At 70.4% G+C, this 81,192-nt stretch carries 72 protein-coding genes and 3 pseudogenes (1 of these 75 only partly in view); 52 read left to right on the top strand and 23 right to left on the bottom strand.

Features of this window, described 5'->3' with window-relative positions; translation table 11 throughout:
- The first annotated feature begins 134 nt into the window (after nucleotides 1-134).
- The 8 genes from AB0B57_RS02710 (at nucleotide 135) to AB0B57_RS02675 (ending at nucleotide 6,371) form a co-directional block, all read left to right on the top strand.
- Entirely contained in the window at nucleotides 135-356 is a 222-nt protein-coding gene (locus AB0B57_RS02710; RefSeq protein ID WP_357064474.1) for a hypothetical protein, read from the top strand.
- Nucleotides 329-1,033 carry a transposase family protein gene (locus AB0B57_RS02705; RefSeq protein ID WP_357064472.1) on the top strand — a complete coding sequence of 235 codons (705 nt, stop codon included), beginning with the start codon at nucleotides 329-331 and terminating at the stop codon, nucleotides 1,031-1,033. Before AB0B57_RS02710 ends, AB0B57_RS02705 begins: the two co-directional genes overlap by 28 nt.
- Before the next feature lie 283 nt (nucleotides 1,034-1,316).
- The gene (locus tag AB0B57_RS02700; RefSeq protein WP_357064470.1) at nucleotides 1,317-2,180 is read left to right on the top strand and encodes an ALF repeat-containing protein; all 864 of its coding nucleotides are present in this window, start codon (nucleotides 1,317-1,319) and stop codon (nucleotides 2,178-2,180) included.
- Between the two features lie 366 nt (nucleotides 2,181-2,546).
- A complete protein-coding gene (locus AB0B57_RS02695) occupies nucleotides 2,547-3,098 on the top strand; it encodes a DUF6461 domain-containing protein (protein WP_357064468.1) in 552 nt (183 codons plus the stop codon).
- Nucleotides 3,099-3,134: 36 nt separating this feature from the next.
- Nucleotides 3,135-3,596, top strand: coding sequence for a hypothetical protein (locus AB0B57_RS02690; RefSeq protein WP_357064466.1), 462 nt, complete (start codon nucleotides 3,135-3,137; stop codon nucleotides 3,594-3,596).
- A gap of 292 nt (nucleotides 3,597-3,888) precedes the next feature.
- Entirely contained in the window at nucleotides 3,889-4,464 is a 576-nt protein-coding gene (locus AB0B57_RS02685) for a suppressor of fused domain protein (RefSeq protein ID WP_357064465.1), read from the top strand.
- Between the two features lie 160 nt (nucleotides 4,465-4,624).
- The gene (locus AB0B57_RS02680) at nucleotides 4,625-5,086 is read left to right on the top strand and encodes a hypothetical protein (RefSeq protein ID WP_357064463.1); all 462 of its coding nucleotides are present in this window, start codon (nucleotides 4,625-4,627) and stop codon (nucleotides 5,084-5,086) included.
- A gap of 493 nt (nucleotides 5,087-5,579) precedes the next feature.
- Nucleotides 5,580-6,371, top strand: coding sequence for a hypothetical protein (locus tag AB0B57_RS02675; RefSeq protein WP_357064462.1), 792 nt, complete (start codon nucleotides 5,580-5,582; stop codon nucleotides 6,369-6,371).
- A 282-nt stretch (nucleotides 6,372-6,653) separates the two neighbouring features.
- Here the strand turns inward: AB0B57_RS02675 and AB0B57_RS02670 are convergent, their stop codons facing one another.
- Entirely contained in the window at nucleotides 6,654-7,193 is a 540-nt protein-coding gene (locus AB0B57_RS02670; RefSeq protein ID WP_357064460.1) for an RNA 2'-phosphotransferase, read from the bottom strand.
- 359 nt (nucleotides 7,194-7,552) lie between these two features.
- Here AB0B57_RS02670 and AB0B57_RS02665 point away from each other — a divergent pair, with 359 nt between their 5' ends.
- Complete coding sequence (locus AB0B57_RS02665; RefSeq protein ID WP_357064458.1) at nucleotides 7,553-8,236, top strand: hypothetical protein; 684 nt, start codon at nucleotides 7,553-7,555, stop codon at nucleotides 8,234-8,236.
- A 322-nt stretch (nucleotides 8,237-8,558) separates the two neighbouring features.
- On the opposite strand, the gene AB0B57_RS02660 is transcribed toward AB0B57_RS02665, so the two are convergent.
- The 4 genes from AB0B57_RS02660 to AB0B57_RS02645 form a co-directional block, all read right to left on the bottom strand.
- Complete coding sequence (locus tag AB0B57_RS02660) at nucleotides 8,559-9,065, bottom strand: hypothetical protein (protein ID WP_357064457.1); 507 nt, start codon at nucleotides 9,063-9,065, stop codon at nucleotides 8,559-8,561.
- Nucleotides 9,066-9,194: 129 nt separating this feature from the next.
- The gene (locus AB0B57_RS02655; RefSeq protein WP_357064455.1) at nucleotides 9,195-9,536 is read right to left on the bottom strand and encodes a hypothetical protein; all 342 of its coding nucleotides are present in this window, start codon (nucleotides 9,534-9,536) and stop codon (nucleotides 9,195-9,197) included.
- Nucleotides 9,537-9,554: 18 nt separating this feature from the next.
- Entirely contained in the window at nucleotides 9,555-9,749 is a 195-nt protein-coding gene (locus tag AB0B57_RS02650; protein ID WP_357064453.1) for a hypothetical protein, read from the bottom strand.
- 139 nt (nucleotides 9,750-9,888) lie between these two features.
- Nucleotides 9,889-10,290 (bottom strand): lipoyl domain-containing protein, encoded by a 402-nt coding sequence (locus AB0B57_RS02645; RefSeq protein ID WP_357064452.1) that lies wholly within the window; start codon nucleotides 10,288-10,290, stop codon nucleotides 9,889-9,891.
- A gap of 56 nt (nucleotides 10,291-10,346) precedes the next feature.
- On the opposite strand from AB0B57_RS02645, the pseudogene AB0B57_RS02640 reads away from it, so the two are divergent.
- From AB0B57_RS02640 to AB0B57_RS02620, 5 genes and pseudogenes are all read left to right on the top strand, one after another.
- A pseudogene (locus AB0B57_RS02640) lies at nucleotides 10,347-10,433 on the top strand (flavin reductase); the annotation flags it as partial.
- Between the two features lie 133 nt (nucleotides 10,434-10,566).
- Entirely contained in the window at nucleotides 10,567-11,034 is a 468-nt protein-coding gene (locus AB0B57_RS02635) for an alpha/beta hydrolase (protein WP_357064451.1), read from the top strand.
- Between the two features lie 24 nt (nucleotides 11,035-11,058).
- Nucleotides 11,059-11,427, top strand: coding sequence for a hypothetical protein (locus tag AB0B57_RS02630; RefSeq protein WP_357064449.1), 369 nt, complete (start codon nucleotides 11,059-11,061; stop codon nucleotides 11,425-11,427).
- 259 nt (nucleotides 11,428-11,686) lie between these two features.
- Nucleotides 11,687-12,586: an ABC transporter substrate-binding protein gene (locus AB0B57_RS02625; RefSeq protein WP_357064448.1), complete on the top strand. Its 900-nt coding sequence runs from the start codon at nucleotides 11,687-11,689 to the stop codon at nucleotides 12,584-12,586.
- 147 nt (nucleotides 12,587-12,733) lie between these two features.
- Nucleotides 12,734-13,513: a hypothetical protein gene (locus AB0B57_RS02620; RefSeq protein ID WP_357064446.1), complete on the top strand. Its 780-nt coding sequence runs from the start codon at nucleotides 12,734-12,736 to the stop codon at nucleotides 13,511-13,513.
- On the opposite strand, the gene AB0B57_RS02615 is transcribed toward AB0B57_RS02620, so the two are convergent.
- The 3 genes from AB0B57_RS02615 to AB0B57_RS02605 are packed head-to-tail and all read right to left on the bottom strand — an operon-like array spanning nucleotide 13,502 to nucleotide 16,259.
- Nucleotides 13,502-14,125 carry an LUD domain-containing protein gene (locus tag AB0B57_RS02615; protein WP_357064444.1) on the bottom strand — a complete coding sequence of 208 codons (624 nt, stop codon included), beginning with the start codon at nucleotides 14,123-14,125 and terminating at the stop codon, nucleotides 13,502-13,504. The two genes, AB0B57_RS02620 and AB0B57_RS02615, sit on opposite strands and share 12 nt — an antisense overlap.
- On the bottom strand, nucleotides 14,107-15,552 hold the full coding sequence (locus tag AB0B57_RS02610) for a lactate utilization protein B (RefSeq protein WP_357064442.1): 1,446 nt from the start codon (nucleotides 15,550-15,552) through the stop codon (nucleotides 14,107-14,109). Before AB0B57_RS02610 ends, AB0B57_RS02615 begins: the two co-directional genes overlap by 19 nt.
- Nucleotides 15,549-16,259: a (Fe-S)-binding protein gene (locus tag AB0B57_RS02605; RefSeq protein ID WP_357064440.1), complete on the bottom strand. Its 711-nt coding sequence runs from the start codon at nucleotides 16,257-16,259 to the stop codon at nucleotides 15,549-15,551. The genes AB0B57_RS02610 and AB0B57_RS02605 overlap by 4 nt, the downstream gene beginning before the upstream one ends.
- Before the next feature lie 106 nt (nucleotides 16,260-16,365).
- Here AB0B57_RS02605 and AB0B57_RS02600 point away from each other — a divergent pair, with 106 nt between their 5' ends.
- From AB0B57_RS02600 to AB0B57_RS02585, 4 genes are all read left to right on the top strand, one after another.
- Entirely contained in the window at nucleotides 16,366-17,205 is an 840-nt protein-coding gene (locus AB0B57_RS02600) for a fumarylacetoacetate hydrolase family protein (protein WP_357064438.1), read from the top strand.
- Between the two features lie 45 nt (nucleotides 17,206-17,250).
- On the top strand, nucleotides 17,251-18,048 hold the full coding sequence (locus AB0B57_RS02595; protein ID WP_357064437.1) for an SDR family oxidoreductase: 798 nt from the start codon (nucleotides 17,251-17,253) through the stop codon (nucleotides 18,046-18,048).
- Nucleotides 18,049-18,081: 33 nt separating this feature from the next.
- Complete coding sequence (locus AB0B57_RS02590; RefSeq protein WP_357064436.1) at nucleotides 18,082-18,987, top strand: hypothetical protein; 906 nt, start codon at nucleotides 18,082-18,084, stop codon at nucleotides 18,985-18,987.
- Nucleotides 18,988-19,217: 230 nt separating this feature from the next.
- Nucleotides 19,218-20,252, top strand: a complete 1,035-nt coding sequence (locus tag AB0B57_RS02585) for a metallophosphoesterase (RefSeq protein ID WP_357064434.1) — start codon at nucleotides 19,218-19,220, stop codon at nucleotides 20,250-20,252.
- Here the strand turns inward: AB0B57_RS02585 and AB0B57_RS02580 are convergent.
- Nucleotides 20,227-21,456 (bottom strand): NAD(P)/FAD-dependent oxidoreductase, encoded by a 1,230-nt coding sequence (locus tag AB0B57_RS02580; protein ID WP_357064433.1) that lies wholly within the window; start codon nucleotides 21,454-21,456, stop codon nucleotides 20,227-20,229. The two genes, AB0B57_RS02585 and AB0B57_RS02580, sit on opposite strands and share 26 nt — an antisense overlap.
- A gap of 103 nt (nucleotides 21,457-21,559) precedes the next feature.
- On the opposite strand from AB0B57_RS02580, the gene AB0B57_RS02575 reads away from it, so the two are divergent.
- Nucleotides 21,560-22,072: a MarR family transcriptional regulator gene (locus tag AB0B57_RS02575; protein ID WP_357064431.1), complete on the top strand. Its 513-nt coding sequence runs from the start codon at nucleotides 21,560-21,562 to the stop codon at nucleotides 22,070-22,072.
- Between the two features lie 70 nt (nucleotides 22,073-22,142).
- On the opposite strand, the gene AB0B57_RS02570 is transcribed toward AB0B57_RS02575, so the two are convergent.
- The 6 genes from AB0B57_RS02570 to AB0B57_RS02545 form a co-directional block, all read right to left on the bottom strand.
- Nucleotides 22,143-23,972 (bottom strand): HAMP domain-containing sensor histidine kinase, encoded by a 1,830-nt coding sequence (locus AB0B57_RS02570; RefSeq protein WP_357064429.1) that lies wholly within the window; start codon nucleotides 23,970-23,972, stop codon nucleotides 22,143-22,145.
- On the bottom strand, nucleotides 23,969-24,670 hold the full coding sequence (locus AB0B57_RS02565; RefSeq protein WP_357064428.1) for a response regulator transcription factor: 702 nt from the start codon (nucleotides 24,668-24,670) through the stop codon (nucleotides 23,969-23,971). The genes AB0B57_RS02570 and AB0B57_RS02565 overlap by 4 nt, the downstream gene beginning before the upstream one ends.
- A 73-nt stretch (nucleotides 24,671-24,743) precedes the next feature.
- A complete protein-coding gene (locus AB0B57_RS02560; RefSeq protein WP_357064426.1) occupies nucleotides 24,744-25,973 on the bottom strand; it encodes an ABC transporter permease in 1,230 nt (409 codons plus the stop codon).
- Nucleotides 25,970-26,659, bottom strand: coding sequence for an ABC transporter ATP-binding protein (locus AB0B57_RS02555; RefSeq protein ID WP_357064425.1), 690 nt, complete (start codon nucleotides 26,657-26,659; stop codon nucleotides 25,970-25,972). Before AB0B57_RS02555 ends, AB0B57_RS02560 begins: the two co-directional genes overlap by 4 nt.
- A complete protein-coding gene (locus AB0B57_RS02550; RefSeq protein WP_357064424.1) occupies nucleotides 26,656-27,888 on the bottom strand; it encodes an efflux RND transporter periplasmic adaptor subunit in 1,233 nt (410 codons plus the stop codon). The genes AB0B57_RS02555 and AB0B57_RS02550 overlap by 4 nt, the downstream gene beginning before the upstream one ends.
- Nucleotides 27,889-27,894: 6 nt before the next feature.
- Nucleotides 27,895-28,479 carry a hypothetical protein gene (locus tag AB0B57_RS02545; protein ID WP_357064423.1) on the bottom strand — a complete coding sequence of 195 codons (585 nt, stop codon included), beginning with the start codon at nucleotides 28,477-28,479 and terminating at the stop codon, nucleotides 27,895-27,897.
- A 152-nt stretch (nucleotides 28,480-28,631) separates the two neighbouring features.
- Between AB0B57_RS02545 and AB0B57_RS02540 the strand changes: the two genes are divergently transcribed.
- Entirely contained in the window at nucleotides 28,632-29,246 is a 615-nt protein-coding gene (locus AB0B57_RS02540) for a sigma-70 family RNA polymerase sigma factor (RefSeq protein ID WP_357064507.1), read from the top strand.
- A gap of 40 nt (nucleotides 29,247-29,286) precedes the next feature.
- Here AB0B57_RS02540 and AB0B57_RS02535 read toward each other — a convergent pair whose 3' ends face one another.
- The 3 genes from AB0B57_RS02535 to AB0B57_RS02525 all read right to left on the bottom strand — a co-directional run bounded on the left by AB0B57_RS02535 (nucleotide 29,287) and on the right by AB0B57_RS02525 (nucleotide 36,271).
- The gene (locus AB0B57_RS02535) at nucleotides 29,287-30,135 is read right to left on the bottom strand and encodes a hypothetical protein (protein WP_357064421.1); all 849 of its coding nucleotides are present in this window, start codon (nucleotides 30,133-30,135) and stop codon (nucleotides 29,287-29,289) included.
- Nucleotides 30,132-30,647, bottom strand: coding sequence for a SigE family RNA polymerase sigma factor (locus tag AB0B57_RS02530; RefSeq protein ID WP_357064420.1), 516 nt, complete (start codon nucleotides 30,645-30,647; stop codon nucleotides 30,132-30,134). Before AB0B57_RS02530 ends, AB0B57_RS02535 begins: the two co-directional genes overlap by 4 nt.
- Before the next feature lie 134 nt (nucleotides 30,648-30,781).
- The gene (locus tag AB0B57_RS02525) at nucleotides 30,782-36,271 is read right to left on the bottom strand and encodes a carboxyl transferase domain-containing protein (protein WP_357064419.1); all 5,490 of its coding nucleotides are present in this window, start codon (nucleotides 36,269-36,271) and stop codon (nucleotides 30,782-30,784) included.
- A 340-nt stretch (nucleotides 36,272-36,611) separates the two neighbouring features.
- Between AB0B57_RS02525 and AB0B57_RS02520 the strand changes: the two genes are divergently transcribed.
- The 6 genes from AB0B57_RS02520 (at nucleotide 36,612) to AB0B57_RS02495 (ending at nucleotide 41,529) form a co-directional block, all read left to right on the top strand.
- A complete protein-coding gene (locus AB0B57_RS02520; RefSeq protein ID WP_357064417.1) occupies nucleotides 36,612-37,481 on the top strand; it encodes an amino acid ABC transporter permease in 870 nt (289 codons plus the stop codon).
- 5 nt (nucleotides 37,482-37,486) lie between these two features.
- Nucleotides 37,487-38,242, top strand: coding sequence for an amino acid ABC transporter ATP-binding protein (locus tag AB0B57_RS02515; RefSeq protein WP_357064506.1), 756 nt, complete (start codon nucleotides 37,487-37,489; stop codon nucleotides 38,240-38,242).
- Nucleotides 38,243-38,253: 11 nt separating this feature from the next.
- Complete coding sequence (locus tag AB0B57_RS02510) at nucleotides 38,254-39,213, top strand: ABC transporter substrate-binding protein (RefSeq protein ID WP_357064415.1); 960 nt, start codon at nucleotides 38,254-38,256, stop codon at nucleotides 39,211-39,213.
- Nucleotides 39,210-39,932 carry a GNAT family N-acetyltransferase gene (locus tag AB0B57_RS02505; protein ID WP_357064412.1) on the top strand — a complete coding sequence of 241 codons (723 nt, stop codon included), beginning with the start codon at nucleotides 39,210-39,212 and terminating at the stop codon, nucleotides 39,930-39,932. The genes AB0B57_RS02510 and AB0B57_RS02505 overlap by 4 nt, the downstream gene beginning before the upstream one ends.
- 178 nt (nucleotides 39,933-40,110) lie before the next feature.
- Nucleotides 40,111-41,373, top strand: coding sequence for a phosphodiester glycosidase family protein (locus AB0B57_RS02500; RefSeq protein WP_357064409.1), 1,263 nt, complete (start codon nucleotides 40,111-40,113; stop codon nucleotides 41,371-41,373).
- 3 nt (nucleotides 41,374-41,376) lie between these two features.
- Nucleotides 41,377-41,529, top strand: a complete 153-nt coding sequence (locus AB0B57_RS02495; protein ID WP_357064406.1) for a hypothetical protein — start codon at nucleotides 41,377-41,379, stop codon at nucleotides 41,527-41,529.
- 208 nt (nucleotides 41,530-41,737) lie between these two features.
- Here the strand turns inward: AB0B57_RS02495 and AB0B57_RS02490 are convergent, their stop codons facing one another.
- Entirely contained in the window at nucleotides 41,738-42,037 is a 300-nt protein-coding gene (locus AB0B57_RS02490; RefSeq protein ID WP_357064403.1) for a hypothetical protein, read from the bottom strand.
- Nucleotides 42,038-42,047: 10 nt separating this feature from the next.
- Between AB0B57_RS02490 and AB0B57_RS02485 the strand changes: the two genes are divergently transcribed.
- Complete coding sequence (locus AB0B57_RS02485; RefSeq protein ID WP_357064401.1) at nucleotides 42,048-42,602, top strand: cellulose binding domain-containing protein; 555 nt, start codon at nucleotides 42,048-42,050, stop codon at nucleotides 42,600-42,602.
- A gap of 24 nt (nucleotides 42,603-42,626) precedes the next feature.
- Here the strand turns inward: AB0B57_RS02485 and AB0B57_RS02480 are convergent, their stop codons facing one another.
- A complete protein-coding gene (locus tag AB0B57_RS02480; protein ID WP_357064504.1) occupies nucleotides 42,627-43,031 on the bottom strand; it encodes an SAM-dependent methyltransferase in 405 nt (134 codons plus the stop codon).
- Nucleotides 43,032-44,701: 1,670 nt separating this feature from the next.
- Here AB0B57_RS02480 and AB0B57_RS02475 point away from each other — a divergent pair.
- The 11 genes and pseudogenes from AB0B57_RS02475 (at nucleotide 44,702) to AB0B57_RS02425 (ending at nucleotide 55,964) form a co-directional block, all read left to right on the top strand.
- The gene (locus AB0B57_RS02475; RefSeq protein WP_357064399.1) at nucleotides 44,702-46,255 is read left to right on the top strand and encodes an amino acid adenylation domain-containing protein; all 1,554 of its coding nucleotides are present in this window, start codon (nucleotides 44,702-44,704) and stop codon (nucleotides 46,253-46,255) included.
- Between the two features lie 4 nt (nucleotides 46,256-46,259).
- Nucleotides 46,260-46,481: an acyl carrier protein gene (locus AB0B57_RS02470; RefSeq protein WP_357064396.1), complete on the top strand. Its 222-nt coding sequence runs from the start codon at nucleotides 46,260-46,262 to the stop codon at nucleotides 46,479-46,481.
- Nucleotides 46,478-47,797 (top strand): FAD-dependent oxidoreductase, encoded by a 1,320-nt coding sequence (locus AB0B57_RS02465; RefSeq protein WP_357064393.1) that lies wholly within the window; start codon nucleotides 46,478-46,480, stop codon nucleotides 47,795-47,797. The genes AB0B57_RS02470 and AB0B57_RS02465 overlap by 4 nt, the downstream gene beginning before the upstream one ends.
- A gap of 34 nt (nucleotides 47,798-47,831) precedes the next feature.
- Nucleotides 47,832-49,559, top strand: coding sequence for a class I adenylate-forming enzyme family protein (locus AB0B57_RS02460; protein WP_357064390.1), 1,728 nt, complete (start codon nucleotides 47,832-47,834; stop codon nucleotides 49,557-49,559).
- A 173-nt stretch (nucleotides 49,560-49,732) separates the two neighbouring features.
- Nucleotides 49,733-51,643 (top strand): FAD/NAD(P)-binding protein, encoded by a 1,911-nt coding sequence (locus AB0B57_RS02455; RefSeq protein ID WP_357064503.1) that lies wholly within the window; start codon nucleotides 49,733-49,735, stop codon nucleotides 51,641-51,643.
- Between the two features lie 24 nt (nucleotides 51,644-51,667).
- Nucleotides 51,668-53,113 carry a 3-carboxy-cis,cis-muconate cycloisomerase gene (pcaB, locus tag AB0B57_RS02450; RefSeq protein ID WP_357064388.1) on the top strand — a complete coding sequence of 482 codons (1,446 nt, stop codon included), beginning with the start codon at nucleotides 51,668-51,670 and terminating at the stop codon, nucleotides 53,111-53,113.
- A complete protein-coding gene (locus tag AB0B57_RS02445; RefSeq protein WP_357064385.1) occupies nucleotides 53,110-54,519 on the top strand; it encodes a lysine 2,3-aminomutase in 1,410 nt (469 codons plus the stop codon). Before pcaB ends, AB0B57_RS02445 begins: the two co-directional genes overlap by 4 nt.
- Nucleotides 54,520-54,570: 51 nt before the next feature.
- Nucleotides 54,571-55,158, top strand: coding sequence for a TIGR03086 family metal-binding protein (locus AB0B57_RS02440; RefSeq protein ID WP_357064382.1), 588 nt, complete (start codon nucleotides 54,571-54,573; stop codon nucleotides 55,156-55,158).
- Nucleotides 55,159-55,160: 2 nt separating this feature from the next.
- Nucleotides 55,161-55,451, top strand: a complete 291-nt coding sequence (locus AB0B57_RS02435) for a nitronate monooxygenase (protein ID WP_357064379.1) — start codon at nucleotides 55,161-55,163, stop codon at nucleotides 55,449-55,451.
- A pseudogene (locus tag AB0B57_RS02430) lies at nucleotides 55,382-55,531 on the top strand (nitronate monooxygenase); the annotation flags it as partial. The gene AB0B57_RS02435 and the pseudogene AB0B57_RS02430, both read left to right, overlap by 70 nt.
- Nucleotides 55,521-55,964 carry a nitronate monooxygenase gene (locus AB0B57_RS02425; protein ID WP_357064376.1) on the top strand — a complete coding sequence of 148 codons (444 nt, stop codon included), beginning with the start codon at nucleotides 55,521-55,523 and terminating at the stop codon, nucleotides 55,962-55,964. The pseudogene AB0B57_RS02430 and the gene AB0B57_RS02425, both read left to right, overlap by 11 nt.
- Here AB0B57_RS02425 and paaI read toward each other — a convergent pair.
- Complete coding sequence (gene paaI, locus AB0B57_RS02420; protein ID WP_357064373.1) at nucleotides 55,912-56,496, bottom strand: hydroxyphenylacetyl-CoA thioesterase PaaI; 585 nt, start codon at nucleotides 56,494-56,496, stop codon at nucleotides 55,912-55,914. The two genes, AB0B57_RS02425 and paaI, sit on opposite strands and share 53 nt — an antisense overlap.
- Nucleotides 56,493-58,061: a DHA2 family efflux MFS transporter permease subunit gene (locus AB0B57_RS02415; RefSeq protein WP_357064370.1), complete on the bottom strand. Its 1,569-nt coding sequence runs from the start codon at nucleotides 58,059-58,061 to the stop codon at nucleotides 56,493-56,495. The genes paaI and AB0B57_RS02415 overlap by 4 nt, the downstream gene beginning before the upstream one ends.
- A 687-nt stretch (nucleotides 58,062-58,748) precedes the next feature.
- Between AB0B57_RS02415 and AB0B57_RS02410 the strand changes: the two genes are divergently transcribed.
- The 5 genes from AB0B57_RS02410 (at nucleotide 58,749) to AB0B57_RS02390 (ending at nucleotide 70,462) form a co-directional block, all read left to right on the top strand.
- On the top strand, nucleotides 58,749-59,192 hold the full coding sequence (locus tag AB0B57_RS02410) for an acyl carrier protein (protein ID WP_357064367.1): 444 nt from the start codon (nucleotides 58,749-58,751) through the stop codon (nucleotides 59,190-59,192).
- 85 nt (nucleotides 59,193-59,277) lie between these two features.
- Entirely contained in the window at nucleotides 59,278-65,697 is a 6,420-nt protein-coding gene (locus tag AB0B57_RS02405) for a type I polyketide synthase (RefSeq protein ID WP_357064364.1), read from the top strand.
- Nucleotides 65,698-65,738: 41 nt separating this feature from the next.
- Nucleotides 65,739-68,003, top strand: a complete 2,265-nt coding sequence (locus AB0B57_RS02400; protein ID WP_357064361.1) for a beta-ketoacyl synthase N-terminal-like domain-containing protein — start codon at nucleotides 65,739-65,741, stop codon at nucleotides 68,001-68,003.
- A gap of 14 nt (nucleotides 68,004-68,017) precedes the next feature.
- Complete coding sequence (locus AB0B57_RS02395) at nucleotides 68,018-69,598, top strand: fatty acid--CoA ligase (RefSeq protein WP_357064358.1); 1,581 nt, start codon at nucleotides 68,018-68,020, stop codon at nucleotides 69,596-69,598.
- 12 nt (nucleotides 69,599-69,610) lie between these two features.
- A complete protein-coding gene (locus AB0B57_RS02390; protein ID WP_357064355.1) occupies nucleotides 69,611-70,462 on the top strand; it encodes an alpha/beta hydrolase in 852 nt (283 codons plus the stop codon).
- An 81-nt stretch (nucleotides 70,463-70,543) separates the two neighbouring features.
- Here the strand turns inward: AB0B57_RS02390 and AB0B57_RS02385 are convergent.
- Nucleotides 70,544-70,768, bottom strand: a pseudogene (locus tag AB0B57_RS02385) (SAM-dependent methyltransferase); the annotation flags it as partial.
- Between the two features lie 364 nt (nucleotides 70,769-71,132).
- Here AB0B57_RS02385 and AB0B57_RS02380 point away from each other — a divergent pair.
- The 9 genes from AB0B57_RS02380 to AB0B57_RS02340 form a co-directional block, all read left to right on the top strand.
- Entirely contained in the window at nucleotides 71,133-71,987 is an 855-nt protein-coding gene (locus AB0B57_RS02380; RefSeq protein WP_357064353.1) for a DUF1684 domain-containing protein, read from the top strand.
- 33 nt (nucleotides 71,988-72,020) lie between these two features.
- Complete coding sequence (locus AB0B57_RS02375) at nucleotides 72,021-72,554, top strand: flavin reductase family protein (RefSeq protein WP_357064351.1); 534 nt, start codon at nucleotides 72,021-72,023, stop codon at nucleotides 72,552-72,554.
- Nucleotides 72,555-72,633: 79 nt separating this feature from the next.
- Nucleotides 72,634-73,539, top strand: coding sequence for a zinc-binding dehydrogenase (locus tag AB0B57_RS02370; RefSeq protein WP_357064348.1), 906 nt, complete (start codon nucleotides 72,634-72,636; stop codon nucleotides 73,537-73,539).
- A 391-nt stretch (nucleotides 73,540-73,930) separates the two neighbouring features.
- Entirely contained in the window at nucleotides 73,931-75,574 is a 1,644-nt protein-coding gene (locus AB0B57_RS02365; protein WP_357064345.1) for an ABC transporter substrate-binding protein, read from the top strand.
- Between the two features lies 1 nt (nucleotide 75,575).
- Nucleotides 75,576-76,511, top strand: a complete 936-nt coding sequence (locus AB0B57_RS02360; protein WP_357064343.1) for an ABC transporter permease — start codon at nucleotides 75,576-75,578, stop codon at nucleotides 76,509-76,511.
- A gap of 4 nt (nucleotides 76,512-76,515) precedes the next feature.
- On the top strand, nucleotides 76,516-77,406 hold the full coding sequence (locus AB0B57_RS02355) for an ABC transporter permease (protein WP_357064340.1): 891 nt from the start codon (nucleotides 76,516-76,518) through the stop codon (nucleotides 77,404-77,406).
- Nucleotides 77,406-79,031, top strand: coding sequence for an ABC transporter ATP-binding protein (locus tag AB0B57_RS02350; RefSeq protein ID WP_357064337.1), 1,626 nt, complete (start codon nucleotides 77,406-77,408; stop codon nucleotides 79,029-79,031). Before AB0B57_RS02355 ends, AB0B57_RS02350 begins: the two co-directional genes overlap by 1 nt.
- Nucleotides 79,032-79,041: 10 nt before the next feature.
- Nucleotides 79,042-80,250, top strand: coding sequence for an LLM class flavin-dependent oxidoreductase (locus AB0B57_RS02345; RefSeq protein ID WP_357064334.1), 1,209 nt, complete (start codon nucleotides 79,042-79,044; stop codon nucleotides 80,248-80,250).
- Between the two features lie 15 nt (nucleotides 80,251-80,265).
- Nucleotides 80,266-81,192, top strand: the 5' portion of a protein-coding gene (locus AB0B57_RS02340) for an NtaA/DmoA family FMN-dependent monooxygenase (RefSeq protein WP_357064331.1). 432 nt of this gene lie beyond the right edge of the window; 927 of the gene's 1,359 nt are visible here — the first part of the coding sequence; its start codon is at nucleotides 80,266-80,268; its stop codon lies off the right edge, out of view.

Genomic DNA, 81,192 nt, shown 5'->3' with positions numbered 1-81,192 from the left:
ACGACGTGGTTCTCGGTAAGGATGTGCTCGATGACCTGCCGCGTCTCGGCCATGCTGGACAGGTCGACGGGAAGGAAGGCGATCGAGCCACCGGCTAAGGGACGTCGCGTAACCCCGGTGTCTGTCTGCTGAGGATGGTCATCGAGGATGCCTGGGTGCAGGTGATCACCGCAGCCGGCCCTGAGTGGATCTTCCCGTTCACCGGGCTGCAACCGGCCCAGTTCCGCAAGCTGGTCCGACTGGTCGCCGAACGCGGCGGGGACGCCATCGCCGACGGCCGACCAGGCCGGCCAGTGGGCCCCTGGACCTCTCCGACCGGGTACTGCTGGTGGCCACCTACTGGCGCACGAACCTGATCATGCGCCAGATTGGCCCGCTGTTCGGGGTGTCGCACTCCGCCGCCCACCGGGTCATCGACACCCTCGGCCAGCTGCTGGCCTTGGGGCCGGCGCGCAAACGGCCGGTCGAGCAGATCGCGATCGTCGACGGGACGCTGATCCCGACCCGTGATCACCGCCTGGCCGCCCGGAGCAAGAACTACCGGTACTCGACGAACCTGCAGGACGCCATCGACGCCTCCACTCGCTTGGTCGTCGCCGTCGGCGACCCGCAGCCCGGCAACCGCATCGACACCATCGTCTACCGCACCTCGGGCATCGCCGAAAAGCTGAACGGGAGGCCGGTCATGGCCGACGGCGGCTACCGCGGCAACCCCCGAAGTGATCATCCCGTACCGCAAGCCCACCGACGGCAGCGATCTACCAGCCTGGAAGCAAGACCTCAACATCGATCACCGCACGGTCCGGGCAGGGGCCGAACACGCTCTGGCCAGGATGAAGTGCTTCAAGATCCTGCGCGACTACCGCCGCGCCGGCCACACATTGGCCGAAGCCGCTTCCGGCATCGCCAACCTCCACAACATCATCCTCACCGGCTGACCACCGGGTCCGGCCCAGGGCAACGCCTTCATTCAGTTACGAGACACCCCTTAAGTAACGAGCGCCCGAAGGTCAGCATCCAGCGGCTCGTCTGACCCAGCAGTACCGCAGCGAAGTGCAGCAACCGTGCCGGCCGCACCGAGCCGGCAAGCGCGTCAGCAAGCCGTCTGACCTCGCACCAAGCCTGGCCTGACCGGCTTGCCCTTCTCGTGTACAGCGAAGTTGTCGGGGCCTGCTGCTCCCGGGCTGCGCTCGGCCAACCGGCGGGGCCGGTGCTCTAGGGGCTCAGGCAGGCGCAGGGGTCCGTGCGGATCTCGGAAACCTTGTATGTTTCGCACTGAAGATCATCCACGTGAGCGAAGGGAACAATTGGTCCACATGCGACTAAAGATTGCCGCCGGCATCCTCCTGGCACTGGCCCTCCTGGCCCCGGCGACATCGGCGGTGGCTCAAACCAGATCGCTCGGGGCCGCCGAAGCATCCTGCCAGGCGATCGTGTACACGGATATTCGCGAGCTTGTCACGATCGACCTCGATACCGCCTCGGACACCGAGGTGCGGGTCCTGGCCAACCAGATCATGGCTGCGGCGGTCAGGGACTCGTTGACCACGTTGCCCGGCCGGATCCAGGCGGGGTTGGATGGCACTGCGGGCGATCTCCGTGCGTTCCTCAAGGCGGGCCTGTGGGTCAGTTGGACTACGGATCTGCGGATCGCGGCGAACCGGACGATGCCGAAGGGTGGGGAGAACGTGCGGGCGGCCGCGCAGGTGGCGCTCGACAACGGGACCATCGATGCCCTTCTGACCTACCTGAACCACGGCCTCTACATCGCGCGTGCGCTCGACGCGGGGTCCCTCAAGCTGTTCACGGATGTTCGCGAGCTTGTCACCGTCGACCTCGATATTGCCTCGGACACCGAGGTGCGGGTCCTGGCCAACCAGATCATGGCTGCGGCGGTCAGGGACTCGTTGACCACGTTGCCCGGCCGGATCCAGGTGGGGCTGGACGGCACTGCGGGCGATCTCCGTGCGTTCCTCAAGACGGGCCTGTGGGTCAGCTGGACTACGGACCTGCGGATCGCGGCGAACCAGACGATGCCGAAGGGTGGGGAGAACGTGCGGGCGGCCGCGCAGGTGGCGCTCGACGACGGGACCATCGATGCCCTTTTGACTTACCTCAACCACGGTCTGTACGTCGCGCGTGCGCTCGACTGCGCGTATCAGCCAGCGGCGTCGGCCTGACGTCTCGGAGTCCGTCGGGTGTCTTCGTCGGCTGTGGACGACGGGCTCGGGTGGGCCGCACCATGCGGGGGCGGCCCACCCTCTCGGCGGGCACGACAGGTGGTTAGTCGGCTGACCCGCTCCAGGCTGGCGGCGTCGACCAGGTCGACCAGGACGGTCTGGTCGCATCCGCTCAGGCCAGTAACGGCGATCTGTTGAGAACACCTGCGGGACTCTCCGTCTCCGCTCCGGTGGCCGCAGCCCGGTCACGAGCGGGGATCGGGGGAGCCGGGGAGCAGGGGGGTAGCTCTCTATGTCGCCTGATCGGGAAGTGTGACCCGAACAAGCCGGTTCACCCCAAGCACAAACGGCCCATACCCTGCTCAGGTGGACGTGGAACAGTGGAGGTGGGCGGGGCAGGAGCGCTTTGCGGGCTTTTGCCTCACCTTCGTGCAGAATCGAGAACCGGCCGCAGTCGCGGCGTCGCTCGGCGCCGACTCCCTGACGCTGATGACACTGGCCGAGGCGGAGCAGGCCCACCCAATCAGCGGGCCCGGGGCGCTGATCCGACTCGGCGCGTTCGGCAACTGGGTTTTCTGCTTCGAGGACCGGGCCCCGATCGCGAACAGGACGTCGGCGATCACCCGCCTGTCGGAAGGCACGCGAATGCTGCAGGTCGTCAAGAGCGGCGACGGGATGGTTATCGTGCGTGACATCGTCGGCGGGCGGACGATGGAGATGTTCGAGCCCGGCGGGGCCGTCTACGTGGATGGACCGCTACGGCCACGGATCGCGGCCCTCCTGCCTGCGAACTCCAGGATCGTCGCGGCGCTTGCCGTGGTGGGCGACGAGGTCGGGGCCGGCCTGGACCGTGCAACCCTGGATGGTCTGCTCGCCACCGCCCTGAGCAGGCACAACGAGCCGGCCGGCCGACGCTGAAGATCCGGCTGACGTCGCCTCCACGAATGGAGAGTGATGGAAGCGATCACCCGACTGTGGCTCGCGGAGAGCCTGCCGATCCGGGACGGCCTGTATCGGTCGGACGGCTCGGCCCGGGATGTGCGCGTTGACGAGATGGTTTCCGGTGGGCTGGCGCTGCTGGAGTCCTTCAACCTCGAGGCGTTCCTCAACTCGGACCCGGAGGAGACGACCTCGATCATGGTGACGGGGGAGCGCGAGCTGCCCGACCGCTCCGGCTACCTCTGCTGCGGGGAGGGGTCCTACGGATCCGAGGGGTTCTTCGCTCGCCTCGACCAGAGCCGGGAATTGATGTGGGTCGTCTACCTTGAGAACGCGAACCCATTCGTCCAGATCAATGTCGCCGGTACGCAAGCCGGCTTCCTCTCCAGTTCCGGGGTTTCCGTCACGGTCGACCTGACCGGTCCGGACTTCGGTCCGTCCGGACCGAGGGACCGTTCGCTTCCGACTGAGTCCTGACCGTGTACCCGGAGCGAACCGTCGGCCACCCAGGCCGCGATTCAGGCGCTTCACGCCAACCTGGCCGCCGATTCGGCCGCGTACCAACGGCAGCTCAAGCGACGCCGCGATCCGTCTAGCCGAGACAGAGGGCCAAGGTCTACCTGCCCACCCTGGTCGGCGGTACCGCGGTCACACTGCCCACCACCGTTTCGCTGCTGGGCGACGGCGGCGCGTTGATCAACGTCGGTGACGTCACGGCGCCCCACGAGGGTGAGGACATGATCTTTACCTGGGTCCGTAGGGTGGCGGCGTGGCAGAGGTGACCGAGGCGAATAGGTCTCTAGCGCGGACGGTGGGGGCGGTCTTCGGCGGACGGCCGAGGGTCACCCGCTTCTGGGATGGCAGCCACGAGTCACACGTCGAGATCCTGACCAGTGCCGGCCAGCCGCAGGAGGGGGTGACGTCCTACGCGACCATCGGGTTGTCGGATACGCCTTTGCCCGGACGGGTCGTTCCCCCGCTGGGGGTGGAACTCGTCGGGGTCTGCTACAACGACATTGCCGCTTATCCGAAGGTGCTTGCCCGGGCTGCTTTCCAGGTAATCAACTCGGGCTGGCGCTGTGAGCCCGGCGCGGTCTTTCCCGGGGTGGTCTCCGCGCACCTGGAGACGGCCCTCAACCACCTCCTCCTGGCACCGCCCTTCCTCTGGGAAGACGAATTGCCCTCCCGGGTGGTGGGCGACAAGACAGTGGCTTGGCTGTTGGCTCTGCCGATCTCCGAAGGGGAGGCGGACTACCGGCGGCGGCACGGCGCTGACGCCTTGGAAGACCTGTTCGAACGTGCGCAGATAGACATCTTCGACATCGGCCGCCCGTCGGTCGCCTGAGCTGGCGATCCGCCGACGGGCCGGGAGCGGCGCCGGACAACCGGCGCTCTACCTGCGGCTCCACGTTTCCGAAGGTCAGAGTCGATCTCCGCGCGTGGTCGGTTCCCGCGCTGGATGACAAGAGCATCAGAGTGTCGTACCCGCAAGTCATGATCGGGGCATGACGGCTGCCTCGCAACACGCGGCGTACTCGATCCAGGTGCTGATCAGCGACTGGTTGCTTATCGACGGGACCATGGACAGCCACGTCCAGTCGGCCATCGATGGTGCTGTTCCCGACGGCCGGGAGGAACTGCCGAGGTGGGATGCCGAAGCGGAGACAGAGACGACGCGACTGCCGACGGTGGCCCAGCTGGGTAGCAGCATTCGGCAGGCGGGGTGGGACCAGATTCCGGGGTGGCCACATGATGCCGAGGGCTTCCGAACATGGCCGGCTTCTGGACAAACGGCGACGATGGTGCTAACCAACGTCCAATGGAACCTGGTTATCTTCGCTTTGCATTACTGGGCAGAGGTCGCTGTGCGCTTGTCCGACGCCGAGGGAGCGGCCAGGTCTCGGGCCATCGCCACTGTCATCGGGCAGCGGCTTGCCGAACAGGGCTGGTCGCCAGCACCGCCCTGACGGATCCGTGGTGCGTGGGGGACGAACTCGGTGCGCTCATCTGCCGCCGACCAGGCGTCAGTTTGAGTAACAGTCGACGCGCGAGGCGCGACCTTGCCGACGACAGTGCGCCTGGTCGTCCCGGGCATACCGCCGCCGTGCGCCGTATTGCCGGCACTCCACTGAGGCGGGAGCTGGGGGTTAGGAATGGAACGCCCGGCGTGGATCCCCGGGCCTCCTGCCTGAAGCCGTTCTGTTCAAAGGTACTGTTCGCGACCGGCAGTGCCGGTTTGGACACGACCTGGATGGCAGCGGCGCCGGCCGCCACGGCGCGCCGTAGCGCCTCTCGTCTATCGCTGGGTCGGGCCGGTTTCCTCGACACACTGACCGGCAAGCTGATCCAGTTGACCAGGCCTCGAAGAAGCGGCACGTCGAGAAGGCCTCGGTTACGAGACGTGCGACTACGCCTTGTACAGCTGGAAGAAGTAGCGGATGCGAGTGGTAAGGGCAGATCGTGGCAGGTGAGCAGGGCAACCGGTTGATCGTCGAGCACGAGGAAATTGTGGGGGTCGACTTTTCCGGTCAGGGGTTGACTGGGCTCGTTGGCGTCGGTGCCCGTTTCGAGCGGTGCCGCTTCGACGGATTGCGGTTCCAGGACGTCGCGCTCGGCGCGGGTATGGAGTTGTCGCAGTACGTCGAGTGTTCCTTCGACGGTGCGGTACTGACCGGAGTGGCTGGCTACTCCCGGCTTGTTGGTTGCACCTTTCGCGACGCGGAGATCCGTGATCTGACGGCGGGCCATTTGGAGCTTGTCGACTGCGTCTTCACCGGGCGGATCAGGTCGACGACGTTCTGGGGCATTCTGCCCGGCTCCGCGGAGCGGTTCGCCAGCGATCTGGCGTTTCTGGCGAGGCAGGGGCGGGTGGAACCGCCGGGGTATCGGGAGCTTGTGCTGCGGGAGTCCAACGAGTTTCACGGCAATGATTTCTCCGCTGCCGACCTGGTCGATACGGCGTTCCGCTTCGGCGTGGACCTGACTCGGCAGCGCCTGCCGGGCGGCCCGGACTACCTGTACGTGCCGAACGCCGAGGCCGCCCTGCACCGTGCCCTGTCACTGTTGGCCGACCGGCCGGCGGATGACGTCAACGCCCGGGTGGAGCGGTCGTTGCGGCGGATGCTCGACCGGGAGGTCGGCAACGGTCAGCGGCAACTGCTGTTCCGCGAGGCGGACTACAAGAGCCGGGGGGCCCTGAAGCCGCACAACCAGCTCATGTTCGAACTCTTGCGGCAGGCCGCCGGCACGTAGCCCACTCGGGACCGTGCGCGACACTCGACTCGTGGATCAACGGCTGAAGGTGCTGTGGTCACGGCTTCTGCACCTGCGTTCGAGCGCGGCGGCGTCCGGTGCGCTTCTTGTCGCGGAGCGACACTCGCGTCTGGTTCGACTGGACCCCCAGACGGGAGCGCCGTTGTGGGAGCAAAACGTTGAGGGCTGCCGGGGCACTACCGCCGAGCCGGATGTCTGGTGTCGCATCCCGTTCGAGCCGCACGCACTCCGCCGGAAACAGCGGTCCAGGACTGGCCAGGGTTAGGCGAGCAGATAGCTGGCAGGGACCGTGTCGGTGAGCCAGACGCCGTTGGCGCTGCGGTGGAACACGTGCCCGTCGGCGGCCATCGCCGCCGCGTCGATGGTGAGGATCACGACCCGGCCGGCCCGTCGGGTGCCGACCCGGTGGGCGGTCTCGGTGTCGGCGGAAAGGTGGACGTGGTGCCGGCCACCGCGGTGCAGACCGGTGGCCCGGATCGACTCCAGCGCACCGGCGCTGGTGCCGTGATAGAGCCGGTCCGGTGGGGTCACCGGGGGCAGCCCGAGGTCCACCGGGACCGAGTGACCCTGGTTGGCCCGGATCCGCAGCACCCCGTCGGTGCCGCGCTCGACAGCGAACCGCTGCTTGTCGTTGCCGGCGACGACCGCGTCCAGCTCGGCCCGCTCGATCCGTAGGGCGGCGAGCAGGGCGTCGACGGGAGTCCAACCGGCCGGGTCGAGCACCAGGCCGACCCGGTCAGGATCGTGCCGCAGCGCCTTCGACATCCGTTTGCTCAACTTCACCAGGTGCTCGCGTTCCACGGTCGTATTGTGGTCGACCCCCGTCGCTCGAATCGAGAGGTTTTCCGACGACACCGAACCCTGGTCTTCCGCGGGTGGGCCTGTCGGGTACGGCCGGCCGGCTCCGACCTGTCTACTGGTAAGGCGGGCCATCCGAAGATCGTCGCGTCCCGGGACCCTCAAGGAGGCCGACCGCAGTGCCCGGGTGATCGACGGGAACCAGCATGGCGCAAGCGAATCGGCACGAATCCAGCAGGAGCACCCTCGTCTGTCGCTGGCAAGGCGCGGTGATCGTGAGCGTGCTGCCCGATCGACCGAAGCGGCTGCGGGAGAGCCAGCGCTGTCGCCAACCAAACACTGGCCGGCAGCCCACGTTGCTGGTGAAACTGGATGAGGCCCACCTTGCCTGGCTGGCCGCCGACCGGGCCATGTCCGTGGCCACCGGTGACCGGACTTCGCTGGGGTGCGCGGCGGTGCGGCTCGGCCAGGTCCTCCGGACATCGGGGCGGGTGAGGTCGGTGATGCTGGCCGCCGCCTACCAGATCGCCCCACCCGACCCCGACACTGGCGAACCTCAGGAGGTGTCGCTGTGCGGCGCCCTGCTCGTGCAGGCAGCTCTGATTGCCGCCACCTCCGGCGATGACCGCGCCACCGCTGACCTGCTGGACGAAGCCGCCGACATGGCCACCCGAGTCGGCGAGGGCCACGACCATCACCACACCGCGTTCGGGCCGACCGCTGTCGAACTGGCTCGGGTCGCCGCTGCCGTCGAGCTGGGCGATGGTCCGGAGGTGCTCGTCCGGCACGACAAAGCAATCGGGCGGGACGGATGGCGGTGGCTGCCCGTGGAGCACCGCGCGGCTCACCTTGTCGACGCGGCCCGCGCTCACCTCCAAGCCGCCGACCACACCGACGCAGCCCGGCTACTGATGCAGGCCGACAGCATCGCACCCGCCGAAGTCCGCCACCGACCGGCGGTACGCGAGGTGGTTGCTCACGTGGCCCGCGACTCGGACGCTCCAGCGACCATCACCCAACTCGCCATCAGCCTCGGGTTGGGTTGAACGTGACCGCGCCGTTCCTGTCCGTCGCTCAAATCCGCAACCGCCTCACCCTCACCGCCCGAGCCCACCTGCGAGCGAAGGCATCGGGGAGCCCGTGTCCGGTGTGTGGAACGCCATTAGCGGATGCCGGCCGAGTGCCTGGTGAAGTATCGCGGCGATGTACAGCAACCGTGCCAACCGAGCCCGACCAGCACGAGCGCCACCAGTCTGGACGAACTCGTACGACACCCAATCCAAGCGGCTTGCCGAGAGCACACACCGAAGCGGTCGATTGTTCGGTACCAGCATATTTCCTTCGTCACGCAGAGTCGGACGCTAAGAGCTACTCGGCGCGTTGGGGAGGATCGTAGTCGACTCTCGTCCAATTTAGACCGTCAGAATCGGTGAAGTGGATAGCGATAGAGAATATTTTCGCCGGATGCTGGCCGAAAGAATTCCAGAAAGGTTCGTCGAAGGGAAAGCTTCCTTCGAGCGTGCCGGACAGCACTGGAATGGTGTCCGTTTGAGATACTGCTGACGTGTAATCTCTAAGTCGAAGCTCGGCAGTCAGTGCCAAAATGGGCGCGTCGCTGTGATTGGTGACCTGCCATCGTACAGACTTGTATTCGCCGGAGTCTCGACCTACTTCATTTGTGAACTGCGTTAGTAGGGGCAGAACGAGCCGAGCTTGAGTAGCCTCGGAGGCTCTTCTTTCTTCTCGGCGGACACGGATCTCATGGCGAAAGAGGAGTCCGGTCAAGAGTACGGCAATCGTGGACATGACCAGACCCGCAATGCTTCCCCAAGCCTGCATCCAATCGGTGATCTTCGGGTCTTCCGCTACAAGCATCAGGTCAGCGTAGGAAGTCATGGCTAGTTGGCTGCCCTGTGTGAGGCATGGCCTGCTTGCCGAGCGGGGTCAGTAAGGTCCGGAACATGGACAGAAGGATGATCAAGCGCAGCGGGAGATTCGGAGGGTTCATCGTAGACGGGCTTGGAGTTGGGTTAGATCGATGTGATGCTCGACTGGGCGACGCGTTGGCCCGGTGTATTCGGTGAGGGTGAACCGGCGGTGGTCGTCGGTGGGGTGGACGGTGACGGCGACGGTGCTTCCGTCTTCGAAGCGAAGTGTGAAGACGGAGTCTTGGTCGCAGAGGAACGCGAAGCCGTCGCGGTCCTCGTCGGTGGTACTGACCAGGCGGCCGTGGGCGTCCCAGCCAGCGTCGCTGGCGGTGATCACGACGGCTACTTCGACACTGCCGAGAAGGGTGGAGGTGTTGGCCCACCAGTCCAGCCAGCAGTGGCCCTCGAAGCGGTCCACGCCACCCCTCTTTGAAGATCAGAATCCGACCGGGAGATGGTCGGTCTTGCGTGGTCGGTGGGCTTTGATGCTGCGGACCGGTTGGTCGTTGGTCCGCCGGAACGTGCGGGGGCCATCGTCGCATTCGACCGTGAGGGTGGTGTCGGTGACGTCGATGGTGACGGTCTTGCCGGCGTGCACGCGGCCGAGGGCGATCTTCTGGCCGACGACCATGACGACTCCGCTGTTGGTGGCCCGCCGCTGCACCCCGGTGGGTCCGGTGGCGAGTTGTGGGGTGGTCCGGCCGGGCGGGCACCTCGCAGCCGGATGATCTCCTCGCCGGTCAGCGGGTTGGGGCGGCGGGGCCTCAGGACTACATCTGCTGTCTGGCCACCGCTGACGGGGTCACGGCGAGCAGCGGATATCCAACCCGAACCACATCGCCCTCGCCAACGAACACAGCCACGATCAGTCCGGCGACTGTTGCCGGGATTTCTGTATCGACCTTGTCGGTCGACACTTCCGCTACCACGTCACCAATCTGCACCAGCTCGCCCGCGTGTTTCATGATCCGGATGACCGTTGCACTCGTGACTCCCTGACCCAATTGAGGCATCTCGACCGGCATTGTGCCCCTGGGCAGATCTGGCCAAGGCCGTGCGTCCACAGCGGCTCGCGCAAGGTGACGCCTGCGAGCATCAACTGCGAGGGCGATCACAAGCGCGAGCCCGACCAGTGGCGCAACAATGTTCCACACCGCATGCAGCAATCTCACTCCCCAGATTATGGCTGACTTCTTGGACCCCGCCGGCCGCTCAGCGAGGGCGCCGGCGCCGCCGGGAGTTGCGAGCCGAGTACGAACGAGCCCCGGTTTCCCTGGCCATCTACCTGGCCGCCCAACTCGTCGACGCTGTCCAGGGCCGTGGTGTGAACGTGACCGCGCCGTTCCTGTCCCTCGCTCAAATCCGCAACCGTCTTACGCTCACCGCCCGAGACGGCCCTGCCGATGAGCGGAGGTTGCAGGCAGGAGACGCTGGGGTACCTCCTGCGCATGTTCGAAGGTTTCACAGACGAGCGGGTCGACGTCGGTGAAGTGGAGCTGCGGGTCCGGTACGTCGGACAGGGTCCACCGGTCCTGCTCGTCCACGGGCATCCGCGTACCGGATCGACGTGGCACCGGGTCGCGCCGCGACTGGTGGATCTCGGCTTCACGGTGGTCTGCCCGGACATGCGTGGCTACGGACAGTCCGGAAAGGCGCGGATCCGCCCCGACCACTACCAGCAGTCCAAGCGCGCGGTGGCCGGGGACATGCTCCGTCTGATGAACGCGCTCGGCCATCCGAGGTTCGCCGCTGTCGGGCACGACCGCGGTTGTTATGTGGCGTTGCGCCTGGCGCTCGATCACGCCGACGCGGTCAGCCGGCTGGTGGTCATGGACGGCGTACCCATCAGCGAGGCCCTCGCCCGATGCGACGCGAGGTTCGCTCGGGACTGGTACCACTGGTTCTTCTTCGCCTAGCCAGAGAAGCCGGAGCGTGCCATCATGGCCGATCCCGACGCCTGGTACGACAGTGCCGACCCGGAGCGGATGGGGGCCGAGAACTACCGGGAGCTGTGGGAGGCCATCCACGATCAAGCGACCGTGCGGGCAATGTTGGAGGACTACCGCGCCGGCCTCGGCGTGGACCGGGAGCATGAGGAGGCCGACCGGCGTGCCGGGCGTACCGTCCGTTGTCCGACGTTGTTCCTGTGGTCGACCCGTGACGACATGGAAGATCTCTATGGTGACCCACTCGCCGTCTGGCGGCCCTGGGTCGCGGACCTACGCGGCGAACCGATCCGGTCCGGACACCATGTCGCCGAGGAAAACCCCGACGCCCTGACAAACGTGCTGCACCGTTTCCTCGCCTGACCGATGCCGTCGATCCGCATCCGCCTCTGCCGTCGACCGCGCGCCCGCCAGGTGACCTCAAACCGTGTCGTCACACAACCTCGGCCAGCCTCCCTGGACAGCACAACCAGGAGGTCGTGAACTGATTCTCTGACAGACCCGGGTTGATCGTGCGGGCTCCCACCGATCTGCTCGACCAGGCTGCCGGCGGCCGCTGATCGCCGCCATGGTGTCGAAGGGGAGTGGACGTGGCTCGGTCGTGCCTGGTAGGCAGGCGGTTGTGCGCATCGTTTCCCTGCTGCCGGCGGCCACCGACATCGTGGCCATGCTTGGCCTGACCGGGCATCTGGTCGGGCGTACCCATGAGTGTGACTGGCCGCCGGGGGCCCTGGCCGACATCCCGGCGGTGACCGCGACCTCCCTGCCCGAGGCCCTGAGGAGCCGGGAGATCTCGGCGGCGATCGCCGGTGACGCGCACCGGGGATCGTCGTTGTACCAGCTCGACGTCGCCATGCTGGAGGACCTGAAGCCGGATCTGATCCTGACCCAGGATCTGTGCGATGTGTGCGCGGTCTCCTACGAGCGGGTCAACGACGCGGTGCGTCTGATCGATCTCGACACCAGGGTGGTGTCCCTGGAGGCGCGGACCATCGACGGCATCCTGGACACGGTCGATGCCGTGGCCGCGCTGACCGGCACCGAGGGCAGGGCGGCGGAGATCCGCGCCGACGCCGGGCGTCGCCTCGCCGCGTTGCCGGGACCGGTGACTGGCGCGCCGACGGTGCTGTTCGTCGAGTGGCTCGACCCGTTGATGCCCGGCGGGCACTGGGTGCCGGAGCAGATCGCCTACGCGGGTGGGCGGTCGCTGCTGCTCGGGCCGGGCGCGCACAGCACCCCGCACCGGTGGTCGGTGGTCGCCGACCTCGCTCCCGAGGTGGTGGTGTTCGGGCCGTGCGGGTTCACGCCGGAGCGCACCTTCGCCGAGGTGTCGGTGGCGGCGGCCCAACCCGGCTGGGCGGACCTGCCCGCGGTTCGTCAGGGGCAGGTGTGGGTGGTCGACGGGCCTGCCTACTTCAACCGCCCCGGCCCGCGGGTCGTCGACGGCGCGGAGATCCTCGCCGGCATCCTCGCTGGCCGTTTCGACTCCCGCGCTCGGCGGGTCCCCCTCGACGTCGGTTGACCCTGCCGCCCCTGAGCGGCGAGGACCGTGATGGCGGGGTTGGCACCTACCGAGGTCGCGCGTCATGGCGATCACCAACTGTTGTTCACGTCGCGGTCTGGTGCCGAACACCCGCCCGGAGCTGCCCGTTTCCGCGCGTTCGACACGGTGGACACGATCCCTGCCGCCGCCATCCCGGAGCGTTTCGTGCCCCTGCCCAGACGTCGTCGACGCAGCGCGGCGACAGCCCTCCCGCTGGCGGTGCTCGCCGTCACCGCGACGGTCCTGGCCGTGCCGGCCACGGCGTCCGGGCACCCGTCCGGTGACCCGCAGACCGTGTCCGTCGCGCGCGACGACCAGCGGCCAGAGGTCGTCCGGGTACGGTGGCGCGTCGGCGGACCCGACGACCTGACGCTGCTCGGCGTCTCGCTCGGCCTGCTGCCGCCCGACCGCGTCCTGCTCGACGGCGCGGTCGACTACCGAACGACCGACCCCGCGGTGATCGCGTCGTCGGAGCGGTTCTCCGCGTACCTGCTCAAGCAGATCACCGTGGCCGTCGGCGAGCGTCGCTGCCTCGGCGTGCTCGCCGAGTCGACAGCCCTGGCCAGGGCCGGTGCCACAGTCGACTACACCTGCCCCGGGCCGGTCCACACGGCCACCGTCGCGGTGCGGACGCTGACCGACCTCAACCCCGCGTACCGTGCGGCGGCCACCGGCCCGGACGGACAACGCGCGGTGTACGGCTCGGGGGAGGACTCGCACGACTGGATTCTCGACGGCACGCCGGCCGTGGTCAGCACCCGCCGTGGCAGCGGTGCCGCCGTCCCGCCGGGCCTGCCGGGGATCGGGGTCACGGCTCTCGTCGGCGGGGCACTGGTGGTCGCGGCCGGGGTGCTGCTGGTGTCGCGGCGACGGCGACGACTGCGGGCCGTGGCGTCACGCCCCTGAGGCGCCGCCGACCAGCACGACCTCCAGTCGGCGTGGGCCGTGCACCCCCTCCACCCGGTTGAGCTCGATGTCGCTCGTCGCGGACGGGCCGGAGATCCAGGTCTGGGGCGCGCGCGGGTCCAGTCGGGTCAGCGCCTCCGGCAGCAGGCCCACGACCTGGTCGGCGCGGACGACGCAGATGTGCCGGTCGGGCACCAGGGTGAGCGCGCGCCGCCCCTGCGCCGGGCCGGCGTCGAGGATGATGGTGCCGGTGTCGGCGACCGCCACGGCACAACCGGTCAGGACCGCGTCCATCGTGTCGAGCTCGGCCGGTGTCAGCGGGGGAGCGTCGCGGTGTAGCTGCCCGGTGTGGCCGGCCAGCCAGTCGGCGGGGACGTCGGTGGGGACGGCGAGTCGGTCGACCTCGGCCAGCAGCCCGGCCAGGGCGTCGAGCCCACGGTGGACTGTCGCCCGGTAGTCCACCAGGCGGTCGACGAGGACCTCGACCAGGTCGGCGCGGTGGTCGGCCCGGCGGTATCGGCGGGGCACCGCCACCGGGGGCGGGTCGTCGGCCAGGGCCGTCCGGAGTCGCGCCAGGATCTCGTCGCGGGCGGTCACTGCTGGTCCCACCATTCCCGGAAGGTCTGCGGCGCGGGCAGCGGCAGGTCCCGTGAGCGGGTCCACGCCGAGGCGGGCCAGGGCAGCCGGCGCAGGGTGCGGGCGCCGGTGCGCCGCTCACGGTACGCGCCGAGCGGGCCCGCGCCGGTGCGGGCCAGGCGCAGGGCGGCGGCCCAGCGTCGGGGGCTGCGCATCACCCAGGACAGGACGCGCATGGTGGCGCGTTCCGCCAGTGGATGCGGGGCCTGCTGGCGGAGGTGGACCAGGATCTCCGGGATGTTGATCTTCACTGGGCAGACGTCGTAGCAGGCGCCGCAGAGCGTGGACGCGTACGGCAGCGAGGCGTTGTCGGCCACACCGGTCAGTTGGGGCGACAGGATCGCGCCGATCGGCCCTGGATACACCGAGCCGTACGCGTGCCCGCCGGCCCGCTCGTACACCGGGCAGACGTTGAGGCACGCGGAGCAGCGGATGCAGGACAGCGCCGGCCGCCCGACCGGGTCGGCCAGCACCGCGGACCGCCCGTTGTCGACGAGCACGACGTGGACGTCCTGCGGGCCGTCACCGGAGGTGACGCCCGTCCACATCGAGGTGTACGGGTTCATCCGCTCGCCGGTCGAGGAGCGCGGCAGCAGTTGCAGGAAGACCTCCAGGTCGGTGAAGGTCGGCAGCAGCTTCTCCACGCCCACGACGCTGATCAGCGTCTCCGGCAGGGTGAGGCACATCCGCCCGTTGCCCTCGGACTCCACGACCACGAGCGTGCCGGTGTCGGCGATGGCGAAGTTGGCCCCGGACACGGCGACCCGGGCCGAGAGGAACCGCCGTCGCAGGTGCGCGCGGGCCGCCTCGGCCAGGGCGGCCGGCTCGTCGCTGAGGTCGGCCGGCGCGTCCGGCATGCGGCGGAGGAAGATCTCCCGGATCTGCGTCCGGTTGTAGTGGATCGCCGGCACCAGGATGTGCGAGGGGGTGTCCTCGCCGAACTGCACGATCAGCTCGGCCAGGTCGGTCTCGTACGCGGCGATCCCGGCCGCCTCCAGGGCCTCGTTGAGCTCGATCTCCTGGGTCGCCATCGACTTGACCTTCACGACCTCGTCGGCCCCGGCGGCCCGGGTCAGCTCGACCACGATCCGGCAGGCCTCGGCCGCGTCCCGGGCCCAGTGCACGGTGGCGCCGGCAGCGGTGGCGGACGCCTCGAACTGCTCCAGCAGCTCCGGCAGCCGCCGTTGGACGTCCGCCTTGATCGCCGAGCCGGCGTCGCGCAGAGCCTCCCAGTCGGGCACCTCGTCGACCACCCGGGCGCGCTTGCCACGAATCGTGCGGGTGGCCCGGTGCAGGTTGGCCCGCAGTTGCGTGTCGGCGACGGCGGGCTTCGCCGCGGTGGGGAAGGGCAGCGGGGTGCGGATCCGCCCGGCTCCGGTGGCCGGTGCGACCGGGCGCGTCACGAGGTGGCCCCCGTCGCGGCGAGGATCTCGGCGTAGTGCAGGGCCCGCACGCCCGACCGGTGCCGGGCGAGGCCACCGCCGATGTGTGCCAGGCAGGAGTTGTCGGCGGCGGCGAGCACCCGGGCCCCGGTCTCGCCGACCCGGGCGCACTTGTCGGTGAGCATCGCGGTGGAGACGTCCGGGTTCTTCAGGGCGAAGGTGCCGCCGAAACCGCAGCACTCCTCGGCGTCGCCGAGCTCGACCAGCCGGATGCCGCGTACCTCGCGCAGCAGTCGCAGCGGCCGGTCACCCAGCCGCAGCAGCCGCAGGCCGTGACAGGTGGGGTGGTAGGTCACCGTTTCCGGGAACTCGGCACCGACGTCGGTGACGCCGAGGACGTCGACGAGCAACTCGGACAGCTCGTAGGTGCGGCCGGCCACCGATGTGGCGGGCGGGTGCAGCCGCGGGTACTGGTCGCGGATCATCGCGGTGCACGACCCGGACGGCACGACGACGGCGTCGTAGGTGTCGAAGACGTCGACAAAGTGGCGCACCATCGGCATCGCCTCGGACCGATAACCGGTGTTGGCGTGCATCTGCCCGCAACAGGTCTGGCCGGTGGGGAAGTCGACGGTGTGGCCGAGCCGCCGCAGGACGCGGGTGACCGCGATGCCGGTGGCCGGATAGGCGAGGTCGTTGACGCAGGTGATGAAGAGGGCAATCCGCATGGCGGCGTCGACCCGCCTTGACTGTATTGGTGTGAGCGAGTACACACTGGCGAACAAGATCCTATCGGAAACGGCTCTGCCGCCACCAGGCACCGGAGGATGGTTCGTGAGATTCATGCGCGTCGGCCCCGTCGGCCGGGAACGCCCCGTCCTGTACGTCGACGGGCGGCACTTCGACCTCTCGTCGCTGACCGCCGACATCGACGCGGAGTTCCTCGCCGGAGACGGCGTCCGGCGCGTCCGCGAGGCCGCCGACCTGCCCGAGATCGACGTCACCGGTCAGCGGGTCGGCGCGCCGATCGCCCGTCCCGGTGTGGTCCTCTGCGTCGGGCAGAACTACGCCGCGCACGCCGCCGAGTCGGGCGCCGAGCCACCGACCGCCCCGATCATCTTCTACAAGGCGCCCAACACCGTGGTCGGCCCCCACGACGACGTCCTGATCCCGCGTGGCTCCACGAAGACCGACTGGGAGGTGGAGCTGGCGGTGGTGATCGGCCGTCGGGCCCGCTACCTCGCCTCGCCGGCCGACGCCGCCGCGCACATCGCCGGGTACGTGCTGTCCAACGACGTCTCCGAGCGCGACTTCCAGCTCGCCGTCTCCGGTGGCCAGTGGTCGAAGGGCAAGTCCTGCGAGACGTTCCAACCGCTCGGCCCGTGGCTGGTCACCGCCGACGAGATCGACGACCCGCAGGCGCTGCGGCTGCGCTCCTGGGTCAACGGCGAGCCCCGCCAGGACTCCAGCACGAAAGACATGATCTTCGACGTGGCGTACCTGGTCTGGCACCTGTCCCAGTACACGGTCCTGGACCCGGGCGACGTCATCAACACCGGCACCCCGCAGGGTGTGGCGCTCTCCGGCCGGTTCCCGTACCTGGCCGCCGGTGACGTGATGGAGGTCGAGATCGACAGCCTCGGCCGGCAGCGCAACACGCTGCGCAGCGCCTGACGACGGTGCGTCGACTCGGAGGACTGCTCAAGAGGGGAGAGAAGGATGCGGTGTGACGGTCTCGTGGCGGTGGTGACCGGAGGTGGCTCGGGGATCGGCCACGCCTGTGTGCGGGCGTTCGTGGCCGCCGGCGCCCGGGTGGGCGTACTGGACCTGGACCTGTCGGCTCTCCCCGAGGATCCTCGCGTCCACGGCGTCCGGGCGGACGTGGCCGACCGGTCCTCCCTCGGTGCGGCCGTCGCCTCGGTCGCCGAGCGGTTCGGCGGCATCGACATCCTGGTCAACAACGCCGCCATCTCCGCCGTGGGCACGGTGGAGGACGACGACGACGAGGTGTGGAGCCGGGTGCTCGACGTCAACGTCTCCGGGGTGGCCCGCACGAGTGCCGTCGCACTGCCGTACCTGCGCCGGTCGTCGGCCGCGGCGATCGTCAACATCTCCTCGATCGCGGCGACCGTCGGCCTGCCCCAACGCGCCCTGTACTCGGCGTCGAAGGGCGCCGTGCACGCCCTCACCCTCGCCATGGCCGCCGACCTGGTGGCGGAGGGGGTCCGGGTCAACTGTGTCGCCCCCGGCACCGTGGACACGCCCTGGGTGGCCCGCCTGCTCGCCGGTGCGGACGATCCGACGGCGGAGAAACGACACCTCGCGTCCCGCCAGCCGACAGGCCGCCTGGTGACCGCCGACGAGGTGGCCGCCGCCGTCGTCTACCTGGCGTCGCCCGCCACCGGGTCGGTGAACGGGTCGTCGCTCCCGGTGGATGGCGGCATGTCCGGCCTGCGGGTACCCGCCCGGGTCGCCCCCGCACCCGCCCCCGCCGGGCCAGGAGCGGTCGTCTCCTGAGGGTGGCCGGCGGCCCGTGACATGATTACGCCCATGGGGAAACAGCAGGACGTCGGCGAGCCCGACCGTCACAGCGGGTCCGACGTCACCGACCACCGTCCGATCGGTGGCGACGCTGACGCACGGCTCGCTCTCGCACAGGACCCCAGCACGCCGCAGATGACCCTCATCGACCTGGCGTCCGACCCGTCGGCCGTGGTCCGCAAGGCGGTCGCCGCTCGGGCCGACGCGCCCGCGCAGGCACTGCGCCCGCTGACCCGCGACCATGATCGTCAGGTCCGGGAGGCCGTGGCGAGGAACCCCTCGGCCTCGATCGCCAACCTGATGCGTCTGGTCAAGGACGCCGACCGGTGGATCCGGTGGGCGGTCGCCAGCAACCCGGCCTGTGACGAGTCGGTCCGCCGAGCCATGTCCGAGGCATCCGACAAGGAGCTTCGCGGTCTCCTCGCCGAGCGCCGGGACCTGGAACCGGAGCTGGCCGCCAGGCTCGTCGACGACGTCTCACCCGAGGTACGCGAACGACTCGCCACCCATACCCACGACCCGGGCGCGATCACCGCCCTGCTGGGCGATCGCACCGCACGCGTACGCAAGGGGTTGGCCCGCAACCCGCGGACCACCGCCGCGCAGCGCAGCGCGCTCGCCGCGGACCCGGTGGTCGACGTCCGTGCCGCGCTGGTGCGTGCGGTCGAGCTGGGCGAGGCCGACCTGGCGCTGCTGCTCGACGACCGCTCGGTCCAGGTCCGCCTGGCCATGGCGACGAGCGAGATCGTGCCGGCGCACATCCGGCAGGCGCTCACCCGCGATCCCGACGAGATGGTGGCCAGCGCGGCCCGGGACTTCCGCCCGGGGTCCGGCACCTCCTCGGCGGTGCGGGCTCCCCGCATCGCCCACCGGCCCTCCACGGCCGGCGCGGGTCGACGCGGCGGCCCGCGCTAGGGCGGGCACGACCGGGCGGAGCCGGTCGCCTCCCCGGGCGGCGGGCGCGACCTCCGCGAGGTTGACCCGTGCGCGACGGAAAATGCGGCCCGGGTACTCAGGAAGGTCTCACCGCATTTACCAGTGTCGTCCCGATCCTCTCTAGGCTGCGAATGTCCAGTTCTTGGGCCTATGTCGGCAGGAGAGGACCAGCGGTGCGTATCAGAAGATCGAGGGCAAGGTTCGGGGCGATGGCCGCGGCGGTGGCACTCGCCGTGCCGGGGGGAACATTCGTCGGCGGCGCGGCGCACGCCGCCGGAACGCACGCGTGGACGTGGGGCAGTTCCCGTTACGCCACCACGAGCGTCAGCGGCTCCGGGCGGGTGCTGGAGACCGCCGACGCCACCGACACGAAGTTCAGCTTCGCCGTCCTGCCGGACACCCAGCAGGAGGTGCTCAACAGCAGCGACACCCGCTTCCTCAACCGCACGAACTGGCTGGTGCAGAACCGGTCCGCGCTCGACCTGCGCTTCGTGACGTCCTCCGGTGACGTGGTCAACTGGGACACCGCGGACCACGCGCAGAACGTCCTCGCCCGCAACGCGATGCGTCCGATCGAGAATGCCGCCATCCCGTACGCCCTGGCCGTCGGCAACCACGACACCCAGGCGCCCGGTCCCGGCGGCTCCGCCCGCGACCCCGCCCGCACCCGCGAACTCATCCGCGACACCAGCGTGTTCAACAGGTACTTCACCGTCAGCCAGTACCGCGCGGCCAAGGGGCAGTTCGAGGCTGGCAAGGTCGACAACTCCTACTCGACCTTCGAGGCCGGCGGCGCGCAGTGGCTGGTGCTGACCCTGGAGCTGTGGCCCCGGGTCGCGGCCGTGAACTGGGCCAGAAGCGTTGTCGCCGCCAACCCCCGGCACAACGTCATAGTGGTCACCCACGACTACATCGACGGCAACGGCAGCATCGAGCAGAGCGCCGGCTACGGCGAGACCAGCCCGCAGTATCTCTTCGACAACCTGGTCAAGCGGTACGCCAACATCCGGTTCGTCTTCTCCGGGCACACCGGCATCGCCGGCAACCGGGTCGACACCGGGGTCAACGGCAACAAGATCTACTCGTTCCTCCAGACGTTCCACTCCAACTCCACCAACCCGGTCCGCCTGGTCGAGGTCGACACCGCTGCCAACTCGCTGCGGACCTGGATCTACGCGCCGCACAACAACCGGTCGTTCACCGAGTACGACAGGTCGTTCACCGGTATCGGGGTGGTCCGCTGACGGTGGCCGGCTGATCGTCTGTCGGCCGGTCGAAGTCGATGCGGTGGTCGTACAGCCAGGCAAACGCCTCGGGGGTGCTGAACTTCCTCATGAACAGGGGGAACGTCACGTCGCGCAGGACTCGACTCATGCCGGTGGCCGCCTTGCTGCGGTTGACCTGTCTGGCTCCCGCCAGCACCTTGCTGACGCGTTCGGCCCGCAACCGTTGGTACGCGTGGAACGCCGCCGGCGGATCGTCCCGGTCCCGCAGGCAGCGGGCCAGCTGCACGGCGTCCTCGAAGGCCATCGACGCGCCCTGACCGGAGCTGGGTGAGCTCACGTGCGCGGCGTCACCGATGAGGACGACGCGTCCGCGGTGCCACCGCTTCGGGGCACGCATGTCGTGCAGGGGAAACCACGTGGAGTCCGGCGGTGTCGCGCGGATGAGCGGCACCGCCGGCGACCTGTCCCCGGCGAAGACCTCCAGCAACCGCTGGCGCCACTGCGAGCCGGAGGTCGCGGCGAGGTCGGCTGCGGTGGGTTCGTCGGCCCGGGGGAGATTGGCGAACCACCAGACGCTGCCGTCGGGGCTGGCCATGGAGGCGAAGAACGCCCGCCTGCCAAAGACCATGTTCATCACGCCGGGCTCGGTTTGCGGTGTGACCTCGCGGGTGATCCCGCCCGTGCCGATGAGCCCGACGTACCGAGGTCGTGGTGCGTGTGGGGCTACGAAGCGCCGGGTCGTCGAGCCGATGCCGTCGGCGCCGATGAGCAGGTCGCCGACAGCTTCCGTGCCGTCGGTGAACACCGCGGCGACCTGGTCACCGCGGTGTTCGGTGTGGGCGAGGCGCTTGCCGTGGTGGATGGGCACGCCGCGCCGCAGGGCCTCGTGACGCAGCGCGGCGTAGAGGTCGTGGCGTCCGATGACGATCGGGAGCGTCCCGTCGGGCAGCGGTGTGCCGGTGTGTCCCTCGCCAAGGCGTCTGCCGTTGCCGAGCCACATGACGCCGCGGGGCACCGGGAAGCCGGCGTCGCGGACGACGGTGTGCGCGTCGAGGGTGCGTAGCGCGTCGAGACCGTTGAGGGAGATGCCCATGCTGGCACCCACGTCGTGAGCCGTGGTGGCGTACGCCTCGTAGACGGTGGCGTCGATTCCGACTTTCCGTAGTGCGATGGCGGCGGTCGGACCCGCGACACCACCGCCGATGATCAGTGCGTGAGTCACGTCCACTCGCTCCTGTTCTAGGCTTTCCGCGGGGTCATCCCACCAAAGAAGTAACTTCTCAAGGAAGTTACTTCTTTGGGAAGCTATCTGGGGAGAGGTGGGCATGTCAACGGGGCACGAGGCGCTCGTGGCGGCTGCCTGGGTGGAGATCCCGCAGTTCGTCAGTGCCACCGCGCTGTTCCAGTCGGCGGTGGCCGACCAGCTCGGCGTACCGGTCAACGACCTGCACTGCCTCAACCTCGTCAGCGCGGGTCTCGCCGTCACACCCACTCAGCTCGCCGAACGGATGGGCATGACCACCGGTGCGGTGAGCAAGATGCTCGACCGGATGGAGGCGCAGCGACTCGTCCGCCGCGAGCACGATCCGCACGACCGCCGCCGGATCACCGTGCACGCCAGGCCCGACCGGGCCGACGAACTGGCCGCGCTCTACCAGCCGATGGCCACCTACCTGACCGAGCGCATCGCCGGATTCACCGACGACCAGCTGCGCCTGTTGACCGACTTCGCCCACACCGGCCGCGAAGTGGCGCTGCGCGAGGCCACCCGACTCCGCGAGGGTGGCCGGTCCCACTCCACCCGGAAACGCCGGCCGCCGGATGGTCCACCGAGCTGAACGCGCGGCGTTGCGTGCGGGGAAAAGGGAGGCGCCTGCTGGCGTCAACGCTCCCTCTCGCGTGCTCCGCTCACCTGGTGGTCGTCGGGCCCGGCAGTCGGATGGTGAAGTGCGTGCCCCGGCCCACCTCGCTCCGCACCTCGATCGTGCCGCCGTGTGCCTCGGTCAGGTGGCGCGCGATCGCCAGGCCGAGGCCGCTGCCGCCGGTCACCCGGCTGCGCGACTCGTCGGCCCGCCAGAAACGGTCGAAGATCTTCGGCAGGTCGGCCGGGGCGATGCCGCTGCCGGTGTCCCGAACGGAGATGGTGGTGCCGTCCGCGCCGACCGTGACCGAGCCGCCGGGCGGGGTGTACCGGATGGCGTTCGAGATCAGGTTGCCGACCACCTGTCGTAGGCGTACCTGATCGGCCCGCACCACCGGGTCGGACACGACGCTGAGTTCCAGGCGCACCCCGGCCGCGAGCGCGCTGCCCCGGTGGCTGTCGACCACCTGCGTGAGCACGTCCCGCAGGTAGGTCGGTTCCGGGTCGATGCGCAGCGTGCCCGCGTCGGCGGCGGCCAGGTCGCCGAGGTCGTCGATGATGTGCTGGAGCAGCAGCGCCTCCTCGTGCAGCAGCGCCAGCAGTTGGGCGTCGGTCGGGGCCAAGTCGTCCTGCGCCGCCTCCAGCCAGGTGCGGATGTTGCTCAGTGGCGTACGCAGCTCGTGTGCCACGTCGTTGACCATGGTGCGGCGTTGCGCCTCGGCCCGATCCCGGCGTTGCGCGGAGTCGTTGAGGGCGCGCGCCAACCGGCCGATCTCGTCGCGGCCGGACACCGGGGCGGGCGTGCGCTGATCGGCCGCGTCGGTGAGGGTGCGCAGTGGCCGCACCAGGCGCCGGCCGACGAGCACGGTCGCCGCGACGGTGGCGAGCAGGACCGCGCCGGTGACCGCCACGATTCGCCCGATGCTGCCGCCGGACAGGCGCAGCGTGGTGTCGCCGGTGCCGGGGGCGGTGACGAACAGCAGCGCGCGGGGCGCCACGTACGGCCGGAGTTGGGTTCTGCGCGCCGATTCGACGCAGCCCCGCACGACGCCGACCGGCCCGGCCGGTTCGAGCAGCGACGGTGGCTTCACCTCGGTCTTCTCGTGCGCGGTCCGGACGACCGCCGATTCGCCCAGATAGGCATCGAAGGTCGGCGTGATGCGCAGCTCGGAGGTGCGGTCGCCGAGGTTGAGGCAGCGGGCGGTCAGGGTGGTCAGCGTCTGGAGTGCCTTCTTCTCGGCTGCGCTGACCAGGCTGTCGAGCGCGAACCCGCAGCTCTCGGTCACGGACCGGGTCAGGGGCCGCTCGGCCTCGGCGCGGACGTTGGTGAGCACGACGCTCGGGCGGCCGGTTGTCGCGACCTCGATGACCCCGTCGTAGCCCACCTTGTGGAAGCAGGCCAGGCTGTTCTTGGCCACCTCGCTGAGCACGTACCGGTCTTCGGTCGGCACGACGTAGGGCCCGACGGCCCGCTCGTCGATGTGCTCGTCGCCGCCGGTCAGGCCCAGGTCGACCTGGAGCGGATCCACCACGGCCGCGGGGCTGGTGTTCCGCAGCGCCGGCCCGGTCTGCGAGTCGAGGATGACCCGGTGGTCGTCGGTGGTGAGCGTGATGCGGCGGTCCAGCTCGGCGGCGCGCGATCGCACCAGGGCGGCAGCCCCGGACCAGTCGTGGTGGGTGGCCGCGTAACCGAGCAGCGCCTGGTAGACGGCCTTCTGGTCGGCGACCGCGCCGCCCTGCTCGTAGTTGATCGCGCGGGTGGTGGTCGTCGCCGCCAGCCAGGCGGTGGCCGAGATCGCGGCCAGCGCGATCACCACGGCGGCGACCAACAGCCGGGTCACCAGGCTGTGCCGCAGCGGCACCTGGTCCCCGCTCACGGTGTCGGACCCAGCGCCAACTTGTAGCCCACCCCGTGCACGGTGAGCAACTGCCGGGGTCGTCTCGGGTCGGTCTCGATCTTGCGGCGCAGGTTCATCATGTGGACGTCGATGGTGCGCTCGGTCGAGCTGCGGTCGAGGCCACGGGTGTGGTGCAGCAGCTGCGCTCGGGTGAAGACCCGGTCCGGTTGCTCGGACATCGCGGCCAGGATGGCGAACTCGCCACGGGTGCACTCGATCCGCTCGCCGTCGACGGTCACGTGGTGCCCGACCGGATCGACGCCGATCCGACCGATCTGCCGGATGCCCCGGTCGGTGGGCTCGGGCGCGCCCCGGGGCGCGCGGCGCAGCAGGGTACGGGTGCGGGCCACCAACTCCCGAGGGCTGAACGGTTTGGTCAGATAGTCGTCGGCGCCCAGTTCCAGGCCGAGCAGCAGGTCACTCTCGGCGCTGCGCGCGGTGAGCATGAGCACCAGGACGTCCGACTCCTGCCGCACCGTGCGGCACACCTGTAAGCCGTCCAACCCCGGCATCATCACGTCCAGGATCAGCAGGTCGGGCCGGGCCCGGCGGGCGGCGTCCAGCGCCGCCCGCCCGTCGTGCACCACGATCGTCTCGTGGCCGGCAGCCACGAGATAGCGGCGGATCCCCTCCGCGTGCCGCGGATCGTCGTCAGCGACCAAGACCATCGCACACATGCCGGCGATGATAGGCCGGCGCTGCGGCACCGAACCGGTTCCAAGCCCGACCTGACAGATTCCTAACGACTGCTCAGACACTGGACAGCGACTCGGTGGGGTCGAGCGAGGCCGCCCGCATCGCCGGGTAGACCCCGGCCAACACCCCGATGATCAGCGCACCGCCCAGCCCGACGGCGGCCGCCGTCGGTGGGATGGTCACCGGCCAGTGCTGGAGGGTGGCATAGCCGGCGACGGCCACCGCGCCGGCCAGCACTCCGGCCACTCCGCCGAGCGCCGACAGCACGATCGACTCGGTCACGAACTGGATGCGTACCTGGCCCCGGTTGGCGCCCAGGGCCCGACGCAGGCCGATCTCGCGGCGTCGCTCCAGCACCGAGATGTACATCGTGTTGGCCACCCCGATGCCGCCCACGAGCAACGCGATCCCGGCCAGCCCGAGCAGCAGCGAGCTGAAGGTCTGCCGCACGGCCTGCTTGGCGGCGAGCCCGTCCGAGGGACGACTGACCTGCACGTCGCTGGGATGCTCCGGATTGGCCGTGGCGGCCAGCACCTGGCGTACCGCCACCACCTGGGCGTCGGTGGTCTGCACATAGATCCGGGTCGGGTGCCCGTCGAAGCGCAGCCAGCGGTTGGCCGCCTCCCAGCCGATCATCGCGGAGCGGTCGATCTCGGGTGCGAGGGGCACCGGGTCGAGGATGCCGATCACGCTGAACCGCTGCCCGCCGAGGTGGACCTGGAGCGGCTGGGAGAGGTCGACCGTGGCGAAGCCGAGCCGCTGGGCGGCGACCGAGCCGAGGACCACCGTCGGCAGGCGTTCCATCGCGGGATCCAGGAACCGGCCGGAGCGTACCCGGCCGTCGATCGCCGCGAGCAGGTTCGTCCTGGTGGCGACGACCGCGATGGCGTTGTAGTCGCCGGCGCCGGTCCGGTCGGAACGGGCGACGTTCAGCCCGAAGTCGGCGGTCGCGCTCGCCACCGTCACCGGCGCGATCCGGGACACCATGTCCACCGACTCGACGGGCAGCTGGACCGGTGGCTCGCGGTTGGGCGCCGGTGTGACCTGTAGTCGGTTGGTGCCCAGGGCGGCCAGTTTCTCCTCCAGTGCCCGCTGGCTCGACGCCGGGATCCCGGTGACCAGGATCAGGGTGGCGATGCCGATGGCGATGCCGAGCGCCGACAGGGCGGCCCGCGCCGTGCGCGTCCGGATGCCGAGCAGACCCAGGCCGACCAGGTCGGCCGGGGCCAGTCGGACCGGTGCGGCGTCCCGGTCCACCCTCGCCTCTTGCCGGGCACGCCTCATGCCGACCCACCGCCCGCCGCGGAGTCGGACACCAGGCGGCCGTCCAGGATGCGGAGCTGTCGGGGCACCCGGGCGGCCACCTCGTGATCGTGGGTGATCAGCGCGATCGTGGTCCCGTCCCGGTTCAGCTCGGTCAGCAGGTCCAGCACGGCCGAGCCGGTGGCCACGTCGAGCGCCCCGGTCGGCTCGTCGGCCAACACCAGCGCGGGCCGGTTGACGAGCGCCCGGGCGATCGCCACCCGTTGGCGTTCACCGCCCGAGAGTGCCTGCGGGTGGTGGTCGGCGCGGTGGGCCAGACCGACCCGTTCCAGTGCCGCCAGGGCCAGCGCCCGGCGGTGCCGGCGGTGGACGCCGGCGTAGAGCAGACCGGTCGCGACGTTCTCGGTCGCGGTCAGCCCGTCGGTGAGGTGGAACTGCTGGAACACGAAACCCAGCCACCGGCCACGCAGGCTGGACAGGTGCCGGTCGGACATGGTGGTGACATCCCGCCCGCCGATCAGTACCCGACCCTCGGTGGGCCGGTCCAGCGTGCCCATGATGTTGAGCAGGGTGGACTTTCCCGACCCGGACGGGCCCAGGATGGCCACGAACTCGCCCGTGTCGATCCGCAACGAGACGTCGCGCAGCGCCGTCACGTCCGCGCCGTAGCGCCGGGTGGCACCGTCGATCTCCAACACCGGGGTCACGACGTCGTCACCACCCTGGTGCCGGCGGTGATGCCGGTACCGCTGATCTGCACCATGCCGTCGGCGAACAGGCCCACCTTCACCGCGGTCAGGGCGCCGTCGGAGATCTGTACGCCGTAACCGCCACCGCTGAGCGCGAGCAGTGCGCCGACCGGGACGGCGAGTACGTCGCGCTCGGTGGTGCCGGTGAACCGGACCTCGACGGTGGCCGAGCTGATGTTCTGGATCGTCGAGGCGTCGTCCACCGCGATGACGACCTGCACCTTCGGGCCCTCCGAGCCCGGGTTGTCGCCGTCGGACTGGGCGGCCTGGACGTTGCTGCTCACCGAGGTGATGGTGCCGCTGGTGTGTGCGCTGTCCGGAAGGGTGATCTGCACCTTCTGCCCGGCACGGAGGTCGTCGGCCCGGCTGGCGTCGATCTCGACGGTGACCGCCTTGGCCTGATCGCTGATCGCCATCAGGTTGCCGGTGGCGTCGTCGCCGAGTTGGGCCGCGGCCGTGCCGACCCGCACCGCACCGGGCAGCACCAGAATGTCGCCGAGTGTCACGGTGCCGGTTGCCGGACGTACCCCCTTGGCCGTCTGCCAGCGCTTCACGGCGTCCTTGAGTGACCGGGTGAAGACGGCGTCCTGGCTGGTCACGACGGTCTGGTACGCCCCGGTGCCGGCGGCTGCCGGCGGCGAACCCGGCTTGTTGGCCCCTCCGTTCGTGGCCTCGCCGTTCGTACCCTGGTCGTTCGTACCCGGGTCGTTCGCGGCCGGTGGTGGCCCGCCCTGGACGGTCACCCGGGTCCCCGGTGCGGGTTGGGACCCGATCCGGTAGCCGAGCGCCCGAAGGTTGTCGGCCAGCACCTTGACGTCGCGGCCGACCATGCCGACCACGCTGATGTCGCGGAACATCGGCGACGACCCGTAGAAGAGGATCACCGGGCGGTCACCGGAGCGGTACATGATGTCGCCGCGGGCGATGGTGCTGCCGGACTGGGGCAACCAGGTGAGCACCCCGGGCGCGACACCCCGCAGGGTGCGCTGCTTGCGATAGCCGACCGTGCCGCTCTCGGCCCAGTAGTCGGAGAGGTCGGTCCGGACCACCTCGGCCGTGGCCACCCTGGCCGCGGCCGGCTGCGCGGCTGGAGAGTCGTCGCCGGCGCTGGCGTGGACGGCGTAGGCCACGCCGCCCAGCGCGAGCACGCCGCACGTGATGGTGATGATGAGGGGTTTCGTCTGCACGGTCGGCTACCTCTGCGTGAAGGCCGAGATCTCGCACTGACGCTGGATCTCCAGCCCCGCGTCGCTGTTCGCCTTCTCCAGGTTGGCCTTGGTCTCCGGCGCGACCCAGATGTTGGCGTTGTCCGTGCCTCCCTGCCGGATCTCCATCGACAGGCCCTGGTCCCGGACGCACTGCAGTTTCTCGCGCAGGTCGTCGGCGAAGTTCGGGTTCTGGTGCGGGTCGAGCTCCGGCGGGCCCAGCGGCTCCTTGTCGGCGCACGCGTCCACGGCCGGCTGATACTTCTTCTCGTCCATCTTGTAGCTGAGCAGCGGACCACCGTTTCCGCCCTGCGCCGGCGCCGACGGCACACCGTGCTGCGTCCAACAGGCGTAGTAGGCCTCGTAGCGGCGGTCGACCTCCTGCTTGGTCGCGCCGAGGGGGAGCTGGCGGTCGGCGGCGTTGCTCGACGCGGCCGGGCCGGCACTCGCCGACGTGGTCGCGCCCGGGAGCGCGGCCACCTGCGGCTCCGACGCCTTCGGGTCGTCGCCGCAGGCCGCGAGCGACAACAGCAGGACCGCCAAACCGGTGATCTTCACATTCGCTTTGTGCATGCGCGCCAGCTTGGTCGCCGCATGTCAGCTAATTGTTAGGTACGCACGCCTTTTTCGCACAGGTGCGATCAGGTTCCGGGAACTTTCCCGGGCCGGCCACCGACCACCAGAGTGCGCGGCTGAGCGGCGCGATCCGACGACGGCAACTCGGCATGGAGGAGCGCCCGTGGCACCCAGGACGGTGGTCTGTGCGCAACGGCGCCGCTGACGACGATCAGGTGACCCGGTGGGCGCAGGAGGCGGGCCGGGGCGACCGGCAGGCCGCCACCGCGTTCGTCCGGGCCCTGCAGGATCAGGTCCGGCGGTTCCTGTCGCACCTGGCCGGGCCGGGTGAGGCCGACGACCTGACCCAGGAGACGTTCCTGCGGGCGTTTCGCAACCTGCCCGGCTTCGCCGGCCGGTCGTCGGCGCGTACCTGGGTGTTCACCATCGCGCGACGCGTTGCCGTGGATCACGTCCGGACGGCGGTCGCCCGGCCACGGTTGGCCTCGGTGACGGACTGGCAGGCGGCGGCCGAGGCCGCCGGTGCGATCACCGCCGGCGCCGACGAGGGCGTCACCCTCCAGCAGGTGATCGCCGGCCTGAGCCCGGAGCGTCGCGAGGCGTTCGTCGCCACGCAGGTGCTCGGCCTGTCCTACGCCGAGGCGGCGGACGTCTGCGGTTGCCCGGTCGGCACCATCCGCTCCCGGGTGGCCCGGGCCCGCGAGGATCTCGTCGCCGCCTGGCAGGCCGAGGGTGGCCCGACCCGCGAGCAGCGAACCGGCTGAGGGCGGATACCGCCGCGCTTCTCGGCGCTCTGTCGAGGGCTCAGCTCTGCGCGTAACGGGTCCCCGTCCATCGGTAGGTGCGATCCACCGGCACCTCGGGCTCGGCGTACTTCTTGGTCGAGGAGATGACCAGTCGCCCGCCGGTGACCCGCACGTCGTTGACCACCTCGGCCACCGGCCCGACCCAACTGCCGACCAGTTGACCGGTGCGCCCGGTCACGACCAGCACCTGACCGGAGGCGTCCTCGTCGCCGGCGCCGGCCAGACAGGACCCGTACACCACCGCCTCGTCGCGGCCGTCGCCGTTCAGGTCACCGTACGTCGCGGCGCCCTCGTCGTACGCGGAGGAGATGGAGATGTGCGGAGCGTCGCCCGGCTGGCCGCCCCTGCCGTCGACGAATCGGATCCTGCCGGTCAGGCACTCGTCGCCCGTCGATGCCGTCATGGTGATCGTGGCGTTCACCCAGTCGACGCCGCGCACGCCCAGCGGCGTCGGAGCGCTGCCGGTCGCGCTCGGAGTGCCGGTCGGTGACCCCGACCGCGACGGGGTCCGCCGGTCGGGTGGAGTCGAGGGCGACGTCGTCGGCGGCGTCGGCGGTGCCGCCGGCGTGGGGGAGACGCTCACCGACGGTGTCGGCGTGGGCCCGATGATCGGTGGGTCCCGGTCCGGATCGGGACCGAGCCTCGTGATCGTCGCGATGCTCCCGGCGGCGACCGCCACCACCGCGGCGAAGGACAGCGCGACCTTCGTCCTGGTGCGACGCCGGGCCCGGCGCACGATCACGTCGGCCGATGGCGCGGCGAACGACAGATGGCCGCTGTCGGCGTACGACCGCAGCACGAAACCGGTGACGTCGTCTCGACCGGGATCCGGCTCCGGGGGTGTCACGACGCGACCGCCTCTCCGCTCGACGTTTCGCTCAGATGCTCCGCCAGTTTCGCCCGGCCACGGTGCAGCCACGACACCACGGTGCCCTGCGGCACGCCGAGGCTGGCGGCTATCTCGGCGGTCGGCAGGTCGGCGATGTAATGCAGCACGATCACCCGGCGCTGCCGCTCTGGCAGCGTACGCAGGGCGGCGACAAGTGCCACGTGGTCCGGCTGGACCGCCGGCACGGGCGCCACGATGGGCTGGCGGCGTAACGCGCGGGCCGCGACGGTGAGCCGGCGCAGCCGGTTGGTGGCGAGGTTCCAGGCCACCCGGCGCACCCACGCCACCGGATCGTCGTACGAGGAGATGTCGCGCCACTTCTGCCAGGCCCGCAGGAACGCCTCCTGGCTCACGTCCTCGGCCTCGGCCCGGTCGCCGAGATAGGCGTGGACCTGCGCGCTGATCCGGCCGTAACAGGTCTGGAAGAACCGGTCGAAGGCGGCACGGTCATCCGGCTGGTCGCCTCGCACGGCACCTCCTGCGGTCGGGGATCTTCCACCACAGACACACCCGGGGGCGGCCGCCGATTGCACCTGACCCGGGTGCAATCGGCGGGACCGCCGCGGTGTGTCTGTGGTGGAGCATTTCCCCCACCACCCTGGCGTTACCCCAGGCGGGCCTCGATGGCCTCGATGATGCGCGGACGCAGCTCGGCGGCGCGGATGACGGCGTCCACCGAGCCGACCTCGACGGCGCGTTGGATGTTGTGCACCCGGTCGAACTCCGTCGCCACCTCGCCGACCTTCTCGGCGCGCACCGACGAGCGCAGCTCGTCGAGTTCGGCGGTCAGCGCGGCGCGTTCGGTGCCGGCGGCGGCCGCGGCACGGGCTTCCAGGTCCCGCACCCGGGGGTCGGCCGCCGTGCGGGCGTTGACGTCGGCGGAGAACACCACCGCGGCGGCGGGGGCACCGCCGAGCACCGAGGCGAACGAGCCCTCCAGCGCGAGCACCGTCATGTTCGGGTTCAGCGCCTTCGAGAACACCACGAACGCACCGCCGTGGTAGCGCGAGATCACGCAGAAGACGATGGGCCCCCGGAAGTTGACGATCGCCCGGCCGATCTCGGCGCCATACTCCAGTTGCAGCTTGCGCATCGACTCCGGTGAGCCGTCGAAGCCGGACAGGTTCGCCAGTACGACGAGGGGCCGGTTGCCGCTGGCCGCGTTGATCGCCCGAGCGGCCTTCTTCGACGAGCGGGGGAACAGCGTGCCCGCCGTGTAGGTGTCCGGGCCGTCGGTGGGCGGGAAGCCGTGCCGGGGCACCGACCGGGACTCGATGCCGAGCAGGCAGACCGGGATGCCGCCGAGGTGGACGTCCTGCACGACCGCGGTGTCCGCGTCCGCCATGCCCGCCCACCGCTCCAGCACCGGGTGGTCCTGGTCGGCGAGGGCGCGCATCACCGTACGGATGTCGAACGGCTTCTTGCGGTCCGGGTTGTGTTCGACGGAGAAAATCTCCCCGACGGTGCCGAAGGCGCTGCCCGCCACGTTGTGCGGGAAGCCGGAGATGTCGCGGTCGGCGGGGTCGGTGGTGACCGCCCGCCGGGGCGCCGCCTCGCCGGGCGCGACGTACGTGTGGTCGTAGTGCGACATCACCACGTCCCGGGCGGCCGTCAGGTTCGGCGCCCAGTACTGCGCCTGCCCGTTCGGACCCATCACCCGGTCGTAGCCGCCGATACCGAAGTTGTCCTCGGCGGACACGCCGCCGGAGAAGTCGAGCGACTGCTTGCCGGTGAGCACCATCGCCGAGTCGGGTGTCATCACCAGGATGCCCTTGGTGTGCATGAGCATCGTGGCCTCGGCGTTCCAGTACGGCTGCGCGCCGACGTTGATGCCCGCGACCACGATGTTGATCTCACCGCCGGCCTGGGTGAACTCGACGATCCGCTTGAGCGCCGCGGCCACCCAGTCCATGTTCTCCGTGCCGGAGGTCATCGAGATCCGGGCACCGGCGGACAGCGCCCACCACTCCAGCGGCACGTTCATCCGCTCCGCGAGGTCCAGAGCGGCGATCACGCGACGGCACTCGGGCTCGGACAGAGCGCCCAGGGACTTCGTCGGGTCGCCGAGCAGCACCACCCGGGTGACGCCCTGCGGGTGCCGCTCGGTGGGGGTCGTGACCACCCCGGCGACGATGGCGGCGCTGTTGCGCCCCTTCGGCCGGTCCACCGGCACCAACGCGTGGTCGGCGTCGAGGTCGTGCTCGACGAAGGCACCGAGCCGGCCGGTCAGCTCGTACGGGTACACGGTGTTGCGGCTGCTGGCCCGCAGCACCTTGAGCCGGTACTCGTCCAGCGGCTCGATCGGCTCGACCGGCGGCTCACCGACGGCCAGCTCCGCGCCGCCCGCGGCGTCGAACGTGATCCGTACGGCGATCTTGGCCAGCTCGCCGGTCCGGCGGTCGCGCTGCCGCGCGATGAACAGGATCTCCTCCAGGCCGGCACCCACGGTCGTCGGGCGGACGCGCCCGGCGATCATCTCCATCTCCTCGCGGGTCAGCTCGCTCGGCGGCCACACGTAGACCACGATCCGGTTGGTGTGGAAGCGGGTCTTCGACGGTCGCCGCGACTGGGCGCGGCGGATCGAGTCGAGGCAGGCGGCGATGGCGTCCTCGGTCGTCGGCAGCGCCACCAGGCGGCCGTCCTGCTCGCGAAGCTCGGTCAGGTCACGCACCTGCGCGAACGCGACGAGGCGGTCATCCGCCCGGTTGTCCCGCGCCACACACTGGAAGAGGTAGACCTCCTCGTCCGTCGCCGGCAGTCGGGTCAGGTCGAACTTGTGCAGCCGCTCCAACTGCATCCGCTGCGCGATGTACGGGTGCAGGCCGCGGATCAGCCGGTCCTCGGCGAGCTGGGTGCCCGACGGGCGGAAGGTGAAGTGGTGGTGCATGACCGCCCCGCCGCGACCCGCGACGGTGGTGGTGACCCGACGCACCTGGGGCGGCAGCGGGTGCGCGGCGATGACCTCGGCCAGCGCCGCCGCCATCGCGTCGAAGTCCTCCGGTTGGTTCTCCCAGCCGAGATAGATGTCGGCGTCGACGGAGTCCTCGTCGGTGGACAGCTCGGCCAACCCGCGCAGCGCGCTGCCCAACGCGTCGAAGCGCACCGCGGCGGAGACGACACTGGAGTCGGCACGCTCGGCGACGACGAACGTGCAGCCCGCAACCTGGTGCGTGCGTACGCTGGTGAGCGCCCTGTTGCCGTAGTACCGCCGGGTCAGCACCTCCAGCATCACCGCGTTGTCGAGGTGGTCACGGACGAGCCGCTGGCCGAGCAGCCGGACCAGCGGTTCGGTGCTGCGGACCATCTCGGCGACGCGCTCGGCGCGGTCCGCGGCGTCCGGGTGGGCGTCCAGGTGCCGCAGGTGCCCACGGACCCCGGCGTAGACGCGGGCGCGGTTGCGGCGCAGCAGTGGCTGGGCGAACCAGGCGAACACCACGCCACGGGCGAGGTCCGCGATCGCGGGGAAGCGGACCTGCGTCGCGGCGATCAGCCGTTCCAAGGCGAGACCGGCGGGCTCGCGCAGCGCCTCGTCCGGCGGGGTCTCCCGCAGCCAGGCGCGCAGCAGCGTCGCGATGACCGTGGCGTCGGCGGACGCGCGTTGCTGGGCGAGGAAGATCCGGAAGACCGCCGCTTCGAGGGCGGGGGAGCGCTCCAGGTCGGTGACACCGTAGTGGCCGAGCGCCTTGGCGAGCTTGGTCTGGAAGGCGTCCGGCACCCCGGCCCGCTCGACGTCGAGGCTCTGCAGGTAGGTGTGGAAGTACTCGCGGGCGCTGTGCACGTACGCGGCGCCGCCGTCCTCGCCGGTCGGCCGGTTGCGACTCAACTCGGCGAGGTCGGCGAACACCTCGATGAGGTCGAGCTCGGCGGCCAGGGGCCGCCGGCTGGTCGCCGCGCCCGAGGATCGCGGACCGGCCTCGGTGGCGGCCCGTCGAGCGGTGAGGTAGTCGTCGAGCACCCGCCGTTCGTCGTGCGGGTCGACGTCGAAGCCGAGCAGCAGGCCGCGCAGGTCCTCCTGACCGCGCCTGCTGCGCTCGTACGCCGGCACGTCCTCGGCGGCGGTGGGCAGGTCCAGTTCGACGGCCTCGGCGGTCGGGTCGGCCGCGGTCTCGCCGGCCTCGTCCGCGAGCGGCTCCAGGCGCAGCAACGGCGCACCCGCCTCCACCTGGCTGCCCACCGAGACGGCGCACTCCTTCAGCCGCGCCTTGAACGGCGCCCGCAGCACCGTCTCCATCTTCATCGCTTCCAGCACCAGCACGGGTGCGCCCGCCTCGACCTCGGCGCCGATCTCCAGCGGCGTGGCGACGACGAGCGCGGGCATCGGGGAACGCAGGACGCCACCCTCGTCGCGGCTGACCCGGTGCGTGACCCCGTCCACCTCGACCAGGTGGGTCGGCCCGTACGTGCCGGTGAGCAGGCGGTAGCGGATGCCGTTGACGACGATCTGGCCGGTGTGCCGGTCGAAGCGGTCCAGTTCGACGTCGGCGGTGCGCACCACGGGGCCCACCTCGATGCCGACGCGGAACCGGTGCGCGCCGACCCGGGCCACGCGCGTGCGGTAGCCGACGCCGCGCAACTTGAGGTCCAACGGGCGGCCGCTGGCGTGCTGTACCTGCGGGCGTCCACCGGACGCCGTGGACAGCAGCCGCTGCCGCTCGATGCGTTCGTCCTCCTCGTACGCCTCGATGGCGGCGGCGGCCAGCGCGACAGCGGAGTGCCGGTGCGTGACGAGCCGGCCCTCGCCGCGGACGCGGTCGATCCAGCCGGTGTCCGCGCTGGCGTCGATCACCTCGGGCTGGTCGAGCAGGTCGAGCACGAAGCTCTTGTTCGTCGCGCCACCCTCGATGATCACCGTGGTGTTCGCCATCGCCCGACGCAGCTTGCCGAGCGCCTCGTCACGATCGCGGCCGTACGCGATGATCTTCGCGATCATCGAGTCGAAGTCGGCCGGGATGGTGTCGCCCTCGCTGACACCGGTGTCCACCCGGATGCCGGGGCCGCTGGGCAGGTCCAGCCGCGCGATACGCCCCGGCGACGGCGCGAAGTCACGGTCGGGGTCCTCGGCGTTGAGCCGCGCCTCGATGGCGTGCCCCCGCTCGGCCGGTGGCGCACCCTCCAGCCGCCCGCCCGACGCGACGTGCAGCTGCGCCTTGACCAGGTCGAACCCGGTGGTCAGCTCGGTGATCGGGTGCTCGACCTGGAGGCGGGTGTTGACCTCGAGGAACGCGAACAGCCGGTCGCCGGGGTGGTACAGGAACTCGACGGTCGCCGCGCCCCGGTAGCCGACCGCGATGGCCAGTCGCTCGGCCGACGTCTTGAGCTCGGCAGCCTGCGCCGGGTCGAGCACCGGCGACGCCGACTCCTCGATGACCTTCTGGTTGCGTCGCTGCACCGAGCAGTCGCGGACGCCGAGCGCCCACGCCGTGCCCTGCCCGTCGGCGATCACCTGGACCTCGACGTGCCGAGCGCCGGTGACCAGCCGCTCCAGGAACACGATGCCGCTGCCGAACGCCCGCGCCGCCTCCTGGCTGGTCCGCTCGTACGCGTCGACCAGCTCGGCCTCGCTGCGGACCACGCGGATGCCGCGCCCGCCGCCACCCGCGGTCGCCTTCAACATCAGCGGGTAGCCGATCTCGGCCGCCGCCGCCCGGGCGGCGTCCAGGGTCTCGACGGCGCCGCGGCTCCACGGCGCGACCGGCACGCCGACCTGCTCCGCGATCAGCTTGGAGCCGATCTTGTCGCCGAGTTGGCGCATGGCGTCCGGGCTCGGCCCGACGAACGTGACGCCGATCTTCTCGCACAGCTCGGCGAACGCCGGATCCTCGGCGACGAAACCCCAGCCGACCCACGCGGCGTCGGCGCCGGTCTCGGTCAGGGCACGCTCCAGCACCGCCAGGTTGAGGTACGGGCGAGCGGATGCCGGACCGAGATCGTAGGCGATGTCCGCTTCGCGGACGAAGGTGGCGGTGCGGTCGACGTCGGTGTAGAGAGCGACGGTTTCGAGCTGTCTGCCGGTTTCCGCAGCCAGCTCGCGGACCGCGTGGATGAGCCGCATGGCGGCTTCACCTCGGTTGACGATGGCGACACGGTTGAACACCCGACTGACCCCTTAACTAGACCTCGAACTGCGTGCCGCGAGACGACGGCTCCCAGCAGTGATCACCCTTCCGTCTGGCGGCGGCCAGCGCTATGGCGCAACCACCGAACCAACAGTCCCTCAGTTGTAGGAAGTGCACAAAAGTTTTTGGCTGTCGCACATCGTCGATCGACAGGCCGGCCGGTCGGGTCCAGCGTAATAACCTATTTTTCAGATAGGGATGAGTGGTTAACCGGTCGTCCCTATGGTCATGGGCAACCGTGACCCGGAGGTGCCCGTGAGTCTCCTGTCCGCGCCTGCCGCAGCCCCCATCAGGACAGACCCGCCCACCTTGACAGTGGTGCCGGCCCGCCATCCGTGGCGTTGGGTCGCCTCCGTCGTCGCGCTGGTGCTTGCGGCCCAGTTCACCCACGGGCTCGTCACCAACCCGGGCTGGGACTGGCCGACGTTCGCCGGCTACTTCCTCGAACGGTCGGTGCTCCGCGCGCTGCTGACCACCATCGAACTCACGGTGGCCGGCGCGGCGCTGGGTTTCCTCGCCGGGATCGCGCTGGCCGCCATGCGGCTGTCGCGCAGCCCCGTCCTCCAGGCGGTCAGCTGGACCTACATCTGGGTGTTCCGTTCGGTGCCGCTGATCGTGCAGCTGCTGTTCTGGGCGAACCTCGGCTACCTCTACGACACACTGCAACTCGGTGTGCCGTTCGGGCCGGGCTTCTACCAGGTGCAGACGGCGAACCTGATCGGACCGTTCGGTGCCGCGCTGCTCGGCCTCACCCTGCACCAGTCGGCCTACGCGGCGGAGATCGTCCGCGCCGGCATCCTCTCGGTCGACCAGGGTCAACTGGAGGCCGCCGCCGCGCTGGGCATACCTCGGCACCGCCAGTTCCGCCGCATCGTGCTGCCGCAGGCGATGCGGGCGATCCTGCCCAACGCCGCCAACGAACTGATCAACCTCCTGAAGAGCACGTCAGTGGTCTACGTGCTGGCGATCGGTGAGATCTTCTACCAGGTCCAGGTGGTCTACGGCCGAAACGGCAGAGTGGTGCCCCTGCTCATGGTGGCCACCGTCTGGTACGTCGTGCTCACCGCGCTGCTGTCGATCCTCCAGTTCTACGTCGAGCGGCACTTCGCCCGGGGTGCGCTGCGGACCCTGCCCCCGACGCCGCTGCAACGCCTGCGCGTCGTCCTGCGCCGGACGGTGACGCGGTGACGGTCATGGTGGACGTGCGTGACGTCCACAAGACGTTCGGCACGCACGAGGTGTTGCGCGGCATCGACCTCACGGTGCAGACCGGCAGCGTGACGGTGGTCCTCGGGCCGTCGGGTTCGGGCAAGTCCACTCTCCTGCGGGCGATCAACCACCTGGAGAAGGTGGACCGAGGCACGATCCGGGTGGACGGTCAGCTCATCGGCTACCGCGAGGTCGGCGACCGGCTGTACGAGCTCAGCGAACGTCAGATCCTGCGGCAACGCGCCGACATCGGTTTCGTGTTCCAGAACTTCAACCTGTTTCCGCACCTGACCGCCCTCGACAACGTCGCCGAGGCGCCGCTGGCCACGCGACGCCGACGGCGGGCGGCTGCCTTCACCCACGCCCGGGAGTTGCTCGACCGGGTCGGGCTGGCCGACAAGGTGGACGCCTACCCACGGCAACTCTCCGGGGGCCAGCAACAGCGGGTGGCGATCGCCCGTGCGCTGGCGCTGGACCCGAAGCTCATCCTCTTCGACGAGCCCACCTCCGCGCTCGACCCCGAGTTGGTCGGTGAGGTCCTCGACGTGCTCCGCGCGCTGGCCCGATCCGGCACCACGATGATCGTCGTCACCCACGAGATCGGCTTCGCCAGGGAGGTCGCCGACGCTGTCGTGTTCGTGGACGCCGGACGTGTCGTCGAGAAGGGGCCGCCCGCGCAGGTGCTCGACAAACCCACCCACGAACGCACCAGAACCTTCCTGTCCAAGGTCCTGATCTGAGGAGACGCACCATGCGCACCCGCCCCCTCCTGCTCGCCGCCGTGCTCGCCCTGGGCCTCGCCGCCTGCGCCGCTCCGGAAGAGACTCCCCGGGCGACGGCCGCCACCCCCGGCACCGTGAACGACAGCCCGGACCAGAAGCGGATCGTCCCCGCGAAGGTCGACGCCGTCGCCGCGCTCCTGCCGGCGGACATCCGCGCCGGCGGCACGCTCGCCATCGGGGTCGGCGCCGCGGGTGCCGGCTCGCCACCGTTGGCTTTCACCGCCACCGACAACAAGACTCTGATCGGCAACGAACCCGACATCGCGGTGGCCGTGGCCGGGATCCTCGGCCTGGAACCGCGTCTGGAGAACACCTCCTGGGAGAACCTCTTCGTCGGTCTGGACAGCGGCAAGTACGCCGTTGGCGCCTCCAACATCACGGTCACCGAGGAACGGAAGCAGAAGTACGACTTCGCCACGTACCGGTTGGACAACCTCGCGTTCGAGGCGAAGAAGGGCGCGGGTTGGAAGGCGGCCGGGCCCAGGGACGTCGCCGGCAAGCGAATCGCGGTGGGCTCCGGCACCAACCAGGAGAAGATCCTCGTCGAGTGGAGCGCCGAGGCGAAGCGGCAGGGTCTGGCACCTGTGGACATCAAGTACTACCAGACCAACCAGGCCACCCACCTGGCGTTGGCCTCCGGGCAGATCGACGCGTACCTCGGCCCGAACCCCAGCGTCGCCTATCACGTGGCGGTCGCCGGTGAGACCGAGATCATCGGGACCTACTCGGGTGCCGGCGCCGCGCTGCAAGGGAAGATCGCGTTGACCACGAAGAAGGGCAGCGGCCTGGTCGGCGCGCTCGCCGCCGCGATCGACGAACTGATCCGTTCCGGCGACTACGGCAAGATCCTGGCCCGGTGGAACCTCGGCGACGAGACGACCACCAAGTCGGAGATCAACCCGCCGGGCCTGCCAAGCGAGGGCAAGTGACAGACACGTACACCGACGAAGCCCTGGACAACCCGGTGTGGGCCGCGTTGACCGGCCCACACCGGCGGTTCGCCGAGATCCACGGCCGGGCCGCCCGTTACCAGACGGACGTCGCGCCGTTCGCCTGCGTCAGTGTGGATGACGATCCCGGTGTCTGGGCCGACCTCGCCACGCTTGTCGGGCCGGGCGCGGTGGTCGCGGTGACCGGGACCACCGCACCCCTGCCCGACGGCTGGGCGGTCGACGCCACCATCGCCGGGGTGCAGATGGTCGACGTCGGGGTCGACGCGGCCGACGACTCGGAGGCGGTGCGACTCACCGCCGCCGACCTACCGGAGATGTTCGCTCTGATCGCCCGCACCGAACCGGGCCCGTTCCTGCCCCGGACCGTCGAGCTCGGCACCTACCTCGGCATCCGGCGAGGCGGCGCGCTGGTGGCGATGGCGGGCGAGCGCCTGCACCCGCCGGGCTGGACCGAGATCAGCGCGGTGTGCACCGCACCGGAGGTCCGCGGTCAGGGCCTGGCAACCCGACTGGTGCGGGCCGTCGCGGCCGGCATCCGCGCTCGGGGTGAGCGACCCTTCCTGCACGCGGCGGCCAGCAACACCACGGCGATCCGGCTGTACGAGTCGCTCGGCTTCCGGTTGCGGCGGCATACCACGTTCCGTGCGGTCCGGGCGCCGAGCACACCCGGGGTGGACCGCCGACTCGGAGTCTGAGCAGCTCAGGCCCGCACAACCGTTGATCAAGAGGGTGCGGGTGGTTCACCGGGATCGTCCGCCGTGTTCACCTGCACGTGATCGGCTCGTCGGGAAGATCAACGCTGGTCCGGTCGACAGCGGAACCGGCGCGACCATCCCGGCGCGAGCCAGGGACCGAATCACGAAAGGAGCGGCGATGAGGCCATCGGCGTTGGTCCGCCCGAGTCTGGCACTGCTGCTCGCCGCGGGACTGAGCACACTCGTAGCGACGCCCGGCGCCGCCCAGGCCGCCATCGCGGCGACGTCCGGGTCCGTGACGGACACCCCGATCACCGTCACCTCGACCGAACAGCTCGCCCCGGGGGTCACCTACGGCTCGTTCCAGGTGAGCACGCCCCGGGGCGTCACCGTCGGCTACCTGCTCACGGCCGACCTGAAGAAGAACAAGGTCTCCCTGGACCTGCTGCACCCCGCCGCTGTCGCGCAGCGCCAGGTCGTCTCCTCGATGACGAACGACCAGGGCGCCGTCGCCGGCGTCAACGGGGACTTCTTCAACAACAGCGAGACCCACACCGGCGTAACCCCCACCTACTCGTCATCCGGTCCGGAGATCGCCGACGGCGAGGAGCTGAAGTTCGCGGTACCCACCGCGCAGCGTTTCGGCCCCGGCCTCGCTCCCGGCACCTCGACCCGGGACGTCTTCGGCGTGGGCGTGAACGGCAAGGCGCGCGTCGACACCCTGAGCCTGGACGGCGAGGTGCGCAGCCGGAAGGGCACGATCGCCCTCAGCGGCCTCAACCAGTACGCGCTGCCGGTCGACGGCGTCGGCCTGTTCACCTCCGACTGGGGTGCCGCCTCCCGGGTCCGGTCGACCTGCGGCACCGACACCAGCCGCAACGACCCGTGCAGCACCCACACCTACGAGGTGACCATCCGCGACGGTGTGGTGACGGCGGTGGGCCGGACCCCCGGTGCGGGCGCGATCCCCGCCGACACCCAGGTGCTGGTCGGGCGCGAGGGCGGCGCCGACACGCTCGACGACCTCGCCGTCGGCGACCGGGTGCAGGTTCGCGAGAAGCTGGAGTCCGCCGGCAAGCCCAAGCTGACCTTCGCGGTCGGTGGCGCGCCGATCCTGCGCGACGGTGCGCCGCTGGCCGGCCTGGACACCAAGACCGCCGCGGTACGCAGCTCCGCCGGTGTCAGCCCCGACGGCAGGACGGTCTACCTGGTCGCCCTGGCCGGCCGTGCCCCGGCCAGCGCCGGCTTCACGATCGCCGAACTGGCCGACCTGATGCGCGCGCTCGGCGCCCAGGACGCGGTGAACCTGGACGGCGGCGGTTCGAGCACGGTCGCCGTCCGCGAGCCGGGCCAGGCCGCGGCCACCGCCCGCAACAGCCCGTCCGACGGTACGGAGCGTCTGGTCGCCAACGGCATCGGCATCTTCCTGGGCAAGCACTGATCGGTGCACCAGCTCAAACTCATCGCCGTCGGCGGGATCGGAGTCGGCAACAGCGTCGCCGCCACCACGCCGGGCGCGGTGGTTCGCAAGATCGAGGTGTTCTCCTCCACCGGTCAGAGCCTGGGCTGGATGCCGGTCTACAACTCGATCACCTGATTCCGTAGACCGACGTGACGGTGCGCGCTTGCATCGATGTTCGTCGACTGCGATGCTGTGGTCGGTCGTGCTCGGGAGCCAGCGCGCACCACACCTTCTCCGGTCCACGGGGCGCACGCGGTGGTCACGTCACCCGTGCCGGGCAGTCCTCGTCGGTGACCGGACACCCGAGCGCGGCACCGGCCACCACCTCGGTCCTCGGTGCCTGCTAAACCACGGAGGCACCGATGCTTCGCACGTTCCTCGCCGTCACGACCATGGCGCTGGCCGCCTGGGCCGGGACCGCCGTCGCCGAGGCGACGCCAGCACCGACACCGTCGGCCACGTCGATACCCACAGCGGTACCCACGCCCACTCCGATAGCCACGCCCACGCGCACTGCGGCGCCCACGCCCACTCCGATAGCCACGCCCACGCGCACTGCGGCGCCCACGCCCACCCCGATAGCCACGCCCACGATCGCCTGCCCGCCGGCGCTGCCGATCGGCGCCAGTGTCACCGCTGTCACCACCACGAGCGTGACTATCTCGTACTCGATATTCTTCCGCCCGCCCTGCGGCTACGACCCGCCGATGACCGTCAGCCTCTTCGCCAGCCGCGAGGACGCCCAGCAGTGGCGGGCACCGGTGGCGACGGCCGTCTCCGGGCCGGAGCGCACCGGCTCGGTGACCATCGACCGGCTGACGCCCGGCACCGAGTACTGGTACCGGTTCACCGACCCCAACGGCAAGCGGGATCCGTACTTCATCGGGTCGGCCCGGACCGCCTCGCTGACGTCGTGCCGTGCGACGGCCACGATCGACGCCCACTGGGGCAGCGGTTACGTCGTCACGGTCGTTGTGCGCAACATCGGAAGCCAGCCGGTGGACCGGTGGCGCGTCTCGTGGCGGTGGCCCGGAGACGAGCGAGTCGAGTCGATCTGGGGTGGGGTGATCGAGACGACCGGTGCCGACGTCTCGGTCCGCAACGCCACGTACAACGGGACCCTGGCGCCGGACGGTGTGGCGAGGCTCGGCCTTGTCGTGTCGGCCAGTGCGGTGCCCGACGGGTTGACGCTGACGTGTGACGCGTGAGTGACGTCCGCCCCGCTGTCGCGCTCAAGGCGGCGGCGGGGCGGCGTCCGGTCGGTCAGGGCTTGCGCGCCACGGCGCCGTAGGCGTCGATCCCGACCGCGTCGGGATCGACCGGTCGCCACCGGGGGATCGGCACCAGGCCCGCTGCACCATCGTCAGCCCGTCGAAGCAGCTCTCGAGCTCCTCCGGGCTGCGCAGGATGTACGGCACTCCGCCGCTCTGTGCCAGCCGCTCCGCGCCGGAGACCACCGCCGGGCTGGTGTTGGTGCCGTCCCAGAGCACCAGGTACGAGCCGGAGGGCATCGCGTCCATCGTCCGCTCGACGATGGAGCGCACCACGGCCAGGTCGGGCTCGTAGCCCAGCACACCCATGTACATCACGGCAACGGGCTTGTCGAAGTCGAGTGTCTTCGCCGCCTCGGCGAGGATCTGCTCCGGGTCGTGATAGTCGGCCGGGACGGAGGTGGTGACGCCCTCCGAGGTGGTGCTGCCAGCAGCGTCCGCGCGTGCACCAGCACCATCGGGTCGGTAGGTGTCGGCCGGGGGAACTGCCTGGTTCGACCGGCCGGTGCCGCCGACCTGGCGGCGTTCGACGCGTCGGCGTTGGTGGCCGGCGCTCTGGCCGGTCGCGGCCCCCGTTGGCGGTGCGGACCGGTCGACCCGGGTGGTCCCGGTCCGGGCGGGCGGTTTCCGGCCCGGTTACGAACTGCGGAAATAGTGCCGTGGTCGGTGGTCCCGCATGGGATGCTCACCGTCGTACGACCGGCCAGAGTGATTTCACAATTCACTGCGAGTTGAGGGAATACCGGTTGACGGGTCTCCGACAACTCGTGGGTCGGATCGGGCATTGTGTAAACACCTTGGTTCGCGGCACTTGGCGGACCCTGAGGTCGTGCCATCTTCGCAGCGGTAACCCCGCAAGCGGCGCGCCGATGAAGATCAACATTTGGGTGCTCGCCCGGCGTGGGGAGGCGGCACAAAATTGTGATTATCGGACTTTGTCCGGGTGCTGCTAAATACTGGGCCGGGTCGCCCGAGAGGTGGCTGGGCATCCTAATGGTCTGGCGGGAAGCTTCGGCGGCGACCCTGTGGGCGTCCTGAATATGGGAACGTGTCTGTATCGTCGCAGCTCAAATGGCATATGCGGGTGATTAGCCGGGCAACGTCGGGGCATTGGTGGGCGCAGGTCGGTGGATACGTACGTGAATCTTGCCGAATGGGTGCGGGACGGTGCGGAGACGACGCTTCTCCCGCTCGCATTTATCCGTGTTCGACCCGCGTCGCCCGATGGTCCCCGGTTCGTCGGAGGGCAGGCCCGGCCGCTCCGGATGGGGTGGCGCTCTGGCGTGGGAGCGGGTGTGGCGCGGGCGTGGGTGTGGCGGCAAGGGACGCCCCGCCTGGCCGCCGTGAGGTCCATCGGGGCCGAGTTGCCTCGCTGCGGCTCAGCGGCGGTGCGGCCGCTGGTGATCGGGCGCCGGCCGGTCGGCGCCCGGTCGAGGGGTTGACCGCCCGGGCGGGATTCGCCGGTGGGTCCAGCCTGGGCGGGTGGGCGCCTTCGATCGACACCTGTCCCGTTCGTGGAGGTGTCAATAGCACACCCATATCGGTTGCCACCAGCGGATATTCGGAAGAACGGTGGCCGGCGGCCGGAGTCATTCGAGGATCGGTCGGAGGTGGCTCGGCGGCTCATCCCGCGCACCGTTTCGCGCAGAGCCCATTCGCGGCAATTTGGACCTACTGGAGCGTAGCTGTCACCCCATTGCGAAAGCTTCTGTCAGAAAACGGTCAGTCCGGCCCGCGGGCGCCGCCGGGCGTGCCGGCGGCGTGGCCTGCGACCTTCGTGGACATCGCCGCAGAACATCGGTTTATCTGCGTTTTTGTTGTGCCCGCTTCTGTGTCCTTGGGAGTCGGTGAATCCTCTACCAGGGTTAAGGTAACCAGCAAAGCGAGTGATTTGCATGATTGGCTCATCCCATGCATGATGGGCGCGGAACAAGCCGCCGTCCAACATTGGTCCAGTCACTTGGACTATTCGGGCCTGTTCGAGTTGCGAAGGCACTCGGCCCAGGGTGGATCGTGTGGCGAGCACGGGGGGTTCCATGTCACAGCACGATGGAGAGGCTGCGGCCTCGGACGATTTACTTGATCATTTTCACCGGACGGCACGCCGTCTCCCGGAGTCACCGGCGATCAGCGATAACGGTCGGGTGCTCAGCTACGCGCAGCTTGAACGGCTGGTCCGGGAGACGGCCGCCGAGATCGGCCCGCAACCGGGTGTGGTCGGCGTGCGGACCGCACGATCGGCCGACACGATCGTCCGGCTGCTCGGCGTGCTCGATGCGGGTGGGACCTACTGCCCGATCGACCCGACCTTCCCGGTCTCCCGACAGCAGGAACTGGTGACGGCGAGCGGGTCCGCCCGGATACTGCCGGCGGCACCCGAGCCGTCCACGTCGGGAAGCAGCGTGGACGGTCCCACCGACCCGTTCGCGGACAGCGTGCACGAAGCGGTCGGCGATCCGGCGACCTTCGGCGCACCGGACCCCGACGACCCGGCGTACGTGCTGTTCACCTCGGGATCCACCGGGACACCGAAGGCGGTGCTCACCCCGCGCCGGGCGATCACCGCCGCCACCCGCTCGCTCGCGGAGCTGTTCGACATCGGTCCCGGCGACCGGGTTCTCCAGTTCGCCTCGCTGAACTGGGACACCTGCTTCGAGGAGATCCTGCCGACCCTCACCAGCGGAGCGACCCTGGTCTTCAACAGCGAGGCCTACTCCGGATCGTTCCCCCGCTTCCTGCGGATGGTCGCGGCGGAGGGGGTGACCGTCCTGGACCTGCCGACCGCGTTCTGGCACGAGCTCGTGCACTACCTGGTGGAGGACGAGGCCACGCTGCCCGCGTGCGTACGACTGATGATCATCGGTGGTGAGGCGGCCAGCCCGGCCCGACTGGCCGACTGGTGCGCCCGCGACACCGCGGCGATCCGCCTCGTCAACACCTACGGCTGCACCGAGACCACCCTGGTCACCCACGCCGTCGACCTGTACGGCCCGCGTACGCCCGGCGCCGGGTCCGGGTGGGACCCGACCCGGCGGGTGCCGATCGGACGGGTGCTCCCGCACGTGCGGGAGCACATCAGCGACGAGGGTGAGCTGCTGATCGGCGGTGCGTCGGTGGCGTTGGGCTATCTCGGCCTGGCGGCCGAGACCGCCGCCCGGTTCGAACTGCTCGACCTCGGCGACGGGCCGCAGCGCTACTTCCACACCGGTGACCGGGTGAGCCGGGCCGTGGACGGCACGCTGATCCACGAGGGTCGGCTCGACAGCCAGATCAAGGTGCGCGGTTTCCGCGTCGACCCGGGTGAGGTCGAGGCCCAGATCTCGGGTCACCCGGACGTGGCCGCCACCGCGGTCGCGGGTGTCACCGTCGCCAACCACACCACCATGACCGCGTACGTGGTGCCCCGTCCCCGGGCCGACACCGAGGTGCTCGGCGCGGAGGTCCTGGCATACCTGCGTACAAGGGTTCCCCGACATCTGGTGCCCAACCGGATCATCGTCGTTCCGGGCCTCGTCTACACGTCAAGTGGCAAGGTCGACCGCGCCGGGTCGCATCGGCGGTACGGGTCCGACCACGTTTCAAGGAGCTGAGCCAATGAGCGCCGCCGGAGTGACCGACATCTTCCGCAGGGTTCTGCAGACCGACGATATCGCGATGAGCTCGGACTTCTTCGAGCTGGGCGGAGACTCCCTGCTCGCGACGCGGGTGCTGAGCGCAATCGCCCGCGAGTACGGCGTCGAGCTGTCCTTCGACGACTTCCTCAGCGGTCCGTCGCCCGACCATCTGTCCGAGAAGATCGCGAGCGTGGTCCAGTGAGCGTCATCGTTGTCGGCGGCGGTCTCGCCGGCCTGACCGCCGCGACGGAACTCGTCTCGGCCGGTGTCGAGGTGACCGTTCTGGAGGCACGCGACCGGGTCGGGGGTCGTACCCACGGCATCGAGGTCGCGCCGGGCGACTGGGTCGACGCGGGTGCGGCGTACCTGGGCGAGCGGCACACCAGCCTGCTGGCCCTGCTGGCCCGCACCGGCCTGAAGACCACGCCGACGACCATGGCGGGGGCCAGCACGTTCGCGCTCAACGACGGGCGGGACACCAGCCCGGGGCGGTTCCCGCCGCTCAACGCGGTCGCGTTGGGCGGGATGTTCGACCTGCTCGACGAGCTGGTCGCGAGCGTACGGGTGGACGCGCCCTGGCTGACGCCGAACGCGGCCGAGTTGGATGCCATGACGGCGGCGCAGTGGGCGCGACACAACCTGCCGCATCCGGACGCGCAACTGTTCTTCCCGCTCTTCCTCGGGGAGATGATGGCCGCCGACCCGGCGGACATCTCGGTCCTGCACATGGCGTTCTACCTGCGCTCCGGTGGCGGCGTCAGCTACCTCAACGCGTTCGAGGGCGGGGCACAGGAGGAGCGGGTCGCCGGTGGCGCGCACCAGGTGTGCGAGGTGCTCGCCGCCGCGCTCGGCGACCGGGTCCGGCTCTCCGATCCGGTACGGGCGATCCACCAGGACGCCGACGGTGTCACGGTGTACGCGGCCAGCGGCGAGCTGCGCGCGGACCGCGTGATCGTCGCGCTGCCGCCGCTGCTGGCCGACGGCCTGGAGTACCACCCGGCGCTGCCGGCTCCGCGCGCCTCCGCGCAGACCGCTCCCGGGTGTGCGGTCAAGCTGCACCTGGTCTATGCCCGCCCGCTGTGGCGCGAACACGGCCTGTCGGGTTGGTCGGTCAGCGCCAACGGCCCGTTGCTGTCCACCGTCGACGACTCCCCGGAGGGCGGGGTCGGGGTGCTGACCGGGTTCGTCACCGGCAGCGAGGCCCGCCGGTTCGGCACGCTCACCTACGCCGAGCAGCGCACCGCGGCCTTCGCCCAGGCCCGCCAGCTCTTCCCGCAGCTACCGGACCCGGTGTCGTTCTTCGTGACCGACTGGGTCACGGCGGAGTACAGCCGTGGCTGCTACGCCGCGCTGTTCGGCCCGGGGGACTGGATGCGGCACGGCCCCCACCTCACCGAACCGCACCAGCGGGTGCACTGGGCGGGCACCGAGACGAGCACCGAATTCTTCGGCCTGATGGAGGGTGCGATCCGCTCCGGCCATCGAGTGGCCGCGGAAATCACCGCAGAGCAGCACTGAGCCACGCAGAGTACTGAGAGCCTAGGAGATCTCGATGAGCGCCATCAGCCCCATCGCCCCACTGTCGGTTCGGCGCGAGATGATGACCGACCCGACACTCGGCGCCGGCAACTTCCTCCAGCGTGCCCTTGAGCTGAACCCGAACCGCAACGTGCCGTACGCGTACAGCCACTCGACCGACCACCGGGGCGCCGTCGTCCTGCGTGGTCACAGCCTGGTGGATCTCGCCGCGCTGCGGGACCGGTACGCCAAGTGGTACTGGGCGAACGGCGTCCGTCCGGGCGACCCGGTGGGTGTCCTGGTCGCCGAGGGACTTGAGCCGTTGCTCCACTACTTCGCGCTCACCTCGCTCGGGGCGATCCCCGCGATGGTGAACGACGCGATGCCGACGAACGGCGCCGTGCGGTACCTGGACCACGTGGGCGTGGTCGGCGTGGTCTCCGACGACCCGACCCGGCTGGTCGCGGCGTACCGGGCGAACCAGCGCAAGCCGCGGTTCGTCGTGCCGGCGGCAGAGATCCGGGCGTACGACCCGCAGCCCGGTGAGCTGCCCGAGTGGTTCCCGTACCAGCACAAGGACGACGAGGTGGTGGCGCTCATCCACTCCTCCGGCACCACCGGCACCCCGAAGTCCACCATGCTGGCCCACAAGCAGTTCTGGAACGGCAAGCAGCCCCGCATGGTGCGGTTCCCGGCGGAGTCGTACGACAAGCTCATGTCCCTGATGCCGCACACGCACGCCGGCGGCCTCAGCTACTTCCTGACCACGACGCTGCTCGGTGTACCGACGGTGGTGATGGGGAACTGGCGGCGCGAGGTCGTCGAGCCGGTGATGGAGGCGTTCCAGCCGTCCATGGTCGCATCGTTCCCGCGCACCTATGTGGAGCTGGCCACGGGTGACCTGCCGGTCCGGGGCGCGGCGAAGGTGCACAGCTGGTTCAACACCGGCGACGGCGCGCACTACGGCCACATCCGTCGACTGGTGACGCTGGGCGAGCGGCCGGCGGGGCTGATCAAGCCGTGGCTGCTGCCCGACGAGAAGGCGGAGCAGCCCGCGCTGCCGGGGTCGCAGTTCATCGACGGACTGGGCTCCTCCGAGATGGGGATGGCGCTGTTCGGACAGGTGACGACGCCCGAGTCGGCCCGCAACGACCGCTGCGTCGGCAAGCCGCTCGAGGTCGTCCACCGGGCCGCCGTCCTCGACGAGGAGGGTCGCGAGCTGCCCGACGGCACGGTGGGTCTGCTCGCCGTGCAGACCCCGTCGCGTACCCCGGGCTACTGGAACGACCCGGTGCTGACCCGCTCGTTCGAGCTCAACGGGTACTGGTTGACCGGTGACGTGGCGTACCGCGACAGCGAGGGCAGCTTCTACCACCTCGACCGTACGGTCGACGTCATGGACACCGCGTCCGGGCCGGTGTACAGCCTGCCGATCGAGGAGGTCCTGCTGGCCGACTGCGCGGAGCTGTTCTGGGACTGCGCGGTGGTCGGTGTCGCGTCGGCCGATGGGGCCGGTCAGGTTCCGGTCGCCACGGTCCGGTTGCAGCAGGACGCCGGCGACCCGCCGCTGGGTGAGCTGCTGGAGCACGCCAACAAGGCCCTGACCGAGGCGAACCTGACGCCCCTGGCGGCGCTGCTGGTGGCCCGCACCGACGCGGACTACCCGACCGGCGTCACCGGTAAGTCACTCAAGCGCGAGCTCAGGACCCGGCTGTCCACCCTGCTCACGGATCCCGCGCGTCGGAGCGAGTACTCCGACTGACATCGACGAACTCGCCGCTCTGTGCCCGATCAAGGGCACAGAGCCGGTCGGTCGCGTCCGGGTGGCCCAGGTTTGACCGCCCTTTGCTCGCACCGCTTCAGACCTTCAATTCAGACTCGGGGAGACGAAGAGCTGTGACGGAGAGCGACACCACCACGCTGTGTGTCATCGGAATGGGACCGCGAGGGTTGTCGGTGACCGAGCGGGTCGCTGCCAACGCCGCCGTGACCGGACAACGCGTGGTATTGCACGTCGTCGACCCGCACATCGGTGCGGGCGGACGGGTCTGGCGGTCCACCCAGTCGCCGGTGCTGCTGATGAACACGGTCGCCTCCCAGGTGACCATGTTCACCGACGAGAGTGTGCAGTGCGACGGCCCGATCCGGCCCGGACCCAGCCTGCACGAATGGGCCAGACTGGTCACCCTGATGGAGTCGGTGGACCGGTACCCGGAGGCGGTACGGGACGAGGCCAGGCAGTTGGGTCCGGACTCGTACCCGACCCGCGCGTTCTACGGGCACTATCTGCAGTGGGTGCTCGACCATGTGATGCGTACCGCCCCGGCCCACATCTCGGTGCACCTGCACGCCGACACTGCAGTCGCCCTGGACGACGCGCCGGACGGTACCCAGTCGGTGACCCTCGCCGACGGGCAACGGCTCACCGGGATCGATTCGGTGGTGCTCACGCTCGGGCACGTCGACATGGCGCTGAGCGGTCCCGAGGAGGAACTGGTCGCCTACACCGAGGCGCAGCGGGTGACCTATCTGCGCACCGCGAATCCGGCCGAGGTGGACCTGGACGTGATCGCACCGGGTCAGCGGGTCGCGTTGCGCGGCATGGGGCTGAACTTCTTCGACTACATGGCGCTGCTCACCGTCGGGCGCGGCGGACGGTTCGTGCCCGGCGACGACGGGTTGACCTACCGGCCGTCCGGCCACGAGCCGCTGATGTTCGTCGGCTCACGCCGTGGTGTCCCGTACCACTCCCGGGGCGAGAACCAGAAGGGCGCCTTCGGGCGGCACATGCCGCTGTTCCTCACCGTCGAGGTGATACGCGAGCTGCGGGATCGGCACGAGGGCGGCGACCCGGTGGAGTTCGTCTCCGACGTGTGGCCGTTGGTCGACCGGGAGGTCCGGGCCGTCTACTACCACGCGCTGATCGCCGCCCGGGACGGGCAGGAGGCGGCGGACTCCTTCCTGTGGGAGTTCTGCCAGTGGCAGACCACGACACCGTCGGTCGACGAGAAGCTGCTCCGGCACTCCCGGGTGCCCGAGTCGGACTGGTGGAACTGGGACCGCGTCGCCCAACCGTACGGTGACCAGGAGTTCCGTAGTAACCGGGAGTTCCAGGACTGGCTGCTCGGGTATCTGCGCCAGGATGTCGTGGAGGCACGGCTCGGTAACGTGCGGGGTCCGATGAAGGCCGCCCTGGACGTGATGCGGGACCTGCGCAACGAGATCCGGCTCGTGGTGGACCACTCCGGCATCACCGGCGGCTCGTACCGCAGCGAGTTGCAGTCGTGGTACACGCCACTGAACGCGTTCGTGTCGATCGGACCGCCGCCGAGCCGGATCGAGGAGCTGATCGCGCTCATCGAGGCCGGCGTGGTCAACGTCATCGGACCGGGGTTGACGGTCACTCCGACCCGGCACGGGACGGGGCTCGTGGTGAGCTCCAGCCAGATCCCGGACTCGACGGTGGAGGTGTCCGCGCTCATCGAGGCGCGACTGCCGGAGGTGGACATCCGGTCCACCGAGGACCCGTTGCTGCGCAGCCTGGTGGCTCGGGGACAGTGCCGCCCGTACCGGATACCGGACCCGGAGCGGGGGGAATACCAGACGGGGGCGATGGCGGTGACCCGTCGACCGTGTCGGCTACTCAACAGATCCGGTCGAGTTCACCTGAATCGGTACGCACTGAGCATACCGACCGAGACCGTACACTGGGCGACCGCGGCGGGCATCCGACCGGGCGTGGACTCGGTCATCCTGGGTGACGCCGACGCCATCGCGCGGGCCTGCCTGGCCATCCCGGCCGTTCCCCAGGTGCCGTCGACGATGTCGACACCCGTCGCGTCCTGACCGGTCCGCCAGAGAGGAGCCGTCGTGACCACCAGCAACGACCACAGCGTAGATCCGGGTGCCGACACCGGCCTGCTCAGCCCGATGTGGGCCGGTGCCGGCCTGGAGGGGCTGCTGTCCGACGAGGCGTGGGTGGCGGCGATGCTGGAGGTCGAGGTCGCGCTGGCGCGGGTACAGGCCCGGCTCGGGGTGATCCCGCCGCCGGTCGCCGAGGTGATCGCGCGGGTGGCCGCCTCGGCCCGCCTCGACGTCGCCGACATCGCCCGCCGGGCCCGGGGCGCCGCCAACCCGGTGGTCTCCTTCGTGCAGGAACTCACCCGTGCCGTCGCCGAGACCGACCCGGACGCGGCGGAGTACGTGCACCGGGGCAGCACCAGCCAGGACATCCTGGACTCGGCGAGCATGCTGCTCACCGCCCGGGTCCTGACCCGGATCGAGGGGGACCTGGCCCGGGTGGCGGAGGCGCTGGCGACCCTTGCCCGGGAACACCGGGCCACACCGATGGCCGGTCGCACCCTCACCCAGCACGCGACGCCCATCACCTTCGGTCTCAAAGCGGCCGGCTGGCTCACCCTGGTACTCGACGCGGTCGACCGGGTCCGGCAGGTCCGCGCCAGCCTGCCCGCACAGCTCGGCGGGGCGGCTGGAACGCTCGCCGCGTACGAGGAGTACGCCCGCTCGGCCGGGATCACCGGCACCCCCGGCGGCCCCGGACACGGCGTGGACCTGCTGGCCGGGTTCTCCGCCGAGCTGGGCCTGCGTGAGCCCGAGGCGCCGTGGCACGCCCAGCGCACCCCGCTCGCCGACATCGGATGGGCGCTGGTGGTGGTCACCGGCGCGCTGGGCAAGCTGGCGGTGGACGTCCTGGGTATGTCACGGACCGAGGTCGCCGAGGTGGTGGAGCCGGCTGCGCAGGGCCGGGGGGTGTCGTCCGCGATGCCGCAGAAGCGCAATCCCGTACTGGCCACCGTCATCGTCGCGGCGGCCCGGCAGGTGCCCGGGTACGCACTCATGCTCGGGCAGAGCCTGCTCGCCGAGGACGAGCGGTCGGCCGGCGGCTGGCAGTCCGAGTGGCAGCCGTTGCGGGAGGCGCTGCGACTCGCCGCCGGTGCGGCCGGCAACGCGGTCGAGCTCACCGAGGGGCTGACCGTGTTCCCGGAGCAACTGTCGCGCAACCTGGCGATCACTGGCGGGACCATCGTCTCGGAAAGACTCAACGTGGCCCTCGCGCCGCGGCTCGGCAAGGTCGTCGCGAAGCAGTTGCTGGCCAGGATCTCGCTGGAGGCGGCGTCCGGGGGCGGGTCCTTCGACGACCTGTTGGCGGCGGCACCCGAGCTGGCCGGGAGCCTCGGCGAGGACCGGGCAATACACGACCTGCTTGACCCTGGCAACTATCTCGGCGCCGCCGAGGACGTCGTCGCCCGCGTGTTGCGACGTCACTATGTTTCGTACGGCCAAGAGGACCGATGACTGCCACAGTGCAAGAAGTACCGCACGATGTGCGGAATCAGCAGCCCTACCAGTATGTACGAACTCCACTCGTCGAACCCGACTGGCGCCGCTTCCCTGGCTGGCGGGACGTCACCGCCGAGCAGTGGCGCGACGCCCAGTGGCAACGCGCGCACTGTGTGAAGAACGCCGGACAACTGAGCGCGGTGGTCGGCGGTCTGCTCGACGACCACGTCTATGACGATCTCGCCGCCGACCAGAAGCACTTCGCCACCATGTCGATGCTGCTGCCACCGCAGATGCTGAACACGATGGCACCGTACGACCGGACCGACCGGCGTGCCTACAGCGAGGCATTCGTGGCCGACCCGGTCCGCCGGTACATGCTTCCGCTGCACAGCGACCGGGACCCCGACGGCCCGAGCCACCCGTACGCCGAGCGTGACTCGCTGCACGAGGCGGAGATGTGGGTGGTGGAGGGCCTGACCCACCGGTACCCGACGAAGGTGCTCGCCGAGCTGGTCTCCACCTGCCCCCAGTACTGCGGCCACTGCACCCGGATGGACCTGGTCGGCAACTCGACCCCGCAGATCGAGAAGCTCCGGCTCACCCTCAAACCGGCGGACCGGCAGAGCCAGATGATCGACTACCTGCGTCGTACGCCGGGCGTGCGTGACGTCGTGGTGTCCGGCGGCGACGTGGCCAACGTACCGTGGCCGCAGCTTGAGGCGTTCCTCATGCGGCTGCTGGAGATCGAGTCGATCCGCGACATCCGGCTGGCCACCAAGGCACTGGTCGGCCTGCCGCAGCACTGGCTCCAGCCCAGCGTCCGGGAGGGGCTGGCCCGGGTGGCCGGTACCGCGGCACGCCGCGCGGTCAACCTGGCCATCCACACGCACGCGAACCACGTGCAGTCGGTGACCCCGCTGGTGGCCGAGGCGGCCCGGGCCGCGTTGGACGCCGGTGTCCGGGACGTACGCAACCAGGGCGTGCTCATGCGGGGCGTCAACGCCACCGCGACCGACCTGCTCGACCTGTGCTTCGCGTTGCAGGGCGAGGCGAACATCCTGCCGTACTACTTCTACATGTGTGACATGATCCCGAACGCGGAGCACTGGCGGATCGCCGTGTGGGAGGCGCAGGAACTGCAACACGACATCATGGGTTACCTGCCCGGGTACGCCACGCCTCGGATCGTCTGCGACGTCCCGTACGTCGGTAAGCGTTGGGTACACCAGGTGAGTGAGTACGACCGCGAGCGCGGCGTCTCGTACTGGACGAAGAACTACCGGACCGGGATCGAGACGGCGGATTCCGGCGACCTGGAGCACGGGTTGGACCGTCGCTACGCCTACTACGACCCGATCTCCTCCCTGTCCGACTCCGGTCGGCGCTGGTGGCGGGAGCACGGCCAGTTCGACGACTGACCGGGGCGGGTAGGGCGGCAGACAAATCAGCGGCAAGCGGAAAGAGGGTTTGTGGTGGACATCCAGGAGCTGAACCGCCGGGCGGTGCGGCAGAGCGTGGAGATCGTCTCCAGTGCGCGGGAGGAACAGTGGGATCTGCCCACCCCGTGCGCGCAGTGGAGCCTGCGGCAGTTGCTGGCCCACATGACCGCCCAGAACAACGGCTTCGCGGCGGCGGCGGACGGCGAGACCGAGGACGATTCGGTCTGGCGGGAGCAGCCGGCGGCCGACCCGGGCGGTGACTACCTCCGGTCGGCGGAACGGGTGATCGGCGCGTTCGACGGACCGGACGTCATGCGCCGAGAGTTCTGGCTGCCGGAGATCCGGCGGGTCGGCGGCTTCCCGGCCCGGATGGCGATCAGCTTCCACTTCCTCGACTACGTGGTGCACGGGTGGGATGTGGGCGCCGCGCTCGGTGCGCCGCCGAAGTTCGACGACGACATCGTCGAGGCGGCGTTGGAGGTCACCCGACGGGCGGTACCCGTCGGTGCCTCCCGCAGCCTGCCGGGTTCGTCGTTCGCGCCGCCGCTGCCGGAAGAGGGCTCGGACCAGGACCGTCTGCTGCGGCTGCTCGGTCGGTCCCCGGCCTGGCCGGCCTGACCGTGGGCGCGTCCACCCGGGACGTGCTCGGGCGGCTCAGACACCCGATCGTCGCGGCGCCGATGGCCGGTGGCGCCTCGACCCCCGCGTTGGTCGGTGAGGTTTCGGCGGCCGGCGGCCTGGGTTTTCTGGCCGCCGGTTACCGGTCGCCGGCCGACCTGCGGGCCGTGCCGACGAGGCCAGGGTCTGCTCTCGGGCCGGTGTCGATGTGTTGGTTGTCCAGGGACCCGAGGCTGGCGGGCACCGCGCCTCGTTCACGCCCGAGCCGTCGCAGGGGAACGGCGTCGGCCTGATACCCCTGCTCGCCGAGGTCCGCGACGCGGTGGACCTCGACCTGATCGCGGCAGGCGGCATCATGGACGGTGGTGCGGTCGCCGCCGTACTGGCGGCCGGGGCGGGCGTCGCGCAACCGGGCACGGCGTTCCTGCGTACCCCGGGGGAGCGGCGCCCATCCCCGGCACCAGGCCGCCCTGGTGGACCCCCGGTTCAGCGGCACGTCGGTGACCCTCGCGTTCTCCGGGCGACCCGCGCGTGGCCTGACCAACCGCTTCACCCGGGAGGACGGGAACACCGCCCCGTCGGCCTACCCACAGGTGCACCATCTGAGCGTGCCGATCCGAAGGGCCGCCGCCGCGGCCGGCGATCCGGACGGGATGGCGTTGTGGGCCGGCCAGGGGCACCGGTTCGCCCGGGACCTTCCCGCGCGGCGGCTGGTCGAGGTGCTGGCCGCGGAGGCAGCCGAGGCGGCCGCGCTCAGGGCGGGGCGGCTGCGCCCGGTGCCCGGTCAGCCGGGGGCGTCCCGATGACCGGCCTGCCGGCGAGCATCTGACTCTGTCCACGGAACTCGGCGATCACCACGCCGTCGGTACGGCGAACGGTGACGTCGTAGATCCCGGCGCGCCCGAACCGGGTCCGCTCCACCGCCTCGGCCCGCAACTCGTCGTCCACCTCGGCCGGTCGGAGGAACGTCACCTGGGCGCTCTGGGCCACGGTGACCGGGCCGTAGGTGTTGCAGGCGAAGGCGAACGCCGCGTCGGCCAGGAGGAACAGATAGCCTCCGTGGGCCATCCCGTGTCCGTTGACCATTGTCGGGGCGACCCGCATCCGGACCTGTGCGTACCCTGGGCCGACCTCCTCAAGGTCGATGCCCAGCGTCTGGCAGGTGAGGTCGGTGGCGTAGAGCTCGCGGGCCCGGGCCTGCGCGGTGGCCCGGACGTCCGCGCCGTTGTCCCCCCGCTTGTCCAGGGTGGTCGGGTTGTCCGTCGACTTCGGTGCTCCTGCCGAGGTCGCCCCGCCCGCGCCGGGCGTCGTGTCCGTTGTGCCGGCCCGCGTGCTCACCGTGCCGAACCGGTGGTGGTCCGGCCCAGGAAGACCAGGATCGCCACGACGCCGAGGAACGATACCGCGCCGGCCACGATGCTTGTCGTGTGCATCGACGTGATGAACGCGTCGTTCGCCTGGTCGACCAACTGGGGGAGGTTGTACGACTGGGCCGCGAGCCGGGTGGCCTCGGCCGAGGCGCCCGCGGCCTCCTGTGCCTGCGTTGGCAGGACGTCCAGGCTGGGTGCGACCTCGTCCTGGTAGACACCCGACAGCACCGAACCGAGTACGGCGACGCCGAGGGCGCTGCCGACCTGACGCATCGAGTTGTTCGCGGCCGAGCCGGCGCCGGTGCGCTCCGGGGGCAGCGTGGCCATGATCGCCTCCGTGGTGGGGGCCATCACCGCACCCATGCCGAGGCCCTGGGCCACCATCAGCACGCAGAACCAGATGATCGGTGTCTCCAGCGTGAAGAAGACAAAGCCGAAGAACGTGCTGACGGCGAGGAGCATGGCCAGCGCGACGACCGGCCGGAGGCCGAACCGTTGCACCAGCCGGACCGAGAGCGGTGCTCCCAGCACCACCCCGATCGCGACCGGGGCGATCGCCGCGCCGCTCTCCAGGGGTGAGTACCCCCGTGCGCCCTGAAGATAGAAGTTCGAGTAGTACATCGCGCCGGCCAGTCCGAAGAAGGTGAGCATCACGGACACGCTCGCTCCGGTGAAGTGCCGGTTGCGGAACAGCCGCACGTCGAAGCAGGGGTGCGGCACCCGTAGCTCGACGAAGACGAACGCGGTGAGCAGGACGACGCCACCGAGGATCGGGCCGAGTACGTGCGGCTGCGTCCACTCGTTGCGGTGGCCACCCTCGATCACCCCGTAGACCAGGATGAAGATACCCACGGTGGACAGCAGTACCCCGAGCGGGTCGAAGCGCTGCTGCCGGCTGCTCTCCGCCTTGGGCACCAGCCAGAGCGCGCCCACGATCGCGGCGATGGCGAAGGGTACGTTGATCAGGAAGATCGATCCCCACCAGAACTGCTCCAGCAGTGCCCCGCCGACCAGGGGACCGGCCGCCACCGCGAGCCCGCTGGCGGCGGAGAACACGCCGATGGCCACCGCCCGGTGTCCTCCGATGAAGACCCTCGCGACCAGTGCCAGGGTCGCCGGCATGATCAGGGCACTGCCGATGCCCATCGCGCCCCTGGCCACGATGAGCTGGGTGGTGTCGGCGGAGTACGCCGCCCAGGCGGATGACACGCCGAAGAAGGCCATGCCGAACAGGAACAGCCGTCGGTGACCGAACCGGTCGCCGAGCACCCCGCCGGTGAACAGCAGCCCGGCGAAGACCAGCGTGTACGAGCTGATCGACCACTGTAGCTGGCTGGTGGTCGCGCCGAGCCCCGCCACCGGATCGGCCAGTGTCTTGAGCGCCACGTTCAGGATTGTGTTGTCGAGCCAGGCGGTGAGCTGCGCGATCGTGAGCACGGCCAGCGTCAGCCACTGCCGTGTCGTCGGTGGCCGGACCGCCGTCGCGGCGGCGGGCGACCCGGACGGCGAGTCCGACTGTTTCTGCGCTGTCATGGAAATCCAATCTCGTTCGGTAGCGACGCCACGGCACAGTGTAGGTGCAGGGGTGCCCGGTTTGCTCTCCCGATGTGCGTCCTCGCGGGGTGCGCCGGCGCCGTTTGTCATACGCGGGTCGGACGCATCCGATGGCCGGCACAGGTCAGGCAACAAATCGCCGCCGGCGTGACAGGTGCGGTTTTACCGACACTCTGTCTACTCGCCGCAGTGCGGTCCGATGTCGATCGGTTAATGCTCCCCGAGGATGCTGCCGGGGTCCGTTCCACCGGGTGTCCCAGATGCTGGCCATGATCATGAGTGAGTCGGGATGGTGACAGTTTCTCGTCGAGTGGGGCCACTTTCCCGTGGGTGGGGCGGGCGAATCAACCGCTGCCATGAAACAAACCGACACATCCGGCGTCGATGTGATGTTTGTCACGTGCTTGGGTATGGCTGCCCGGCCGTCCGGGCGGCATCTTGCCCCGGCCATTGAATCCCCAGTTCATCGCGTTGCGGAAGGGTTTCGGTTCGCGCCCGGTGTGGCATCGAAGGGTGTTTTGGGAGGGAAGTAGCTGAACTGACATGGGCTCTGAATTGTGAGTACGTTCATGTGTCGGAACGGGTCGCTTCCGTGGCGATCCTGCGTGGAGACGCTCGCCGCCAGTGCCGGCGACCTCAATCCCGACGTCCGTAGGGGGACCGATCTTGACTGTCAATCCGCCCTGGTACCAGCAGTTGGCTGACACCCCACTGTCCGAGCGCGCCAGCGTGCTCGAGGCCCTCGTCGTGGCGGAGTTCAAAGTCTGGCTCCTGATGGGCGACTCGGACGTCTTCCCGCTCGACGAGAGCTACTTCGGGCTCGGGCTCAGCTCGCTCGGCGCGACCGAGATTCAGCAACGACTGGTGGCCGGGCTCGGTCGCCCGATCAACGCGGCGAGTTTGTTCAATAATCCGACAGCGGCCCATCTGCTCACCTACCTGCGCACCGAGGTGCTGGTGGATCTGTTTCCGCAGACCTCGTCGTCTTCTGGCAGTGCGACGGCCCCGGTCGAGAGAGACGTGGTGAAAGTGCCGGCGTCGTACAGTGACGGCCACACTTCACCGAAAGACCTACTCAACGACATGCTCAAAGACCTTTACTCTTCTTGACCGCGGGGTTGACTGATCCATGGGGGATGACATGACGGCGATGGCTTCGCAGATCCGGAATGACGACTTGGTCCGAAAGCTCTTGATGGAGAAGTACGAACCGATCGCCATCGTGGGCATGGGTCTGCGGCTACCCGGAAACAACGAGACCCCGGAGGAGTTCGCCGAGTTCCTGCGGGCGGGGCGATCGGGCACGGGTCCGATTCCCGACGATCGCTGGGACGTTCAGGGCCTGTACAGCGACGATGCGGCGGAGAAGGGCAGGGTCCTTACCGCCGGGGGCGGATTCATCAGCGGAATTGACCAGTTCGACCCCAAGTTCTTCAACATCTCGCCAAAGGAAGCGGCCTACGTCGACCCGCAGCACCGGTTGGTGCTCGAGTGCGCGTGGAAGGCGCTGGAAGCGGCGAACATCGATCCGGCGACCCTGCGTGACAGCAACGGCGGCGTCTACATGGGCATCAGCTCGATGGACTACACCATCGAGGTGGACCGGCTGGACCCGACCGAGTTGACCTCCCACATCGCCGCCGGTACGGCGCACAGCGCGATGTCGGGACGGTTGTCGTACTTCCTCGGCTGGCGCGGCCCGTGCATGAGCATCGACACCGCGTGCTCCTCCTCGCTGGTGGCCCTGCACCTGGCCGCCCAGGGACTACGGCGGGGCGAGTGTGACATCGCCCTGTTCGGCGGGGTGAACGCCGTCCACCACCCGCGTAACCACGTCGTGTTCTCCCAGGCCAACATGCTCGCCGCCGACGGCCGTTGCAAGACGTTCGACGACAGCGCGGACGGCTACAGCCGCAGCGAGGGCTGTGCAGTGATGGTCCTCAAGCGACTCTCCGACGCCCGGCGCGACGGTGACACCGTGCTCGCGCTGGTACGCGGTTCGTCGGTCCGGCAGGACGGCGAGAGCGGTGGCCTCACCGTACCCAACGGCACCGCCCAGGCCATCCTCATGCGCGAGGCGCTGGCCAGCGCGATGCTCGAGCCCGGTGACGTGCAGTACGTCGAGGCGCACGGCACGGGGACGTCGCTCGGCGACCCGATCGAGATGGGTGCCATCGACGCCGTGCTCTCCGAGTCGCACGCGGACCGGCCGGTGATCGTGGGCTCGGTCAAGACCAACATCGGGCACATGGAGGCCGCCGCGGGCGTCGGTGGCGTGGTGAAGACCGTCCTTCAGCTTCAGGAGGGGGTCATCTACCCGCACATCAACCTGGAGACCCCGTCGCGCCACATCCCCTGGGACCGCTACCGGGTGACCGTGCCGACGAAGCAGGTCACCTGGGAGGGCGCCCCGAGGCGGGCACTGGTCAACTCGTTCGGGTTCGCGGGCACCATCGCGACGGTCGTCCTCGAGCAGGCACCCCCGCCGCCGGCCTCCCCGACGTCCGCCGTCGCGCCCGACGACGAGCTGCTCTTCACGCTCTCCGCGCGCGGCCAGTCGTCCCTGCGGGCGCAGGCCGAGCGGTACCGTCGCTTCCTGGACGAGCAGGCCGACGTCGACGTGGCCGACCTCTGCTACACCAGCAACGTCGGTCGGACCCACTGGAACGCGCGGCTGGCCGGCACGGTGTCGTCGCGGGCCGACATCGAGGCGCTGCTGGACAGCTACCTCGCCCAACCCGAGTCGGATTCCGGCGCGGAGGGCGAGTTCCGGGGCGGGAACGTCGCGTTCCTGTTCACCGGTCAGGGCTCCCAGTACGCGGGCATGGGGCGCGCGCTCTACGCCCAGTACCCGGTCTTCCGAACCCACCTGGACGAGTGCGACCGCCTCTTCACGCCGGCGCTCGGTCGGTCGATCAAGGAACTCGCCTTCGGTGAGGCGTCCGGCGACCCGCAGGACATCAACCAGACCGTCTACACCCAGCCGGCCCTGTTCGCGCTCGAGTACGCCATCGCCCAGTTGTGGATCTCGTGGGGTGTGAAGCCGACCGTGCTGCTCGGGCACAGTGTCGGCGAGATCGTCGCCGCCACCATCGCCGGGCTGTTCAGCCTGCCGGACGCGATCACCCTGGTCGCCGCGCGGGCCCGGCTGATGCAGTCGGTCACCACGCCGGGCGGCATGGTGGCGGTACGGGCCGCCGCGGAGCAGGTGGCTCCGCTGCTGGCGGGGTACGCCGACGTCAGCTTCGGTGCGATCAACGCACCGAAGCAGTGCGTCGTCTCCGGCGGCACCGAGTCACTGGCGAAGATCACCGAGGAACTGCTGGCCCAAGGGATCACGGCGAAGCAGCTACCGGTGTCGCACGCCTTCCACTCGCCGCTGATGGTCGAGGTGTTCGACGCGTTCCGCGACGCGATCAAGGACGTCACGTTCCGCGAGCCCGAGCTGAGTTTCGTCTCCAACCTGACCGGTAAGGTCGCGAGCCTGACCGACGTCGGCAACCCGGACTACTGGGTACGCCACATCGGCGAGCCGGTGAACTTCGCCGCCGGCATGCGCTTCGTCCAGACCCGGGGCCGGCACGTGTTCATCGAGGTCGGCCCGTCCGCCGCGCTGACCAGCATGGGCAAGCGGTGCGGCGACCCGGCCCCGCACCTGTGGCTGTCCAGCCTGACCCCGAAGGACCAGGACGGCTCGACCATCCGGGGCGCGCTGGCCCGCTGCTACACGTCCGGCCTGGCGATCTCCTGGTCCGGTTACCACGAGGGCCGGCGTCGTCGCCGGATCACCCTGCCGACCTACGTGTTCGACAAGCGGCGCTACTGGTTGCCCGTGCCCAACCGCGGCGGCATCTTCGCCCCGGCCGGGACGCTGGCCACGGCGAGCGACCGGCACCCGCTGCTGGGTACGGAGGTCTCGACCGACGCGCAGCGCGCGACGGGAGAGCGTGAGTTCTCCACTCAACTGCACCCGACGAGTCCAGCCCACCTCGCCGACCACATCGTCATGGGTCAGGTCGTCTTCCCCGGCGCGGGTTACGTCGAGGTTCTGCTCGCGTTGCAGGACGCGGTGTTCGGCGAGACCGGGCGCCTGGTCCAGGACGTCCGCATCCTCGAGCCCCTGTTCCTGCCCGAGGAGTCCCCCACCGAGGTGCGTACTCGACTCCGGTCGGACGGGGATGGGCGGTGGCAGGCCGAGATCGTCAGCCGTATCGCCGCCCGCAACGGCGCCATCGAGCGCCGCCACGTCACCGCCACGCTCGGTGGCCCGCCGGAGAACGCGGTCACGCTGGCCGACGTCGTCAGCCGGCTGCGGTCGACCGAGCGGGCCTGCGACACCCCGGTCGCCGTCCACCGGGCCGACGACATCTACGCCGACTTCGTCGAGTTGGGGCTGCCGTACGGGCCGGAGTTCCGGCGCATCCGCACGGTGGCGCAGTACGCCGACGGGTTCGCGATCGGGGATCTGCGGGGCATCGACACGCCCGCGGTCGGGACCCTGCCCGCCTCGGTGCTGGACTGCGCCATGCAGACCCTGGCCGGGGTCGCCGAGCTGGGCGACACCTACCTTCCGGTCGGATTCGGCAGCGTCGAGCTGCTGAAGAAGCCCAAGGGCGACCTGCGCACCCTGCTCCAGCTCAACCTGCCCGGTGACGCCCAGGACGGGGTCGCCGCGTCGGAACTCACCGCCGACATCGTGGTGCTCGAGGGCGACCGTCCGGTGTTCGTCGTACACGAGGTGCGGCTCAAGCGCGTCGCGAACACCTCGTCGGACGGTGGACGCAGTCTGCTCCACGAACCCCGCTGGCTGCGGCGTTCGCTGGTCGCCGCGAAGGCGGGTGCCGAGGGACGCGGTGACGTGCTCGTCCTGCACCGTACCGAGGCGGAGTTCGCGTCCGTGGCGCCGTCGTTGGCGGATTCGGGCGTACGGCTGCGGTTCGCCACCGATACCGAGCAGGTGCGCGCGACTCTCGCCGCCGAGCCCACCTTCACCGACGTGTACTGGTTCTGGCGTGCCGCGCCCGACCAGGTCGGTGCGGAGCGCCTGCGCACCGAGACCGAACGCAACTATCGGGACCTGCTCACGCTGGTCGCGCAACTGGACGGCCTCGGGCTGGGCCGGGAACTGCGGGTCACGCTGGTGACGCAGGGCGCGCAGTGGCTGCCCGGCGACGTCGCCGACGACCGTACGGACGAGAGCCTGGTGGCCGCCTCCCTGTGGGGCTTCGGCCACGTCCTGCTCAACGAGTACCCGACGCTGCGGGCGACCCTGCTCGACCTGCCCCCGGTCAGCGCCGGGGTGGACTTCCAGCCGCTGGTGGACGAGCTGCTCACCGGGGACACCGGCGGCGGCGAGTTCCAGGTGGCCTACCGGGGTGGCAGCCGGTTCGTGAAGCGGGTGCTTCCGCAGGCCGGCGGCGCCGGCAACGACGACAACTTCGAGCTGTCGATCGTGGAGTACGGCCAGTTCGCGAACATCAAGCCGGTCCCCGTCCAGGACGTCGCGCCCACCGGTGACGAGATCGAGGTCCGGATCGAGGCCGCTGGTCTCAACTTCAAGGATGTGCTCAACGCTCTCGGCATGCTCAAGCAGTACGCGCTGGACAACGGGATCGAGTACAAGCCGCTGCCGCTGGGCTTCGAGGCCGCCGGTACCGTCGTCGCGGCCGGTCCGGACGCGGAGTTCGCGGTCGGCGAGGACGTCGTGCTCAGCCAGCTCGGTTGCATGCGTAAGCGGATGACCGTGTCCTCGGGGGTGGCGGTCCGCAAGCCGTCCGGGATCGGTTTCGCCGAGGCCGCCGGGCTTTCCGCCGCGTACGTCACCGCCTACTACGCCCTGCACAACCTCGCGAAGATCAAGTCCGGCGACCGGATACTCATCCACGCCGCCGCCGGCGGGGTCGGCCAGGCGGCCGTGCAGCTCGCCCAGCTCGCGGGTGCCGAGGTCTACGCGACCGCCAGCCCGCGCAAGTGGCCGCTGCTGCGGTCGCAGGGCGTGCGGCACATCATGAACTCGCGCAACCTTGAGTTCTCCGACGAGATCCTGCGGATCACCGAGGGGCGCGGCGTCGACATCGTGCTCAACAGCCTGAACAAGGAGTACGTCCCGGCCGGGCTGCGCTGCCTCGGGCAGGACGGCCGGTTCGTCGAGCTCGGCAAGATCGGCATCTGGTCCACCGAGCAGGTACGGGCCGAGCGTCCGGACGTCGACTACCACAACTTCGACCTCAGCGAGTTCCCGCAGGACGAGCTCAACCGCCTCAACAAGCAGATCCTGCAAACGGTGGTGGATCTGGTGGAGTCGGGGCAGGTCGGCGCGCTGCCGACCGTCGCGTACTCGCTCGACGAGGTCGAGGAGGCGTTCGGGGTACTCAGCCGGGGCGCCAACACCGGCAAGCTGGTGCTCACCCTCGGCGACACCCGACCGGTGGACCGGCCGCTGACGATCAGCCCGGACGAGACGTACCTCATCACCGGTGGCCTGGGTGCCCTCGGTGTGGTCACCGCACGTCGGCTCGCCCAGGAGGGCGCCCGGCACGTGGCGATGGTCAGCCGGCGACTCGTGGCTGACGAGGAGTTGGCCGCGCTGACCACGGCGATCGGTGCGGACGTGCGGGTCCGCGTGCACCAGGGCGACGTGGCCGACGCCGCCGACGTGGACCGGATCATGGCCGCCATCGCGGAGTCGGACGCCCCGCTCGGCGGGGTCATCCACGCCGCCGGTGTGCTCGCCGACGCGCCCATCGCCAACCAGAGCTGGGAGAGCTTCGAACGGGTGCTCAGCCCGAAGGTGTACGGGACGTGGCTGCTGCACCGGGCGGCCGCGGCCGTACCCACCGTGAAGTTCTTCGCGGCGTACTCCTCGATCGCGTCGATCATCGGTGCGGCCGGCCAGAGTAACTACGCCGCCGGCAACGCCTTCATGGACGGACTGATGCACTGGCGGGTCGCCCAGGGGCTGCCCGGGTTGAGCGTCAACTGGGGACCGTGGGCGGAGGTGGGCATGGCCGCCAACCTGACGTCGGGGCAGATCAAGAGCATCGAGGAGCGTGGCGTCAAGTTCGTCAAGCCCGCCGAGGCCACCCGGGCACTGGTCAGGGCAATGGGCCGTACGGCGCCGCAGAGCATCATCTGCGAGTTCGAATGGGAGAAGTTCGCCGCCGGTCAGCCGGTGGCCAACGCGCTGTTCAAGCAGGTTCTGACGACCGAGGTGGGACCGGCGCAGACGATCGACCTGGACGAGTTGATGAGCCTGCCCCGAAGCGACCGGGACGCCGCGATCCGGTCGTTGCTGCGGGCGAAGGTCGCCGCGGTGCTGCAATTCGACTCCCTCGACGACATCGAGGCCGACGCCAGGTTCGTGGAACTGGGGCTGGACTCGCTGGCGGCGGTGGAGTTGAAGAACGCGCTCGAATCGGTGTTCCGGGTGCCGCTGCCGACGTCGATCCTGTTCGACTACCCGGCCGTCGGGACGCTGGCGGAGTTCATCGGCCAGCAACTGGCGCCGGTCGAGTCCGAGTCCGGGACCGAGTCGGAGACGGACCAGGTCGACGTCGAGGACCTCGACGACAGTGCGGCGGACGCGGAACTCGACGCGCTGCGCGAGTTCATCTAGAAGCGACAGAACCAGGGCAGGCGCGACGTGGAGAACGGGCTTTGACGAACTACATCGACTATCTTGAGTCGCTGTCCAAGAAGCAACTCATGGTGATGCTCGCCCGGCAGCGGCAGGACGAGACCCAGGGCATCGCGGTGGTCGGGCTCGGCTGCCGCCTCCCCGGGGCGATCGATGATCCGCGGAGTCTGTGGACCGCGTTGCGGGAGGGACGGGTCGTGCCGACGGAGTCGGCCGGCCCGCCCACCGACAGCCTCGGTCGGGCGCGCTGGAACCTCGACGCGCCCGACCTGGCACCCATCGCCGACGTGCTCCGTTCGGGTGCGTACCTGAACGACGTCGACCTGTTCGATGCCGACTACTTCGGCATCACCGAGCAGGAGGCGGAGCGGATGGATCCGCAGCAGCGCCTGCTGCTCGAGGTCACCGTGCAGGCGCTCGCCGACGCGAACCTGACCCGCGCTGACCTGCGCCGCCAGCGGGTCGGGATCTTCATCGGCGCGAGCACGGTGGAGTACCCGATAGCCTGGGTGCGCAACCGGGTGCCGGCCGACGACCTGTCCCCGCACATGGCGCTCGGCAACACCCTGAGCGCGACGTCCGGGCGGATCGGTTTCATGCTGGGCGTCAACGGCCCGGCGATGACCATTGAGACGTCGTCGTCCTCGGCGCTGACCGCGATGCACCTGGCCGCGCAGGCACTCCGGCGACGCGAGTGCGACGTCGCCCTGGTGGGCGCCTGCCAGTTGCTGCTCTCCCCGTTCACCACCGCGGTGCTGGGCAAGCCGGGCATGCTGTCGAGCGTCGGCCGCAGCCGCCCGTTCACCACCGAGGCCGACGGCCACGTCCGGGGCGAGGGCTGCGGCATCCTGGTCGTCAAACGGCATTCCGACGCGGTCGCCGACGGCGACCTGCCGTACGCGCTGCTGCGCGGCAGCGCGGTCTACTCCCACGGCGACCGCCCCTCGATGGCGGTGACCGCGGGGGCCGGGCAGAAGACGGTCATCGAGTTGGCGCTGCGCAGTGCTGGCGTCGAACCGCTCGACGTGCAGTATGTCGAGGCCCAGGCCAACGGGTCCCGGCTGGGCGGGCTGATCGAGGCCGAGTCCCTGGCCGAGGCGTACGAGCGTCGGTCACCGACGGCCCCGCCGCTGTACCTGGGGTCCTGCAAGGCCAACCTCGGCTACCTGGAGACCGCCTCCGGCGCGGTGGGCCTGATGAAGACGGTGCTCGCCCTCGCCCACGGCGAGGTGCCCCCGCAGGTCGGCACGGAGAACCTCGACCCCGGCGTCGCGTGGGACCGGACCGGTCTGCGGTTCGCGGACAAGCCGATGGCGTGGCCGTCGGACGGACGCCGCCTGGCCGGGGTGAGCTCCTTCGGTTTCACCGGGATCAACGCGCACGTCATCCTGGAGGGCGTCCCGGGCCGGCAGCGGTCGGAGGCGGCCCCCACGGCACCGGGTGTCCCCGCCCTGCTGGTCCTCTCGGCGCACAACGACGCGGCGCTGGCGGCGACCGCCGATCGGTTGCACCGTCACCTGGACCAGCGCGCGGAGTGGGACCACCACACGGTCTGCCGTACGTTGGCGCACGGTCGCGACCATCTCCCGGTCCGCGCCGCGGCCGTCGTCACCGGCCGGTCCGAACTCCTCGACGCGCTGGCCGCTGGCCCGGTACAGCGGGTGACCCGGGCGGGTATCCACGTCGAGCTGCCCGAGCTTGACGACTCGCGGCTGAGGGCGGTGCTGACCACCAGCCTGGGTGCGGGGTTCGAGCCGCTCGCCGCCCGGATACGCGGGTGCGCCGAGGCCATGGGCCTGCCGGCACTGGACGGACTGCTCGCCGACGGTCAAGCACTGCCGGAGGGCACCTGGCTCGCCTGGGCGATGGGCTGGTACGAGCTGCTGACGGCGGTGGGGCTGCGGGTGTCCGGCGGACTGTTCGGCGGTCGGTACCGCCACGTACTGTCCGATGTGGTGGCCGAGCGTACCGGGACGACCGAGGTCGCCGCGCGGTGGCAGGCCGGTGCGCTGGGAGCCGTACCGCCGCGACCGGTCGCGGCGGACGTGACGGTCACCGGGAACGTGTGGGTGCTGGGTGCGGCGGCGACTGCCGAGGCCGTACCGGTGCCGCTGGCCGAGTTGGACGCGGCCGGCTGGTTGCACCTGGTGGGGGAGCAGTACGCGGCCGGCGCCGAGATTGTCTTCACCGAGCTGTCGGCGCGGGCGGGGCAGGCACTGTGCCGCCTTCCCGGCCCGGCCCTGACCGGCAGACGGTACTGGCCCGAAGGCTATCAATGGTCCTGACGCGAGCTGATGGGATGCCACAGATGCACTACCCGAACCTCAAGACAGTCGTCGACACCGCGACCTTTCACGCCGAGCGGCATCCGGACCGTGTCGCCATCGAATGCGAGGGTCGCGAGGTCACCTTCGCGCAACTGCACCGGGGAAGCAACAGGTCGGCCCGCGCGATTCTCGCGGCCGGCGTGACACCCGGAACACGGGTCGGCTACCTGGGCAAGGAGTCGGAGTACTACTACGAGATCGTCTTCGCCTGCGCGAAGAGCGGGGCCGTGCTCGTGCCGATCAACTGGCGGCTGACGCCGACGGAGATCGAGCACATCCTGCGCGACTCGGGCACGGAGCTTCTCTTCACCGAACGCGAGTTCCGCACCACCGCGCTCGACCTCCAGCGGGAGCAGAATCAGCTACGGCTCGTGGTCGACATGGACGGCGAGGGCGAGTTGGGTGCGGGTTTCCGGGCCTGGACCTCGGAGCACTCCGGCGACGACCTGGACACCTCGGTCCGGCCCGAGGACCCGATCGTGCAGCTCTACACCAGCGGCACCACGGGCCTTCCGAAGGGCGTCGTGCTGCCGCACCGCAGCTTCTTCCGGATCAACGACCTGCTGGTCGAGAACGACCTGGACTGGCTGGACTGGCGGTCGGACGACAAGAGCCTGATCGGCATCCCGGGTTTCCACGTCGCCGGCCTCTGGTGGGCGATGCAGGCGCTCAACGCGGGCGTCACCAGCGTGGCCATGCGTCGGTTCCTGAGCACGGAGGCGGCCACCCTGATCCGCGAGTCGGGAATCACCACGACCCTGGTGGTTCCGGCGATGTTGCAGATGATCCTGGCTGAGCCCCGGGTCGGGTCGGACGACTTCGCCAGCCTGCGCAAGGTCGCCTACGGGGGCTCGCCGATCTCCGAGAGCCTGCTGCGGCAGAGCCTGGATGCGATGGGCTGTGAGTTCGTCCAGCTCTACGGTCTCACCGAGACCGGGAACTGCGCGGTGTGCCTGCCGGCGGCCGAGCATGTTCCGGGCAGCCCACGTATGCGGGCCGCCGGTCGCCCGATGCCCGGCGTCGACCTGAGGGTGGTCGACGCGGACGGTGTCGAGGTGCCGCTCGGCGAGGTGGGAGAGATCTGGCTGCGTACCCCGGCGATCATGATCGAGTACTGGGGCCTCAAGGAGGCGACCGACGAGGTATTTGTGGACGGATGGTTCCGCACCGGTGACGCCGGATACCTCGACCAGGATGGTTATCTCTACATTTCCGACCGCATCAAGGACACGATCATTGTGGCCGGGGAGAACGTCTACCCCGCCGAGGTCGAGAACGCGTTGTGCAAGCATCCCGCGGTCGCGGAGGCGGCGGTGATCGGCGTACCCGACGAGCGCTGGGGTGAGGCGGTCCGGGCCTTTGTGGTACTACGCCCAGGTCAGCAGGCGACGCCGCGTGAGTTGATGTTGTCGCTGAAGGGGCTGATCTCCGACTTCAAGATCCCTTCCCAGTACGATATCATCGACAAAGTCCCCCGTAACCCCAGTGGCAAGATCCTGCGTCGGATCCTCCGGGACCAGTTCTGGGCGCATGTGGACCGCAACGTCAACTGAATTGAGATTCCTATGAGCATCGCCCTTTCCACGGTGAAGGCTGGGCTGCGGGTCGCCTCGGTGGTCGTACCGGGTCTCGCCGGGAAGTGGACGTTCGCACTGTTCTGCAAGCTCCGGACCCCGTCGCGGGTGCGCCCCAACGAGGCCGAGGTCCACGCCCAGGCCCAGGTGGACAGCATCGAGTACAACGGTCGGCGGGTCGTCACCTACCAGTGGGGGGACGGCGCCAAGCCCGTCCTGGTGGTCCACGGCTGGGAGTCTCGCGGCTCGCGGTACGCACCCCTGGTGGCGGAGTTGCTCGCCCGTGGATACAGCGCGGTCACCTTCGACGCACCCGGTAACGGCGACTCCGAGGGAAACCGCACCACGCTGCTGGAGTACGCGGACATCATCGAGAAACTGTACGAGCGGCACGGCCCCTTCCAGGCGGCCGTCGCCCATTCGTTCGGGTCGTTGGCGCTCTTCCACGCCATGCGCAAAGGGGTCAAGGTCGACCGCGTGGTGACGGTGAACGCCGTGTGCGACTTCGACTACCTGGTCCACCGGTTCAGCGAGGAACTCGGTTTGTCCGAGCGCCTGAGGAAGGATCTGAGCCGCCGGTTCGAGGGCCTGTTCCCGCAGGAGCAGGACATTTACCGCCGTTTCTCCGTCCCGTACCAGGCGGACCGGGTGACCGGTCCCGTGCTGGTGATCCACGACGAGGACGACCTCCGGATCGAGATGTCGCAGGCCAAGAAGATCGCCGCGGCCTTCCCCGACCAGTCCCGGATGATCACCACTCAGGGCTTCGGACACAGCAAGATCCTCACCGACCCTGGGACGCTGACGGCCATCGCGGACTTCGTGTCGGAACCCACCGTCTGACCGCGCCGCCGGTCGTTCTCCCAGGTAGCGCGCGCCCGGTGGGTCTGTACCCACCGGGCGCGGTCATCGTGACGATCGGGTACGGCTACCGGCCTCGGCCGCGAGGTGACGCACGGCGCGCACCAGGAACACGCGCGACTGCTGCGCCATGAGGACGAGCTCCGGGTAGACCTCGGCGACGGCGTCACCGGCCGCCCGGTCGGACTGGAAGTTGTCCTTGTCGCCCATCCAGTAGTTCCAGATCCGGGCCGCGTGTGGCACGCACGGCTGAAGCGTCGCGGCGAGGTCGGCGTCCGGACCGGCCATGCCAGGCTCCTGTCGAGGGGTCGTCGGCGGGAGATCACCACCGGAGTACGACCGGGAGCGTACGCCGATGTCGTCCACTGTCGACGCTGGCCAGCAGGGGTGACGGGTGTCTCGCTCGATCCGGGGGGCTTGAATTCCTACTTCATTGGTAGGAAAATCGAGGGCATGCCGCCGGTTCGGTTGTTCACCTCCCGCCGGGTCGTCGACCTGATGCGCGTCGCCGCGCAGCTCTGTCCCGGCGCTCCCAGCGCGGCCTGACCAGGCCGCCCAGCCCTCGCCGGCCCCCTTTCCCGTCGTCGACGCACGGTCGCGACGCCCGCACCCAGCGCCCGCGGCGGCGCATCTCGTGGAGGAGGACCCTGCCATGACCAACGACACCGTTTCACCGACAGCGGTGGACCCCCGGCTCGACTTCGAGGTGGCCTGGTGGGAGTGGCACCGACGCCACGAGGAGGTTCGGGCCGACCCGCACGGCTTCCTCGCGGTCACCGGTCTGCACTGGCTGACCTCGGTGCCGCAGCGGTTCCCCGAGGTGCCGGGGGAGTGGCACACCGCCGCAGACGGGCCGGTGGTGGCTCTCGACGACGGCGAGTTGCTCGTGATCGACGGCCGGCAGGTCCGGGGTCGGCACGAGTTCGGGCCGATCGCCGAGCGTGCCGGCGTCACCGTGGGCATCGACGGTGGGGTGCTGGAGGTGGCCCGCCGGGGCGGGCACGACATCCTCCGTCCCCGGCGACCCGAGCACTCGCTGCGCCTCGGCTACCGGGGCACCCCCACCTATCCGCCCGACCGGCGGTGGGTCCTGAGCGGGCGCTTCGTACCCTTCGACAGTCCTCGCCCGACCGCCGTCGGCGCGGCGGTGGAGGGGCTCACGCACGTCTACGACGCCCCCGGCCAGATCGAGTTCGCCGTCGACGGGGTGCCGCTGCGCCTGACCGCCTTCAACGGCACGGCACCCGGGAGCCTGTCGGTGCTCTTCACCGACACCACCTCCGGTGTGACGACATATCCGGCCAACCGAATCCTGGCCGTCGGCACACCGGACGAGCAGGGTCGGGTGACTCTCGACTTCAACCGGGCCACCAATCTGCCGTGCGCGTACACCGACTTCGCGACCTGCCCGCTGCCCCCGGCGGAGAACCGGCTGCCGGTCGCCGTCGAAGCCGGCGAGAAGATCCCGTACGAGCGGTTGGCGGGCGATTCCGTCGACCGTTCGTAGCCCTCTGCGTACCAACCCCTCGGGAGGATCGTCATGCCTCAGTCCACCGACGCCCCGATCGACGCCGACAGCGACGCGCTGCGGACGCTGCTGCGCCACCAGGCCAGCACCGTCACGGTGGTCACCGCTCCCGGCTCGCCCGCGGTCGGCTTCACCGCCACCTCGTTCACCTCGGTGTCGCTGGCGCCGCCGATCGTCTCGTTCTGCCTGAACCTCGGTTCGTCGAGCTGGCCCGCGGTCTCCCGTGCCCGGCACGTGGCGGTGCACCTGCTCGCCCACCACCAGCAGGAGCTTGCCCGCACCTTCGCGACCAGCGGCATCGACCGGTTCGCCGCTCCCACCCGCTGGCAGACCGGCCCGGAGGCGGTGCCGATCCTGGACGACACCCTGGCCTGGCTGCTCTGCCGGGTCGTCGACCGGGTGACCGTCGGCGATCACGCCGTCGTGTTGGCCGAGCCGGAGGTGCTCCGGCACGCCGACGTCGGCTCGCCCCTGCTGTACCACCGGGGCCGCTACGCCGGGCTGGCCGGCGACCAGAACGCGGCGGCCCGTCGTTCCGCCGCCTGACCGGGCGCTCGCACGCCCAAGCCACACCGAGCACGCCCAGTCACAGGGAGCACGCCCAGTCCACACGGAGGAGGATGCCGTGCAAGCGATAGTCGCCGCCCCGGACACCCGCGCGGGGTTCCGGGTGACGGACCTGCCCGATCCCACTCCAGGCCCGGGGCAGGTTCTCGTCGAGGTGCGACACGTCGGCGTCAACGCCGGCGAGATCCGCCACCTCGACGTCTGGCCGGCCGGGGCCGTGCTCGGGCACGACGCCGCGGGTCACGTGGTGCGTGGCGGCGACGGGTCCGGCCTGCGCGAGGGTGACCAGGTGGTGGCGTTCGGGCCGGGCGCCTGGGCCCGCCTGGCGGTGTTCGACGTGGACAGTGTGGCGGTGGTGCCCGCGGCCGTCGGCCTGGCCGAGATGGCCGTGCTGCCCACCGTCGGCCTCACCGCCCTGCGCACACTGCGGACGTCGGGGCCGCTGCTCGGCCGTCGGGTGCTGGTCACGGGTGCGTCCGGGGGTCTGGGCCGGGTCGCCGTCCAACTCGCCCGGCACGGCGGCGCGTACGTGGTCGCGGTGGTCGGCTCGCCGGCTCGTGGCGCGGGGCTGGCGGATCTCGGCGCCGACGAGGTCGTGGTTGGTCTCGACGCGATCACCGACCCGGTCGACGTGGTGCTGGAGACGGTCGGTGGCGCCCACCTGGTGGCCGCCTGGGGTCTGCTGGCCCCGGGTGGAGTGCTGCACAGCATCGGCTGGGCCTCCGGCGAGCCGGCCGTCCTTCCGGTGAACTCCACATTCGCACCGGGCGCGGCACGGACACTGCGTTCCTTCGGCGACGCCACCGCCCCGGGGTCGGATCTCGGTCTGCTCGCGGACCTGGTGGCGCGTGGAGCCCTGCGAGCGCCGATCGGTTGGCGCGGCTCGTGGCAGCGTCTCGAGGAGGCGGCCGACGCGCTGCGGGAGCGGCGGGTGGCCGGGAAGATCCTGCTCGACCTGGACTGAGCCGGAGCGGTGGCCACCGGTCACGGCACTAATCCTGTAAACCCTATAGCCTTAGTAGGATATTCGTCAACGGATCGACGTCCACGCGTGCGATAGCCGACATCCACCGACGGATTCGTTGACACCACCACCGCCCGGAAGGTGGACTCGGCTCATGTCCAGCGAGCTGCGGTTGACGATCCGCGGCCACATCGACTTCGGTCGGGTGTGGTCGAGTTCCTGTCTGGCCTGACCCGGCACCCTCGCCCGTAACCCGGCCCGCCGCACCGGCCCGCCGGGGTGAGGCGCACCGCCGCGCCGCCACCGCACCGACACCGCCGCCAGCCCGCGCCCACGCGCCGGGTCAGGTGTCGGCACACCCGCTTCCGCCTGCCTGGACAGGAGATCCCGCATGCCCGCGTACCGTCTGCGTACCCTGGCCGCCGCCGCGCTCGCCCCCCTGCTGGCCGTCGTCGCCGGCTGCTCCACCGGCACCACCCCGGCCGCCTCGGCGGCCGGCCAGCCCCGCTCCGGCGGCACCCTCACCTGGGCCGTGGAGACCGAGCCGATCACCCTCAACCCGCACCAGTACGCGCAGGCCAAGGCCCGCCTGCTGGTCTGGAACACCTTCGAGTCCCTGCTCACCTACGACAAGCAGGGCAAGCTGGTGCCGTGGCTGGCGACCGGCTGGCAGGTCGCACCGGACGGGCTGTCCTACACCCTGACGCTGCGCGACCGGGTCACCTTCACCGACGGCACCCCCTTCGACTCGGCCGCCGTCAAGGCGAACGTCGACAAGCTCCGCGAACCGGGGTACGCCCCGGGCGTCGCGGCCGTCCAACTGCGCAACCTCAAGGCCGTCGAGATCGTCGACCCGCGCACCGTACGGCTCGTCCTCACCGCGCCGGACGTGCTCATCCTCGACTTCCTCGCCTCCCCGCAGGGCGCGCAGGTGTCCCCGACGTCGCTGCGGCAGGCGAAGAACCTCAAGGCCGGTGGCGCCGACGTCGTCGGCACCGGGCCGTTCGTGCTGGACCGCTACGTCCCCGGTCAGGAACTGCGCTATCGGCGCAACGCCGACTACGACTGGGCGCCGCCCACCGCGACGCACACCGGCCCGGCCTACCTGGACGGCATCACCTACCGGTTCCTCAAGGAGTCGGCGGTGCGGGTCGGTGCCCTCACGTCGAGCCAGGTGCAGCTCATCGAGGGGGTGCCCGCGACCGATCAGCCACTGGTCACCGGCAACCAGGCGCTGCGCCTGACGCGCGAGCTCAACTCCGGCTCGGCGTACTCCTACTACTTCAACACCTCCCATCCGCCCTTTGACGACCTGCGGGTCCGGCAGGCGTTCCGGGAGGCCGTCGACGTCGACACCGTCCTGCGGTCCGTCTACCGCGACACCGCCACCCGCGCCTGGAGCGTGATCAGCCCGTCCAGCCCGCTCTACGACAAGCGCCTCGAAGGTGGTTACGGCGGCGACGCCGCCAAGGCGAACACCCTGCTGGACCAGGCCGGCTGGGCCACCCGGGACGCCGACGGCTACCGGACGAAGGACGGCAAGCGGCTCACCGTACGACTCGTGCAGTCCGCGCCCTTCGTCCGGGACCGCCGCGACGTCCTGGCCCAGGCGGTGCAGGCCGCCGTGAAGCAGAGCGCCGGCATCGACCTGAAGGTGTCGCTCGTCGACCAGGGCACGGCCACGGAGGCGTTCGAGCGCAACGAGTACGAGGTGTTCGACAACTCCCGCGCCGACACCGACGCCGGTGCCGCACTGAACCTGCTGTTGCACTCCAGGGGCGGCATCAACCGCACCCAGCTCAACGACCCGAGCATCGACAGGCTGCTGGAGGCCGGTCAGGCGGCCGCCGACCCGACGAAGCGGGCCAGCATCTACGCCGACGTGCAGCAACAGGTCGTCGCCGAGCGGGCCGTGGCGCTGCCGCTGTACGCGCCGGCCGACCAGATCGCCGCCAGCACCGCCGTCGGCGGGGTGCGCTTCGAGCCGACCGCCGGGGTGCCGGCGAGCGCCTACGACCTGTGGATCGGCAAGTGACATGAGCCGACCACCCGTACGTGCCGTGGCCCGCCGGCTCGGTGCCGGTCTGATCGTCCTCTGGGTCGCGGCCACCGCCGCCTACCTGGCGCTGCTGGCCGCGCCCGGTGACACCGTGGACAACATCGTCGGCGACGGTGCGGACACCCCGCAGATCCGTGCCGAGATCATCGCCGAGTGGGGTCTGGAACGACCGGCCCTCGTCCAGTACGCCGACTACCTCCGCCGGCTCGGCGAGGGCGACCTGGGCCGCTCGTACCTGCTGCAACGCCCGGTCGCCGAGGTGATCGGCGAACAACTCGCCCCCACCCTCACCCTCGCGGTCGCCGCCGCCGGGCTCGGGGTGCTGCTCGCCCTGCTGATCGCGGTCGCCACGGCCGGGGACCGGCGGCCCTGGTTGCGCCGGGTCAGCTCCGGCACCGAGTTGCTGCTGGTCTCCACCCCGTCGTTCCTGATCGGGCTCGTGCTGCTCAGTGTGTTGTCGTTCCGGTTCGGGCTGTTTCCGGTCTCCGGCGACCAGGGGGTCACCGCGTTGGTGCTGCCCGCCGTCACCCTCGCGCTGCCCATCGCCGGGGTGCTCGCGCAGGTGCTGCGCGACGGGATCGACCGGGCCCTCGACGAGCCCTTCGTGCTCACCGCCCGCTCCCGGGGCGTACGCGAGCGCACGGTGTTGCTGCGCCACGCGCTGCGGCACGCTCTCTTGCCGGCGGTCACCCTGGCCGGTTGGCTCTTCGGCATCCTGCTCGGCGGCGCCGTGATCGTCGAACAGGTCTTCGGTCGGCCCGGTCTCGGCCAGGTCACCCTCAGCGCGGTCACCAGCGGGGACATGCCTGTGGTGCTGGCCGTCGTCACCCTCTCGGCCGCCGTCTACGTGGTGGTCAACACCGCCGCCGACCTGGCGTACCTGCTTGTCGACCCGCGTCTGCGAAGGAGCTGACCCGATGACCGTCACCCTGGGCCCGCCGCTCACCGACGTTGCGGCGCTGACCCTCGCCGACCCGGCCCGTCCGGCCGTACGCCGACGACCCCGATTGCGACCCGGCCTGCTCGTCGCCGGGGCGTACCTGCTCCTGCTTGTCGTCGCCGCGGCCGGGCCGGCGGTGCTGGCCCCCGGCGACCCCCTCGCCGCGGACCCGCTGGCCGTGCTCTCCCCGCCGAGCGCGGCGCACTGGCTCGGCACCGACCACCTCGGCCGCGACGTCTGGACCCGGGTGGTGCACGGTGCCGGGCACTCCCTCACCATCGGAGTGGCCGCCACCGTGATCGCGGTGACCGGTGGTGTGCTGCTCGGCCTGCTCGCCGGCCTCGCGCACCGGGTCGCCGACGAGGCGCTCAGCCGTACGCTCGACGCGCTGTCGGCGTTCCCGATGCTGCTGCTGGCGCTGCTGTTCATCGCCATCGCCGGCCCCGGCACCGTCAGCCTGATCGTCGCCATCGGCATCGCCACCCTGCCGCACCACGCCCGGGTGGTCCGTGGTCAGACGCTTGTCGTCCGCCGTTCCGGCTACGTCGAACAGGCCGTCACCTTCGGCCAGTCCCGGCCCCGGCTGGTGCTGCGGCACGTGCTGCCCAACGTGGTCGGCCCGGTGCCGGTGCTCGCGGTGATCGGGCTCGGCGAGGCGGTCCTGGCCGCCGCCGGGCTCAGTTTCCTCGGCATGGGCCCGCAACCACCGTCGCCGGAGTGGGGAGCGATGCTCTCCGAGGGACGCAACTACCTCCAGGTGGCCTGGTGGATCAGCATCCTGCCCGGTCTGGCGGTCACCGCCACCGTGGTGTCGCTGACCGTCGTCGGCCGCCACTGGCAGGCCCGCTTCGACGGGCGGCGGCGCTGATGGCCCCCCTGGTCACGGTCGAGGATCTGCACGTCGACTTCGACACCCCGACCGGCCGGGTGGCCGCGGTGCGGGGGATCAGCTTCACCGTCGAGCGCGGCGAGTGCGTGGCAGTCGTCGGGGAGTCCGGCTCCGGCAAGAGCGTCACCGCTCGTACCCTGGTCGGGCTCGCCGGGTCGGGCGCGCAGGTCCGCGCCGCCCGACTGGAGCTGGCCGACCAGGACGTGCGAGGGCACCGGCCACGGGACTGGCGGCGGGTCCGTGGCCGGCTCGCCGGGCTGGTCCTCCAGGACGCGCTGGTCTCCCTCGACCCGCTGCGGACGGTGGGCGCCGAGATCGGCGAGGTGCTCGCCACCCACGGCATCGTCGGCCGCCGGGAACGGGCCGGTCGGGTCGCCCACCTGCTCGACCAGGTGCACCTCCCGGAGCCGGAACGCCGCGCCCGGCAGTATCCGCACCAGCTCTCCGGAGGGCTGCGCCAGCGGGCCCTGATCGCCTCGGCGATCGCCGGGGAGCCGGCCCTGCTCATCGCCGACGAGCCCACCACCGCACTGGACGTCACCGTGCAGGCGCAGATCCTGCGGCTGCTCGCCGAGCGGCGGGCCGCCGGGGTGAGTCTGCTGCTGATCAGCCATGACCTGGCGGTCGTCGCCCAGATCGCCGACCGGGTCCTGGTGCTGCGCGACGGTCGGATCGTCGAGCAGGGTCCCACCGGCACGCTGCTGCGGGCTCCCGCGCATCCGTACACCCGGCAGTTGCTGGCGGCGGTGCCCTCGGCGACGTCGCGGGGGCGCCGGCTCGGGGTGTCGCGGGCCGGGGACGTACGGACGGCCCTGCCCGCCCGGCCCGAGGTCCGCGCCGACGACACCGTGCTCGACGCGGACGGGCTGACCAAGACCTACGGCGAGCACACCGTGGTGCGGGACGTCTCCTTCTCCATCGCGCGGGGCGAGACGCTCGGCCTGGTGGGGGAGTCCGGTTCCGGCAAGAGCACGGTCGCCCGGATCGTCGCCGGTCTGCTCGACGCGGACGCGGGCGTCGTCACCTTCGAGGGCACCGCGTGGGCCGGCGTGCGGGAGCGGGCCCGCCGCCCGCTGCGGCGTAGGTTGCAACTGATCTCCCAGGACCCGCTGAGTTCCTTCGACCCCCGCTACACGGTCGGACGGGTCGTCGCGGAGAACCTCGACCCCGACGTCAGCCGCTCGGATCGGCGTGACCACGTCGTCGACCTGCTGCGTCGAGTCGGTCTCGGCGCGGACCTGCTCGACCGGCACCCCCGGCAGCTCTCCGGCGGCCAACGGCAGCGGGTCGCCATCGCCCGCGCGATCGCCCCCCGACCGACGCTGCTCGTCTGCGACGAGCCGGTCTCCGCCCTCGACGTCTCCGTGCAGGCCCAGGTGCTCGACCTGCTGGCCGACCTGCGGGCCACCGACGGCACCGCCCTGCTCTTCATCTCCCACGACCTGGGTGTGGTGCACCACCTCAGTGACCGGGTGCTCGTCCTGCACGACGGCGCGGTGGTCGAGCAGGGCCCGGTCGGCGACGTCTTCAGCTACCCCCGACACGACTACACCCGGTCCCTGCTGGACGCGCTGCCCACGCTGGTCACCGCCGGCCGACCGTAGGAGGAAAACCATGACCGACAAGAGCCTGCACCTGGCCGTGGCGCTCGACGGTCTCGGCTGGCACCCCGCCGCCTGGCGGCTCTCGCGCGCCGAGGCGACCGCGCCACTGACCGCCCGCTACTGGAACGCCCTCGCGGGCGAGGCCGAACGCGGCGCACTGGACCTGCTCACCATCGAGGACAGCCTGGACCTCCAGACGTCCGGGCCGGACGGCCCGGACGACCGCACCGACCAACTCCGGGGACGACTCGACGCGGTGCAGATCGCCGCCCGACTCGCCCCGCTGACCCGGCACATCGGGCTGATCCCGACCACCAGCACCACCCACACCGAGCCGTTCCACGTCTCCACGGCGATCGCCACGCTCGATTACGTCAGCGGCGGGCGGGCCGGTTGGCGGCCCCGGATCTCCGCCCGTAGGGCCGAGGCCGGGCACTTCGGCCGCCGCGACATCCCGCCGCTGGACCCGGCCCGGCTCGACGAGCCGGAGGTCGTACGGCTCGTCGGCGACCTCATCGCCGAGGCCGGCGACGCGGTGGAGGTGGTCCGCCGGCTCTGGGACAGCTGGCAGGACGACGCCGTGATCCGGGATGTGCCGACCGGTCGCTTCGTCGACCGCGAGCGGCTGCACTACGTCGACTTCACCGGCCGGTGGTTCTCCGTCAAGGGGCCCTCCATCGTGCCCCGGTCGCCGCAGGGGCAACCGGTCGTCGCGGCGCTGGCCCACTCGTCGGTGCCGTACGCGTTCGCCGCCCGGCACGCCGACGTCGTCTTCGTCACCCCGACCGACCCCGGGCACGCCGCCGCGATCGTGGCGGAGGTACGGGCGGCCGAGGAGACCGTCGGCCGGACCGACGCCCCGCTGCGCATCCTCGCCGACGTGGTCGTCCTGCTCGACGACTCGCCGACATCGGCCGGACAGCGCAGGGCACATCTCGACGAGTTGTACGGTGCGCCGTTCACGTCCGACGCGGCCATCTTCGCCGGCACCCCGGGGCAGTTGGCCGACCTGCTCGCCGCCTGGCACCGCGCCGGAGTGGACGGTTTCCGGCTGCGGCCGGCCGTGCTTCCCGACGACCTGATCGCGATCACCCGGGCGTTGGTGCCCGCGCTGCGGGATCGGGGCCTGTTCCGCGCCGGCTATCCGGTCGGGACGCTGCGCGACCTGCTCGGCCTGCACCGACCGGTCAGCCGGTACGCCGCCGTGGCGACCGCCTGAGCACTGGAGACCCTCATGCCCAAGCAGATCGTCCTGGCCGCCCACTTCCCCGGCGTGAACAACACCACCGTGTGGAGCGACCCGGCCTCCGGTAGCCAGATCGACTTCTCCTCCTTCGTCCACCTGGCCCGCACGGCGGAACGGGGGAAGTTCGACTTCCTCTTCCTCGCCGAGGGGTTGCGCCTGCGCGAGCAGCGGGGCCGCATCCACGACCTGGACGTGGTCGGCCGCCCGGACACGTTGACGGTGCTCGCCGCCCTCGCGGCGGTCACCACGCACCTGGGGCTGGCCGGCACGCTCAACGCCACCTTCCGCGAGCCGTACGAGTTGGCCCGGCAGTTGGCCAGCCTCGACCACCTCTCCGGCGGGCGGGCGGCCTGGAACGTGGTCACCACCTCCGACGCGTTCACCGGGGAGAACTTCCGCCGGGGCGGCTACCTGGACCGCTCGCTGCGCTATGACCGGGCCGCCGAGTTCGTGCGTACCGCGCGGGAGTTGTGGGAGTCGTGGCCGGCGGAGGCGATCGTGGGCGACCGCGACGGCGGCCGGTACCTCACCGAGGCCGGACCCGGCGCGTTCGCCCACCACGGCGACCAGTTCGACATCGCGGGGCACTTCACGGTGCCCCGCAGCCCGCAGGTGCACCCGGTGATCCTGCAGGCCGGTGACTCGCCGGACGGGCGCGAGTTCGCCGCGTCCAGCGCCGACGCGATCTTCTCCCGGCACGGCACCCTGGAGGACGGTCAGGACTTCTACCGGGACGTGAAGTCCCGGCTTGCCTTCTACGGCCGCCAACCCGACGACCTGCTGGTCATCCCCGGTGTCACATTCGTGCTCGGCGACACCGACGCCGAGGCGCAGGAACGCGCGCACCACATCCGCCGCCAGCAGGTCAGCCCACAGACCGCGATCCTGCTGCTGGAACAACTCTGGAACCGGGAC

Source organism: Micromonospora sp. NPDC049101, from assembly GCF_040648675.1.
GTDB lineage: Bacteria > Actinomycetota > Actinomycetes > Mycobacteriales > Micromonosporaceae > Micromonospora.
The sequence above is the reverse complement of the archived record's forward strand: the minus strand, read 5'-3'. Positions and strand labels throughout refer to the sequence as shown.

Bases quoted from the DNA above. Each gene is read 5' to 3' on its own strand.
- AB0B57_RS02710 (WP_357064474.1), top strand. From the start codon at position 135: ATGGTCATCGAGGATGCCTGGGTGCAGGTGATCACCGCAGCCGGCCCT.
- AB0B57_RS02700 (WP_357064470.1), top strand. From the start codon at position 1,317: ATGCGACTAAAGATTGCCGCCGGCATCCTCCTGGCACTGGCCCTCCTG.
- AB0B57_RS02690 (WP_357064466.1), top strand. From the start codon at position 3,135: ATGGAAGCGATCACCCGACTGTGGCTCGCGGAGAGCCTGCCGATCCGG.
- AB0B57_RS02680 (WP_357064463.1), top strand. From the start codon at position 4,625: ATGACGGCTGCCTCGCAACACGCGGCGTACTCGATCCAGGTGCTGATC.
- AB0B57_RS02660 (WP_357064457.1), bottom strand. From the start codon at position 9,065: ATGCTTGTAGCGGAAGACCCGAAGATCACCGATTGGATGCAGGCTTGG.
- AB0B57_RS02650 (WP_357064453.1), bottom strand. From the start codon at position 9,749: ATGGTCGTCGGCCAGAAGATCGCCCTCGGCCGCGTGCACGCCGGCAAG.
- AB0B57_RS02635 (WP_357064451.1), top strand. From the start codon at position 10,567: ATGTTCGAAGGTTTCACAGACGAGCGGGTCGACGTCGGTGAAGTGGAG.
- AB0B57_RS02630 (WP_357064449.1), top strand. From the start codon at position 11,059: ATGGCCGATCCCGACGCCTGGTACGACAGTGCCGACCCGGAGCGGATG.
- AB0B57_RS02615 (WP_357064444.1), bottom strand. From the start codon at position 14,125: ATGGTGGGACCAGCAGTGACCGCCCGCGACGAGATCCTGGCGCGACTC.
- AB0B57_RS02605 (WP_357064440.1), bottom strand. From the start codon at position 16,259: ATGCGGATTGCCCTCTTCATCACCTGCGTCAACGACCTCGCCTATCCG.
- AB0B57_RS02595 (WP_357064437.1), top strand. From the start codon at position 17,251: ATGCGGTGTGACGGTCTCGTGGCGGTGGTGACCGGAGGTGGCTCGGGG.
- AB0B57_RS02590 (WP_357064436.1), top strand. From the start codon at position 18,082: ATGGGGAAACAGCAGGACGTCGGCGAGCCCGACCGTCACAGCGGGTCC.
- AB0B57_RS02585 (WP_357064434.1), top strand. From the start codon at position 19,218: ATGGCCGCGGCGGTGGCACTCGCCGTGCCGGGGGGAACATTCGTCGGC.
- AB0B57_RS02575 (WP_357064431.1), top strand. From the start codon at position 21,560: ATGTCAACGGGGCACGAGGCGCTCGTGGCGGCTGCCTGGGTGGAGATC.
- AB0B57_RS02565 (WP_357064428.1), bottom strand. From the start codon at position 24,670: ATGTGTGCGATGGTCTTGGTCGCTGACGACGATCCGCGGCACGCGGAG.
- AB0B57_RS02560 (WP_357064426.1), bottom strand. From the start codon at position 25,973: ATGAGGCGTGCCCGGCAAGAGGCGAGGGTGGACCGGGACGCCGCACCG.
- AB0B57_RS02545 (WP_357064423.1), bottom strand. From the start codon at position 28,479: ATGCACAAAGCGAATGTGAAGATCACCGGTTTGGCGGTCCTGCTGTTG.
- AB0B57_RS02540 (WP_357064507.1), top strand. From the start codon at position 28,632: ATGGAGGAGCGCCCGTGGCACCCAGGACGGTGGTCTGTGCGCAACGGC.
- AB0B57_RS02515 (WP_357064506.1), top strand. From the start codon at position 37,487: ATGGTGGACGTGCGTGACGTCCACAAGACGTTCGGCACGCACGAGGTG.
- AB0B57_RS02510 (WP_357064415.1), top strand. From the start codon at position 38,254: ATGCGCACCCGCCCCCTCCTGCTCGCCGCCGTGCTCGCCCTGGGCCTC.
- AB0B57_RS02500 (WP_357064409.1), top strand. From the start codon at position 40,111: ATGAGGCCATCGGCGTTGGTCCGCCCGAGTCTGGCACTGCTGCTCGCC.
- AB0B57_RS02475 (WP_357064399.1), top strand. From the start codon at position 44,702: ATGTCACAGCACGATGGAGAGGCTGCGGCCTCGGACGATTTACTTGAT.
- AB0B57_RS02470 (WP_357064396.1), top strand. From the start codon at position 46,260: ATGAGCGCCGCCGGAGTGACCGACATCTTCCGCAGGGTTCTGCAGACC.
- AB0B57_RS02460 (WP_357064390.1), top strand. From the start codon at position 47,832: ATGAGCGCCATCAGCCCCATCGCCCCACTGTCGGTTCGGCGCGAGATG.
- AB0B57_RS02455 (WP_357064503.1), top strand. From the start codon at position 49,733: ATGGGACCGCGAGGGTTGTCGGTGACCGAGCGGGTCGCTGCCAACGCC.
- AB0B57_RS02445 (WP_357064385.1), top strand. From the start codon at position 53,110: ATGACTGCCACAGTGCAAGAAGTACCGCACGATGTGCGGAATCAGCAG.
- AB0B57_RS02415 (WP_357064370.1), bottom strand. From the start codon at position 58,061: ATGACAGCGCAGAAACAGTCGGACTCGCCGTCCGGGTCGCCCGCCGCC.
- AB0B57_RS02405 (WP_357064364.1), top strand. From the start codon at position 59,278: ATGGAGAAGTACGAACCGATCGCCATCGTGGGCATGGGTCTGCGGCTA.
- AB0B57_RS02395 (WP_357064358.1), top strand. From the start codon at position 68,018: ATGCCACAGATGCACTACCCGAACCTCAAGACAGTCGTCGACACCGCG.
- AB0B57_RS02390 (WP_357064355.1), top strand. From the start codon at position 69,611: ATGAGCATCGCCCTTTCCACGGTGAAGGCTGGGCTGCGGGTCGCCTCG.
- AB0B57_RS02380 (WP_357064353.1), top strand. From the start codon at position 71,133: ATGACCAACGACACCGTTTCACCGACAGCGGTGGACCCCCGGCTCGAC.
- AB0B57_RS02375 (WP_357064351.1), top strand. From the start codon at position 72,021: ATGCCTCAGTCCACCGACGCCCCGATCGACGCCGACAGCGACGCGCTG.
- AB0B57_RS02365 (WP_357064345.1), top strand. From the start codon at position 73,931: ATGCCCGCGTACCGTCTGCGTACCCTGGCCGCCGCCGCGCTCGCCCCC.
- AB0B57_RS02360 (WP_357064343.1), top strand. From the start codon at position 75,576: ATGAGCCGACCACCCGTACGTGCCGTGGCCCGCCGGCTCGGTGCCGGT.
- AB0B57_RS02355 (WP_357064340.1), top strand. From the start codon at position 76,516: ATGACCGTCACCCTGGGCCCGCCGCTCACCGACGTTGCGGCGCTGACC.
- AB0B57_RS02350 (WP_357064337.1), top strand. From the start codon at position 77,406: ATGGCCCCCCTGGTCACGGTCGAGGATCTGCACGTCGACTTCGACACC.
- AB0B57_RS02345 (WP_357064334.1), top strand. From the start codon at position 79,042: ATGACCGACAAGAGCCTGCACCTGGCCGTGGCGCTCGACGGTCTCGGC.